The following is a 112,464-nucleotide window of genomic DNA, read 5'->3' as shown; positions in this document are numbered from 1 at the left end:
CATGATGGCTGACAAGGGAAATAATTTCCGCACTATCGATAGTAGTAATGCCGAGAATAGTGACATTGATGCGAGGCTCATTTCCGAAGCGTATGGCTCTGGCAGCAAGGCTGATCCCATCCTGTTCAACACAATGGGATACCTTTCTTCTACCGTCAGTGGATTCATGATCGTCAATGAAAGCGATGTTCGCTATGTGTGCATCAGCATGAGCGGGCAGGCGTCGGTGAGGTCCATCTCATGCGATCTGTAAACCGCCATGATCAGGCTGGCTTCGGCCTGCTCGAACCCCTGATTGCCATGTTGATCATCAGTATCGCGGCCATGGGGCTTTTGGCACTGATCACAAAAAGCATGCAACAGTCGACCCTGAGTCATGAGCGCTCAATAGCGGTCAGTCAGGCGTCCAATCTGATGGAACAGCTCTGGGCCGGGATTTGCGCGCTCCCCGAGCAGGGCTTTGTGACGATCGAGTCGCAGTGGCGCGAGCAAATGCGCTTATCAACGGCCAACCCACTGTTGCAGTCCAACTGGCAGGCAGCGCCGCTACAACATTCACTGTTTGATGACGAATTGTCTTATCGGGTTGAAACCACCATTTCCTGGCGAGGCCATGAGCAATCTTCCGGCCAGCACCTCACCCTGGTGGCCATACTTCCCCGGGTGACCTGCTCGTGAACATTGCGAATCGTTCTTCAGTGGGCCACAACGCGCGCGCACGCAGAAGCGAACAGGGCCTGACGCTGCTTGAAATGATGATTGCCCTTGCCATCGGCAGTTGGGTGATCATGGCCGTGATAGGGCTCTACCTGTCGGTGGCGCACGCCGCGCTTTTCCAGCAAGGCCTTAACAAGGACCAACAGGGCCTGCAGTATGTTCAGCACTTCTTTTCCAATCGCCTGCAGCAGGCCAGTGCCGTCAGTTCCGACAGCACCTCAAACGTGCTGGTGCTGCAATACAGGGGGGCGCTGGGCAGTCAGGGTCAGATCACCGATTGCACCGGGCAGGCTCATGGCGATAGCAATGACTGGCTTGAGTCCATCGCTTTTGATGAGGCCGGGCGAATCACCTGTCATGGGGCGGTGCTGCTTGACGATGTTGCCGATTTATCCCTGCGCTATGGCGTTGATCAGGATCGCAACCACTATCTACAGGAAAGAGAATACCTGAGCGCTGGTGATCTCAATGATGCAGATTGGCCCAAGGTAGAGGCAATACGTGTCGAGTTTAGTGTCATCAATAACGATAAGACCTTGCCACATACCCATCTGCTTTATTTTGCACTACATCAAAAGATCATGGGCCGGGTGAATCATGAGCCTCTCTAAACCCGGACATCAGTCGGGTTTTTCGCTGCTGATTGCGCTGATCGTCCTGTCGCTGTCCTTGATGCTGGCGATGCAGGCCTACAGAACCGTGTTATATCAAACACGCATGTCGATAGATCATGAGGGCAAGACACAGGCACTGCTCGCCGCCGAATCCGGCGCCCTGCGGGCCTACACCCTGCTGTCGCGATCTCCAGACGACAGGCTTTTAAAGGCAGGCCAGCGCTGGGAAGGCGATGACATGGCCGGTCATGTCGATGGCATTGATCATCACGTCGTCTCCATGGTGGCGCCTTCTTCTCGAGGCAATCAAACCACCCGCGCGACAACGGCCGAATACTGGATCGATAGCGTGACGCGCGAGGCTGCCAATGGCGGTGATCTGATCACCATCAAAAGCGTTGGACGCGGTATCGATAACACCATGGCCAACATGACATTGATTGCGCGCCTGTCACAGGCAGACAGGGGCGTTTTTGATGCCTTGATCCAGTCACGGGGCAATATCAGCCTGGTCGGTAGTGGCAAAATAGACAGTTATGATTCCAGCAAGGGCGCCTACGGCGGCAGTAATGTTAAAGACGGTGCGGTGGTGGTCAGCAAGGGGGCGGCTTCCGTCATCACGCTAAACGGTGGGTCACCCATCAATGGCAGCGTGACCGCGCAGGGAAGCGTGATCCTGAATGGCTCTGCCAAAGTGACCGGCGATATTAACGCCGGGGGAAATATAGATGTCGCTGGCGGCGGGAGCAGTGTCGGTGGCAGCCTCTATAGTGGCGGTAATGTTGTTATTGAAAGCAGCGGTCAAATAAAGGGCAACGTTAACGTCAACGGAGATGTCACGGTCAACAGTTACGGTGCCAGAATTGAGGGCGACATCAGTGCCGGTGGCACGTACAACAGCACGGCTGGCGACAGCAATGTTGCCCAGGGCACGATCACGCAACATCAGGGGAAAACGGTCACCGTCAATGCGGTCTCTCCACCCGATGTGGCATTGTCTTCCACTATGTCAGCCCTTGATGGGCTACCCGATTCAGGAAACATGAATGTCGGGCCATGGCGCTACAATCAGGTGCGTATTACGCCAACGCAAGTGTCCTATTACGACCCCCAGTACAACGTCCAAAGCTGGTTAATCGACAGTGCGTCCATACTGACGCCGGATGTCGATGTCTTCGGAACCAAATCTTCCGTGCTGAATTTAAAAAACTTCTCGGTGTTCAGTAATGGGCATCTCTTTGTCAGTGGCGGAGACGTCGTGCTTTACGTAAATGGCGATGTCGGCATTAGTGACAGTGCCATGGTCACAATTGCCAAAGGTGCCACGCTGACCCTTCTGGTCACCGGTCGTTACTCCCTGACGGGCGCCGGGGCCATAGACGTTGAATCGGGCAAGGTCATTGATAGTCGCGGTAAACCCATTTTTTCCCTCTACTCAAGTTACGCCAAAATCAACGGTCAGGCGGGTGTTGCCATCTCCGGTGCCGCCAGCACTTATGCCGTGATCCATGCGCCCGATACCCGTGTAGAGGTGTCGGGAAGTGGCGAACTTTATGGCGCACTGGTGGCCGGCGAGCTTTCAATTTCAGGTGCCGGCGGCGTGCACTATGACGAGGCGCTAAAGGGCGCCACGGGGGGGCATGGTGAAAAGGCGGGACAAGGCTGGAAGATTGAACAACTGATATATCCGGCGAATCAGGAATAAGACGTCATGACCTGCCATGACGGCCCGCTGCTCAAGCGACGGTGAGACCCGGTGCCGGATCGATGGTGGCCAGTAGCGCCTTTTCGCCTTCCTGTTACTGCCTGAGCTTTAAAAGACAAAACCCCGATCAGCGAACGCTGGTCGGGGTTTTTGATTGAGCCTTGGAGCAGGCTGCCTCTCGTTCAGGCGGGTTTTGCAGGCTTTACCGTGGTGTTGTCTTCATAGTCATAGTCGTCATCCAGACTGTGCTCGGGGTCGTTAAGCTCACCGCGCATGAAGGCGAGCAGGCGTTCGTCGGCTTCGCTGTCCTCGGCGGTGGCGTCAAAGCGGTGGCGGATGACAATGCGCGCGCGCTGATGGTTAAACAGCCCGCCAATCATGAAAAAGGCGCTGCCGACCAGAAAGAGCGAGGCCAGCAGATTATGCAGCTGGTCATGGTCCGCCACGCTGTCAAAGCCCCAGAGATAGGGGATGGAGGCGACCACGAACAGCACCGAGCCCACCACGAAGGTGACGGCGGTCAGGTTCATCAGCTGGAGGGTGAGCAGGGCGGAGGCGCGAATCACCATCATGACGTTGAGGCAGGCGCCGATCAGAAAGAGGACCGAGCCGATGATGAACATCCACGCGCCGATCTCGATCCAGTGCCACCAGGAGAGAAAGAACAGGCTGCCCACGGCGTAAAGCACCGTGCCGATGATATAGACCCCCAGCGAGATGAGCTCCAGCAGCTGCGAGGGCGAGGTCTTTTTGCTGTCGCTCCAGAAGCGGCGTACTTCGATGACGTCATGGGCCTGAACGACCAGATAGACCAGCGAACCGACGAAGAACAGCCAGGCGCCGATATCGCGGATGTGTTCAAGGCGCGGGTAGAACATCACGCTGCCGACGATAAACATCACACCGCCCAGCTCGTAGAGCACCGCGTTGATGCCTTCCCAGCGGTAGTCCTTTTTGAGATCGCTCTTGCCACGACCCGGTCGGGCAGAGCGAGGGCGGTCGGTAAATAGATGCGGCATGGAGGTGGTCCTGCTGAGAAAAAGGAAAGTGTGGGTCGTCGTCGGCGCGTTGTATAGCGCTTCGGACAAGGCCTGTCATTGGATCATGAGCCTTCAGCCTTATCCGAAGGGGGGCGGCGGGGTCAGCGCTTCTTGCCGGGCCGGCTGCCCTGAGGGCGTGATGCGGGCTTACCGTTGGCGGGTTTGCCCTTGCCCGGTGGCTTGCCGCCCGGCTTGCCCGTTGTCATGGGCTTGCCACCCGGCTTGCACTGCGAGGCAGACCTGCAGCTGCCACCGGCCTTTTTACCGCCACCGGTGGGCGGCGCCTTGGCGGGTGCGGCGGGCTTGCGCTTGCCTTTGGCGTACATTTTATCCGGTGCCGGTTTGCCGATGCCGAGCGGGTCGGCCTTTGGCTTTTCGCTGGGCACGCTTTTTGGGCCTTTGGCGCGCGACGGTGACTTTGGCTTGTCTGGCGTCGGCCCGGCTTTTGAGCCTTCGGTCAGCTCGATGATCGTGTCGACTTCCCTTGTGGTCAGGTCGCGCCAGTCGCCGATGGCCAGTCCCTTGAGCGAGACGTTCATGATCCGGGTGCGGATCAGCTGCGTCACCTCATAGCCAAAGACTTCGCACATGCGCCGTATCTGACGGTTGAGCCCCTGCACCAGCGTGATGGTGAAGACGAACGTGGAGACCTTCTCGACCTGACAGCGGCGGGTCATCTGTCCCAGAATCGGTACGCCGTTTTGCATGCCTGAGATGAAGTCGTCGGTGATCGGTTTGTCGACCGTCACCTGATACTCCTTCTCGTGGTTGTTGTCGGCACGCAGGATGCGGTTGACCAGATCGCCGTTGTTGGTCAAAAAGATCAGCCCCTGGGAGTCCTTGTCCAGCCGGCCGATGGGGAAGATGCGCGCGCCGTGTTTGACGAACTCGACGATGTTGTCCTTCTCGCTCGATTCGGTGGTGCTGACGATGCCCACGGGCTTGTTGAGCGCAATCAGGATCAGGTCGTCTTCTTCCCGGGGTTCGATCTCCTGACCGTTGACCGTGACCCGATCCCCCGCGACCACCTGATCGCCCGTGGTGGCACGTCGGCCGTTGAGCCAGACCTTGCCCTGTTCAACAAAGCGGTCGGCCTCGCGACGAGAGCACAGGCCGCTTTCGCTGATGTATTTATTGATTCGGGTCGATGTTCGTAATGGCATGGCGTTTCACAGGGTTGGAAATGGTTGAGCGTGGTATCAAAAAACAGCGAGCGTTCGGGTCTTTTTTGCCTAAAGCGTGGCCGGCAGGCTCTGATACGCTGCGCGACAGATCAAGCGTGTCGTGTGGTGACCGGCACATTTTCATCAAAGGAGCGGTCATCTCCCCATGAGCACGTCACGGGTACTCGATTTTATCAACGGCTTTCGCAACAGTATCGCCTACCTGACCAGCATCATCATCACGATCTATGTCGTGCTGGGGCTGGCCGCTGTCACGCTGGAGGTCAACACCCTGCCAGGGGTGCTGGATTTTCTGGATTTTGACCAGCCCGATACGGCCCGAACGCTTTTGAGCACGCTGATGGCAGGCATGATCTCACTTCTGGTGTTCAGCTTCTCCACGGTCATGTCCGTGCTGACTCAGGCCGGCAGCAATTTCTCCAACAAGCTGGTGTTTGGCATCATGACCGAGAAGCGCCACCAGCAGGTGCTGGGGCACTATCTTGGCACCATTTTATATCTGCTGATTCTGCTGCTGGTGCCGACCATCGGGGATACGCCGGATACCTGGCGCTCGCTGGCGGTCTATCTGGGGGCGGCCATGGTGATCAATAGCCTGGCCATGTTCGTCTTTTTCATTCATGGCACCTCCCAGTCCGTGCAGATCAATGCGATTACCCAGGGGCTGCTCGTCTCGACCCAGCTGTCGCTGGACAAGCTCAGGAAAAAACAGGCAAGCGACGAATATTGTCATCGCCCTGGAGGGTGCCAGCCCGTTGCCGCTTATCCTGTCTACTCCCGCGACAGCGGCTATATCCAGGGCGTGAACTTCAGCGCGCTGGCCAGAATTGCACGCCATCATGAGGTTGCCATCCATCTCGGGTTCACTTTTGGCGATTTCGTGGTCAAGAAGTTTCCGATTCTAGACATCGAGGCGGACGCAGCGCCGGGGGATGTGCTGGTGGACCGTATTCTGGCCTGCCTGGAATACGTCGAGGGGGAGTCCACGCGGGATCACTACGTCAACGGGCTGACGCAGCTGATGGAAGTGGCCATCAAGGCGCTGTCACCGGGGATCAATGATCCGGGCACGGCGCGGCTGTGTATTCACCAGATGACCGAGCTGCTTTCCCAGCGACTGACGCTGACGCCACCCAACATGCTGGTGGATGACGACGGGCGCTGTCTGATTTCCTGGCATGAGGAAAGCTTCGAGAGCCTGATGTTCAGGGTCTTTGATCCCATCCTCCACTACGGCGGCAGCGATCTGAGCATCTGCCTGTCGCTGTTGAAGGCCTTCAAGACGCTGTCCAACTTCGCACAGGCCGATGATCATCGGGTCATTCAGGCCCACGCCGACCGAGTGATCCAGCGCATGGCGGACCATTTTACCGCGCCGCTGGAAGTCGACTTTATCGAGGCGCGACTCTCAAGCGGTCTGCATCGTCTGCACATCAATGCCCGGCTGCCTGAACGGTCGGCAGCGAGCTGACGCCGGCCTGCCGGTTCATGGCCGGGCGTCAGCAGGGGCGAAATGCTTTTCCATCAGAATGCAGGGGCGGTCGGGGTAGTCGACCGTGCCTGTCCTGCGCCAGCCGTGGCGCTCATAAAGCGTCTGCTGGTGGGCAGTGATCAGATATAGCCGCTCTTCACCCCGCGCGCGTGCCGCAGTCTCGACTGTCTCGATCAAACGCGACGCCAGCCCTCGGCCGCGATAGTCAGGGTGAACGAACACGGCGGCCAGCCAGGGGCGCAGGTCCGGGCGTTTCGAACAGTCATTGTCGGCAAGGCTTGCCATGCCCACCGGGTAATTGCCGTGCTGAGCCACCCAGGTCAGCGGCAGGCCGCTACCGTGGGCGGCGCTGGCAAACAGCAGGCGGGTCTCTTCCAGCGTACGCGGGCTGTGTACACCCCACTGGCCATAGGCCCAGGCGCTACAGGCCTCGATGAATGCCGGACGGTCGTGGAGAGAAACAATCTCGATGGGCATGTTGGACAGCCGGTCAGTATCAGGGAGTATTGATATAAACCGGTTTGGTGCAACGTGTACAGCCGTTGCCTGCCGCCAGAGGGGCAGGAAACAAGCTCTGTTATTCCTTAAAGCTATAGATGATGAATGGCTTATTGTTGCCAGCTATCATAAAGAAAGCTGGACCTACCGTCGATATAACCAGTCACTCACTCATGAGAGACATGATCATGTTGACTCGCTTGAATATCGGCACACGCCTGGGGCTGGCCTTTGGTGTTCTCACACTACTTTTGATTGCCAGCGCTGTGGTCGGACTGCTGGGGCTTGGCAACATGAAGGACACCGCTGACAGGGCGATTAATACGGATGCCCTGCTGGCTCAGAACGCCCTGAACGTGCAGCGTCTTGCCCTGCAGGCGCGTCGTTTTGAAAAAGACAGTTTCATCAATATCGCTACACCTGAAAAGGTGGCCGGCTACCATGACAAGTGGGAAGCGTCGCGCCAGTCGTTGTCGCAGACTCTGACAGAAGGCCAGAAGCTTGCCCCGAGCGATGAGCTGCGCCAGCTCTACGTGCAGGCCGATACGGCACTGGAGGCTTATGCCGCGGGATTCAAGGCCATTTACCAACGCATTCTTGAAAATGAGCTGACCGAACCAGAACAGGCCAATGCTGCCTTTGGCACCTATAAGGAGCAGGTCTACCAGCTTGAATCGCTGGCCGACCAGATCAATACCGTCGCGGCCGCTCGTCTGGACAGTGCCGATGACACCATTGCTGCTGCCCATGTCCAGACCATGGCCAGTCTGCTGACGTTTGCTGGTCTTGCCATACTGGCAGCCATTGCGCTGGCATTTGTCATTACCCGCAGCATTACCCGCCCTCTGAATCGCGCGGTGTACGTTGCCGAGCAGGTCGCTCAGGGCGATCTGACCCAGGAGATCATCGTCACCGGACGTGATGAAACCGCGCAGCTTCTGATGGCGATGAAGAAGATGAACACCTCGCTCATGAATCTGGTGACCTCCATTCGCGAGACCTGCCAGAGCGTTCATGCCGGCGCCAGCGAACTCTCGCACGCCAGTCATGACCTGGCCGCCCGCACCGAGCAGCAGGCTGCTTCGCTGGAGGAAACCGCGGCCAGCATGGAGGAAATCTCTTCCACGGTGAAACACAACACCGAAGCGACCCAGCGGGTCAATACGCTGACCGCCGAGGCCACCGGCAGTGCCCGCAGCAGTAGCAGTGACGTGGTGCAGAGCCTGTCACTGATGAAAGAGATTGCCACGCAGTCCCAGCGCGTCAACGACATCCTGGGCACCATTGATTCGATCTCGTTTCAAACCAATATTCTGGCCCTTAACGCATCGGTGGAAGCGGCTCGCGCCGGCGAACAGGGGCGAGGGTTCGCCGTAGTGGCTTCGGAAGTCAGAGCGCTGGCCAATCGCAGTGCCACTTCGGCCGGCGAAATTCGCCAGCTGCTGGAAACCATGAGTCAGCGGATTACTTCCGGCGTGGTACAGGCAGAGCGTAGCGGTAGCAGCATTGAGCAGACCCGCAGCGCCATCGAGCAGCTTGCCACATTGATGAATGATATCGCGACCGCTTCGCGCGAGCAGGATGGTGGTGTGGATCAGGTCAACACCGCCATTGCCCAGATGGATCTGGTCACCCAGCAAAATGCGGCCATGGTCGAGCAGTCAACTGCCGCGGCCGGCATGCTGGAAGCGCAGGCCGGTCAGCTGCAAAAGCTTGTTGCAACCTTCCGTATTCGGGAAACGGCCGCTGCCTGATACAGGCGGTAGCAGGCCGGATATCAAAAGGCCCCGCATATAGCGGGGCCTTTCAGAGAGTATCGATCGGGTACTGACAATGCCTGCATGCTGCATAAGCGGTGGATGTACCGATACTAACCCTGGATACAAAAACAACAAGGCCCGCTTTCGCGGGCCTTGTTGTTCAGAGCCTCTCGGCTCAAAGACAGTTTAACCCGAAGGTTAGTCTGCCTGGACGTTCGCAGCCTGAAGGCCTTTCTTGCCCTGAGTCACTTCAAAGGAGACCTGCTGGCCTTCCTGCAGTGACTTGAAGCCTTCAGCCTTGATTTCGGAGAAGTGTACGAAAAGATCGTCACCGCCGTCAGAAGGAGAGATGAAGCCGAAACCTTTAGCGTCGTTGAACCACTTGACTGTGCCAGTAGACATATTCGAATTTCCTTGCGCATAAAGCGCTATAAAAAGTGACCGGGTGTTGCCCCAGATAAAGCAGGTAAAACAAGGGGGATAAAACCAGGCTACCGAAGGACTTCGAGTGCAACTGACTATATTCGACTTGCTAACCAACTGAGATCATCGTGGCATGCCAACGGGGGCAGGGTCAATCAAACGTTCGAAAAGAATTTACCCCCGGCAAGCGTCAACGACCACGAGGCCTTCTCACACTCTGGCCTCAAGCCCATTGTTGGCGGCCCCGGCCATCACTCGATGGTGATGACAAAATCGTCCCGATCACGACGCACCTTCGCACGCCCGGCCCCCTGATCGTGCTCGGCGCGATATCCCAGCGCCATGATGACCACGCTTTTGAGTCCCTTCTCCCGCAGGCCGAGCGCTTCATCCAGCCTGTCCGGATAAAAGCCTTCCATCGGCGAGGCGTCAACCTTCTCGATCGCGGCGGCGCTCAGCGCTACGCCCATGCCGATATAGGCCTGGCGTGCCGCCCATTCCAGACACGCCTCGTGGCTGCCCTTTTGATCCATCACACCCTTGATCATGTTGCGAAAACCGTCGAGCGAACTCTCGTCCAGGCCGCGGGTTTTGGCCATGCGGGCCACATGGTCATCGACCTGCGCCTTGAAGTCGCGATCGTGAACGGCAAAGACCAGCAGGTCGGAGCCTTCAATGACCTGGGGCTGCGGTGCAGCACTTTCATGCAGGCGCTCGCGCAGCGCCTGGCTTCTGACATGCACCAGCGACCAGGGGTGCAGGCCAAAGGAAGAAGGCGCCAGCCGGGCCGCGTCCATGATCCGCTCGAGCGTCTCTTCGGGCACCTGTTCGCCATTCAGGTGCTTGGCGGCGTAGCGCCAGTTGAGGGCATCGGTCAGTGACATGTCAAAATCTCCTTGATAGGCAAACGGGGCCTGGTCGAGTGCCGTGGACCATCGCGTAACGGCCACGCAAAAAGGCCCCGCCGGCGCAGTGCGCCGGCGGGGCCTTCGACACAAGAGGCGCGATTCAGTGTAGCTGACCGAACCTTTCGAGACGATCGCGCAGCGCCTGCTCCGGGCCGATCAGATCGATCAACTCGGCCTCGGTAAGCTCGATGTCACGATGTCGCGAGACGATGCTGGCGTAGTCATCGCCATCGGCCAGCGCCTGCTCGACCAGCAGGGAGAGTTCCTTTCGGTCGTTGATGGCAGCCGGATCGAAGCTCTGACGATTACGCTCTTGCTGAACGCGCTGCTCGCGCCGGCAGCGCAGTAACAGGTTGTCGGTAATAAAGGGGGCACTCATGGGCTCTATCCTTTGAGAGACGTACCACGCCATGCTGTTGCGAAACCACGGGCGCTGTCCATGCGGCCTTGGACGCATGGACCTGAACCATGCATCAGCGCCCGGCCAGCGCTCGGGTTCTACTCCAGCGCTGAGATCCTATTGGGTCAGGATGGCGCCAGGCATGTCGGGTGGTTCGATAGGACGAGAGTGATCGGCCCAGGCGCGCGCCCGGGCGTGCAGGTCGCGGGTGATGACCGAATAAGGGTGAATGCGTACGTCATCCCCGATGACGATATTGCCGAGCAGCTGGCTGTAGGCGCCAATGCTGACCCGGTGGCCGATGGTGGGGTGGCGCTTGGTACTGATATTGGCATTCATGCGCCTTGAGCCGATGATCACGCCATTGAGCACCGTGCAGTCCTCCCCGATCTCGGTGGTTTCCCCGATCACCGTGCCGGTGCCGTGATCGACCACGAAGCGTCGGCCGATCGTTGCGCCCGGATGAATCTCGACGCCGGTCGCAACACGCGCGGCGTGGCAGAGCTTCATCGCCATCAGCGGCTCGCGCGCCCAGCAGGCATGCGCCAGCCGATAGGTCGACACCGCAATGAACGGCGAGCAGCTTTCCAGGTAGCACTGTTCAAGCCCGCGGTGGGAGGGATCGCTTTTGATCAGGGCGTCCAGGTCTTCGGCAGCGAGCGTCATGGCAGCAGGATCATGACGCTCGCCGAGCAGCTCAAGCGTGGCGTGTTCCAGAAAGGGCGTCAGCCGCGCCAGGGTGTAGTAGTAGATGTTGTGTCTGCGCATCGGCGTCATTCCGAATCAGGACCTGTCAAACCTGCCGGTAGCAGGGGCCAGAGGAATACATGCCCGGCGCATTGAGGCGCCGGCGGCGGAGGGGCTCAGGCAGCGTGGCGCGTCCCTGTGGCCACCTCCCGGGTCAGATCCGGGTACCAGTGCCCGCCGTCATAGCCGAGCATGACGATATGGCGTGTCTCGAGGGCGGCCTGCTCACGCAACTGTTCGGCCACGGCCAGACATGCCCCGGTGGTGTTGCCCACGTGAAAGCCCTGCTCACGATAAAAGCGTCGCTGGGCGGTCATCGTGTCTTCGAGACCGACGCGGTACACGTCACTGACCAGCGTCCAGTCCAGAAAGGGCGGGGCGACGCCCACACACATACCTTCCAGCCGGTGATCGACAAAGTGCCCGGCCAGCGTGTCGCAGCCTTCGGGTTCGACCAGTATGGATCGCACATCGAAGTCCAGATCGCGTAGCGCCTGTACCACGCCGGTAAAGCTGGCCCCGGTGCCGGCGCAGCCGACAAACAGCAGCCGCCGGGGGACGCCGGCACTCAACAGCTGGCGGCCCAGTTCGACGCCGGTAACGCTGCGATGCGCCTGCACGTTATCGGTGTTGTTGAACTGATCGGTGTAGTAATAGTGGCGTCCCAGCGCGTGCTGGTGGGCCAGGTGATGGTCGATGACGTCACGGGGTGTGGCGCCCTCACGCAGCTCTGCCTTGCCGATCAGCTCGGCGCCCAGCCCCTCGAGCAGGTCGCGCTTGAACTGGCTAAAGCCCAGACCGATGGCCAGCGCGACATCGATGTTTCTTTTCTGACAGGCGGCCAGCAGGCCAAAACCGAAGTTGCCGCCGGTCTTTTCGATCACCGTGGTACGCCCGGGGATGATCTCGCCGGTCTCGATGGCACGCGCCACGATATGGCTGGCGGCGCGGTACTTGTGGCTGCCGCCGGGGTTGTCCAGCTCCAGCTTGATGGAAAACTGCGGATCACAGGTAATCAGGCGACTCATGCTTACGCCGCTCCCGAAACAAAGGCGCCATGGCGACGCCTGGAGAGCACCAGCATGACCCACAGCAGCATCATGGCGCACAGGACCGCCGTGATCAGGTTGGTGGTCTGCCAGCCAATGGTGGCCTGCAGCACGGCCGGCAGAAAGGCCCCAAGAGTCGCCATGACCGCAATGGCCATGTCGTTGATGCCCTGCAGTCGCACGGCGCGGGAGCTATCTCCGATGGTGTGGGCCAGCAGCGCCCCGCCGCCGATGTAGGTGAAGTTCCAGCCAAGGCCCAGCACGATCAGGGTCAGTGCCATGCTCAGCCAGCCTTCGGTGGCCACGTTGAGCAACGCCGTGGTGACCAGAAGACCCAGCCCCAGGGTGACGATGAACTGATGACCGAAACGGTTGATCAGACGCCCGGTGAAAAAGGATGGGATGAACATGGCCAGCACGTGCCACTGAATGGCGGTGTTGACGCTGTGAAAGGGCGTGTCCAGGGCGTGCATGTGCAGCGAGGCCTGAATCATCAGAAGATTCATCACGCCATAGCCCAGCGCCGAGACGGCAATGGCCAAAAGCACCCGGCGCTGTTTCAACAGCCGATGAGGCGTGGCGATATCGTCGTCGGTGGATTCACGCGGTGGTTGTGAAGCGCTTTTGGGCAGCGCCGTGGCAATGCAGGTGGCAAGAATCGCCAGCGGAATGAACAGGCTGTAGCTCAGGGCAAAGTGGCCATAGCCCGAGATATTCCACAGCACCGACGAGGCCAGCGGCCCGATGATGGCGGCCAGCACTCCGCCGGCCACCACCAGCGACATGGCACGGGATTTGAGGCCTTCGCGCAGCCCGTCGGTGGCGGCAAAGCGGTTGAAGTTGGCGAAGGCAATGTAGATGCCCAGCGTGCCATGGGCGATGGCCAGCAGCACAAAGCTTTCGCCCTGTACCGCCAGATAGCCCAGCGCGCCGGCCGCGGCGAGAAACACGTTGCCGATCATGAAACCGCGGCGCCGGCCCAGACGACTCATCAGCCTTGAGGCCGGGTAGGTCGCCATCATCAGCGTCAGAAACTGAACGCCGTAGGGCAGGGTGGCCAGGGTGTCGTTGCCGGCAATTTCGGCGCCCACAATGGCCGCCATGGCCACCGACATGACCGCGGTGGTCAGGTTGATCGACTGCGCGCCGAAGTAAAGCCAGGTGCTAAAGGGCAGAGGCGTATTCATGAGGCGGTCTCGACATGGCGTTCGGTGTCGACGCGATAGGCGCTCGTGTCGATATGGGCCTGATCAAAGCTGCAGAGCAGGCGTTCCTTGCTCTTGCCGATGTTCTTGCGCCGCACCTGTAGCGGGCCAACGGCGTCAGGCGTTTCCAGGTGGGTGCCGCCGCAGGGAATGTAAAGATCGCCGTACTGCCAGAAGCGCGCGTCAATGTGCTCTGGCAGATGGTCGGTAATGATCGGCAGATTGTCGGCCATCAGACGATTGGCCTCGGCCTGGATGGCGCTGACATCCTCGGCGTTGAAGGGCGTCTCCACTAGGAAATCAAAGCGCGCGGCATCTTCCTTGATATGACAGCCGATGGTCAGGCGCTTGAGCTCGGACTGGTGCGCCAGTGCCGCGGCATAAAGAAAATGGCTGGCCGTGTGGGAAAGAGTGAGCCGGGCACGGCGCTCGACATCAATGGTGATGGTGACCGGCATGTCGACCTCCAGTGCCCCAAGGCGGTCGATATCATCGGGGTGCACCAGGTGCAGGATCACGCCGCCGACTTTGGCCCCGGTAAATCCCTCTATGCTCAGCGGCGTGCCATAAAGCCTCTTGGTCCATATGAAGCGAAAGGTGCCCACTGGCGTTTCGATGGTGCCGATATCGGCTTCCTGACCGCCGCCTTCGGGAAAGGCCACGGTCCGGTCGAGTTCGATGGCCTCGGCATGCAGCGTCGCGATGCGCGCCTCGGTCTGATACAGATATTGATCAAGGTAATAAAGCTTGTCGGTGGTACGCATCTGACTTCTCTTCCTGTCGATAAACGCCTGATACAGGGACATGAACAAGGCCGGTGGTCGGATCGTGATCCCTGATGCTCACACGTTTTCAGGAGACTTGATCAAACAGTCAAAAAGATTTCCGGCTAACTGTTAGAGCGTTTTAACAAACAGTGATAGATTGCTGAAAAATCGATAAAAGCGTTGTAACGCCGTTATCTGGTCGCGTTTTGCATGCAGAGCAAACATCAGAAATGGCAGGCAAGGTGTTACGGGGACGGTCACATGAACAGCGACACGTTTTATCACCACATGCGCGCCCGGCTGCTGGCGGGCGAATGGGCGGCCGGGCAGCGGCTGCCCTCCATTCGCCATCAGTGCGCGGACAGCGGTGCCAGTCATCACGCCATCGTCAGCGCCTATGATCGCCTGGCCGCCGAAGGGTTAATCGAGGCGCAGCAGGGGCGCGGCTACTTCGTGACGGCGTCACCGGGTATCGCGCGCAGCGCCGGGCGCCGGGCCGATACGCTGGCCGATCTGGCGGCCCGGGAGACCCATGATCCGGTCATGCCGATGCACCCGTCGGACCCGCTGTTTGCGCTGCTGCAAAGCGGGCCCGAGTCGATCAAGCTCAGCGGCGGCTGGCTGCCGACCGAGTGGCGCAATACCGAGATGCTGGCCCGCGCCATTCGTCGCACCGCCCGCCTTGAGCAGCGTGCGCTGGTGGAGTATGGCGATATTCAGGGCTATCGTCCGCTGCGTCAGCAACTGGCCCGCCATCTGCAAAGCAAGACCCGTGCCAGTGTCTCCCCGACCCAGTTGATCACCACGCTTGGCGCCACCCAGGCGCTGGATCTGGTCATTCGTCTGTTGATTCGACCGGGCGATGTGGTGCTGGTCGATGAGCCCGGCAACGGCAACCTCAACAAGCTGATTGCGCTGGGCGGCGGAGAAGTCATCGGCGTGCCGCGTACGCCGACCGGGCCGGATACGGCCTTTATCACCGAGCTGTTGAGCCGGCGCCGGGTGCGCGCGTTTTTCTGTAACAGCACCTTTCATAACCCGACCGGCGGCAGTCTGTCGGCACGCAATGCCTTTGATATCCTGCGCCTGGCGATCGCCCATGATTTTTTGATCATCGAGGATGATGTCTACGGCGATTTCTCCAGCGGCAATCACCAGAGCTTTGCCGATCTTGATGATCTCGATCACGTCATCTACATCGGCAGCTTTTCGAAATCGCTCTCCTCATCGCTGCGCATCGGCTATATCGCCTGCTGCGCCGAGATGATCGAGCCGCTGCTGCAGTTGAAGCTTCTGACCTCGGTGTCGGTGCCGGGTTTTTGCGAGCGCTTTGTCAACACGATCCTCTCTGATGGCTCGTATCTGCGTCACATGCGCAAGGTGCAGCGCGATCTGATGGCGCAGCAGGCGCTGACTCAGCAGCTGCTGCGCGCTCGTGGCTGGACGTTTGACATCCTCCCCGAGGGCGGCATGTTCCTCTGGGCCCGCCATTCTGGCATCCGCGACATGGACGCCTTTATCCACCGGCTGGCGGCCCACAATGTGCTGCTGCTGCCGGGTTCGGTCTTCACCGTGGGCAACCGCCGCGAGGATGCCCTTCGCATCAACGTGGCGCACTTCACGTCTGAGCTGGCCGAGCTCTTTGACCCCGGCATCGAGCTTTAAGCGTCACCGATCTCCTCCAGCAGCGCCTCCCGAAAGGCCACCAACCGCGCGTGGCGCTGGTGTGCCAGCTGTTGACCAGTGGCGGTCTGGAACCCCTCCCTGAGTGTCAAAAGCTTGGTCTCGAAGTGATCGAGGGCGAAGCGCTGACCATTCAGCGCTCGCCCATGGGCCTGCGGGTCAAACGGATCATAAAGCGCGCTGCCCATCTGCCCGGCCGTGTAGAAACAGCGTGCCACGCCCAGGGCGCCCAGTGCATCGAGCCGATCGGCGTCCTGCAGGATTCTGGCCTCCAGCGTTTGCGGCGTAATGCCCGCCGAGAAGCTGTGCGCCTCGATGACATGTCTGACCGCATCGATGCGCGCGGTTTGCCAGCCAAGCGCTGCGAGGATACGGCCGCCCTGCTCGGCGGCCAGCCGGGAAGCCTGTACCCGGCGCGAATCGTGTTTGGGCACATGGACGCCATCATGCAAGAGGGTAGCGGCCAGCAGCAGCTCGCGGTCGCCGCCTTCCACGGTGGCGATGGTCTGCACGTTGCGCCACACCCGTACCAGATGCGCCAGATCATGGGCGCCATCAGTGTCATCAGGCAGATGGGCCAGCAGAGACTCGGCCAGCGCCTGATGCGGAGCGAAAAGAGAAGAAGACATGGGCGTCGTGCCTACATCAGCCGAGTGCCCAGCGGCACGTCCTGGTCCGGGACGCACAGCGCCACGGCGCCATCCTCGTCGTGAAAACCGGTGACCAGACACTCCGACATGATCGGACCGATCTGCTTGGGCGGGAAGTTGGTCACCGCCACCACCAGCCGGCCCACCAGCGTTGCCGGGTCATACAGTTCGGTGATCTGCGCGCTGGACTTGCGCACGCCGATCTCGGGGCCGAAATCGACCTGCAGGACATAGGCCGGCCGGCGTGCCTTTTCGAACACTTCAGCCTGTGTGATGCGCCCCACGCGCAGTTCCACCTTTGAAAACTCTTCCCAGCTCAGTGTCGACACTGATGGCTCCTTTCGTGTTTTGCACAATCTGATCTGCGCCATTGGTCGTAATAAACGTTTAAGTCCTACAACTTTGGCAGTTCCATTGGCGTCTGTATTGACGACATTGGTCGTCTTTTCAATGACCTGGCAAAGGGCATAACCAGTTGGATATAGCTTGTTGGTTAGGCCGCTATTAGTGAAACACTTGCAGTTCTTCTTATGCTCGAGTGATCGAACCAATCAGTCCGCTGCCCGGGAATTTGTCCGCTGTGGCGGTCAAGGTGCGCCGCGCTCACGCAGGAGAACAACATGAAAAAGGGCAGCATCAGCATTGTCGAAAAGATCGGCTTTGGCATGGGGGACGCTGGCAACAACATGACCTTTGCTGCCGTGGTCATGTATCTCTCCTATTTCTACACCGACGTCTACGGCATTTCCCCGGCGGTGGTCGGCACCATCTTTTTGTCGATGCGCTTTGTCGATGCCATTACCGACCCGATCATGGGGGCGATTGCTGACCGCACCCGCAGCCGCTGGGGCCGCTTCCGCCCGTGGATATTGTTCATTCCGGTACCGCTGGCCGTGGCCTGTGTGCTGATGTTCACCACCCCGGACTGGTCGGATCAGGGCAAGATCATCTATGCCTTTGTCACCTATGCGGTGATGTCGCTTCTCTACACGGCGGTCAATATTCCCTACTGCGCGCTGGGTGGTGTGGTGACCAGTGACCACCGCGAGCGGGTGTCGTGCCAGTCGTGGCGTTTTGTACTGGTCGGCGTGGCCTATCTGATTCTCAACTCGACGTTGATGCCGCTGGTGGAATGGTTCGGCGAGGGCGATCAGGCCCGTGGTTTTCAGATCACCATGGGCCTGATGTGTGTGATTGCACTGTTCATGTTCGGCTTCTGCTTTGCCACCGTGCGTGAACGCGTCCAGCCGGTTGAAAACACCTCTCATGGACTGATCACGGATCTGAAAACGCTGGCGGCCAACCCCAAGTGGCGGCAGGTGCTGGCGATTACCTTCCTGCAGGCCTTTCAGTTCTTTCTGCGTCAGGGCGCGGCAATTTACTACGCCACCTGGGTGCTGGGACTGGGCGCGGCCGGTATCTCGATTTTTGTTACCTCCGGGGTGTTCGGCGGCATGGCGGGTACGGCCATCTCGCCGCTGCTGACGCGGCACTCGACCAAGCTGCGGGTGTTCATTCTCAGCTCGATTGCGCTGGTGGCGGCCTGTGTGGCGCTCTATTTCGTGCCGGGCGATCAGGTATTTCTGGCCGCGTTCGTGGTCCTGCTGATCAATATCTTCCATGGCATCGGCACTCCCATTGCCTGGGCCTTCATGGCCGATGCCGAAGACTACGGCGAATGGCAGAGCGGCTATCGCAATACCGGGGTCTCCTTTGCCGGCAACCTCTTTTTCCTCAAGCTTGGGCTGGCGGCCGCCGGTGGCCTGGTCGGCTTCATGCTGTCGATGGGCGGCTATGTGGGCGGTGCCGAGGGTCAGAGCGAGTCGGCGCTGACCATGATCGTGCTGCTCTTCACCCTGATTCCAGCAGTGGTGAGCGTGCTGATGACGCTGGCCGGCTGGCGCTTTGGGCTGGATGATGCCGAGATGGACCGCATTCGCGTTGATCTTGAGGCGCGTGCCGGAGACCGCTCGGGTCACGCTTCTGAAAAGACCGCTGCAAGAGATACCCATGGCGGCGCCCATCCGGCGACCACCTGACCCTGAACCCTGACCTTTCATTGCTAACCGGGAGAACCTCATGCAGACCCGCGTGACCCTGCACCGCGACTTTGTCACCAGCACCATTGACGGTCGCCTTTATAGTGCCTTTCTGGAACACATGGGCCGCGCCATCTACGGCGGCATCTATGAGCCCGGCCACCCGCAGGCTGATGCCAATGGCTTTCGTCAGGACGTCCTGAAGATGGTGCGTGAGCTGGCGCCGCCGCTGGTGCGCTATCCGGGCGGCAACTTTGTGTCGGCCTACAACTGGGAAGACGGCATTGGGCCGCGTGAAGAACGCCCGGTGCGCCTGGATCTGGCCTGGCACAGCCGCGAGTCCAACCAGATTGGCATTCATGAATTTGCCGACTGGTGTGCGCAGGCCGGCATCGAGATGATGCTGGCGGTCAATCTGGGCTCGCGCGGCATCGATGAGGCGCGCAATTTCCTGGAATACGTCAACCATCCCGGCGGCAGTGCCTGGAGCGATGAGCGCATCAAGAACGGCCGCAAGGACCCGTGGAACGTGCGGCTCTGGTGTCTGGGCAACGAAATGGATGGCCCCTGGCAGATCGGTCACAAGACGGCCGCCGAATATGGCCATCTGGCCAACGAAACCGGCAAGGCGCTCAAGGCCTACGATCGAACACTTGAGCTGGTGGCCTGTGGCTCGTCCAATCCGGGCATGGCCAGCTATCCGGAGTGGGAAGCCACGGTGCTGGATCACTGCTACGAGACGGTGGACTACATCTCGCTGCACATGTATTTCACCAATCACGAGGATCAGCTTGGCGACTATCTGGCGATCGCCGAGCAGCTCGACCGCTATATCGTCTCGATTGCCGGAGTCATTGACTACATCAAGGCCAAAAAGCGCACCCGTCATCAGGTGCACATCTGCTTTGATGAATGGAACGTCTGGTATCACAGCGTGGCGCAGGACCGCCGCGTGCTGGAAGGCACCGAGTGGAACTTTGCGCCGCCGATTCTGGAGGATGTCTATAACGTCGAGGATGCGCTGCTGATCGGCTGTGTGCTCAACACTTTCATTCGCCGCTCGGATCGGGTCCGCATCGCCTGTATGGCCCAGCTGGTCAACGTGATCGCGCCGATCATGACCGACACCGGCGGCGATGCCTGGCGCCAGACCATCTTCTATCCGCTGATGTTTGCGTCACGCTACGGCCGTGGCAAGGCGCTGCAGCTGGCCGTCGATGGCCCCACCTACCAGACCCGCGAGCTTGATGACGTGCCGTGCCTGGATATTTCGGCCGTCCACGATGAAGAGGGCGGGTTCGTGACGCTCTTTGCCGTCAATCGCCATCAGAAGCAAGCGCTGGAGCTGAATGTGGCCCTGCACGGCTTTGAAAATGCCCGCCTGGTTGAGCATCAGTGCCTCAATCATCCGCAGATGAAGGCCATCAACACCGCCAGCCAGCCGGATCAGGTGCGCCCGGTGGCGGGTAACGGTGTAGGCGTTGAGGAGGGCGCGCTCAAGGGCAGCCTGGCGCCGCTGAGCTATCACATGATTCGCCTGTCGGTGGGGGTATAACGCTACTGGCGCGATCTGTGTTTGTGTCGCGTTCCGAGCCGGCATCGCCATTGCGATGCCGGCTTTTTTGATTCAGCCGGCCGCCGCCGGGGCGGTGGCTTCCGTGGCGCCCAGCGCCCGGATGGCTTCCTTGCCACGCACGGTCAGGTCACTGATGAAATGTCCCTGATCGCGCATCTCGAACGGATAGCAGCGCAGTTCAATGTGCGTGCCGATCTCGGCCTGCTCGACAAAGACAATAATGGGTTTGTCATAGCACAGCCACGCGCTGGTCAGGGCCACATCGCGCAGCGCCGCGCGCATGCGCTGGGCGTCAAAGTGGGGGGCGAGGTAGAAATCGACCACGCACATCAGCGTGCGCTCGCCATCGTTGGAATTGGCAATGTTGCTGTCCCACAGCTTCAGGTTGGGCACCGTGATGATGTCATCGTGCAGGGTGCGAAGCGTGATGGCGCGCATGCCGACCGAGCGGACTTCACCGTAGTCGCTGCCGACCTTCACCCAGTCGCCGGCCCGCCAGGGCGTTTCAAACTGGGCCACCAGCCCGGCGATCAGGCTGCTGATGTAGTCCTTGAAGGCAAAGCCCACGGCCACACCGATTGCACCGGCAATCACCAGGAAGTTCTCCACGGTGACCTTGAACACCAGCGGGATGATCCAGGCCACCGCAAACGCCGTGGCCACCAGCCGAAAGATCGGCACCGCACCCAAAAGCCAGAGCCGCATCCGGTTGGGACCGCGCTCTGCGACCCAGGGCAGGGTGCGCTTGACCAGGGAGATGGCCATCCAGGTGGCCAGGATGATCAGCGCGATATTGATAAAGTGAATGTCGCTGATATCGCGAATCATCTGGGCCGCGTCGGGGGATTGCGAGACCTGCTGTGACATGAAACGTCCTCCTTGTGGAATGTCCCGCCTTCGAGCCGATGGGGCTCAGCCACGGCGCCCCGGGTCTGACTCAATAGCCGTCGAGCGGAAATCCGGCCGTGGCCAGACCGTCGCGAATGGCCGGGTAGGCGGCCGGGCGGCAGTAGTAGCGACCGCTTTTCTCCCCGATAAAGCCGGCGCGGTGCAGCGCATGGCGCATGCCACTGGAGCCGGGGTCGGGCAGCACGCACTCAAGTTCCCGGGCGCTCAGGCTTTCGTGAATCAACAGCGCCTGCAGGATCAGCAGCGCCTGGGTGCCATCGCTGCCGGGCAGCGAGAACTCTTCCAGCGCGACCACCCAGAGGGTCTGCTGGTCGTCGTCGCTGTAGTCGTTGTCCTCGGTCTCGCGGGCCTTTTTGAGACTGCGCTGCCAGAGGTGCCAGGCCACCCAGGCTATCCCGCGACTGCGAGCGGCCAGCGTCTCGAAGTATTCCTCGCGTGGCCTGTCTTTCCTGTCGAGGGCAAAGATGTTGTTGCCATTGCTGTTCAGGCGAAAGCGGGTGCCTTCAACGGCCTGCTGTCGGGCAATGTCGGCGATCCAGCGGCGCAGGCGCGGCTCGTCAAAGGGCTTGAAGGTCAGCGGTTCAGGCAGGATCAGATGGGCATCGACCGCCTTGCATAAAAACGCCCAGGCCCAGCTGTTGCAGCCGATCACACAGTGGCGCTCAAGGTCTGCCAGCGATTCCAGCAGCGACCGAATCAGGCCCAGGCCGCTGCGATGGCGCAAAAACCATGCTTCCAGCCGCGGGATGACCAGCACGCCGTCGCCGGAAAGATCCAGCGGCTGCTCCGGAGTATCGATCAGCAGGGCATCCCGTGTCGGCGGTTCCAGCACGTCATGGTGACGTCGCCGTGCCCACTGTGACAGCAGATCCTGCTCATCACACGGCGGCAGCACGATCGGGGTGATCCAGCGTCCGGGCATGGGGTCGGTAGCCCAGTCGGCCAGCGTCTCGTCCAGCTCTGTCATCAAGGGCGTGTAAACCGGCGGTGCGGCCATGTCGCTGAACACCTCGGCGCTGTCGTCCAGGCGGTCTTCGGCGATGAAGGGGCGGTCGCCGCGGCGCGTCAGCAGCGTGCGCAGCCGCATCATGGCCATTTTGACCGCGGCACGCTCGGGCCAGGAGGGGCGTTCGACGTCCTTTAGCGGCACCAGCGGATGGGGCTTGGGGGGAGGCGTGGTACGAATCATGAAAGAAAAAGCGCTCCTGCAGCCGGGGTCGGTAACGGGACAGAACGTAACGTCTCGTTACCTTATAGCGCAGGATGGGATATCAGGCGATGCTACAAAAGCGCCTGGAGGGGCATCGGCGCATAAAGATGCTCATACAAAATGGCGCCCCCGAGCGCCATGAGCAGTACACCGCCGACGATTTCGGCGCGTTGACCGATCACGCTGCCCAGCACGCGACCCAGCATCATGCCCGTGGTCACCATGATCATGGTGGTCATGCCGATTGCCAGCGCCGCCAGGGCAATATTGACGTCGACAAAGGCCAGACTGATCCCGATCACCAGTGCGTCAATGCTGGTGGCCAGCGCCGTCAGCATCAGCATGCCAATCGGCTGACGCGGTGATGGCGATGGGTCGTCATTCTGGGTCATGCCGGCATAAATCATGCGCACCCCCAGTCCCACCAGAAGCACGAAAGCGATCCAGTGGTCCCACTGGGAGATCATCCGGGCGGCGGCCAGGCCAAGTCCCCAGCCGATGATCGGGGTAATGCCCTCAATGGTGCCAAACAGCAGCCCGGTACGAAGGGCATCCGAAAACTTCGGGCGGGCACCGCCGGCACCCTTGCCAAGGGCGGCGGCAAAGGCATCGGTGGACATGGCAAGGGCAAGAAAGGCAAGGGCAGCAGGACGCATGAAAAACCAGGGCGGCGAGGACCGCTTGTCATGAGGCAATGACCCGACCGGACAGGCCGGTCGAAAATGAGCCGCGATAGTGCCGGAGCCTTGGAAAATATTCAATAAAAACAATTATCTATAAACCGTGGGTGCACTTGTTTCCAAAAGGGGAATTGATTTACCTCGTTTGTTGTTGCCCTGTGATGGTCAATAACTTCCCCCTCATGAAGGCCTGAAAACGGGTAACATGGCGCCCTCGCGGCCCGACTGACCGGGCCACACTCTTCTTGTAAGGACAGGATAACGCACATGTCTGCAATGCCCGGCTGCCCCGCCTGCGAGGCCGATTACACCTACGAAGACGGTGCCATGTTCGTTTGCCCGATGTGCGGCCATGAGTGGCCTCAGGGCGGCGAGGAAGCGCCGGTAGATGCGGAAAAAAGCATTCGTGATGCCAACGGCAACGTACTGGTTGATGGCGACACGATCACGGTGATTAAGGACCTGAAGGTCAAGGGCTCGTCGCTGGTGGTGAAGGTCGGTACGCGGGTGAAAAACATACGCCTGGTCGACGGCGATCATGACATCGACTGCAAGATCGACGGCATCGGACCAATGAAGCTCAAGTCCGAGTTTGTCAAAAAGGCCTGATGCCTGAACATTGGCTCGTGCAGGACACATGAAAGGATCGCCCCGAGAGGCGGCCCTTTTGCATTAAGAGACGCCCTTTTACATTGAGTAGTGGGCGTCAAAGTGCGATGGAAGGGCCGGGGTTATCGGCATGGGGAACCAGTAAAAGGCCTCCATCTGTATGTTTCACGTGAAACATTCAAGGCGGAAAGGTCCAACACAACGGATGACGCCGCGCCCATGGCCCGTATAATGCGCGCTCTTATGCCTTTTGTTTATTGAAAGGCGTTTTTTTATGGCAACCGGTAGCAGAGCGTCATGAGCAAAACGTCATCCGATGGCCCGGAGATTCCGGAGCCCCGCGGCACGTCCCGCGATTTCAAGCGCAGCATGCAGTCACGCCATCTGGTGATGCTGTCACTGGGCGGTGTGATCGGCACCGGGCTTTTTCTGAGCTCGGGCTATACCGTCAATCAGGCCGGCCCCATGGGGGCAATTCTGGCCTACCTGATCGGCGGCGTGGTCGTCTATCTGGTGATGATGTGTCTGGGCGAGCTGTCCGTGCACATGCCCGAGACCGGCGCCTTCAGCGCCCACGCCACTCGCTATATCGGCCCCGGCACCGGCTATACGGTGGCCTGGCTTTACTGGCTGACCTGGACGGTGGCGCTGGGCTCGGAGTTCACCGCCTCGGGCCTTTTGATGGCGAAATGGTTTCCGGACGTGCCGATCTGGATCTGGAGTGCGCTCTTTGCGCTGATTGTCTTTCTGACCAATGCCTTCACGCCGAAGATCTTTGCCGAGACCGAGTTCTGGCTCTCGCTGATCAAGGTCGCCACCGTGGTGATTTTCATCATTGTCGGCGCCGCGGCGATTTTCGGTCTCGCCGGACCGGAAGGGCAGCCGGCGCCGATGTTTCACAACCTCACCCGGGAAGGGTTCTTTCCTACCGGCGTGATGCCGATTCTGGTCACCATGCTGGCGGTCAGTTTTGCCTTCTCCGGCACCGAGCTGATCGGCATTGCGGCCGGGGAGACCGAGAATCCCGAAAAGAACGTGCCTCTGGCGATTCGCGCCACGCTCTGGCGGCTGGTGGTCTTTTTTGTCGGTACCATCGTGGTCATCGCGGCCATGCTGCCTCGTGAACAGGCCGGCCTGGTCGAAAGCCCGTTCGTGACGGTCTTTGCCATGACCGGCATTCCTCATGCCGGTGACATCATGAATTTCGTCATCATCACGGCGCTGCTGTCGGCCGCCAACTCGGGGCTGTATGCCGCCTCGCGCATGCTGTGGTCGCTGGGCGAGCAGCGTACCCTGCCGTCGGTGTTTGCCCGCGTGACCCGCGGCGGCATTCCACTCAACGCGCTGCTGTTCAGCATGCTGGGCGGGCTTCTGGCACTGCTTTCCAGTGCCTTTGCGCCGGACACGCTTTATCTGGTGCTGGTCTCGATCTCGGGCTTTGCCGTAGTGGCGGTCTGGATGAGCATTGCTGTCAGCCAGATGTGCTTTCGCCGTCAGTTTGTGCGCGGCGGCGGTGACCCGGCAACGCTGGGCTACCGGGCGCCTTTTTACCCCTGGGTGCCGCTGGGGGCCTTTATTGCCTGCCTGCTCTGCTTTGTCGGCATCGCTTTTGACCCGACCCAGCGTATCGCCCTCTACTGCGGCATTCCCTTTATCGCCGTGTGCTATCTGGCCTTTTATCTGACCGACCCGCGCCGCAAGGGCGGGACCGATTCCTCTGCCGTGAAGGAGACCTCATGACCACGACCGTCGATCCCATTGCCCGGGCTTTGCTGGATCACCCGCTGTTGATCGTGGATGGCGCGCTGGCCACTGAACTGGAAGCACGAGGTTGTGATCTCAACGACAGCCTCTGGTCGGCACGTGTGCTGGCGGAAAATCCCGAGCTGATCCGTCAGGTGCATCTGGACTATTTCAGAGCCGGCGCCGATATCGCCATCACGTCGAGCTATCAGGCCACCCTCGAAGGCTACATGGCGCGCGGCATGAGCGAAGCCGAGGCGCTCGAGCTGATCACGCGTTCGGTGACTCTGGCCGTTGAGGCGCGCGACGACTTCTGGCGCGAGGCGGGCCACGAGGGCCGGCCGAAACCGCTGGTCGCCGCCTCGGTCGGGCCCTACGGGGCATATCTGGCCGACGGCTCGGAGTATCGCGGCCACTACGATATCGACGAGGCCGGTCTGGTGGACTTTCACCGCGCCCGCATGGCCGCATTGGCGGCCGCCGGTGCCGATGTGCTGGCCTGTGAAACCCTGCCATCACTGATCGAGGCGAAAGCGCTGGTCACGGTGCTGCGTGAATTCCCCGACATGAGCGCCTGGATCACCTTCACGGCCCATGATGGCGAGCACATCAGCGAGGGCACACCGATTGCCGAGTGCGCCCGCTGGCTCAATGATCAGCCGCAGGTGGCGGCCCTTGGCGTGAACTGCACCGCGCTTGAGCATATCCCGTCGCTGCTTGAACAGATGTCCGGGGCCACCGACAAGCCGCTGATCGTCTACCCCAATTCGGGCGAGACCTATGACGCCAACAGCAAGACCTGGCAGGGCGGCTGCGACGCCGCTCATGGCGCTGGGTTCGGCGAGCAGGCCGCGCAGTGGTATGCGCGTGGCGCGCGCTTGATCGGCGGGTGCTGTCGCACCACACCCGAGGATGTTCGCGCCATCTCGGCCTTTCGCGCCGGGCTTTGATTTGTCGAGCACCTGAGTGATGATAATGCCCGCCCATCGGCGGGCATTTTTTGACATGTCATCGACTGTCTGGACCGCAGGGCTGCAATAAAGGGGCTACGCTTTCGGGCAGGCATACCGAATTCAAGTTAGATCAGGAGTCATTGTCATGAAGTCATATCGCGTGCTGGCCCTTTTACCGCTGGCAGCCCTGCTGAGCGCCTGCGGCGATGCCAAAGAGGCCACTGAGGGCAACTTCCGCTCCGCGCTGCAGGACGATGTCGGCAACATGGGACCGGCTGTCTGTCTGGAAGCGCCGGCACCGCGCATGCCGTTCGTGATGGATCAGCGTGTCGTCAGTCAGCACCCCGGGCTGGCCGACCGTGCCAGGCGTGCCGATGCGCTGGCAAAGGCCGGCCTGCTTGAGCGTGAAGACCTGAGCGATGGCCGCCAGCGTTACACGCTGACCAAAGAGGGCCGCGACCTGTATGCCCGTGAGGACGGGCTCGAGCAGGGTGGTTTCTGCTTTGGCAAGGTGCGCATTGAAGGCGTGGATAACTTCACACCGGCTCAGGCCATCGACGGCGGCTATACCGTGTCGCACGTGCGCTACAGCTACAAGATTAATGACCTGCCGGACTGGGCCGAGGAAGAAAGCCTGCAAAAGGCCTACAAGGGCGGGCTTGAAGGTCTTGATGCGCTCCAGCACAAGCGCGCGATGATGATTCTGACCAACAAGGGATGGCAGACCGAGCGTCGCTTTGCCGAGTAGTTCTGAATCACCACGTTAAAAAGGCGACCCCACGGGGTCGCCTTTTTCGTGGCAGGTGAGGCACGTTCGTCTCAAATACGAGGCGCTAATCGATGACCGAGCCGGACTGCGGCACCAGCACATCGCTTTTGATGTCACTGATGGTGCTGGCGCCGGTCAGCGTCATGGCCACGCGCATTTCCTTTTCGATCAGATTGAGCAGATTCACAACGCCGCTTCTGCCGTGGGTTGCCAGGGCATAAATGAAGGCGCGACCCAGCAGCACGGTATCCGCGCCGAGTGCGATCATGCGGACCACATCCAGACCATTGCGAATCCCTGAGTCGGCAAGGATCTTGAGCTCTCCCTTGACCGCATCAGCGATCTCCGGCATCGCACGGGCACTGGAGAGCACCCCATCGAGCTGGCGCCCGCCGTGATTGGACACCACGATGCCATCGGCGCCAAAGCGCACCGCATCCCGCGCATCTTCGGCATCCAGAATGCCCTTGATGATCATCGGGCCCTTCCAGAAGTCGCGAATCCACTCCAGATCCTGCCAGGAAATTGAAGGGTCAAAGTTTTTGGACAGCCAGCCCATGTAGTCTTCAAGGCCGGTGGGGTGGCCGCGGTATTTCGAGATGTTGCCCAGATCATGCGGCCGTCCGTGCAGGCCGACATCCCAGGCCCAGAGAGGATGCGTGGCCGCCTGCCACATCCGGCGCAGTGCGGCGCGCTCACCGCTCATGCCGGAGTGCGCATCGCGGTAGCGAGCCCCGGGCGTGGGCATGTCGACGGTAAAGATCAGCGTGCGAACGCCTGCCGCCCAGGCGCGCTCAAGGGCATTTTTCATGAATCCGCGGTCCTTGAGCACATACAGCTGAAACCACATGGGGCGCTCAAGGGCGGCGGTGACCTCCTCGATCGGGCACACCGACACAGTCGACAGGGTAAAGGGGATGCCCTTTTCGGCCGCGGCCGTTGCCGCCTGTACCTCACCCCGGCGTGCATACATGCCACACAGGCCAATGGGGGCCAGCGCCACCGGCATCGCCAGATGTTCCCCGAACAGCTCGGTTTCAAGGCTCAGCTCGGACATGTTTCTCAATACGCGCTGGCGCAGGGCCACACTGGCGAGATCATCGACATTGCGCCGCAGGGTGTATTCGGCGTAGGCACCGCCGTCGAGATAGTGAAAGAGGAAGGGGGGCAGCTTGCGCTGCGCCGCTGCGCGATAATCCGTTGACGCTGAAATGATCATGTTGAGCCCTGAATTCAGAAAAGAGGCGACGCTTCAGGCACCGCTGGCAAAGGGCATCAGCCCCCCATCAGCGGGTCCCTGATCCCCAGCGCGTAGCAGGCCACAAGCCCTATGATGCCGGTGAAGAGCACGTAGTAGAGGGTGGGCCAGATCGTCTTGCGCAGGGTGATCCCTTCACGGCCGATCAGCCCGACCGTGGCCGATGCCGCCACGATATTATGGATCGCGATCATGTTGCCGGCTGCAGCACCGACCGCCTGAATGGCCACAATGAACGCCCCGGAAATGCCCAGCGTTTCGGCCACGCCAAACTGGAACTGGCTGAACATCATGTTGCTCACGGTATTGGAGCCGGCCAGAAAGGCCCCCATTGCGCCAACGGTCGGCGCCAGAAGCGGGTAGACGCCACCGACGCTGTCGGCCACATAGCGCGCCATCGCAATGGGCATGCTGGGCAGGTCTGCAGCGTTGATGCCCGAGTTGATCAGAATGCGCACCATTGGCACCGTGAACAGCAGCACAAAGCCGGCCTTGAGCAGTACCTGGCTGGACTCGCCGATGGCCGCACCGAGTGCGTTCAGGCGCATGCGATGAAGTCCCACGGTAAGAAGGGCCACGAAGACCAGAATGCCACCGGGCAGAAACAGCGGTTCGATGCTGGCACTGATGCCGTCTTCGCCCAGAATATGGGTCATGCCAAAGCTCAGCGATTTCAGCGCCGCCGTCACCTCGGGGAAGACCCGGCTGATGACCAGCAAAAGCCCCACCAGCACGTAGGGCAGCCAGGCAAGCCACTGGCTCATGGGGCGGGCGGTGAGCTCGTCGATTCTGACCTGCAGCGTGCCGACCCACTCGGCCGGCCAGTCGTGGCGCTCGGCAAAGTCCCAGGTGCTTTTGGGGGTCAAAAAGCGAAGGCGAGCGGCGGTCACGACAATGACCAGGCCAACAAGACCGCCCAGCAGGGAAGGAAATTCCGGACCGAGCAAAACGCCGGTAATGACGTAGGGCACGGTGAGCGCAAGCCCTGCAAACAGCGCAAAGGGCAGGATTTCAAAGCCGGCCTTCCAGCTTTTTTTCTCGCCGAAAAAGCGCGTCAGCATCACGACCATGATCAATGGCATGACGGTGCCGACGATGGCATGGGTGATCGCGGTGCCATTGGTGATCTGCTGCAGGAAAATCTCCCAGCTGGAGCCACGTGCGATGAGCTGATCTGTCAGGGCCACGTTGTCCAGTCCGGTGGTCACGCCGATCACGATCGGGGTGCCCACAGCGCCAAAGGAGACCGGTGTGCTTTGCACCAGCATCCCCATCAGCACGGCTGCCATGGCCGGAAAACCCACAGCGACCAGTAGCGGCGCAGCAATGGCGGCCGTGGTGCCGAAGCCGGAAGCCCCTTCAATGAAGCTGCCAAACAGCCAGGCAATGATGATGGCCTGCACGCGTCGATCCGGGCTGATGGTGGTAAAGCCGGCATGAATTGCCCGGATCGCGCCCGAGTGTTGCAGCGTATTGAGCAGCAGGATCGCCCCGAAAATGATCCAGAGAACGCCAATGGTGATGATCAATCCCTGTAGTGTGGAGGCCAGTATGCGTTCAAGACTCATGTTCCACCCAAACAGCGCAATCAGCACGCTGAGCAGGTAGACCACCGGCATGGCACGACTGGCCGGCCAGCGCAAACCGATAAGTAAAAGTCCGGCAACGAGGATGGGCGTAATGGCGAGCAGGGCAAGCAGACCGGATGTCATGTTAAACCCCTCTCAGTGATCAAGGGCAGGATGTGAATGAAATGGCGGGACTGATACGTGGCGGGTCATGGGCATGGCTCCACGGTATTATTGGACTTGTCAGTAAATTGGTAAGACCAATTTAGAGGATATTAATACTCGGCCAGTGGAGATTAATGGGCTTTGATCACAAGGGTCAACGAAATTGGATTGATACTTTGGTTCATGGTAGTTGCTCTGCCGCTACAGAATCGGGCTTAATATAAAATTGGTAAGACCAATTTTGGAGGGCGTATGGAAGTCGGTCAGGTTCGCCACCGCAGGCTGGCGGATGGCATTGTCGAGCAGCTGCAGTCAATGATTCTGGAAGGCACGCTCAAGCCGGGCGAGCGGCTACCGGCAGAGCGCGCACTGGCCGAGCAGTTCGGCGTTTCCCGGCCTTCGCTGAGAGAGGCCATTCAGCGTCTGACGGCCAATGGTCTGCTCAGCAGCCGGCAGGGCGGCGGCACCTATGTGACCCCTTCACTGGGGGCGAGCTTCAGTGACCCGTTACTGCACTTGCTGGAAAACAGCCCCGACGCCCAGCGCGACCTCCTCGAATTCCGTCATACGCTGGAAGGTGCCTGTGCGTTTTACGCCGCCCAGCGGGCCACCGAGCCGGATCGTGAGCGACTGCAGCTCGCCTTTGACCGGTTACAGCACTGCTATCAGAACGTAAGCCCTGCCACGCAGGCCGAAGAGGGGGCAGCGGACGCAGGGTTTCATCTGGCCATTGCCGAAGCCAGCCATAATGGCGTGCTGTTACACACGATCCGCGGGCTGTTTGATCTGCTCAAGCGCAACGTCGTGACCAATATTGGCGGCATGTATGCCCAGCGCGTCGAGACCCGAGAGATTCTCACCGAGCAGCATCGTGAGCTGTTCGAGGCGATCATGCATCGCCAGCCCGAGGCAGCCCGCGAGATCGCTCAACGCCATATCCATTATGTGCAGGAAGTGCTGTCGGACGTGCATGCCGAACAGCAGCGCATGGCGCGCGCCCGGCGACGACGCTGACCCGGCGCCTGGCCCATTTGCCGGGCGGAAACCATAAAAAAGGCGACCCCAGGGGGTCGCCTTTCTCATGGCGGATAACGTTTTGAAGGCTGCCCGTTTCAGCCGTGCCAGCCGCTTGCCTGTGCAACGACCAACAGCACCACGGCAATCAGCACCCAGAGCCCGAACAGCGGCAGAAAAAAGCGTACCCATTTCTGCCAGGGCACACCGGCGAGTGCCAGCGTGGCCATGAAATAGCCCGAGGTCGGGTAGAGAATATTGCCGATGCCATCGCCCAGCTGATAGGCCAGTACGGCCGTCTGGCGGGTGACGCCCACCACGTCGGCCAGCGGCGCCATGATCGGCATGGTGACCAGCGCCTGGCCGCTGCCCGAGGGCACCACGAAATTGAAGCCAAGCTGCGCGATATACATGCCCAGCGCCGACAGCGCCGTGGGCAGTCCGCCAACCAGATGGCCAAGCGCGTGGACCATGGTGTCGAGCACCTGACCGTCCTCGAGCACTACAGCGACGGCCCGAGCAATGCCGGCGATCATGGCGCCCATCAGTACATCGCGAAAGCCCTCGTTGAAGCCCTCGCAGATCTCGTCGACCTTGAGTCCGGCAACCAGACCGGCGGCAATGCCCATGACGATAAAGAGTCCGGCCATTTCCGACATGAACCAGCCGCGTCCGAGCACGCCATACACCAGCACGCCAAACAGGGCGAGGGTGACGACAATGCAGAGCTTCTGGCGGATGGTGGCGGGGGCCGTGACGTCGTTGAGGGCGTGCTGATAGCGCGCGCGCTTTTGCTGCTCATCGAGCTCGTCATGGACCAGGCTTGCCTCGGGGTTGTCACGCACGCCCTTTGCATAGCGAATGACCCAGAACACCGCAACGGCCAGCATGGCGATCAGCGCGACCAGACGCAGGCCATATCCGGAGTAGAGCGGCAGGCTGGAAAGCTGCTGCGCCAGCCCCGTGTTGATCGGGTTGATGACGCCGGCGGCAAATCCGGCCGTGGTGGCGCACAGCGCGATGGCGGCGGCAGTCACCGAGTCAAAGCGCAGCGCAATCAATAGCGGCAGGATCACCGGCACATACACCAGCGACAGCTCCTGGGTGCCAATGATGGTGGCCAGCCCGCCGAACAAAACCATCAGCACCGGAATGACCCACAGGCTGCGCCCGGCAAAGTGGCGGGTCAGGTGATCCACTCCCAGCTCGATGATGCCGGTGCGCCTGAGCACGGCAAACATGCCGCCGATCAGCAGGGTGAAAAACACCACCTCGCCGGCGCCGAGCAGCCCGCGCGGAATGGACAGCAAAAGCTCGGTCGGCCCGGCAGGGCTGGGCGTCACCCAGTGAAAGGAGGCCGCATCGATGGTGGTGCGGCCATTGGGGCCGGGCACGGTGTCGTAGGCGCCGGCCGGAATCAGCCAGGTGGCCAGACCCGCCAGCAGGATAAAGATGAAAAGAATGGCGTAAATATGCGGAATCTGAAACGAACGTTTCTTTGGCGGACGAACCGATGCGGGTCGGGAAGGCGCTTGTGGCATGGTGAATGACTCGTTGTTCTTGGTTGGGCGTCAGGGCAGCCCCTGTGGCTGCCTGAGTCCCGATAGTTTCACAACTGGCCATCAGACGAAAGTCGGCGGCAAATGGGGGGGCAGCCCGTCATGCCGTCTACAGCAGGAAATTGATACCAATGACCAGCAGCAGCCCGGCAAACAGGCGCTTCAACAGCGTTGGTGACAGGCGATGTGCCAGGCGCACGCCAATGCGCGCAGACAGCATGCTGGTCAGGGCAATGCCCACCATGCCCGGTAGATAGACATAGCCGATGCTCCAGGCGGGCAGATCATCATGGCCGTGACCAAACCACATAAAGGACAGCGCGCCGGCAATGGCGATCGGTAGACCGCAGGCCGCCGAGGTGCCGACGGCCTGCTGGGCCGGCAGGTTGCGCCATAAAAGAAACGGTACCGTCAGCGAGCCGCCACCGATGCCAAAGATGGCCGAGGCCCAGCCGATGATCGTGCCGCCACCGATCAGCCAGGGTTTGCCCGGCGGTCGATAGTCGGTGCCGCCGCCTTTGGGACGCAGGTTGAAGGCAATCTGGATCGCCATGGCGATGGCAAACACGCCGATCACCGTCTGCAGGTCATTGCCCGGAATCCACGACGCGGTCAGGGCGCCCAGCGCGCAACCGCCCACGATACCGATGCTCATCCAGCCCACCAGCGGCCAGCGCGTGGCGCCCATACGGTGATGACCATGAATCGAGTTAAGCGAGGTGAAGACGATGGTGGCCAGTGATGTCCCGACGGCCAGATGGGTCATGACCGCGGGATCAACGCCCTGCAGGGTAAAGCTGTAAATCATGACCGGCACGATGATCAGGCCGCCGCCGACCCCGAAAAGCCCCGCCAGAATGCCGGCCACGACGCCAAGTGCGAGATAAAGAAGAAAGATCATGCGAAGTCCAGGGTCATTGGGAGACCAGTGTCATTGGAAATCCAGCGTCATCGTGCGATGGAGGCCGGTCAGGCATCGGCCGGGAATGTCGACAAGCATAGTGCCTGGAGAGGCGATGCTGTAGTGATCACGGCTCGCTCCCCTGAACCCTCTATGCTCAAGGGGGCGTGACGACATTGGCGCGATGAGTCTGTCGCGTCCACAGTAAGATTAATCCATATCTATCTTTTTCATGTGCGCGCCGGCAAAACCGCCCTGCACGGCGGTCGACCTGCGCCCTCGGCATCGGTTGGCGACACATGGCGTGTGACGTTTTATATCAAGGAAATGTGTGTTGATGAGCAAAAGACAGGTTGCCAATCCCGAACGAGAAGAAGGGTTTGCCCCGCTGGGTGATTACGCCGCCATCGGCGAGGGCCGCTCGGTGGCGCTGATTGCGCTGGATGGTGCCATTGACTGGTGGTGTGCGCCGAGCATGGATTCACCGCCGCTGTTTGATCGTCTGCTCGAGCCTGAGGTGGGCGGTTACTTCTCGCTAACCCCGCGTGATGAGTACCGCGTCGAGCGACAATATCGCAAAAACAGCAACGTGCTGGAGACCACTTTTATTACCAGTGGCGGCAAGGCCCGCGTCACCGAGTCGATCAACAGCAACACCGCCGGGCGGCTGCCCTGGTGTGAGCTGGCGCGACGTGTGGAAGGGCTTGAGGGCGAGGTCACGTTTGAGATCTGTTTTCATGCCGGCACCCGCACCGAAACGGTCAGCCCCTGGCTGCAGACGACGCCCATGGGTCGGGTCTACAACATTGGCCATCTGATGGCGATGCTGCGCTGCTCCGAGGACGTGGAGATCAGCGAATGCTGCGACCGATACACTCGGGGCACGCTTACCACGCGTGAAGGTGAACGCTCGATGGTGGCGCTGCTGGCGACCGAGGGCCAGCCGCTGGCGGTGCCCTCGATCGAGAGCATCGATGGGCGTATCGAGGTCAGCGATTTTGCCTGGCGCGACTGGATCGAAAAGCTCGAGTTTCACGGCGAATATCCCGAGTGGGTCTATCGCTCGGCGCTGGCGCTCAAGTTTCTGCTCTACTCCCCCAGCGGCGCCATTGCTGCGGCCGCGACCACTTCACTGCCCGAGCGCCTTGGCGGTGACAAGAACTATGACTACCGCTACGCCTGGGTGCGCGATGCCTGCCTGATGATCAAGGCGTTTGTGCATGCCGGCGCCATCGAGGAGTCTCAGGCGGCCTTTTCATGGCTGACCCAGACGATCCGTCGCCACGGGCCCGATATGCGGGTGTGCTACACGCTCACGGGCGATCTGATCCCGGCCGAGACGTATCCGCCGGTGACCGGCTACAAGCATTCGCAGCCGGTGCGGGTGGGTAACAACGCCCGCGATCAGATCCAGCTGGGCATGTATGGCGACATGCTCGCCACGGCGGCGCTGTTTATTGATGCCGGCCACATCATCGATATCGATACCGCCCGGCTGCTGGGCGATCTGGCCAACCAGTGCGCCGATCGCTGGCGGGTGCGCGATGCCGGCATCTGGGAGCTGCCCGGTGACTACAGACACTACACGCACTCCAAGATGGCCTGCTGGCTGGCGCTGACGCATGCGGTACAGCTGGCCGAAGAGGGCCACATCGAAGCCACCTGGAAAACACGCTGGGAGCGGGAGCGAAACCGCATCGCCGAGTGGATCGAGACGCACTGCTGGTCCGAGGCCCGCGGGGCCTATGTCTTTTACGAAGGTGTGGAAGGGCTGGACGCGGCGCTGTGTCTGACCCACCGCTTTGGCGCCGAGGTCAATCGCGAGCGCATGCTCTCGACCTATCGCGCCATCCGTCAGGAACTGGGCCGTGGCTCACTGATCTATCGCTACTCCGGTGCTCATGAAGAAGAGGGCGCTTTTGTCGCCTGCTCCTTCTGGATGGTCGAGGCGCTGGCGGCGCTGGGGGAAAAGGAAGAAGCCCGCACGCTGATGGATGAGGCGCTCGAGGCCACCAACGGCAACCTGGGGCTTTTGACCGAGATGGTCGACCCCTCGACTGGCGAGCACCTGGGCAATGTGCCTCAGGGGCTCAGTCACCTGGCCCAGATCTGCGCGGCCAATGCGCTCTCCGGTCGCACGCTGGAGGATGCGCACTACTAGATGTGCACTTCTGGATTTGCGCCCCTGGGTTTGCACTACTGAATGCACACTACGGGTGAGGCCATGACCGAGTGCGTGAGCGGCGACAGGTCGGGTCCGCGGTGCCATCATGGCCATGAATAACAACAGCCACTCAATCAGAAGGAAAGGGGACATGCTCAAGAAGGGCGTTTTGTGTGCGACCTGCGGCGTACAGTATGACGAGACGGGCCAGACACCCGATCGGTGTCCGGTCTGTGCCGACGAGCGTCAATATGTGCCGGCCAGTGGCCAGCGCTGGACCACCCCCGAGGCACTTGCCGCGCAGCATGCCAACGAGTTCGAGCCGCTTACACCTGAGCTTTTCAGCCTTCGCAGCACGCCGAAATTCGGCATCGGTCAGCGTGCACTGCTGCTGCAGACGCCCCACGGCAACGTGCTGTGGGACTGCATCAGCCTGCTCGATGACGCCACGTTCCAGCAGATCCAAGCGCTTGGCGGCCTGACCGCCATTGCCATCTCCCATCCGCATTACTACAGCACCATCGCCAGCTGGGCCGAGGCCTTCGACTGCCCGGTGCATGTGCATGAGGATGACCGCCAGTGGATCATGCAGCCCTCGTCACGGCTGTCGTTCTGGCAGGGAGATCGTCTCGATCTTTTGCCGGGGGTAGCCCTGCACCGGCTGGGTGGTCACTTCCCGGGGGCAAGCGTGCTGCACTACCCGGCGCAGAAGCTGCTGCTGGGCGGCGATACGCTGCTGGTCACCCCGGACGGGCTGGCCTCGTTCATGTGGTCCTATCCCAACAACATTCCGCTGCCGGCGACCACGGTCAGGGCCATGGGCGAGGCTCTGGAGTCGCTTGATTTTGACGCGCTCTACTGTGCCTTCAAGGACAGCGAAATTCCTTCGGGCGCCGGGCCGGCCGTCAGATATTCGGTCGAGCGCTACTGTCGCGCGCTCGAGTCGTGCCAGATGCCGGGTCCGCGCTGACAGGCAGTAACGCCCCTCGGTTGCCTCAACCGCGGGGCGTTGTGACCTGAAGCCGGATTACTTCTGCGGCTGGACGCGGATCAGCGCACCATCGCTCTGGTCGGTCAATAGCCACAGGGCGCCGTCCGGCCCCTGATCGACATCGCGCACCCGACCCAGGTTTTCAAGATAGCGCGCCTCGCCGGTGACGCGTCCATCCTCCAGCGTCAGTCGGACAATGCCGCCCGGGTTGAGCGAGGCGATCAGGATGTTGTTCCGCCAGTCGTCAAACAGCGCACCGGTATAAAACGTCATGTCACCGGGGGCGATGACCGGATCCCAGTAATAGACCGGCTGCTCCATACCCTCCTTGTGGGTGATGCCCTGGCCGATGGCGGCCCCGGAGTAGTCCTCGCCGTAGGTGATCACCGGCCAGCCGTAGTTGAGCCCCGGTTCCGGGCGGTTGAGTTCATCGCCGCCTTTTGGGCCGTGCTCGATGGTCCAGAGCTCGCCGGTGTCCGGGTGTCGGGTGGCACCCTGCACATTGCGATGGCCATAGGACCAGATCTCGCCTCGAGCCTCGTCGCGCCGGGTGAAGGGATTGTCGTCGGGAATTGAGCCGTCGGCGTTGATTCTGACCACCTTGCCGATGGTGTTGTCCAGCGTCTGGGACAGCTGGCGCGGCTCGACCAGTGAGCGCTCGCCGACCGTGATCCAGAGTGTGCCATCGGTGCCCCACACCAGCCGTGAGCCAAAGTGTTTGGTGGAATCCCAGGCCGGCTGCTGGCGGAAGATGGTTTCCACTTCCGTCAGGCGGGTGGCGTCCTCGCTGAGCCTGCCACGCGCCACGGCGGTAGCGTTCTGGTCGGCCGTGCCCTGCTCGCGGGGGCGCGGCTCGGCGTAGCTCAGATAGACCCACCGCTCGATGTCAAAATCCGGGCCGAGACTGACATCCAGCAAACCGCCCTGGCCGCGGGCATCGACGTTGGGGACACCTTCGATCGGTTCCGACACGTCACCTTCCGGGGTAATGAGGCGCAGCCGGCCCGGGCGCTCTGTCACCAGCAGGTCGCCATCGGGCAGAAAGGCGAGCCCCCAGGGGTGTTCAAGGCCGTCGGCGACGGTTTTGGACTCGAGCTTTAGAGTCTCCTGCAGCTGCGGTGCGCGGGTCTGGCCCTCGAAGGCCGGCGTCTGTGAGGGGGCATTGGGCGGGCCGGTCGGCACCGGTTCGGCCATGACGGGCGCAGACAGGATCAACAGGGCGAACAGGGGTGATATTGACGACGCGACACGCATGGGCACTCTCCCGGCAGGCTGAATCGATACTTGTGGATCGATTCAGCCTCGCATGCCGGGCGTGCTGATGCCCGGCCCCTTCAGCTTTGGCTCAAGCCGAAGAGGCGCCTATCAGACGAAGGCGACTAAAGCGTGCCGTCCGCGATTGCCCGCGCCATGGTGGGCGCCAGTGGCAGGCGGGGCAGCAGGGTCGCCTGGTAGGCGTGATAGAGATCCGGCTTGCCGGACCACACGGTGGCGGAGGGGCGATTGTGGCGGTCGAGCTCCTGATGCCAGCTGCCCTGCTCGCGGTCGATCATGAAACGATCGATATAGTCCCAGAACCGGCGATACCAGCGCTCGTAATCGTCGTGGCCCGTCCGCTTGAGCAGCATGGCCGCGGTCGACGCGGCCTCGGCCACTACCCAGTGCATGCGCTCATGCACCACCGGATGGTTGTCCCAGTCATGGGTGTAGATCAGTCCGGGCTCGCCATCGACGTGCCAGGCCAGTTCGGTGGCATGATCAAACAGGCCGCGGGCATCCTCGACCAGCCAGCCCGGTGCCTGATCGCCATCGCGCAGCAGGCTGCCTTCCAGATGCAGCATCAACCGCGCCCACTCGAAGGCATGGCCAGGCGTTGCACCGTAGGGGCGAAACGGATCACCGGGCTTGTCCTGGTTGTAATCGCGCCACTCCTGCCAGTCGCTGTCGAAATGCTCGACCACGCGATAGTCGTTGGGTCGGGCGTGGGCGTGGATGATCTTCTCGACAATCGACAGGGCGCGCCGACGCCATTTGGGGGCATCAAGCACATCGGCAAGCTGCAAAAAGGCCTCGGTGGCGTGCATGTTGCTGTTGCCACCACGGTAGGCTTCATCCTCACGCCAGTCGCGGGAAAAGCCCTCTCGCAGCCGGCCTTCGCTTTCGTCCCAGAAGTGCGTCTCTAAAACGTCGGTGATGTCTTCCAGCAGCGCCCCGGCGTCTTCGTGGCCGGCCTGCCAGGCACTGGCCGCAGCCAGCGCCACAAAGGCGTGGATATAAGCCTGCTTGGTTTGCGTCTCGCCGTCGCGCGGCAACTCACCGTACCAGCCGCCGTGCTCGTCATCGCGCAGCGCACCCTGCAGGGCGGCCACGCCATGCGCCACCAGCAGCGCCGCGCCGGGCTCACCGCGCATGGCCGCCAGCGCGAAGCAGTGGGTCATGCGGGCGGTGATCATGGTGTCGGGATGGGCATCGTCAGGCAGTCGGCCCTGGTCATCCAGCGCGGCGAAACCGCATTCGGGATGACGCGAGGCCCGGTAGAAGGCCAGCAGCCGCTGGCCTTCCGTCTCGAGCCAATGGTGATGCGCCGGGCGGTCGAGCCAGCTGTCATGACGCGAGGGGAGATAGGGTGTGGTGCCGGGCATAGGGGTCATGGCCTCCTTCATCCGTGATATGGGCATGCCGATGATGGCCTTCGGTGCAGGATAGGTCAGTATGCTTTCCCTGCCCTCCGATGACCTTCCGTGTCGCTTGTTTGACATCCTGATACGCGTATTATCGAGCGGCAAGCTCTCTCAACATAACAGGTCGTGTCGGCATCATGTCTCCTGAACTCTTCTGGGCCTTTCTGGCCGCCTCGATCCTGATCAGCATCACGCCCGGGGCGGGTGCCATCAACACCATGTCCAACGGTATGCGCTATGGGCTCAAGCGCACCCTGCCGGCGATTCTGGGGCTGCAGGTCGGGCTGGGCGTGCAGATTCTGGTCGTGGGCGCGGGTTTGGGGGCGCTTTTGGCGTCTTCTGAACTGGCTTTCGCGCTGATCAAGTGGGTCGGGGTGGTCTATCTGATCTATCTGGGCATCAGCAAGTGGCGAGAGAAGACCGTCGATATCGAGGCTGCCTCGACGGGCGCGCCTCACGAAGGCGCGGCACGACGATTCTGGAAAAGCGTGCTGGTCAATGTGACCAACCCCAAGGCCACGATTTTCATGATTGCGCTGCTGCCGCAGTTTCTCGACCCGGCGCTGTCGCGCGTCACGCAGTTTACGGTGATGGGCGTGACCATGATCGGCATCGATATTCTGGTCATGTGCGGCTTTGCAGGTCTTGCGACCCTGGTCGCCCGCTGGCTACGCTCACCGCGCCAGCAGCGTCTGCTCAATCGCCTGTTTGGCGGGCTGTTTGTTTTTGTCGCCGGGCTTCTGGCCACCTGGCGGGCCTGACGATGGTCGAGCCATGAATGAAAAACGCCCTGTCGATAATCCGGCAGGGCGTTTTTGTGTCAGCCAGCTACGTACGGGTATGGTGGAGCGTGCGTGCCAGCGCCTTTTTACGTTTGAGCCGGCTCGAGACCATCGGGCCAAACAGGGACAGCAGGGTCAGAGCGAAAAACACCAGCGCGATCGGGCGGGTAAACATCAAAAGCCAGTTCCCGTTGTACATCGCCACGCTCTGCCCGAGGCGCTGCTCGACCATCACCCCCAGCACCAGGCCGATGGCCAGTGACACGACCGAGAAGCCGTAGCGCTGCATTAAAAAGCCGATGGCCCCGAAGGCAACCGCTACATAGACATCAAACACCGATTGTCGAATGGCATAGGCGCCGATAATCGAAAATAGAAATACCAGCGGCCAGAGGATCGGTACCGGGATCTGCGTAATGCGGGCGTAGAATCTGGCACCACCAAGTCCGATGACCAGAAACAGCAGATTGCCCACCAACAGCGCTGCAAAGAGCGCACTGAGCAGATTGCCCTGCTCGTTGAAAAGCGTCGGCCCCGGCTGCACACCCTGTGCCAGAAGGCCCGCCAAAATGATGGCAGCGGTAGGGCTGCCCGGAATACCGAGTGCCAGGGTTGGTACCAGTGAGCCGCCCACTGCCGAGTTGTTAGCCGCTTCCGAGGCTGCAATGCCTTCGATGGCACCCTTGCCGAACGCATCCTTGTTTTTGGAGGTTCGACGTGCCTCGTTATAGCTGATCATCGACGCGATGGTGGCCCCTTCGGCCGGCAGTACGCCGATAAAGGTGCCGATGCCGGTAGCGCGCAGCACGGTATTTTTGATCTGGCGAATATCGGCCCATGTCGGCAGGCGTGCGGCCTTCATGCCCAGCACCTCCCGCTTGAGGCCAAGCTCGGTCGACTGCCTTAGAAACTCGGCAATGCCGAAAAGTCCGATCATGACCGGCACGAAGCCGATACCGTCATACAGGGCACTGGTGCCAAAGGTGTAGCGCTCGGTGCCGGTCATCATGTGGACCCCGACGGTCGACAGCAGCACGCCAAAGGCCCCGGCAATCAGGTTTTTGGCCGCCGAGCCGCCGCCGATGGTGGCCAGCATGGAGAGACCAAAGATGGACAGCGCGAAATATTCGGGTGGGCCGAACTCGTAGGCAATGCCGGCCAGCATGGGGGCGGCAAACAGCAGAAAGATCACGCTGACCACGCCGCCAAAGCAGGAGGAGAGGGTGGCAATCCCGATGGCTCGGCCGGCTTCTCCCCTTTTGGCCAGCGGATAGCCATCCAGACAGGTCGTGGCAGAGGCGGAAGTGCCGGGGGTGTTGATCAATATCGCCGTGATACAGCCGGCAAAGGTTGAAGAGCCGTAGATGGTGGCCAGCACCACGACCGCCGAGACCGGATCCATGGTCAGCGTGAAGGGCAGTGCCAGCGCCGCCCCGGTGGTGCCACTCAGGCCCGGCAGCACGCCAATGATGGTCCCTGCCAGGGTCGTGACCACAATCAGCAGCAGAAGCGACGGATCGGCAAGGGCAGAAAGCCCGGACATCAGAAGATCGGTCATGGTATCAGCGCCATTCGTAGTAGAGGTTCAAAAGCGGGCTGCGCGGAAATCTGATCTCAAGGCCGATATCGAACAGCACAATGGCGATCAGCGGGGACAGGGCCAGCGCGATCAGTACCAGTACGCGTCGCTCCCCCCATAAAAGGGCGGTCCCCACCGTGACGGCAATCAGCGCGATTAAAAACAGGTTTGAAGCGACCAGTGCCGAAAAGATCACCAGCAGTAGCGTGGTGGAAAACAGAACCCGCGGCAGGGTGTCGCCCGATGCGGGGGGCTTTCTGAGGTCGTGAATAAAAGCGATAACGGCAAGGATCAGGATCAGTGCCGTCACCAGGCGCGGGAAGGTGGCCGGCTGAAGACCGCGCGCCAGAATGGCCGGCACCGACTTGAAGGTATAGGTCTGTACAAAGGCCAGAATGGCGAGCAGTCCCACCGCCAGTAAGGGCCCTGAGTGACGAACAAGGCGAGAAGGTTGCATAAAATGGCCCCGGTCGATGGAAAAGGGCTTTGATCGGCTGTCCTGCACGACCGGCGGACCGGTCGTGCCAGCGTTGATCAAAGGGTTATTCGATATATCCCAGCTCGACAAGTGCGGCATTCATGTTCTTTACGGCCGCATTCATCTGCTCGCCCCAGACCTCGTAATCGGCCACGGAGGTTTCCGGGCTCAGGCCCATCGCCGAGGTCAGGAAGTTGCCGAACTGGTCGCCCTGCATGCCTTCCATCAGCGTGGTCCGCAGCTTGTCCACCACTTCGGGCGGGGTGCCTTCGGCCACGGCAAAACCGCGTACGGTGGAGTAGTCGGCATCGATGCCCAGGTCGGCCGTGGTTTCCACATCCGGTGCGCTTGCAAGGCGCGTGTCGGCCATGACGATCATGGGGCAGATTTTCCCGGCATCGATCTGTGCGGCGGCTTCACCGTAGTTGAGGACCGCCACGTCGACATTGCCGCCGATCAGGTTGGTTTCGAGATCACCGCCGCCTTCAAACGGCACGATCTGTGGCTGCTGAATGCCGGCCGCCTTGCCAAACATGAACGCCGAGACATCATCGATATTGGCCACATGCGTGACGCCATAGCGCAGTGGCTTTTCCTTCTGGGCCTCGATAAAGGCCTGTGCATCCTCGAATTTGCCACAGGCGGTCATCAGTACCTGCGGGTCGTTGGTCGCACGAGCAATCGGAATCAGCCCTTCTGCCGTGGTCGCGCCATTCTTGGCCTGCTGTACGGCGTGTCCGGTCGTCCAGGTCAGCAGCGTATAGCCGTCATTGGGACGGTCCTCGAGATATTTAAGCGAGACCACGCCGGCGCCTCCCGGACGATTGACCACGATCATGTCGGTACCCATGATCGGCTCGACGGCACGGACCATGGCGCGGGCGGTCAGGTCCGTGCCGCCACCGGCGCCGGAGTGAGTGACCACTTCGATGGTTTTGCTGGGAAACTCTGCGGCCTGCCCCTGTGTGGTCAGACCCAATGCGACCAGCCCGGCCGCCAGTACTGAAATTTTCATGTGATTCTCCCGGTTAGCGTCACTGCGTTTTAACGCGTCGCCTGGTCAGTCACTGTCTCTTCAGGCAGACACGGTGTTCGAATATCTGGCAGTCCGGCTCAGGTCACTGTCTGCTGCAGACGAGAAGCCATGCGGGCTGCCAGCAGCAGGGCCTGACGCGAAGCGCCGATATCGGCGATACCACGGCCTGCGATGTCATAGGCGGTGCCATGGGCCGGCGTGCAGACCGGGAATGGAAAACCGCCCAGCATCGTGACGCCGCTGTCAAAGCCCATCAGTTTCATCGCGATCTGCCCCTGGTCGTGGTACATGGTCAGCACCGCGTGATAGCCCTCGCGAGGGGCGCGCAGAAAAACCGTATCTGCCGGAAAGGGCCCTTCGACGGCCCAGCCGTTGTCGCGGGCGCGCGCCACGGCCGGTTCGATGATCTCGATCTCTTCCCGACCGAAGTTGCCACCATCGCCGGCATGCGGGTTAAGACCTGCCACCGCAATGCGCGGGGTTTCGATGCCCGACTGCTCCAGACACTGCTGAGTCAGGGCGATCTCTTCGAGAATGGCGTTTTCATTGAGCGAAGCAGCGACCTGCGACAGCGGAATGTGCGAGGTCACCCGCGCGTTCCAGATGTTGTCCAGAATGTTGAACTCGCGCGCCTTGCCCTTGAAGCCGATGGCCCGTGCCACGAAACGAATTTCATCGTCGTAGTCAGGATTGGCGTAGCGCATCGCCTGCTTGTTGAACGGGGTGAAGCAGACCGCTTCCACGTGACCCTCATTGGCCAGCGCCAGTGCTTCGTTGAAATTACGTGAACAGAACGTGCCGCCTGCCAGTGAGGGTACGCCGCGTTCGATTTCATCAGGGGATAGATGGCCGAGATCGATAAAGGCGGCCTGATCCGGTGCGCCGGCTTTCAGACCCTTGAGGGTAGTGTCGGCCAGGTCGGGGGAAAGCCCTGCGGAGCGGGCGCCTTCATCGAACACGCGGCGGTCCCCGATAATCACGAGCCTTGCGGCAGCATTCACCTGTGGATCTGCGGCCAGTCGGGCTGTCAGCTCCGGACTGATGCCGGCCGGGTCTCCCATGGCAAGTGCAATCAAGGGGCGATGGGTTCCAGAAGAAGACGTACTGGTTGTCATGTGATGTCTCACCTTTCAAGAACAGGAAGTGTGGCTTGACGATGAGAGTGCGCCTTAATGCATAATGTATACATTATACGTTGGTCCCAAAGTTGGCGTTACGACCTTACCCATAAGTCCTGGAGCATCTCCTGCTATTGCCTGAAATGATGCTTCACAACGCTGTCATATAGCCGGGCATGCTGTTGTGATGACCTGCCAGGCGATACAAAGGGTCCGGGCCAATATTGATTCAGCTTCAGGGCAAAAGGACATGACATGACAAGGACACAGGGCCTGAGTGAGGCTGCCGGCACCATTTCCCGGCATTCGCTGCATGATGCGATTACCAATCGCCTGCGCGACATGATTATTGAAGGCGAGCTGGAGCAGGGCGCGCGAATTTATGAAGGGCCGCTGTGCGAAACGCTGGGCGTATCGCGCACGCCGCTGCGTGAAGCGCTGCGTTTTCTGGCAAGCGAAGGGCTGGTCGAGCTGGTGCCGCAACGCGGGGCGCGTGTGCGTCAGTTTTCAGCGCGCGATATCGAGGACATGCTGGTGTTGATTCGCTCGCTGGAGGAGCTGGCGGCAAGAATCGCCTGTGACCGTGCCAGCGATGACGAGATCAAGGAGGTAAGACGACTGCACGATCAAATGGTGGCGTACTATCACTCGGGCAACCGGCTCGATTATTACAAGACCAACCAGCAGATCCACACAGCCATCGTGGCATTGGCCCACAATGAGCCGCTGGCGCAGGTGCACACCTCGTTGCAGTCAAAACTCAAGCGTATCCGGTTTATCGGACATGATGGCCCCGAGAAATGGGCATCCGCGGTGCATGAGCACGAGATGATCATGGCAGCGCTCGAGCGTCGCGATGCCGAGACGCTGGTGGCCGCATTGGGTGAGCATCTGGGCTATGCCTGGCAGCGGGTCAGGCACATGGTGTGAGTCATGCCTGCGAGCTACGCGGCAGGCTCGTCTCTCTCCGTGGCAGATAGTGCACGTGCAGGTGGCCATGATGCGGTGAGCGTTCAATGACGGTGTCCACACCATACACATCGAGAATGCGCTCGGGAGTGAGTACTGACTCCGGCGTGCCCGCGGCTGCTACGCGGCCTTCCTTCAAAAGCACCAGCTGATCGCAGAACATCGCGGCGAGATTGAGATCATGTAGCGCCATCACGCAGGTGGTGGAAAGACGCCGGACCAGCGCGAGGATTTCCAGCTGGTGCTGAATGTCCAGATGGTTGGTGGGTTCGTCCAGCAAAAGCTCGCGAGGGCGCTGGGCCAGCGCCCTCGCGATATGGACGCGCTGACGTTCACCGCCGGAGAGCGTATGCCAGCTCTGGTAGCGTCGGCTCTCCATGCTGACCTGGACCAGGGCCTGTTCGACGGCGTTGCTGTCTTCTTCACGCCAGCCGCTGAGCATCGAGCGCCACGGGGTGCGCCCCAGCCGGACCACATCCAGCACCGTCACGTCGGCATCGGTGGTGGCGTTTTGCTCGACCAGTGCCAGCCGCCGGGCCACGTCGCGACGGTTCAACTGCTCAAGCGGGGCATCATCAAACGTCACGACGCCTCTGGTGACGCGCCGCAGGCCGCATAACAGACGCAAAAGCGACGACTTTCCCGAGCCGTTGGGTCCGAGCAGCCCGACCGTATCGCCGGGCGTGATGGCAAGGCTCACGTCATCGACAATCAGGCGGCCGGCCGTGGACCAGCTGACCGCGTGGGCCTGTATCGACATGCTATGCCTCTCCGGGTAAGTAAGTGGTCACTTTCGTCACAGGGGCGGCCGGGCGCGATAGAGGATCATGGCGAAGACCGGCGCACCAACCAGCGCGGTGACCACGCCGATGGGCAGGCTCTGGTGAGGCAGAATCACCCGCGAGACGATGTCGGCCAGCACCATGAAGATCGCCCCGATCAGCAGCGACGCCGGCAGCAGACGCACATGCGCCGTGCCGACCATAAAGCGTGCGGCGTGAGGAATGACCAGCCCGACAAAGCCGATGGCCCCGACCATGCTGACCATGGTGGCCGTCATCAGCGCGGTAACGGCAAACAGGATCAGGCGGACGGCGCCGACCGGGATGCCCAGGGCCGCGGCGGCGTCCTGACCAAAGGTAAAGGCATCCAGCGCCCGGGCAAACAGCAGGCAGATCGCAAAGCCCGGCAGCACCACCGCCAGTGCCAGCGTTACCTCCGGCCAGCGTACCCCGCCCAGATTGCCCAACAGCCAGAACATGATGCCGCGCACCTGCTCGGCGCTTGCCGAGGTGCTGATCACCCAGGCCGTCAGCGCGTTGAACAGCTGCGAGCCGGCAACGCCGGCCAAAATGATGCGATTGGGGCTGGTTGATGCGCCGCGGGACAGCGCCAGCACGACCGCAAAGGCGCCCAGCGCGCCCAGAAAGGCCCCCAGCGACAGCCCCATCGCGCCGCCGCCCACACCAAGCACCATGATGCACACCGCCCCGGTGGAGGCGCCCGCTGAAATGCCCAGCACATAGGGTTCAGCCAGCGGATTGCGCAGCAGCGCCTGCAGGATGGCGCCACACAGCGCCAGCCCCGCGCCGCAGCAGGCGGCCACCAGTGCCCGGCTCAGACGATATTCGCGAATGATGCTTTCATGGATGCGATCAAGTGGGTACTCACTGACCCCGAGGGCGTTGCCCAGTGCCTTGAAGGTCGTGGCCAGTGGAATGTGGATCTCGCCGATCGAGACCGCCAGCGCCATCGACAGTACCAGCACCATCAGGGCCAGTACGATCAGCCCCAGGTGCAGCCCCTGACGATGTCGGGCGCCAGCGAAACGGCCCTGCATGGGACTCATGGCGTCTCATCCGGTGCGGAGGCACCGGTTGGCCTCAGCCTGCTCAGGGCGTTGGCCACTACCTCGAGACCCTCCAGGGTGCGCAGGGTCGGGTTCATCGCCTGGGCATCCAGCACGATAAAGTGGTGCTCTCGCACCGCGCGCATCTCGCGGGTGACCGGGTCATGCTCGAGAAAGTCGATCTTTTGAGCCACGTCATCGGCCGGGAAGTTGCGCCGCGTCATCCGGCCCAGCACGATTACATCCGGGTCGGCTGCCGCGATGCGCTCCCAGCTCACCGCCGGCCACTCCTCCTGGCTTTTGATGATGTTGTGCACCCCCAGTTTTTTCATGATGTAGCCCGGCGCCCCGAACTGTCCGGCCACCCAGGCATCGCCTGAAAGTTCGGCGCTGGAAAACCACCACACCATGGAGAGATCCCCTGGCATGCCGGCACCGGCGGCCGCGGCGCGGGCCTCGCGCGCGCGCAGCGCATCGACCAGATCAACACCGCGCTGCGAGACGTTGAAAATCTCCGCCAGTTCCTGAATTTCCCGATATACCAGTGACATGTCGAACGCCCGGGTGCGGGCGCCATCAGGGTTGGTGTCTCCGCCATAAAGGCGTCCCACGCAGTCGGTGGGAGAGAGATAGGTCGGCACGCCCAGTGACGCAAACTGCTCGCGGCTGGCAATGCGACCCCGGGGGCCGACATCGGTTTCAAACTGCGCTGCGACCAGGTCGGGGTTTTGTCCCAGCACGCTTTCAAGGCCTGGAATGCCGCTGGAGAGTCGCGGCACACGGTCGTTGGAAGCCTTCAGGTTCTCCGGCACGTCGCCGATCCATACGGCGCTGGCGGCCATGCGATCGGCCAGGCCCAGCGAGAGCAGTATTTCAGTGGTGTTCTGGCCGATGCTGACCGCCCGCTGCGGCGGGGCCTCAAGGGTGATCTGGGTGCCGCAGTTGTCCAGCGTCACGGGATAGTGGTCACCGGCGTCGGCGGCCGCTGCCTGAAGGGCCGGCAGCATGAGCAAAAGCGACAGGGCACACAGGGGCAGACGTGAAAGCGCAAGGGGCATCAGAAGGACCGGTGAAAGGACAGTGGATCAAGGCATGAACATACCCGACGAATCCGGCGGACAAAAGCGAGCAGGATTCAGTCGGGCATGTCGCATCATTCATGCAGGGTCAGGCCGGACAGGTTCAGGCCGCGGCTCGCTCCTGGCGCAGGGACAGTACCAGCATGCACAGCGTGATCGCCGAGCACGCCGCCATTGCCAGCACCACCGCCGTGACCGAGGTCGGCAGGCGTGAGGACAGCGCGCTGACAATGCCGGCGATGCCGAACTGCGAGGCGCCCAGCAGCGCCGCTGCCGTACCACTGTTAACGCCGAAGTACTCGATAAAGGTGGCCTGGATGTTGGGCGCAATGGCACCGACCATGCCGATGCTGACCATCATCGCCGGCAAAAAGACATAAAGCCCGGCATCGAAGACGCTGGCCAGTATCAGCACGACAATCGCTGCAGCCTGAATGCAGGTGGCGCCGCGTAGAATGCGCCGCGAGCCGAAGCGCTCCAGCAGGGAGCGATTGGTCAGATTCGCGATCAGCATGACGATCACGTTGGCCCCGAACAGCAGCCCGAAGGTGTGTTCATTGGCGCCGAAATGGGTCTGATAGACGAAGGAGGCGTGGGTCACAAAGATCATCAGCACCGAAAACGAGGCGGCCTGCCAGAACAGAAAGGGCAGGGCCTGGCGGGTCGCCAGCACCTGAGCGTAGCGCTTCAGGATGTTGACCTTCGGACCCGGTGCTCCCTTTGGCGCCGCGCCGGCCTTTTTGAAGGCCACCAGCTTCAGCAGCGGAATGACTAGCAGGGCATAGAGCGCCAGAAACAAAAAGATGAACGACCAGCCGCCCAGGCTCAGCAGCAGCCCGCCCACGGTGGGCGCGATGCCGGGGGCGACCACCATGATCAGACCGATCAGGCTGAAAAGGCGCGCGGCCTCGACACCCTGCACGCGGTCGCGCACCAGCGCTGGTACCGACACCAGCGTCCAGCCGGCGGCAAAGGCCTGCAGGGCGCGAAAGGCCAGCAGGCTTTCAAGCTGCTCGCTCTGCCAGATCAGAAGACTGGCCACGCTGTAGAGGATCAGCCCGGAGAACATGATTTTTTGACGCCCGAGCTGGTCGGACAGCGGCCCGCCAATGAGCTGACCGATCGACATCGTGAAGATATAAACCGAGACGCTCAGGGAGACATCGCTGATCGACACGCCCAGCGATTCGGCCATGGCGGGGAAGGCGGGCAGATAGGCGTCAAGCGAGAAGGGGCCGATGGCGGCCGTCAGCGCCAGCACCACGGCCAGCGAGAGGTGAGAAGGGGTTCTGGATGCCATGAAGCGTTTATGCCTGAATTCGGTCGAGGAAATGAATCCGCCATTATGGCGACATGAGAGGCATTATCAACGCGCTGCCCGTCGGCCGCCCCGGCAAGGGCACGACCGATCGGGTCGGCATCAGTCGCTTGCCTCAGGCGCTGTCAGGGTTTCGCAGGCCTGAGCGATACGCTCGCAGGCCTCGCCGAGGCGTTCGGTGGCGGCGGCAAAGGAGACCCGAAACCAGGGCGCCAGACCGAAGGCCGTGCCCGGCACGACGGCCACATGGGCCTGCTCGAGCAGAAACCGCGCCACGTCCACATCCCTTTCAAGCACCTCGCCTTCGGGCGTTTGACGATTGATCAATCCCTGACAGCTGATGAAAAGATAAAACGCGCCTTCAGGAACGCGGCACGACAGCCCGTCAATGGCATTGAAGGCCGTCGCGCACATGTCGCGGCGCTGGCGAAAGATCTCGAGGTGTTCTTCCAGAAAGTCGCGAGGGCCATTGAGGGCTTCCACGGCCGCGGCCTGCGAAATGGCGCTGGGGTTGGTGGTCATCTGCCCCTGCAGCATCGCCATGGCGCGAATCAGATCCTTCGGGCCGCCGCCAAAACCGATGCGCCAGCCGGTCATGGCGTATCCCTTGGAGACGCCGTTAACGGTCAGGGTGCGCTCTAACAGTTCCGGCACCACGGCAGCGAGAGTGGTAAAGGCCCAGCCGTCGTAGGCGAGATACTCATAGATGTCGTCGCTGATCACGAACACCTGTGGGTGGCGCTTTAATACCTCACCCAGCGCGGCCAGCTCCTCGCGGTGATAGCCGGCGCCGGTGGGGTTGCCGGGGGAGTTGAGAATCAAACATTTCGTCTTCGGCGTGATGGCGGCCTCAAGCTGCTCGGCCGTGAGCTTGAAGCCCTGTGTTTCATCACACTCGACACAGACCGGCATGCCCTCGGCCAGACGCACCATGTCTGGATAGGAGACCCAGTACGGCGCCGGAATGATGACCTCGTCATCCGGGTCAATGAGGGCAAACAGGGCGTTGAAAATGACCTGCTTGCCACCAGTGCCCACCGAAATCTGATCGGTCGCGTAGTGCAGACCGTTGTCCCGCTCGAACTTGGCCACCACCGCCTGTTTGAGCTCGGGGGTGCCATCGACATCGGTATAGCGGGTGTGGCCCTCGTCGATGGCGCGCTTGCCGGCGTGTGCAATATGGGCGGGCGTATCGAAATCGGGCTCGCCCTGCGACAGGGTAATGACATCCAGTCCGGCCCGGCGCATCTCGGCGGCGCGGCGCGAGATATCAATCGAGGCAGAGGGCTTTATCGTGCTCAGGCGGCGGGCAAGCGTGGTCATGGTCAGCGTTCCGGTCAGCAGGGGAGAGGCCCCCAGAGTAACGGCTTTGGCCGTGGGCGGCCACGCGCACACCGCGTGGTCGCGTGGGAGGGTGTCGTCAGATCGGCGGCGGCTGACGAATCAGCTGACGCAGCAGGTGCATCATGGCAGCCACCCCCGGTGGCAGTTGCTGGCGGCGCAGGCTGACCAGCCCGTAGGGCTGTACGCTCAAACGCGTGGACGACGAGATGATGCGAAAGCGCTGCGGGTCGCACAGCAGCTCGGCCACGCCTCGGGTCGCCACGGTCAGAAACGACGAGGCGTTGACCAGCGCCAGCGAGGTGGTCAGATCCGAGGTGTCGACGATCCAGTGGGGTGGTTCGAGACCACGGTGACGCAGCAGGTCATCCACGCGCTGGCGCATCAGGGTGCCGGGCGGCTGCAGCGCCCAGGGGTAGTCGACCATGGCAGACAGCGCCGGCACCGGCTGCTCGGCCAGCGGATGGTTACGACTGCAGATAAAACAGATTTCCTCCTCGCCGATCTCCTCGAACACGAAGTGCTCGCCGGAGAAACCGGCCGGAATGCGAGAGATCACAAAATTGTAATGACCATCGAGCAGTCCGGAGATCAGGGCGCGACTGACATCCACGTGCACGTTAATGCGAAGTCCCGGGCGCTCGCCGTGCATCTGCTCGATGGCCCGCGTCAGCAGGGCCACGGCGGGTTCCATGACCGTGCCGACCCGGACCAGTCCGGCGTGTCCGGCACGGATGGCGTTGAATTCCTCCCCGGCGCGTTCAAGTTCATCGATGATGGTTCGGGCGCGGCGAATCATCAGCTCGCCATACAGGTTGGGCGAGAGCCCGCGGCCGTGACGTTCGAACAGGGTGGTGCCCAGGCGTTCCTCGAGTTCAATCAGAAGTCTCGAGGCGGCGGGCTGGCTGATGCCCAGCACTTCGGCGCTACGATGCAGATTGCCCTGTTCGCCAAGGGCTACAAAAAGCTGTAGATGACGCAACTTTAGTCGTGATCTAAAAAACCAGTCTTCCGGCAGAGTCCCCATGACGTGCGGCTCGTTATGCAAGTGATATCAAAATGGTCATCACCTTTCGGTATGACCGGCATTGGTCGGGTATTACCCGAGGAAGATATCGTCTGTGGTATTGGACTTACAGTGATGTAAGGCATTTTGCGACCAATGGCGCATCGGCCTGTTCCGGACGCCATGGTCTGATCCGGAGCCGGTTATGCCCAGCGCGCCCGAAGCCGCTTTATCCACACCCCTTCTGCTGTTGATCTCGGCCATGGCGATTGCCATTTTGCTGCTGTTGATCATTCGAATTCGTCTGCATCCCTTCTTTGCGCTGGTTATGGTCAGTATTGCCACGGCGCTGGCGACCGGCATCGATGTCAGTGACCTGATCTCGACCTTGACCGGCGGCTTTGGCAAAACGCTGGGCAATGTGGCCATGTTGATCGGCTTTGGCGCCGTGCTCGGGCGGATCGTTGCCGTCTCGGGCGGGGCTCGCGTGCTGTCTGACACCCTGATTCGCATCTGCGGGCGTGAACGGGCGCCTTTGGGGTTATCGATTGCCGCACTTTTGTTTTGCTTCCCGATCTTTCTCGATGCCGCCTATGTCGTGATGCTGCCGATCATCTTTGCGGTCGCGCGTGAGCTCAAGGGCTCGGTGCTGCTGTACGGCCTGCCCGTTGCGGGGGCCGCTCTGGTCATGCACGCCCTGATGCCGCCGCATCCGGGGCCGGTGGCCGCCGCCGTCTTTTTACACGCCGATATCGGACTGGTGCTCTTTGTCGGGCTGCTGGTCGGGCTGCCCACCTGGTATGTAATGGGCTATCGCCTGGCCGTGTGGCTTGCCAACAAGACACCGTCCCAGCCAGTGCCCGATGTGATGGGGGGTGAGGAAAACGACGGCGCGCCGGCCCCCGCCTTTGGCACCGTGCTGCTGGTCCTGCTGCTGCCGCTGGTACTGATTTTCATGAACACCGGTATCTCGACGTTGATCTCGGCGGGCACCCTGCCGGAAGACAATGCGCTGCTGGACGTCTTCATTGTCATTGGCGAGACCCCGATTGCGCTGCTGATCAGTACCTGCGTGGCGATGTGGCTTCTGATCTTTCGCCGCGGACGCCAGGAGCCGATGGACGCCATCAACGACATCATCGAAAAGGCGCTGGCGCCAGTGTGCACCATCATCCTGATTACCGGTGCCGGAGGCATGTTCGGTGGCGTACTGACGGCTAGTGGGATCGGCAATGCGCTGGCGGCGAGCCTTGATGCGATCGGCATGCCGCTGATTCTGGCCGGCTATCTCATCGCCTCGGTCATCCGCATCGCCCAGGGCTCGGCCACCGTGGCCGGGACCACGGCGGCCGGCATCATGGCGCCGGCGGTACTGGCACAGCCGGAACTGGCCGGCATGCCGGCGGCCTGTATCACCACGGCGATCGTGGCCGGTGCCATTGGCTACTCCCACGTCAACGATTCCGGGTTCTGGCTGGTCGGTCGGTTCCTGCAGGTCGAGACCCGCACCATGCTGCGGACCTGGAGCGTGATGTCGATCGGTATTTCCCTGATGGCCTTTGGTCTGGCCTGGGCGCTTTTCGCCCTGGTCGCATAAGGCGCCATCTTCAAACAGCGGGCCCGCGGGCAAGTGTCCCGGGTCCTGATTCCGGCCCCTGCAAGACTTCTGCAAGCCCCTACAAGGAGATGTACTCATGCCTTATACCGCTGATGACTGGCCGATCACGGCCGCACTGCTGCAGTTTGCCGGTGTTGATGCCCAGGGCCGCGCCGTCAATGACGCCGATCCTGCCCACTGGCGCAGCGTGTTCGAAGAAGTGCGTGATGCCGGCTTTGATAACGCCGATCTGTTTGACAGCTGGATCAAGCCCGGTGACCTCTCCCGTGACCGTCTTGAAGCGCTGGGCGGCGCGGCAAAGGAAGTCGGTATCGGCCTGCCGTCAGTGTCGGCCATTCGCCGCAGTGTCATCGATCTTGAGCACGGGGAAGACAACCTGGCCTACAGCCACCGCACGCTGGAAGCTGCGGCCGCGCTGGGCTGCCGCGTGGTCTCCTTCGGTCTGCACCAGGCCCTGACGCCCGAGCAGCAAAAACAGCTGTGGTTCTGGACCGTGGAAGGTCACAAGGACCCGAAGGCCGATCGTGATATGTGGAATCTGGCCGTCAAGCGCCTGCGCGAGCTGGGCCAGCATGCCGATGAGCTGGGTCTTTTGATGTCTCTCGAGATGTATGAAGACACCTACCTGGGCACGGCCGACTCGTCTGTCGCGCTGGTCAAGGACATCGGTCTGGACAACGTCGGCATCAACCCGGATGCGGGCAACCTGATTCGTCTGCACCGCCCGATCGAGTCCTGGCTCGAGATCATGGAAAAGACCATGCCGTATGCCAACTACTGGCATGTCAAAAACTATATCCGCGACGAAGACGTGGCGCGCGACCACTACGTGGCCATGCCGGCTCCGCTGGAATCGGGTCTGATCAGCTATCGCAAGGCGTTTGAAATCGCACTGGCCAACGGCTTTCAGGGCATCATCTGCACCGAGCACTACGGCGGTGACGGCCTCAGCGTGTCCAGCACCAATCAGAAGTACCTGCGCGAAAAGATTCTGCCGCGCAAGCCCGGTTATGCCCTTGGCAAGAGCCAGGTCCGTCAGGGCTGATCGCCCATGACCGCGATATGACGACACCATGTCTACAGGGAGTGAAGGTTTCATGACACGTAAAATTGCCATTGTCGGCTCGGGCTACATGGGGGGCGGCATCGCTCAGGTCATGGCGCTGGCCGGTGCCGAGGTTCTAATCAGCGATGTCTCGCTTGAAGTCACCCAGGCCAACCGCGAGCGTCTGATCGAGGAAACCCGCAGGTTTGTTGCCGACGGTCTGTTCCCCAGTGACGCCGTCGAGCGCATCGAACGTCAGGTGAAAGTCGCCGAGTCCATCGAGGACGCAGTACGTGACGCCGATTTCATCGAAGAAGCCGTGCCCGAGAAGATCGACATCAAGCATGAGATCTTCAAACGTGTCAGTGCTGCGGCGCGCCCGGATGCGATCATCGCCACCAACACCTCAACCATCTCGATTGCCAAGCTCTCCGAAGCGGTCACCAACCCGGAGCGTTTTCTGGGCGTGCACTTCTCCAATCCGTCACCGTTCGTGCCGGGCGTGGAGATCATCCCGCATGAAGGCACCGACCCCGCCGTTGTCGAGCGCGCCTGTGCGATCGTTCATGAGACCGGCAAGGAGACGGCCACGGTCAAGGACGTGACCGGCTTTGTGCTCAATCGTCTGCAGTACGCGCTGTTTCACGAGGCAACGCAGCTGCTGGAAGAAGGTGTGGCCAGCCCCGAGGACATCGATACGCTGGTGCGTACCACGTTTGGCTTCCGCCTGCCGTTTTTCGGCCCGTTCGCGATTGCCGACATGGCAGGGCTCGACGTCTACAACTTCTGCTACCAGTCGCTGCAGACCGACTTTCCCGAGCGCTTTGCCACGCCCGAAGCGCTGAGTTCGCTGATCGAGCAGGGCAAGCTGGGTACCAAGAGCGGTGGTGGTTTCACTGACGTGCCGGCCGAGCGCATCCCGGACCTGATCGCCTGGCGCAACCGGGCCTACGTGAAGCTCTCCGAGCTGATGAAGGAGCTCGGGCCGCCGCCGATGAAATAATCCGGCTGACGGTCATATTCAAAAGCGCCCGCTCGATGATTCGAGCGGGCGCTTTTTTATGTGTGAAAGCATCCTGTCAGGGATTGTCGTCTCAGAATCGCTGATACATGACAGTGTCGCTGTCACCTTCGATCACTGGCGATGATGTTTCACGTGAAACACTGTCTTGTCGATCAGGGCAAGGAGGCGGCTATCCCATGGCCTGATTGATCAGGCCAAAGCGAGGCAGCACGCTGTCATCCACCGCCGGGCCACGGCGCATGCGCACGACCCTGTCTACACAGGCAAGGCCCGATTCGGTCAGCAGGTGGTCCTCCTGTGGGTCGACCAGATCCAGCCGCACGAAGGCGCCCTCTGCATGTGAGAGCAGCGTGGCCATCAGCGCCTGAGCCTGCTCCGGTGATTCGGCCATGACCGGGCCGATGTGTTCGCCGCGACCGTAGGGACGGCGCAGGGCCAGCCCCACGAGCTGACCGTCGCGCTCGATCACGACGCCCTGCGTGGCCTGACGCACGGCCTCAACATGGACGGCGTTATCGGGCGACAGCGCCATGATGGCCTCAATATCCTGCTCGGTCATCGCACGCAGCCCCTCGAGCGCTTCCGGCGTCTCCGGGGCGTTTGTCACCATCCCCTGGTACTGACAGACGGTACTGAACGGCGTGAACCCGAGCTTTTGATACAGCGGCGCGCCGGCCACAGTGGCGACCAGCAGCTGGGTACGATCCCCGGCCAGTGCCATCAGGCGGGTCATCATGGCACGTCCCAGCCCCTTGCCCTGCCAGGCGTCATCGATGATCACCAGCCCAAGCGTGGCAGTATGATTTTGTGGCAGGCAAAAGCCGGTGCCGATCAATGTTCCGTCCGGGGTTTCGATGGCGACGCCGTGGCCCAGCTTGAGCATCGTGGCCCAGTCCTCAGGGCGATGCGGCCAGCCCAGCCGCTGTGACAGCCCATGCGCCTGCACCAGATCGTTGTCATGCAGGGGGCGCCAGCAGAGTTCCTGTGAGGTATCGGCCGAGCATTGCGATGAGGATGAAGACATGACAGCAGGCTCCCATGGAGGTGTCGGGTGGGGGGATGGTTACTGTCGCATGCGCCTTGCGCGTGTGCCACGCCCGGGCAGGGCCGGCCATGCAATTCGGCAGATCTGACCGAATCAATACGGCTTTGACGCATCAACTGCGTCGAGCGCGGCCACACTCGGCACCCCGTGCCGGGCCATTGGCCTTAGCATGAAGGGAGCCTTTTGCCCTGAACATCGGGCGGACCCTTTCATCGCCGGGAGCCCTTTCATGTCGAGCTTCGATCCAGCCCGTATCACTATCCCCTGTGCTCACTTCATTCATGGCCGCCAGGTGCGTGATCGCGACGACCTTGAGGTCATTCGACCGGCTGACGGCGCGGTATATGCCGGCCTGCCGGTCGCCGATGCCGCTCGGGTCGATGAAGCAGTGACCAGCGCTCGGCAGGCGTTTTTGCATGCTGACTGGGCGCGGCGGGCCCCGCGCGAACGGGCGCGCATCATGCGCCGCTGGGCGGATCTGATCGAGGTCGATATCGACTATCTGGCGCCGCTTGAAGCGCTGGGGTCTACCCGGCCGATCGATCAGGCGCGGGCCTGGGATGTGCCTTATACCGCCGAGGGCATCCGCTTTTTTGCCGAGTTCGCCGACAAGCACGGCGGTGAGGTGGCGGCCACCGCCCATGACAGTCTGGGCATGCAGATTGCCGAGCCACTGGGAGTGGTCGGCGCCATCGCCCCCTGGAACTTTCCTCTCAGCATGACCTGCTGGAAGGTGGCGCCGGCACTGGCAGCCGGCAATACCGTGGTGCTCAAGCCTTCCGAAATGACGCCCTTTACGGCGGTACGTCTGGCCGAACTGGCCATCGAGGCCGGTATGCCGCCGGGCGTTTTCAACGTGATTCAGGGCGATGGGGCCACCACGGGGGACGCGCTATGTCGTCATCCCGATGTGGCCAAGGTGACCTTTACCGGCTCGACCGCCACCGGCCGCAGTATCATGGGCGCCTGCGCCGAGACCGGCCCGAAGCCCGTGACGCTGGAGCTGGGCGGCAAGAGCCCACAGCTGGTGTTTGGCGACATTCCCGATCTGGATCGCACCGCGGCCACGCTTGCCGCTGCCATTACCGGTAACGCCGGCCAGGTCTGTGTGGCAGGCTCGCGTCTTTTGATCGAGCGCTCACTGCTTGAACCCATGATCGAGCGGCTGAAAACCCATTTCGATGGGCTGGTTCCCGGGCTGACCTGGCAGGAAGGAACGCGCTTTTCACCGATCATCTCCGAGACCCAGACCAACCGTATCGAGTCGGTCATTGGGCGTGCCATTGGCGCTGGTGCCGAGCTGGTCGCAGGCGGCGCGCGCTTTGAAACGTCGTTTGGCGGCTGTTTCTATCGGCCCACGATACTGCGGGTCGATAAAAGCGATAATCCGGCAGTGCATGAGGAGATCTTCGGGCCGGTGCTGAGCGTACAGGCCTTTGACGACGAAGAAGAGGCGCTGGCGCTGGCCGAACACGAGGTCTATGGCCTGGCCGCCGGGGTTCACACGGCGGATATCGGCCGGGCGCTGCGCGCCGTACGCCGGCTCAGCGCCGGCACCGTGTGGGTCAATCGCTATGGGCGCAGCAATGACTATATTTTGCCCACCGGCGGTTACAAGCGCTCCGGCATCGGCCGTGATCTGGGCCGGGCCGCCTTTGAGGCCAATCTTCATCACAAGAGCGTGCTGATCGATCTGAACATCTGAGGTGCGGCCTGAGGTGCAGATAGAGACGCCTCACCTGTCGCACAATGACGCGTCGATTGGCTGACGGCCAACAACAAGAGAAGAGGTTTTCGAACATGTTCGTCAACGTAGATACCGTTCACGACAGTCCCGACTTTCCCGAGCAGGTCGATGTCGTGGTCATCGGCGCAGGCATTGTGGGCACCACCACGGCCTATGAGCTGGCCTGTCGGGGCGTGTCGGTGGCCCTGCTGGAGAAGGGGCTGATCGGCTGTGAGCAGTCGAGTCGCAACTGGGGCTGGGTGCGTCAGCAAAACCGCGACATGTTCGAGCTGCCGCTGGCGATGCACAGCCTGAACCGGTGGGAGGCGATGTCCGGCGAGATCGGCCGTGACGTGGGCTTTCGCCGCAGCGGGATCGTTTATACCACTGACAACCCCGAAAGCCTGGCCAAATGGGAGGCCTGGGGCGAGAAGGCCCGGGCGCACGGCTTTGTCAGCCAGGTGCTGACCGCCGAACAGGCGCATGAACGCGCACCCGGCACCACCTCGCGCTGGCTTGGTGGCATCTGGTCGCCCACCGACGGCCACGCCGAACCCGCCATGGCCTGTCCGGCCATCGCCCACGGCGCCCGCGAGCGCGGTGCGTATGTACATCAAAACTGCGCTGTGCGCGGGCTGGAGCTTTCCGGCGGGCGCGTCAGTGGTGTGTGGACCGAGCGCGGCCTGATTCGGACCTCGAGTGTGATCTGTGCCGGCGGTGCCTGGAGCTCACGCTTTTGCCGCCGTCATGGGGTCGAACTGCCGGCGGCCAACATCATGGGCACCACCGTGCAGACCACCACGGCCCCTGAGGTCACCCCGGGCTGTCTGACTACGCCGAAAATTGCGCTGCGACGGCGCCTTGACGGGGGCTACACGCTGGCGCTGCCCGGTCGCGGGCGGGTGGAAGTGAGCCCGCAGGGCCTGCGCTACGCCACGAAATTTTATGGCGCCTATCGCAGCAAGCTGGCCAAGAAGCTGCAGGTGCGCATCGGGCGCTCCTTCTTTCAGGGGCCGGAAGCCGCCGGGCGCTGGGAATTTGACCAGATCTCACCCTTTGAGCAGCAGCGCATTCTGGACCCCGCCCCCGACATGGTGCAGGCGCGCGCCGCACTGGCCGGGCTGCATGCGGAATACCCGTCACTCAAGGGCCTGCATCTTGCCCGCGCCTGGGGCGGCATGATCGATACCACGCCGGACATGGTGCCGATCATCTCACCGGTCGAGGCCGTTCCGGGCTTTATCATCGCCTCGGGCTTTTCCGGTCACGGCTTTGGCATCGGCCCGGCAGCCGGTCAGCTGGCGGCAGATCTGGTCACCGGCGCCACGCCCGTGGTGGACCCTGCGCCCTATCATATTGACCGCTTTGCTCGCGGCAGCCGCATTCGTCAGCCCGAGATGATGTGATTCCTTCTGCCGCAGTCTGTGCTGTGCGCCCCGCGAAAAAGGGCGTTTTGTACCGACAGCCCCCGGGCTTTCAGCGTCCTGCGATGGTCGGGAAGTGCTGTAATGAAGCCATGGCCCCCGCTGGGGGCCAACGTCCACAACAATCTTCGCCGTTAACGGCACGACAACACAGGACGACACACCATGAGCGACATCATGCGCCCGAAGTACATCACCTTTGACTGCTACGGCACGCTGACCAACTTTCAAATGGGCGCCATGACGCGCGAACTCTTTGCCGATCGCATCCCGGATGCCGATCGCATGGACGCCTTCGTCAAATCCTTTGGTGCCTATCGCTTTGATGAAGTGCTCGGCCCCTGGAAGCCCTATTCAGAGGTGCTGTGCACGGCACTTGAGCGTACCTGCAAGCGCTGGGGCGTGGCGTATCGCGATAACGAAGGCATGCGCTATTTCGAGGCGGTGCCGAGCTGGGGTCCCCATCCGGACGTGATCGAGGGGTTATCAAAAATCGCCGATAAAATCCCGCTGGTGATCTACTCCAACGCCGATGACAGCCAGATCATGGACAACGTCAAAAAGCTGGAAGTGCCGTTTCACAAGGTCTTCACGGCGCAAATGTTTCAGGTCTACAAGCCCCGTCTGGCGGCCTTTGAGGCCATGATCGACACCCTGGGCTGCCAGCCCGATGAGCTGTTGCACGTCTCCTCAAGCTTTCGCTATGACCTGATGTCGGCCCACTTCATGGGCATCAGAAACAAGGCGTTCGTGGCGCGCAATCACGAGGGCTTCTGTGACGGTTATGGGGCCACCGAGATTGCCGATATCCGTGGTCTGCCGGCATTGGTCGGTCTCTGAGCCGGTCGATCCGTGAATCGTCACTGCGACCCCTTTTGGGAGAGCGTCCATGAAGTTTGAGTCCTACTGGCTTGATACGGCCCCGGCCTTTACCGGTGCCCGCACCCATCCTCCCGAAGGCCACTATGATGTGGCCGTCATCGGCGGCGGTCTTACCGGTCTGTCAGCGGCGCGCACCCTGGCCCGTGACGGCGCCCGCGTGGCCCTTCTGGAGGCCGGGCGGGTGATCGGTGAAGCCTCCGGTCGCAACGGCGGGCAGTGCAATACCGGCGTGGCCCAGGACTACGCCGGCATGGTCGACCAGCTCGGCCGCGAGCAGGCCATGCTGCATTACCGCAGCTACAGCGAGGCGGTGGCCTCGGTCGAGCAGGTGATCGAGGAGGAGGGCATTGCCTGCGACTATCTGCGTCGCGGCAAGCTCAAGCTCGCCGCCAAACCCGAACACTATGAAAAGCTCGCCCGTACCTGCGAGGCGATTCGCCGCGATGTCGACCCTGACGTGGCGCTGCTCTCCAGAGAAGAGGCGCGGCGTGAGGTGGATTCACCGGCCTTTCATGGTGCGCTCTGGCAGAAAAACGGCGGCCAGATGCACATGGGATGCTTTGGTACGGGGCTGGCCGAGGCGGCCGTGCGCCATGGCGCCCATCTTTTTGAACATACCCCCATGACCGGCGTCGAGCGCGAAGGCGAGCGCTATCGACTGACCACTTCGCACGGCGAGTTCCAGACCAGCGAGTTTTACGCCAACAACGTTTTGCTGGCGACCGGCGCTTCCCAGGTCGGCCCGCTGAACTGGTTTCGTCGTCGGATGGCGCCGGTGGGCAGCTTTATCGTGGTCACCGAGCCGCTCTCAAAGGATCAGTGCGCCCAGCTCATTCCCCATCGTCGCGCCTGCGTGACCAGCCGCATCATCGGCCACTATTTCCGCCTGACCCCGGATGATCGTCTGCTGTTCGGCGGCCGCGCCCGTTTCGCCATGTCCGGTGGCAAGTCCGACGCCAAAAGCGGCGAGATTCTGCGCCGTGGCCTTGCCGAGACCTTTCCGCAGCTTGGCGACACGCCGCTATCGCATTGCTGGGGCGGGCTGGTGGACATGAGTCGTGACCGCCTGCCGCACGCCGGTCGCCATGACGGCATGTACTACGTGATGGGGTTCAGCGGCCATGGCGTGCAGATGTCGGTCCACATGGGCCGCATGCTGGCCGAGATGATGCTGGGTCAGCGCAAGGAGTATCCCTGGCAAAGCGATGACTGGCCGGCGATCCCCGGTCATTTCGGCAAACCCTGGTTTTTACCCCTGGTGGGCAGCTGGTATCGCCTGCAGGACCGGCTGCACTAGCCGGCATCAGGCACACGAACGTTCAGAACAACAGGACAGCTCAAGGCTGTCATCGATGCAGCGCTGTATCCGAATGCAATAACAATTTCAGGCAGAAGGAGAAGGCTCATGACACACAATAAACATGGTGATGACGAATTCGTCTCCCCGGAGCAGAGCCTGCAGGTTTACCGCGCCATGCAGGCCGGGTTGTCCCGCCGCCAGGCGCTGAAAATGCTGGGGACGGTTGGCATCGTGGCTGCCGGCAGCGGCATGTGGCCGGGCCTGTCGCGCGGCTGGGCAGCTCAGGCGCAGCCCGAACCCAAACGTGGCGGTCGCATTCGCATGGCGGCGCACTCGTCCTCCTCGAGTGAGTCGCTGGACCCGGCGAAGGGCTCCACGGCGATTGACTACGTGCGCGCCTATACCTTCTATAACGGTCTGACCCGGTTCAACGAGCAGCTCGAACCGCAGCCGGCGCTGGCCGAGACGTTTGAAAGCAGCGACAACGGCGATCGCTGGGTATTTACCCTGCGCCCGGAGGTCACCTTCCATGATGGCAAATCGCTGACGCCGCAGGACGTCATCTATTCGATCATGCGCCACAAGGACCCGGGCGTCGGCTCCAAGGTGCTGTCGATGGTCGAACAGATCGGCAGCATCAAGGCGCTGGACGACCGGCGCATCGAATTCAACCTGACCTCACCCAATATCGAACTGCCCTCAATTCTGGCCATCTCCCATCTGGTGATCGTGCCCGATGGCACCACCGATTTTTCCAAGGGCATCGGCACCGGGCCGTTCAAGTGTCAGGAGTTCAGCCCCGGCGTGCGCTCGGTGGCCGTGCGCAACGAGAACTACTGGCGCGAAGGTTATCCACATCTCGATGCCATCGAGATGGTGGGCATCAGTGACGAGTCGGCACGTGTCAACGCGCTGCTCTCCGGCGATGTCCAGATGATTAACAACCTCACTGGCCGCAATGCCGATCGCATCAAGCAGGGCGATGGTCACAGGGTCAAGGCTACCAACTCGGGCAACTACACCGATCTGATTATGCGGGTGGATCAACAGCCCGGCAGCCGGCCAGAGTTCGTCGAGGCCATGAAATATCTCTTTGACCGCGAGCAGATCAAGCGCGTGGCCCTGCGCGGCTACGGCGAGATCGCCAACGATCAGCCGATCGCGCCGTCTTCCCCCTACTATTTCGATGGCCTGCCGCAGCGTGAATACGACCCCGAGCGGGCCGCGTCGCTTCTGAAAAAGGCCGGTGTGGCCGGTGCCCGCGTGCCGGTCGTGGTCTCGCCGGCGGCCAATTACTCCGAAGAGATGGGCCAGCTGCTGCAGCAGTCGGCCGCCCAGGCCGGGCTCAATATCAACCTCAATCGGGTGCCGGGTGACGGCTACTGGTCCAATCACTGGATGAAGCACCCGCTGGGCTTTGGCAACATCAACGCGCGCCCCACGGCCAATATTCTTCTCTCGCAGTTCTTTGCCTCAAAGGCGCCCTGGAACGAGTCGGGCTGGAAAAACGAGCAGTTCGACCAGCTGCTGGTGGCTTCCAGAAGCGAGCCCGATGTCGCCAAACGCAAGCAGATGTATGCCGACATGCAGACCATGATTCATGACGAAAGCGGCATCGGCATTCCGGTCTTTTTAAGCGATGTGGAGGGTTATGACGCCCGCATCGGCGGCATGGATCAGACCATTCCGCTGGGCAGCTTCATGGGCTACATGTGCGCTGAAAACATCTGGTGGAACGCGTAAGGGCACTGTTGCCTTTCCTGTCACTGCGGCCATCGAATCAGGCGCGAAACCCTGGGTATCCCACGGCTTTCGCGCCCCGACCGGCCCCCAATCCGGAGGCGAAGGATGCGCAACACCATGCCCAAACTGGTGCTGGGACGTCTGTCCTCAAGTCTTTTGACACTGTTTCTGGTGTCGCTGGTCATTTTTGCCATTACCTCTCTGCTGCCCGGTGACACTGCCCAGCAGATCCTCGGTCAGTTCGCCACGCCCGAGCAGGTGGCGGCCCTGCGCGTCGAGCTGGGGCTCGATCAGCCGGCGCTGCTGCGCTACTGGCACTGGCTGAGTGGTTTTGCCACCGGTGATCTGGGCATGTCGGCCAGTAACGGCATGCCGGTCGCCCAGCTCATGAACGACCGGCTGCCCAACTCGCTGCTGCTGGCGGCCATTACCACCGCCATTTCCGTGCCCGTGGCCCTGATCATGGGGTTGGTGGCGGCCATGCGTCGCGGCGGCAACGTGGACCGGGTGCTCAATATCGTGACGCTGTCCATGGTGGCGGTGCCGGAGTTTCTGGTCGCAACGATTGCCGTGCTGATCTTTGCCGTACATCTGGGCTGGCTTCCGGCCCTTTCCTATGTCTCGACGGTCGATAACCTGGGCGATTTCGTGCGGATCTACGCCATGCCGGTGCTGACGCTGTGCTGCGTATTGATTGCGCAGATGGCGCGCATGACCCGGGCGGCGCTGATCGATCAGCTCGACAGCGCCTATATCGAAATGGCGCGGCTCAAGGGGGTACCGCCCATGCGTCGCGTGCTGCGCCATGCCCTGCCCAATGCGATCGGGCCGATTGCCAATGCCGTGGCGCTGAGCCTCTCCTACCTGCTGGGCGGGGTCATTATCGTCGAGACGATCTTCAACTATCCGGGTATCGCCAGTCTGATGGTGGATGCCGTGTCCAACCGGGATCTCGCCCTTGTTCAGGCCTGCGCCATGCTCTTTTGCGGCGCCTACCTGATTCTGGTGATGGTGGCCGACTTGTGCGCGATCCTTTCCAATCCGAGGCTGCGAAACCGATGACCGAGACCCATGCCATGCCACATCGTCGCCCAGGCCTGTCACCACACCCGGCGTCCCACCGGCGCATGAGCCAGGGAAGCCGCCTGCCGATCGCCACGCCCGCCCGGCGTAACAAGCCCCGCTTGAGACTGACCCGCTGGATCGGGCTGAGTGTGTTCGGCGCGTGGGTGCTGATCGCCATTTTCGGCCCCTTGCTTGCCCCCTATCCAATGGGCGCCTTTGTCTCCGATGAGATCTACGGTGGCATGAGTGCTGCCCACTGGCTGGGCACCGACTACATGGGGCGCGACATGCTCAGTCGCATCCTGACCGGGGCCCGCTACACCGTGGGACTGGCCGTGGTGGCGGCCCTGCTGTCGAGTCTGGTGGGGGCAGGGTTTGGCATGCTGACCGTACTGCTGCCGCGCTGGCTGGAGGAGGGCATACGCCGCATCTTTGACACCCTGATCTCGATTCCCAGCAAGATGATGGCGCTGGTCATGGTGTCCGCCTTTGGCACCTCCATTCCCCTGTTGATCATTGCAGCCGTGCTCAGCTATGCCCCGGGGGCCTTTCGCATCTCGCACAGCCTGGCGACCAACCTGGCCACGCTCGAGTACGTTCAGGTGGCGCGTACTCGTGGTGAAGGACGCTTTTACATTGCTGCCGTCGAGATCATGCCCAACATGATCCAGTCGGTACTGACCGACATGGGCATGCGCTTTGTCTTCATCGTGTTGCTGCTCAGCGGCATGAGCTTTCTGGGGCTGGGCGTTCAACCACCGGCGGCGGATCTGGGCTCGCTGGTGCGTGAAAACATCGGCGGATTGAGCCAGGGGGCGCTGGCGGTCATTGCCCCGGCGCTGGCCATCGGCACGCTGACCATCGGTGCCAATCTCTTGATCGACAGTCTGTCCAACAGCCGCGGCTCGCAAAAGGAGTGACATCATGCTGGGAGAATCACTCTCCGTGCGCGATCTCAGGATCTGCGCCACCCCGCCGGGCGGCGAGGAACGTGTCATCGTCAATGACATCCATTTTGAACTGGCGCCGGGAGAAGTCCTGGCGCTGATCGGCGAGTCGGGCTCGGGCAAGACCACCATTGCGCTGGCCATGCTGGGCTATGCCCGCAGTGGCTGTCGTATTGCCGGTGGCAGCGTGCGCCTGGGCGAGACCGATATCCTGTCGCTCAACCCTGTCGAGACCCGTGCGCTGCGCGGGCACCGGGTATCCTATATCGCCCAGAGTGCGGCTGCGGCCTTCAATCCCTCGCGCACGCTGATGGACCAGGTCATCGAGGGCGCGCTGATTCACGGCGTCATGAACCGTCAGGAGGCGCGCCAAAAGGCCGTGTCGCTGTTTCATGATCTGGCCCTGCCGGAGCCCGAGCACATCGGTGAGCGCTATCCGCACCAGGTCTCCGGCGGCCAGCTGCAGCGCGTGATGGCCGCGATGGCGCTGATTACCGACCCGGCGCTGGTTGTGCTCGACGAGCCGACCACCGCGCTGGATGTCACCACTCAGATCGAGGTGCTGCGCGCCTTCAAGCAGGTGATGCGCGAGCGCGGCACCACGGCGATTTATGTGTCGCACGATCTGGCCGTGGTGGCGCAGATGGCCGATCAGGTGCTGGTGCTGCAAAACGGCGAGACCCAGGAGCACAACACCACGGCGTCCATTCTGGAAAAGCCGGCGCACGACTATACCCGCAGCCTTTTGGCCGCGGCCCGTCCGCATGAGCACCTGTCTCCCATAGAAGGTCGCCACGGCGCCGAGCTGCTGGACATTGATGACCTGCAGGTCGGCTACGGTTCGCGCGACGCCCACGGCCGCCCCGAAAACGTGGTGCTTGAACACATCAATCTGCATCTGGTGCGTGGTCAGGCACTCGGCGTGATCGGGGAATCGGGGTCGGGCAAGTCGACGCTGGCCCGTGCCGTGGCGGGGCTGGTAGCGCCGTCTCATGGATCGGTCCAGTTTGATCGGCGCGAGCTCTCTACCACGCTGCGCGGGCGTACGCCGGAGCAATTTCGACGTATCCAGATGGTGTTTCAAAGTGCCGACAATGCGCTCAATCCGGCCCACAGTGTTCAGCGACTGCTCAACCGGCCGCTGGAGACCTATTTCAGGCTGGACCGTCGCGCGCGCCGTGCCCGTGTCGAGGAGCTGATGGACCTGGTGAAGCTGCCGCGCAATCTGCTGGATCGCAAGCCCGGCGAGCTCTCCGGCGGTCAGAAGCAGCGCATCAACCTGGCCCGGGCACTGGCGGCCAAACCGGATCTGATTCTGTGTGACGAGGTGACCTCTGCCCTCGATACGGTGGTCGGCGCGGCCATTCTGGAGCTGCTGGTCGAACTGCGCCGCGAGCTGGGCGTGGCCTATCTCTTCATCAGCCACGACATTTCCACCGTGCGCTCCCTGTGCGACGACGTGATGGTGCTCTATCAGGGGCAGTGCGTGGAGAGCGGACCGTGCAAGCAGGTATTGAACACCCCGCAGCATGGCTACACGCGCCGGCTGATCGGCTCGGTGCCGGAGCTGCGTCAGGGCTGGCTGGAAAGCCGCCCACAGCGCAGCGAGACGGCAGTACCGGTGGCATGAATCATTACCAACATGCAGGAGAGGACAATATGAGCAGACCGGTGCTGAACGCCCCCGCCCTCTGGCGGGATGCAGGGTTTATCAACGGGCAGTGGTGCCAGAGCGATGACGGCACCACGATCGACGTCACGGATCCGGCCAGCGGCGAGCGGCTTGCCTCGGTGGCCGCCATGGGGGCAGGTGAGACCCGGCGAGCCATCGAAGCCGCTGATGCGGCCTGGCCCGCGTGGCGCGCCCGCCCGGCAGCGGATCGCGCCGGCTTGCTGATGCGCTGGCACGATCTGATGCTCGACAATCTTGAAGACCTGGCGCTGATCATGACCCGTGAGCAGGGCAAGCCGCTGGAGGAGTCCCGCGGTGAAATTCGCTACGGGGCAAGCTTTGTGAAGTGGTTTGCCGAAGAAGCCCGCCGTGCCTATGGCGAAACAATTCCGGCGCCGACGGCGGACCGACGCATTCTGGTCCTCAAGCAGCCGGTGGGCGTGTGTGGGGCCATCACGCCGTGGAACTTCCCCAATGCCATGATCACGCGCAAGTGCGCCCCGGCACTCGCCGCGGGCTGTCCGATCGTGATCAAACCCTCGGAGCTTACCCCTCTGTCGGCGCTGGCCCTGGCCGTACTGGCCGAACGTGCCGGTTTCCCGCCCGGGGTAATCAATATCGTCACCGGTCTGCCGGAGGGCATCGGCGGTGAGCTGACCGGTAACCCGACGGTTCGCAAGCTCTCCTTCACCGGCTCGACCCGGGTCGGGCGGCTTTTGATGCGCCAGTGTAGCGAAGAGATCAAGCGCCTGAGCCTGGAGCTGGGAGGCAATGCGCCCTTGATCGTTTTTGATGATGCCGATATTGAGCTGGCGGTGGCCGGCGCCATGGCCAGCAAGTTTCGCAATGCCGGCCAGACCTGTGTCTGTGCCAACCGCATACTGGTGCAGTCCGGCATTCACGACAGTTTCGTGGCGCGTCTCGAAGAAACGATGGGCGCGCTCAAGTGCGGCAACGGCATGGACAAGGGCGTCAGCATCGGCCCTCTGATCAATGATCAGGCGGTGGAGAAGGTAGCGGCGCATATCGATGACGCGCTGAACCACGGTGCGCAGCTGGTCTGCGGCGGCGTGCCCGATGGCCACAGTCGGCAGGTGGTGCCGACCCTTCTGACCGGCGTGACCGAAACCATGCTGATCACCCGCGAGGAAACCTTCGGCCCGGTGGCACCGATCATGCGCTTTGATACTGAAGAAGAGGCGCTGCGCATTGCCAATGCCACGCCGTTTGGGCTCGCGGCCTACTTCTTCACCGAGAGCATGCGCCGCGCCTGGCGTGTGGGTGAGGCGCTGGAGTTCGGCATGGTGGGGCTCAATACCGGTGCGATCTCGATGGAAGTGGCGCCCTTCGGCGGCGTCAAGCAGTCGGGGCTGGGGCGCGAGGGCGCGCGCCAGGGGCTTGACGAGTACTTCGAGGAAAAGGCCTTCCACATGGGCGGGCTATCGTAAATTGGGCGGACTATCGTAAATAAGGACGACTATAGACCAGAACGGTTATGGCAAAACGGCCCGGCATCTGCCGGGCCGTTTTGCGTGGACTGGACCGCGATGATGACCACCTTTAACCATTCCAATGAAATAAATATTAAATACAGCGCCTGCGGGCACTTATGAGGCTATCTTGAAAAAGTGTCATGTCGAAATGAAAAGCACGCATGGCTCAATGGACAACAGTTTGGCGCCCGTCGGGGCTGATCTGTTAAAGAGCGTCACGGAGTGGCGCTTCATAAAAGGAATTAGACAATGGCAGATACCACCGTTGGAACCGTGCGCGAGTCGATCGACCGCGTGTCATGGGGCAGTGTCATTGCAGGTGTGGTGACCGTCCTCGCCATTTCCGCCATTCTGTCGCTGCTGGGAACCGCCATCGGTTCCAGTGTGATCGACCCCATGTCGAATAACCCCTTTGACGGTCTGGGTACTGCCTTTGGCATTTCCTCTGCCGTGTTTCTGGTGATCAGCTTTGCTGCCGGTGGTTTCGTGGCGGGGCGACTGGCCAACGTGCGCGGTTTTATCCATGGTTTTTTGAGCTGGGCGACCGCGACGCTGATATCGATGGTACTGATCGGATTTGCCGCCGGCAGTATCGTCTCCGGCGGCGCCAGTGCGGTGGGCTCGATCGTTTCGGGGGCCGGTCAGGTCACCGGCAGTGTGGCAAAGGGGCTTGGCAGTGCCACCTCTTCTCTGGGCGAGCACCTCAGCGAAAACTTCGATTTTTCCCCTGATGGCGATTCCCTGCTGGAGGACCAGAACCTTCAGCGTCAGGTCAGTCAGGTACTGCGTGATACGGATACTGGCTCACTGCAGCCCGAGTATCTGAGCAATCAGGCGCAGGCGGCGGGCGATGATATTCAGACCGCTGCCCGCCACCTGGCCAGTAACCCTTCCAATTATGAAGCCATCCTCAAGGAGCTGGTCGACAAACAGCAGGCGCGTCTTGAAAACATCAAGCAGGACGTTGATCGTGATGCGCTGGTCAATGCACTGGCCAGCAACACCGACATGAGTCAATCCGACGCCGAACAGTTTGTTGATGAATCCATGGCCCGACTCGATGAGGGCGTGGCACAGATGAAACAGCAGGTCGATCGTCTCGATACCTATATCCAGCAGGCGCAACAGGAGCTGGCCGAGGCCGAGAAGTCGCTGCGTGAAGGGGCTGAACAGGCCGCCGAAAGCCTGCGCAACTCTGCCATGATGGCCTTCATTGCCATGGTCATCGCTGCCCTGATCAGCAGCTTTGCCGGGCTTTTGGGCGGCAGGATGCAGACGCGTCATGATGTTCAGGCCCGTCGCCGTTAAGCGCGCACCTGTCCATCAGGACCCTTGATGATTGGTCCCACCATAACGCCCGGCCATGTGCCGGGCGTTTTATTGTGCCTTTCATGTCCGCCGGCCCCGGCGGTATTCAGTAACCGCGCTGGCGGTCGACCTGTCCGATCATGGCGTCGCCACGCTGATGGCGGCGCAGGTTTTCAAGCAGCACCGGGAAGGCGGTATCGGGCTGGGTCATGGCCGCGACATGTGGCGTCATGAGAATGCGTGGATCCTGCCAGAAGGGATGATCCGGCGCCGGTGGTTCCTCGCTCAGGACATCCAGCACCGCGCCGGAGAGCTGGCCGCTGTCCAGCGCCCGGGTAAGGTCTGCCTCTACCAGATGGTCGCCGCGCCCCATGTTGATCAGCGATGCTCCCTGCGGCAGACGCTCAAACAAGGCGTAATCGAGCACGCCACGGGTATCCCGGGTCAGTGGCAAAACGCAGATCAAAATGTCGCATTCGGATAAAAACGCATCGAGCGTTTCAGCACCCGCATGGGTGGTGATGCCGGGCAGGTTGCGCGGCGTGCGCGCCCAGCCGCTGACCTGAAAGCCGTAGCCCTTGAGATGGCGTGCGATCGCACCGCCCAGCTGCCCAAGCCCCAGCACCCCGATGCGTCGCCGGCCGGCGGGAACAAGCATGTGGGCCTGCCAGTGTCGGTCGTGCTGCTGGCGCACGTAATCACTCATGTGACGATGCCGCCAGAGCGTGGCGAAGGTGGCATATTCGATCATGCCCTGCTCGATGGCGGGGTCGAGCATGCGCACCACGGGAAGCCCGTCAGGCAGGACGTTTGGGTCGAACTGATCGATACCGGCGGAGGTGGCAAACAGCACCTCAAGGTTGGGCAGCAGGGTAGCGATATCCTCCGGCGGCTGCCAGGCCAGTAGATAGCGGATGTCTTCGGGGTCGCCAATGTCCGGCCACTGGCGAAACTCGATATCCGGGGCGTGCTCGGCAAACAGGGCCTGCCAGCGTCGGCCGCGGTCGGGATCGGATTTGTACAGCAGTGCCATGACAGGCGCCTCACGGTGATTGAACAGGTCTTCTATCGTGCCCTTGATCAACGCGCATGCGATACCGTTATGGGGCGCTGCGCGACGTGAATGATCCGAATTTCGAGTCTCGAGCGCAGATTGCACTGTCGGGAAGCCGCCTCAGTGAATCATGCCGTGCAGCCCCCGGGATTCAGTGCGATCCGCGGTGACAGGGCGAAATACGCACGTCACCTGAGGCCGCGGGCATCGTAGTCTGGAAGGCATGGCAGAGAGGCTCGCCCATAACGGGCCCGAAGTCGACCAGAGCGAAGAGGAGCTCAAGGGATGCAGCTGACGGATTACCCGAGACTGTGCATTGCCGCACACGGGGTGCTGATGGACCGCGACACGACAATTGTTGAGGGGCTTGCACCGCTTTTGGGGCAGATGCGCGACCCGCCGGCGCCCGATCGGGTGCTGGCCGATTACTTCCGGGCGCTTCATGCGCTGACCGATGCCGACATGAACACGGTGTCGGCCCATTGCGTGGTCTACTGCGCGCTGGCAAGCGAGTGGGGGCTTGAAAGTGACTGGCAGGCCGGTATTGCCTTTGCCGGCACGGTGGATGCCGGCACGCTGTATGAAGATGCGCCGGGCGCCATTCACTATCTGCGCAAGTTCTATCGGCTAAGCGTGGTGAGCTCGCTTGATGAGCGTGAATTTGCAGCACTGGACCGGCGCATCGGGCTTGCCACCCACGAGCGGCTGGCCACCGGCAGCTTTGTGGCCGCCCGGGCTGCCATCCACGAGATCGTGAAAGACCCCGAGGTGCTTCTGGTGAGTGCAGGGCCGGCGCCGACGTCACGCGGTGCGGGCTATTGTCGCATTACACGCGCAAGGCCGGGTCAGGCGTTCCTTGATACGCCGGCGACGTGGCAGTTCACATCGCTGGGTGACTTCATCGGCGCGCATCAGCTTGCCCTGCGTCGTGAAATCCTTTAGACAGGGGAAGCGACCCCCGCACACTCTGGCAGCAGCAGGCGGGCCCGAAGACACAAAAAAAAGGCGCTTCATGGTGGGTTCCGTTCGACTCGATCGCATCGACATCAATATTCTGGTGCAGTTACAAAACGATGGTCGCATGACCAACGTCCATCTGGCCGACGCCGTCGGCCTCTCTCCCAGCCCCTGTCTGCAGCGGGTCAAGCGACTGGAGGCGGCCGGCTATATCACCTCGTTTCAGGCACGCCTTGATCTGACCAAAATGCTGGAAAGCGTGACCGTGTTTACCGAGGTCACCCTGTGCGATCATCGCCGGGAGGATTTTCTGCGCTTTGAGCAAAGCATTCGCGAGATCGATGAGCTGATGGAGTGTCATCTGATCAGTGGGGGCTATGACTATCTGCTGCGCTTTATTGCCCGCAGCATTGCCCACTATCAAAGCGTGATGGAGGCACTGATCGAGCGTGAGATCGGCATCGAAAAGTATTTCAGCTATATCGTGATCAAATCCCCCATCATCAAGGAGCAGCTGCCGCTGCGCACGCTGCTTTCCGGCCCACAGGAGCGCGTTTAATCGCCTCTGAAACGCAAAAAGCCCGGTGCAGTGCACCGGGCTTTTGAATAGCGCTAAAAAAAATCAGCGGTTTTTGGGGTCCAGCTTGTCATCACGACGGGTGTCATCCGTCTTGTCGATATCGACTTCGTGATGGCGCACGTTTTCGCTGATGTGATCGGTATGTTCTCCGACATCCTTGCGAACGGCCACTTCTTCGCGCACGTGGGCTTCCTTGCTGACGACGGCTTCTTCGTCAGTCTCGGTCATTTCGACGGTCTTGTCGGTGAAGTCGGCATCACTGACAGGGCGATCGCCGGTGACCGGGCGACGCTCGACGGAGACCGATTCGTCGCGCAGGGCCACATCTTCCTCGACTCGCTCGTTGACCACGTGGCGGCGGACGCGGGTGGTACCACGATCGACGTCACGCTTGCCGACCTTGAGCTCTTCCTCGGACAGTGCAAGCCGCTCTTCCCTGTCGGTATGGCCGTCATGGGCATTGTGAGTGTCATGATCGGCCGGCTTTGCGTGAGCGACACCGGATGCCATGCTGCCGGAGGCCACGCTCGGGGCTACGCCTGCGCCCGGTGACCCGGCGTGCTTGATGTTTTGTTCGTCGATGTCGACCGGGTCGTGTCTTTCCAGAATATCCTCGATGCGCTCAAGGTCTTCGATGGAGGTTCGTACGGCAATGACCGTGGCGCCCTGTTCGACGTTGCGATCGTAATCGCTGGTGTCTTCATCGCTCTTGCCGAACAGGCGCTGCCAGAAGCTCGGCTTGTCGTGCTGTTCGTGCGCGGATGTCTCTTCACGGCCCTCATGGGCGTGGCGGTTGATGGCTTCTTCGGGAATGCCGGCTTCACGCAGGTCGTGCATGGCGGCATTGGCGCGTGCTTCGGTGTCATATACGGCAACAACGAGTTGTTCATCCATGAAATATGCTCCTGCATCGTGCTCGGATTGGCTATCGGCCGTTATGGCCTACTCTGGCGTATCGTCGTCCTGACGAGTCACCACGGCCTTCTGCTCGCACAGCGTGACCTCCTCGCGCCAAGGCGTCTGGCTGTGAACCCGGCGAACATGCACCTCTTCCTTCAGGCGCAGCCGTCGTTCCACCACCAGCACTTCCTCCACTACCGGGATAATGGTGGTATCGCCCTCCTGGCGCGTCTCGGGCATCGCATCGATATACTCATTGATCTCGACGTGATCGACTTCGACACGTGTCTGCAAGAGCGTGGCCTCGACCGCTTGTGTGCGCTCATGCGTCTGTGTGCTGACCCTGACCCGGCCGGTCGTCACCTCACGACGAGAGACATCGAGCGTTTCCTCGAGCAGGGGAAGACGCTGCTCCTGATCGCTGGGCGATGAATCCTTCGTCATGGAAAACTCCTGCCGGGGTCATGAAAGGTCAGTCACCTGTTGAAGCCCGGTTGATACCGTTCGAGCAGGGGACACTCTTCACTCTGGCAGGTCGTACGCAGTAAGCGAATTCTTTCGTGTTATCTTTGGTGTTAGTCAGATACATCACAGCATTTGTTGTGCCTTTACGACCATTTGGCGTCGTTTTCTGGCATTTTTGCCGTCAATGGATTATCGCAAAGTATTAATGGCTGCACGCCCGCGTTGAATATCATCACCAGGAGTCTTTCATCAAAAGTCCCTGTTAACGTGCAGGCATGCCCCGGCAGTGCAGGAGATGAATCAAAAGGCCGGGATAGATGGGAAAGAGGTGGGTGGGAAAGAGGCAGATGAAAAAAGGGACGCCGCAGCGTCCCTGTTGAAATCATGACGATCGCATCGACCGGCCCGGTCAGTCCGGGGTGATTCCGGCGATGACACGACCTGCCTCGATCGACTCGCCCGCCTGAACCTGAAGGGTAAGGAGGCCGCTGGTCTCGGCCGTAATCTGTGTTTCCATCTTCATCGCCTCCATGATCGCGATGACGTCGCCCTCGTTGACCCGAGCACCGTTCTCGACCTGCCATGCCAGCAGCGTGCCGCTGATGGGCGCCGTAACACTGCCTTCTGTCGACGCCTGCTCTGTCTCGACGGCAAGACTCGCCTCGCTCGAGCCGAAATGTTGAAGCAGCGCGGCGGGCAGCCCGATGCGATGGCGCTTGCCATCGATATCGATCATGGCGTGCAGCATGTCGGGCTCGGTAGCAGGGGGCTGGCGCGGTGCCCACTCAAGAGTGTCCTGAAAGCCGGTCTCGATCCAGCGCGTGTGCACGTTGAACGTGTCTGCGCCGGTGAAATCCGGATGCGCCATTACCACGCGATGAAAGGGCAGCGTTGATGCCACGCCTTCAATTTCGAAATGCTCAAGCGCGCGCCGCGCCCGGGCGATGGCCTGCTCGCGGGTGGCGCCGGTGATGATCAGCTTGGCCATCAGGGAATCGAAATGCCCCGAGACGCGCCCGCCGCTTTCAACGCCGCTGTCCAGACGCACGCCGGCGCCGGTGGGGGCATTGAACGCGTCGATGGCGCCGGGCGTGGGCAGAAAGCCCTTGGCGGCGTCTTCGGCGTTGATGCGAAATTCAAAGCTGTGGCCGCGCGGTGTGGGCGTCTCGGTAAAGGAGAGCGGATGGCCTTCGGCGATGCGCAGCTGCTCGATCACCAGATCCACCCCGGCCGTCTCCTCGGTCACCGGGTGTTCGACCTGCAACCGCGTGTTGACCTCGAGAAAGGAGAGGGTGTCGTCGCTGGCGAGCAGAAATTCGACCGTGCCGGCACTGATATAGCCTGCTCTGGCGCAGATGTCGTGGGCGGCCTGATGGATCTGTTGGCGCTGCTCGTTGCTTAAAAAGGGCGCTGGGGCCTCCTCGACCAGCTTTTGATTGCGCCGCTGCAGCGAGCAGTCGCGGGTGCCGACCACCACCACGTTGCCGTGACGATCGCCCATGATCTGCGCCTCAATGTGGCGCGGGCGATCAAGATACTGCTCGACGAAGCATTCGCCGCGGCCGAAGGCGGCTTCGGCCTCACGCACCGCCGAGTGGTAGCACTCGGCCACTTCATCCATGTGCCAGGCGACCTTGAGACCGCGCCCGCCGCCACCAAACGCTGCCTTGATGGCGATTGGCAGACCCACCTCTTCGGCAAAGGCCACCACCTCGTCGGCGCTTGCCACCGGGTCTTCGGTGCCGCGGGCCAGCGGGGCGCCTGCCTTGAGCGCCAGCCGCCGCGCCTGAACCTTGTCCCCCAGCACGTCGATGGTGTCCGGGTTCGGGCCGATCCAGATCAGCCCGGCGTCCTGCACGGCGCGGGCGAAGTCGGCGCGCTCGGAAAGAAAGCCATAGCCCGGATGAACGGCATCAACATTGGCACGGCGAGCGACATCCAGCAGCCGTTCGATCGACAGATAGCTCTCGCTCGGGCGCTCGCCGCCCAGACTGTAGGCTTCATCGGCCAGGCGCACGTGGAGGGCGTCAAGATCCCCCTCGGCGTAAACGGCTACCGAGGTGACGCCGTAGTCGCGACAGGCGTGAATGATGCGCACGGCGATCTCACCGCGATTGGCGATCAGGACCTTTTTCAGCGGACGTGGGGCGTGGGGAGCGGCTGGAGCATTCATGACGTGACCTCAGTCAGGCCGTCGTCACCGGCAAGCGGTGCGAAACGGGTTATCGGGTTGAAGCGAATGGTAGCGCCGGAGGGAATCTGACCGGCGAGATCCAGATGGTGCTCGGCCACGCAGGCGATCACCGGGTAGCCGCCGGTCAGCGGATGATCGGCCAGAAACAGTACCGGCTGGCCGCTGGCCGGCACCTGCAGGGCGCCGGTGACCGTACCCTCGCTGGGCAGTTCACCAGTGCGCTGGCGAGAAAGTGAATGCTCACCTTCCAGACGAATGCCGACCCGGTCGGACTGCGGAGTGACCTGCCAGGCCTGCTCGCATAAAAGGGGCAGCGCCTCATTGGTAAACCAGTCACTGCGCGGGCCCATGACGATATCGAGCGTGATGCACTCACCGCCGCGGGGCAGATCAAATTCAGGCGACTCACCCAGTGACAGTGCCGTGACGGGGCCATTGGCCGAGTGCAGCAGATCATTGCGTTTTAAGGGCGCCGGCCCCAGTTTTGCCAGGGTATCGGTGGCACAGCTGCCAAGCACCGGGACCACATCAAAGCCGCCGCGCAGGGCCAGGTAGCAGCGTACCCCGGCCGTGGTCGCGCCCAGCGTCAGGATGTCGCCTTCGGCCAGCTCGATGGGCTGCCAGCGCGCGCCGTCATGCCGGGTGCCCTCGGCGGTCCTGATCGACACCGTGGTTTCCGCGCCTGTCACGGCCACGATGGTGGGCCGGTGACAGCGCAGCGACAGCCCGCCCTGGGCGGTTTCAATGACCGTTGAATGGGAGGGGTTACCGACAATCCGGTTGGCACTGCGCAGGGCGTGCTTGTCCAGTGCGCCGGCACCGGAGACGCCCTGACCGGTCTGGCCCTCGCGGCCGAGGTCCTGGAAAAGACTCTGAAGCCCGGGCTGAATGATTTCCAGACAGGGCGCGGCGTCGGTCTTCTCCGCAGAACTGGCGGTATCGGCGGGCACACTGGCGCTGGCACGCGTTGGTGAGGCATCGCTTTCGGTAAAGCGCACACGCATGCCGGGCTGTAACAGCGCTGCCGGCTCGCGGTGCAGATCCCACATCTCAAGCGGTGTGGTACCGATCAGCTGCCAGCCGCCGGGGCTGTCAGTGGGATAGATGCCGCTGAAGGTGCCGGCCAGCGCCACGGACCCGGCCGGAATGCGGGTGCGCGGCGAGTCGCGCCGGGGCACGTCAAAGCCCGCCCCGCCAGAAAGATAGGCAAAGCCCGGGGCAAAGCCGCAGAAGGCAACCTGATACTCATGCTCGCCGTGACGTCGGATTACTTCATCGGTGCTCATGTCCAGCAGCCTTGCCACGTCATCAAGGTCTTCACCGTTGTAGCACACGGGAATCTCGATCAGCTCACTGTGCTGGTGGCCACCACCGCTGACAGGGCGCGTCCTGAGCGCCCGAGCGAGCTGCGCGGCGCTGATGCGACTCGGCGTGAAATACATCAGCAGGGTGCGCGCTGCCGGAATGATGGTGGTCACCCCCTCGATGGGCTCGCGCTGGAGCTGGTCGAAAAGCCCCAGCGCCTGCGACAGGTCATCCAGCTCGACCAGCAGGGTGCTCAGATTGACGGGAAGTATTCTCACGGGAACTCCTGAAAGCGTGCCATGGGCGTGTCGACTCAGACGTGATAGCGGCTGTCCGGCACATCGGTGATGAACATGTGCCCCGGTGCATGGGTAAGTGCAAAGGGCACCTTCGAAGCCATCACGGCAGCCTGCGGGGTGACGCCACAGGCCCAGAACACTGGAATTTCACCGGGCTCGATGCGCACGGGGTCGCCAAAGTCGGGTCGGTCGATGTCCCGGATGCCCAGCGCCCCCGGATCGCCCACGTGAATCGGGGCGCCGTGCACGCCGGGGTAGCGCGCGGTGATGGTGCTTGCCCGGGCGATATGGGCCGCCGGAAGCGGACGCATCGAGACCACTACCTCGCCCTGCAGTCGCCCGGCCGGGCGACAGGGCAGCGTAGTGCGATACATCGGCACGTTGGTGTTGTCGGTGATATGGCGCACCTCGATGCCGGCCTCGATCAGGGCGCTTTCGAAGGTGAAGCTGCAGCCGATCAGGAAGGTGACCAGATCCGGGTGCTCTGCCCAGCAGGACCGGGCATCATCGAGTTCCTCGATGAGCACGCCGTCGCGCCAGAGGCGATAGCGCGGCAGGTCGGTGCGAAGGTCCGCGCCCTCGGCAAGCCCGGTGCACCAGTCGCCGGGGTCGCTGACCTCCAGTACCGGGCAGGCCTGCGGATTGCGCTGGGCATAGAGCAGGAAATCCCATGCCCAGTCGCGTGGCAGGGCGATCAGATTGGCCTGGGTCATGGCCGGGGCGAGTCCGGCGGTGGGCCGGCGCTCGCCGGCTCGAAAACGTTCGCGCGCCTGACGGGCCTGATCGATTGCGCTCATGGCCCTGTCCCTGCAAAAGCCCTGAGCTCGATGCCGGTCCTGGCCAGGCGTGATCGTACGGCCGCGGCCAGTGCGACGGCGCCGGGGCTGTCGCCGTGGACACAGATGGAGTCAGCCTGAAGGGCAATGTCGTGGCCGTCGATGCACTCGATGACGCCTTCTCGCACCAGCCGGTGCATCCGCTCGGCGACCTGGTCGGCATCGTGAAGCACGGCCCCCGCTTCCCGTCGCGAGACCAGGCTGCCATCGCTCTGGTAGGCGCGATCGGCAAAGGCCTCGGCGGCGACGCGCAGACCGGCCTTGCGTGCCCAGTCATTCAGCGGTGACCCTGCCAGCGTCATCAGCACCAGCGAGGCATCGACATCATCAATGGCGGCCAGCACGGCGTCGGCCTGGCGCCGATCATGGGCGATGGTGTTGTAGAGCGCGCCGTGTGGCTTGACGTAGCGCACCTGCGTGCCGGCGGCGCGGGCCAGCCCCCTGAGGGCGCCGATCTGGTAGATCACATCGGCGCGCAGTTCATCGCTTGCGATGTCCATGTTGCGTCGGCCAAAGCCCACCAGATCCGGATAGCCGACATGGGCACCGACCGTGACGCCATGGCTGGCCGCCGCCTTGAGGGTGCGCAATATGCCGGCCGGGTCGCCGGCATGAAAGCCGCAGGCGACGTTGGCGCTGGTGACGATGCCGAGCATGGCGGCGTCATCGCCCATGTGCCACGCCCCGAAGCTTTCCCCCAGATCGCTGTTCAAATCGATAAAGGACATGTGAGACTCCTGTTCAGGCAGAGGGTGTCAGAAAGGCAAAGATCGGGCCGATGGCGTTAAAGCCCATATACCAGGTGAGCGCGCAGACCACGGCGCCGGAGACCAGCAGCCAGCGTGGGTAGCGATGTCCGTGCATGAGGTCACTACGCCGCCAGGCAACATAAATGAACAGCGTCAGGCCCACCGGCAAAATCAGGCCGTTGAAGCCGCCGACAAACACCAGCAGCGCGGCGGGCGGGGTGCCTATCGATACAAAGGCGATCAGCGAGAGTGCGATGAATACCAGCGTGGCGCGGTTACGTACGCCCTCGCTGATGCCGGGGCGAAAGGCGCTTAAAAAGCTCATGGAGGTATAGGCCGCCCCGATGATGCTGGTGATGCCGGCGGCCCACAGAATCAGGCCAAAGGCGCGCAGGCCCAGCGCTCCGGCGGCGGCCTGAAAGGCCTGAGCGGCCGGGTTGGCGCTTTGACTGGAGACATCAATGACCACACCGCTGGCGACCACGCCGAGAATGGCGAGAAACAGGATGTAGCGCATCAGCCCGGTGACCAGGATGCCGCGCAGGGCCGCTTTCGACACGGTCTCGACATTCTCGACGCCGCCTAGGCCGCGGTCCAGCAGGCGGTGAGCGCCGGCGTAGGTGATATAGCCGCCGACGGTGCCGCCCACGATGGTGGTGATGGTGGCGAAGTTGATGGTATCGGGCATCACGGTCTGACGCAGGGCCTCGCCCACGGGCGGGTTGGAGGCGATGGCGACGAACACCGTCATCGCCATCATCAACACGCCCAGCACAATGATGATGCGATCGATGGCCACGCCGGCGCGTCGGGAAGAGAAAATACCGGCGGCAATCACGGCGCTGATCAGCCCACCCCAGGTCGTGTCCAGCCCCAGCAGGGCATTGAGCCCCAAACCGGCGCCGGCGATGTTGCCCACGTTGAAGGTCAGCCCGCCAATGATGATCAAAATCGCCAGCAGATAACCACTGCCGGGCAGCGCGGCGTTGGCGACCTCTGGGGCGCGCATGCCGGTGACGGTGACCACGCGCCAGATGTTGAGCTGTACCACCAGGTCGATCAGGATTGAGGCCAGAATGCCAAAGGCAAAGGCTGCGCCCATGGTGGCAGTAAAGGTGGCGGTCTGGGTGATAAAGCCGGGACCCACGGCCGAGGTGGCCATCAAAAAGACGGCACCGATCAGTGAGGCGCGTCGGGAGCGGGCGAACCCGACGTCAGGAGTATCTGCCATGTCAAAGGCTCCGAAAGAGGAAGGGGGCACAGGCCATACCAGCAATTAGCGTGCCACAATGGGCTGATCGGCCGGATTTTGTAGGTGTTGTCCGTATCGATTGTTCAACAATAGCCGTGACGACAGTGGGTGGGTATTCGACTTGCGTTTCATTTCGGCGCATCACGGCGCTTCGCGGCACCCTTTTGGTGCGCAAGTTCGGGGCGAGAGGCGAGCTTGTCGGCAGCCCCCTTTATCGGGAACACTGGGTGGGTCTCAACGTCATGATCGGATCGTGCTGAATGAAAAATCAGGCCCTGGAAGACAGGCGTGAATCGCTGGGAGACAGCGTGGCAGCAGGCATTCGACGCCTGCTGGTAGAAGGGGCGTTCACGCCCGGACAGCGTCTGTCGGAAGTTGCGCTGTGTGAGCGGCTGGGCGTGTCGCGCAATACGCTCAGAGAGGCCTTTCGCACGCTGGCCCATGAAGGTCTGGTCACGCATCAGCCGCATCGTGGCGTCTTTGTGACCAGCCCCGATGCCGCCTCCATTGTCGAGATCTACCGGCTGCGGCGCTTTATTGAATGTCGTGCCCTCAGTGATGCCTGGCCCAGCCACCCGGCGGTAAGAGAGATGCGCGCCGCAGTGAATGAAGCGTACGCGCACATCGAGCAGCAGGACTGGCTGGCGGTGGGTACGGCCAACATGGCCTTTCATGGTGCCATTGTGGCGCTGGCGGACAGCGCGCGGCTGAACGGCTTTTTTCGCCAGATTCTGGCCGAGCTGCGTCTCGCCTTCGGGTTGATGTCCGACAAGGAGTGGCTGCATGCCCCCTATGTCGACATGAACCAGCAGGTGCTGGAGACCTTTGAAGCCGGTGATACCAAAGCGGCCGTGGCTCTGCTGGAGCAGTATCTGGCTCAGTCCGAACGGGTTGTGCTGGCCGCCTGGGAGCGCCAGGCCACGCCTTGAAGGCTTCGATGATCAAATGACAAAAGGCCCCGCCATGGCTGGCGGGGCCTTTTACGTCGTTTTTATCGCTCTGATCGGGCGAAACCGGTCTCTCAGGCGCTGACGGTCTCGCCGGATTCGGCGCGCGTCTTCTGGTCCGAGAAGTCGCTCAGGGCATGCCGGCCCGTGTTGATCGGGATCTGACGGGCGCGCTGCTGCTCGGGAACCACGCGCAGCAGGTCGACCATCAACAGGCCGTTTTCAAGCTTTGCGCCCTGGATCTCGATGTTTTCGTCAAGCCTGAAGGAGAGCCGGAACGCGCGTTTGGCGATGCCGCGATGCAGATAGGTGACCCCTGACGTGTCACTGTCCTGCTCGCCGCGCCCGCCGGTAATGGTCAGTACGCGATTTTCGACGTTGACGTCGAGCTCTTCCTCGGCAAATCCGGCCGTGGCCACCGCGATACGGTAGTCATTGTCGCCGTGCTTTTCGACGTTGTAGGGCGGATAGCTGGGCGCGTCGTTGTGCACGGCCTGCTCGAACAGGTCGTTCAGGCGATCAAAGCCGATGCTGCGACGAAAGAGTGGGGAAAGGGTCATGGCGTTCATAAAACCTCCTGATAAACAGCAAAGTTCGTCACTACCGTGAGTCGGTACTCGCAGACCCGCATGGGCGGCATCTACGCTCGCGCTTACAGCTCTGAGTGAGCCCGTTATCGCGACATTATGGTAAATAGTGGCGTCTTGCGGCGTTTCAAGTCTTCCCTGAAAAAATCCCTGTCAGCCGATTGTGCACCACTGTCAGGCAAAATAGGGTCGGTCCTTCAGGTTTCAACGGGTCAATACAAAAAATTTTTCAACCGTAGCAGGGCGTTCCAGCACTGGCTTGTAATAGCGGTATGGTTTGTCCTTGTCAGGGGCTTCTTTTTTGGCGCCAGGCGTCGATAATCACGGGATCACGATCACCGGAAAACATCACATGAATCAACCCCACGTTCACGGCCCGAACTGCCAGCACGATCACGACCATCATGGCCACGTCCACGGTCCCAACTGTAACCACGGTGCTCAGACACCGGTGCGCAATGCTCTAAAAGACGTCGGTCGCAATGACCCATGCCCCTGTGGCAGTAACAAGAAGTTCAAGAAGTGTCACGGCGGCTAGCCGCCCGGCAAAAAGACAGGAATAAAAAAACCGGCGCCCGAAGGCGCCGGTTCGTTATGAGACAGAGATCAGGTGATCCCGGCGTTTAGAGGGTGCCGCCGAGCACTTCTTCTGCCGTGGCCTGACGGTTGGCGACCGAGCTGGTCCACTGGCCCCAGGCGCTGGGGTCAATGGTGTCACCATTGTTGCCCAGGTTCTCGAGACGCTTTTTGTCCTCGTCAGTGAGCACCTGCTTGGCCAGCGGCTTGAGATGCTTCACATCGTCAACGCTCATGCCGATGTTCTTGGCGATGCGGGTACCGTAGTCGTCATGCACCATCCAGAAGTGCCACAGCATACGTTCCTGCACGTCACGCTCGCACACCTGCATCATGCCGGACAGGTTCTCGATCAGGTCATCACGCTCCCAGTCCTGCATGGTGTTATAGCGACCGCGCGCCTGCACGTAGTCGTTGCGACGCTCCAGCACACTGCGGGTCAGTCGGCCATGCACTTCGGGCGCATTGTAGGGCTCTTCCTGCTCGGCTTCGTGCAGACCGTTATGAATCGACGGCTCGAAGTTGATGTGCGGATTCTGGCCCGGCGCGTGATCAACATGGTAAGCCATCTGACCGTCACGCTGGTTGGTCGCGACCTTTGCATTTTTGGGCTGGTTGACCGGCAGCTGCAGGTAGTTCGGCCCGATGCGATAGCGCTGGGTATCGGAGTAGGAGAACGTACGACCGACCAGCATCTTGTCGTCAGAGAAGTCCAGACCGTCGACCAGTACGCCGGTACCCATGGCGATCTGATCGTTTTCGGCAAAGAAGTTCTGCACGTTGCGGTTCAGCGTCATGACGCCGATCTTGCGCAGCGGGAAGTCGTTTTCCGGCCAGATCTTGGTGTCATCCAGCGGATCCCAGTCGAGCTCGGGATGGTCGTGATCTTCCATCAGCTGGACGAAGACGTCCCACTTGGGATAGTCACCGCGCTCGATGGCCTCGAACAGATCTTTGGAGGCCGAACCCAGCTCCTGGCCCTGTACCCTGGCGGCTTCGGCCGCGGTAAAACTGGCGACACCGCACTGCGGGTGGAAGTGGTACTTGACCAGCACCGTCTCGCCCTGGGCGTTGACCATCTTGTAGGTATTGACCCCGAAGCCTTCCTGATGACGATAGGAGGCCGGAATGCCGCGTGGGCTGAATAGATGCGTGAGCATATGCATCGATTCAGGCGTCTGGCTCATGAAGTCGAGGATGCGGTTGGGTTCCTGACGGAAGGTGACCGGGTCAGGCTTGAGCGAATGGATCACGTCCGGGAACTTGATCGCATCCCGGATAAAGAACACGGGCAGATTGTTGCCGACCAGATCCCAGTTGCCGTCTTCGGTGTAGAACTTGACGGCAAAACCACGCGGGTCGCGAGCAGCCTCTGATGAGTCGCGCCCGCCAATCACGGTCGAAAAACGCAGTGCCAGATCGGTTTTCTTGCCGGCTTCCTGAAAGAGTTTCGCACGCGTGTACTTCGATGCCGGTTCGTCACCGATCATGCCGGTGGCTTCAAACTCGCCGTAGGACAGGAAGCCACGGGCATGGACCACGCGCTCGGGAATGCGCTCGCGGTCGAAATGACTGATCTTTTCGAGAAACTGATAGTTCTCAAGCGTTGCCGGGCCACGGCTGCCGACCGTGCGCTGCGACTGATTGTTGGTGACAGGATGACCCTGTCGATTGGTCAGTTCGTTATCTCTATCTGACATGCCATTTTTCCTCTTTTGACATCCTGTCGAACGGATCGTGTCTGGAACCGGTCACGAGCGGCCCCGAACGCGAAAGATATCACGGTAACTTCATGGATTAGTCCTATCGCCCCGTAGAGACCAGGGCTATGACGCCCAAAGAGAAGGTCGTATGCCAGAGGCATGTTTCACGTGAAACATCGTTGATGCTTAAGAGGTGGCATCATGTGCCCACATCGAGCATGAACGGCACAGGTCAGTTCGGCATAACAGGGCACTATGGGCACTCTCATGACATAACAAGAGTGCGCCTGATGCATGTGACGAGACTGTATTCCGGGGAGGACGGCGAATCCCACTTCGAAAATTTACACATTGAGGTAGGCGGTGACGCCGAGATCGGAAGACTGTCGGTACGCATTCCGGCCACCGGCCTTGTCTTTCGTGAAACCGCTGCCGATTACAACTATGGCTGGCACAACGCGCCGCAGCGCCAGTACATCCTGATGCTGGATGGCAGCGTGGACATTACCGTGGGCAGTGGTGAAACAAGGCGGTTGAACACCGGCGATATCCTGCTGTGCGAGGACACCACCGGGCGGGGGCACATCAGCCGAGCGGTCAACGGGCAGCCGCGTCGCTCGGTCTTTGTCACCCTAGAGTGATTCGGTGGCACCGCAGTGCTTTCAAGCCTCAATCGTTAAAGCGTCAGCACCAGCTGGGTCAGGGCATGAATGGCCAGCCCGATCAGGCCGCCGACCAGGGTGCCGTTGATGCGGATGAACTGCAGGTCATTGCCGACGTTTTTCTCGATCTGGGCGACGATCTCGTCACTGTCGAGGCTGTCCAGATAGCGCTGGATATAGTCATCGATGCGCGACCCGTTCCGCTCGACCATCGCCGGCAGCAGTGTCACGGCCTGCTCGTTGAGCCATTCGCGCGCCGGGGCGTCATGTTCAAGCGTGCGCGCGTAGTAATCGATGAAATGCTCAAGCCAGGCGCGTGACTGAGAGTCCTGGGCTTTCAGGTCACGGGCCAGCCAGTCCATCAGTTCTTCCCAGACGCCGGCGACATAGTCGCTGAGGCGGTCATTGTTGAGGATATCATCGCGCAGGCGGTCCAGACGCCGGGCAAAGGCCGGGTCATGACGCATGCGCTCGATGAATTCGGCAAACTGGCGATCCAGATGGTGGCGCAGCGGGTGGTCGGGGTCGTCGCTGACCTCACTGATCAGGCGGGCACTCTGCTCGACAATACGCTCGTTGATCAGCCAGCCGGCCAGCCGGTGCATGCTGACTTCGCGCCCCATCACCCGCGGGTTGAACAGCTTGAAGACGGTACCGGTAATGAAGTGCTTGACCCGTTCCTGATTGTCTTCGACCTCGAGCCAGCGCGAAAGCCGGGCCAGAGAGTCATCCAGCAGCGCCTGATGGCGCCCCTCGGCGGCCAGCACGCTCAGCGCGCTGCCCATCAGCCGGGCGGTATTGATACGTCCCAGATGGTGGCGCAGGGTGCGGGTCAGGAAATCCCGCGCCGCACTCTGGCGAACCGCCGACAGTGACGTGCTCATGGCCTGGGTCAGGCGCTCGGCGACCATGGCGCGTCGCTCGGGGCGTGACAGCCAGTTCACCAGCGCGCCTGCCACGTCAAAGCGGCGAACGCTGTCACGCACGTAGGCTTCCGACAGAAAGTTCTCGCGAATAAACCCTGAAAGACTCTTCCCCAGTCGCGCCCGGTTGCGCGGGATGATCGCCGTATGCGGAATCTTCAGCCCCAGCGGATGACGAAACAGCGCCGTGACCGCAAACCAGTCGGCGATGCCCCCGATCATGGCCGCCTCGGCAAAGGCTGACACGTATTCCAGTGCCGGAAAACGGCCCTGATACCAGATGCTGACGACATATAACACCAGCGCCCCCAGCAGGCAGAGCGTGGCAATGCGGCGTCGGTTGTGAAGTGGCGGGGTCAATCGAGCGCTCCTGTAGGAAAGATACTGACGAGAGCTTAGCTCAGCCTGCGTTGACCTTGTACGCTGGCTGCCCATTGGTCCAGGGCGATTGTCCTGTCTGTTTGATCCGGTCACACTTCACAAAAACCTGATGCAGCGCCGCTGTCGTGGAGGACACGATCCTTTCGGGCTGTCAGCAGGCACCCGGTATCGGGCCGCGATGAACCTCCTGCGCGCCCACGCTTTCAGACGACGATGGAAGAGACGGCATGATCGACACATCGGATAACCGCACAACGACCCCTGCTCAACACGAGCCGACCCTGAAGTTTCGCCTTGGCGCCCTGGGCGCTGCCGTGCCGCTGACGTTTTTTGTCGGCTGGGCCATCATCACCAGTGTACTGGGGCTCTCTTCCGAAATCGGCCTGGTCATGGGTGCTCTGTTCGGTCTGACGCTGGGGCTTTTATTCTGCAAAAGCCGCTGGGAAAACTACGCGCAGGGGCTTTTCGACGGCATGGCCCAGCCGATCGGGGTGATCGCCGTGGTGGCCTGGTTTTATGCCGGCATGCTGGCGCAGGTGCTGCAGACCGGCGGGCTGGTGGAAGGGCTGGTCTGGCTGGGCGGTATTTCGGGCGCCTCCGGCGGTGTGTTTGTGGGGCTGACCTTTGTGCTGGCGGCGGTATTTTCCACGGCGGTCGGCACCGGCTACGGCACTACGGTGGCTTTCAGTACCCTGATGTATCCCGCCGGCGTGGCGCTGGGATGTGATCCGGTGGTGCTGTTCGGGGCCATTCTGGCCGGCGCCATTTTCGGGGATAACCTGGCCCCGGTGTCGGATACGACCATCGTGTCAGCCACGACCCAGGACGCGGATGTCCCGGGCGTGGTGCGCAGCCGCTTCAAGTACTCGATCATGGCGGCCGTACCCTCGCTGGTGCTGTTTGTGCTGCTGGGCAATGCCAGCGGCAGTGTCGAGGGCAACGATGCCGCGCTTGAGGCGATGATGGCCCAGACCGACCCAACCGGGCTTTTGATGCTCGTTCCCTTTGCGCTGGTGCTGTTGCTGGCCCTGCGTGGCCATCATCTGATCACCTCACTGACCTGGGGGATCGTTCTGGCCTCCGTCGTGATCGTGGTGGCAGGCCTGGCCGCCCCCGGCGACATCATGGCCTTTGACCCTGAAAGTGACAGCGTCGTCACCGGTGCGCTGGTGGATGGCGTCAGTGGCTACGTCAACATGGCGATTTTGATACTTCTGATCGTCGCCACGGCCCATCTGCTCAGGCTGGGGGGCACCATGGACGCTGTGACTCGCGCCATGATGCGCTGGATCGGCGATTCCGTGCGCCGCGCGGAGCTGGCTATCTGGGGGATCGTGGCGCTTTTGAACTCGGCCATCACCATCAATACGGCCGCCGAGATAGCGGCTGCGCCATTCGTGCGCGAGCTGGGCAGAAAGTACCGCATTCACCGCTATCGTCGTGCCAACATGCTGGATGCCGTGACCTCGGCGCTGGGCTATATCTTCCCCTGGGGCGCGCCGGTCCTGCTGGGCTGGGCGACCATCACGACCATGCAGGAACAGTATGACTGGCTGCCGATTGTTGCGCCCACCGAGGTCTTCCCGTTTGTCTTCCACGGCTGGTGTCTGCTTTTGATCATGCTGTTTGCCGCGGCCACCGGCTGGGGCCTGCATTTCGAGGATCCTGACGAGGCCGAAGCGGGCGTCACGGCGCGGTAACGATCAAGACCACAATACGATAACGCTGGCAATCGGGGCGCAAATCCCCTATGTTGGCGCTCCTCTTCGCACGGGCAGGTCGTTGGCCTGCCTCCGTCATTGAAATTCCCCCTGCGCTGTCACGGCGCTGTCGCTCTCGCGAAGAAGACGCCAGCATCCGATAGCGCCATGAGACAACCTGTCGATGTCATTTTCCCAACTTGGGCTGTCGCCCGAGCTTTTGCGTGCTCTCGAAGATGCTGGTTACCAGACACCTTCCCCCATTCAATCAAAAGCCATTCCGGCCTGCCTTGAAGGTCGCGATGTTCTGGCGGCGGCTCAGACCGGTACCGGCAAGACCGCAGGCTTTACCCTGCCGATTCTGGAGCGTCTGTCGCGTCAGCGTTTTGAATCCAGGCGTCCGGTTCGGGCACTGATTCTGACCCCGACTCGCGAGCTGGCCGCCCAGATCGGGGAGTCGGTCGAGAAATACGGCGTGCACCTGCGTCCGCGTCTGAAAAGCGATGTGGTCTACGGCGGCGTCAAGGTCAACCCGCAGATCGCGCGTCTGCGTGATGGCGTGGATATCCTGGTGGCCTGCCCGGGCCGACTGCTGGACCTGGTCAATCAAAAGGCCGTGCGTCTGGATCAGGTCGAAACCCTGGTGCTTGATGAAGCCGACCGCATGCTGGACATGGGCTTTATCCACGACATCAAGAAGATCCTGCGTCTGGTGCCCAGAAAGCGTCAGAACCTGCTGTTCTCCGCGACCTTCTCAAAAGAGATCCGCGAGCTGGCCGGTACGCTGCTGGATAACCCGGTCAGCATCGATGTGGCCCCGCGCAACACCGCGGCCGAAAGCGTCGATCAGTCGATCTACATGGTCGAAAAGCCCCAGCGCATGGCGCTTTTGACCCATCTGATCACCCATCATCAGTGGTCCCAGGCGCTGGTCTTTACGGCCACCAAGCACATGGCCAACCGGGTGACGCAGCATCTTCAAAAGGCCGGCATCACGGCGGCGGCCATTCATGGCAACAAGAGCCAGAATGCCCGAACTGCCGCGCTTTCCGGCTTCAAAAACGGCGAAGTGCAGGTGATGGTGGCCACCGATGTGGCCGCGCGCGGCATTGATATTTCCGAGCTGCCCAACGTGGTGAACTTCGAGCTGCCCAAGACGCCCTCCGACTACGTGCACCGCATCGGTCGTACCGGCCGTGCCGGTGCCAGCGGCCAGGCGGTCTCGCTGGTGATGCCCGATGAGCGCAGCCAGCTCAAGCAGATCGAGAAGCTGATCGGTCGTGCCATTCCGGTGGCCACTGCCGAGGGCTTTGACTTTACGCGTGCCGTGCCGGAAACGCCGGATGAACGGGAGCAGCGCCCGGGCGGCGGTCAGCGTCGTCAGGGCAGTGGCCCGTCGCGCAACAATGGCGGTGGCGCTCGCAACGGGGGCGGTGCCGGTCGCAGTAGCTCGGGCAATCGCTCTCGCAGCGGTGGTAACGGTGGTAATGGCGGCAACAGCAATGAGCAGGCGCGTCCTGCGCGCCGTCGTCGCAGTGCGCCGCGCTCGGCAGACAACAGCGGTAACCGCTGATCACGCGTTAAGACATCGGTATGGTGTGATCACAACCGTCTGCTCAGGCAGGCGGTTTTTTTATGCCTGTTTGGCGGTGGACGCCCAGGGCGAGCACTGGCATTGTCGCAGGCCTTCACTGAGCGATTCATCACAGAGGCTTTAAAACATGCGTGCAGAAAGTCATTCGGGCGTGCTGACCCATGAACAGCAGGCGCGTCGTGCAGCGCTGGGCAGTTTTGTCGGCGCCGTGGTCGACTGGTATGACTTTCTGCTTTACGGCATCGTGGCGGCACTGGTGTTCAATGGCCAGTTCTTTCCCAACGTGAGTCCGGCCGCGGGCACGCTGGCGGCGCTGGCCACCTTCGGTGTGGGCTTTCTGTTCCGCCCGCTGGGGGGCATCGTGTTCGGCCATTTTGGTGACCGACTCGGGCGCAAGCGCATGCTGGTGCTGACGGTCATGTTGATGGGTGTTTCCACGGCACTGATCGGACTGCTGCCCACCTATGCCAGCATTGGTGTCTGGGCGCCGATACTGCTGGTGGTGCTGCGGGCGCTGCAGGGCTTTGCCGTAGGCGGTGAGTGGGGCGGGGCGGCCCTGATGGCGGTCGAGAGCGCGCCGCGTCATCGGCGGGCGTTTTACAGCAGCGGTGTCCAGGTCGGCTACGGTGTGGGGCTGATTCTGGCCACCGGCAGCGTGTCACTGTTGAGTCACTTTCTTGATGATGCGGCCTTTCAGAGCTGGGGCTGGCGACTGCCGTTTGTCTTCTCGATTGTGCTGGTCGCGATTGCCTTTTGGGTGCGCGCAGGCCTTGAGGAGTCGCCCGAGTTCAGGGAAAACGTTGCGGAAAGGGGGCAGACGCCTTCTCGCCCACCGGTGCTTGAGGCGTTGAGCCGTCATCCGAAGGCGTTTTTGCAGATCATTGCGCTGCGTCTGGCCGAGCTTTTCACGATGTACATTGTGACCACCTTCGCGCTGAGCTATTCCACCAGTTATCTGGGGCTCTCACGTGAGCTCTTTCTCAACATCGGGCTGCTGGTCGGCGCCATCAGCTGCGTGACCATTCCGCTGTTTGCGCTGCTGGCCGACCGTTTCGGTCGGCGGCGCATCTATGTGGTCGGGGCCGTGGTCGGCGTGCTGTGTGCCTTTCCCTTTTTCATGGCGCTGGAGGCTCGCTCGGTGGTCTGGATCGTCTTTTTTGCCGTCATGCTGGCCAACCTGGCCCACGACATGGTGGTCAGTGTGCAGCAGCCGATGTTTGCCGAGCTGTTTGGAACGGCCTATCGCTATAGCGGCGCGGGGGTGGGCTATCAGGTGGCCAGTGTGGTGGGCGGTGGATTTACGCCGTTCATTGCCGCAGCACTTGTGAGCATGGCCGGCGGCAGCTGGTTGCCGGTAGCGTTCTATCTGGCCGTGGGCTGCGGACTTTCAGCCCTGGGCGTGATGAGCATTCAGCGCCACCGGGCCCGCCCGGCATGACGGGCGACAGGGCCGCGCGGTGCGACTACGCTTGAGGGTGATGCCACAGGGCGGCCCTTTCATGTCGCCATTTCTGGCAACCGATGTCTTTTACCGGGTTAAGCTCAATGCCACGTCGCTCCACTACCACCCTGATCAAGGGCCTTAAAAAACTGCTTCACGTGGTGGCGCGTCCGGCCAAGTCAGAAAAGGTCCATGGCGGCAGGTTGATTCATACCTATCGGGGGTACGGCACGCATCGTGAAGTGTTCATGATGGGCCGGGTCTTTCGCCAGCCTGGTTTTAACCTGAACCTTCCCGAGAATTCATGGCGCCGTGACCTGGCTGATATCGTGCGGCGTACCGTGCGCTGGGGCATCAAGTACATCGATGTTCAGATCCAGCTGGGGGGAGAAACGGTTACGGTCACCACCGACCGGGATGGCTATTTCAACGCCCATATTCAGCTCAACACGCCCCTGCCCGGTGATCAGATCTGGCATGAGGCACATCTTCGCATTCTGTCGCCGAGCAAGGACCAAAAGAGTGTCCGCGCCAACGATAGTGCGGGGGGCGAGGCCGTCGCCGATATTTATATTCCACCGGCCGATATCGACTTTGCCGTTATCAGCGATATTGACGACACGGTGATGTATACCGGCGTGGCCAACAAGCTGAAGATGATGTATCACCTCTTCATTGCCCGCGCCGAGCAGCGCATGGCCTTTCCCGGCGTGGCGGCCCTTTACCGGGGCTTTCACGTGGGCGATGGTGATCAGCACTGTCAGCGCCCGCTTTTATACGTCTCGCGGGCACCGTGGAGCATCTATGAGATGCTGGAGGCGTTTTTCCGCCTCAATCGCATTCCGGTCGGGCCGATTTTGTTCCTGCGCGAATGGGGGCTGACCCTTCAGCACCCGCTGCCGCGCAAGGCAGAAGACCACAAGCGCGAGCTCATCGAGACCATGCTCGAGCTTTATGATCCCCTGCCATTTGTGCTGATCGGCGACAGCGGCCAGCATGATCCCGAAGTCTACACCGAGATTGTTCGAGCCTACCCCGGGCGCATTCGAACGGTCTATATCCGGGATGTCAGTAACGATGCCGATCGTCAGCAGGCCATCGAGGCGCTCTCTGCTCAGATCAACAAGGAGCAGAACCACGAATGCTCGCTGGTACTGGCCTCTGACAGCCTGACCATGGCCGAACATGCGCACGAGCAGGGCTACATTTCCAGTGACGCGCTTGAACGCGTGCGTGAATCCCAGTAATGCTCGGCGTCAGCGCCTGCGCGACAGTCGAAGACAAAGGTTATTGGCCGGCATCTCGATGATCTCGGTCATTGTCAGACCGGCGTCCTGTGCTGCTGGCAATACCTCCTCCTCCAGATCCCGAACGCCCCAGCGATGATCGCGAGCCTGAAGGCTCTGATGGAAAGCGGCGTTACTCTCGGCCTGGTGGACCCCGTGGCGGCTGAAGGGGCCATACAGCAGCAGCCATCCCTCTGGTGTCAGATACCGTGCAGCGCCTGCCATCAGATCCAGCGTGGCCTGCCACGGCGCGATATGGATCATATTGAAACACAGCATGGCATCGATACTTTCCGCTTCCAGCGGCCATGGCTGTTGCGCCACCTCCAGGGCCAGGGGGATATGCAGCCGGACCTCAGGCATTTCACGACGCAGCACTTCACGCCAGGCGGCAATCGAGGCCAGCGCTGCAGGATGTGCGTCGCTGGGAATGAATTCGTGCTCCGACATCTCGCGGGCAAAGTGCACAATGTGTTCGCCGCTGCCACTGGCAATTTCCAGTATGCGCGACCCTTTGCCAAGCCGCGCCCGGAGAACGTCCAGCAGGGGCGTCTTGTTGCGCTGCGCTGCCGGACTGTACTGTCGAGCGTCATCTGGCGTAGTGCTCAGATCATCCATGGTGTTCATGTTGTCTCCTGTTCAGTGCGGTCACGGACAGGGTATCCGACCACAGTCGTCTGGGCTGAATTTGAACTACCGACCATACTTGCCCTGTCACGTCGGTTTTCTGCTATGTTAGAACGCTTTTTTGAATGGACTCAGTGAGGCGAAGCATCATGACAGCCAATATCCCTGCCAACGAACAAGAGCTTCTCGCCATGCCGGCTGAGGACTATATGAACGAGGCGCAGCTGGCGTATTTTCGCCAGTTGCTGCTCAACGAACGCAAGGAAGTCGAAACGACGCTTGAAGAAATGCGCGGCAGTATCGGTATGGCTGAAAGCAGCGGAGATGACAGCGACCGCGCCGCCAGTGAAGAAGAACTGCGGTATACCCTGCGTCAGGCCGATCGCGAAACGCGTCTGTGGCGCAAGATCAACGCAACGCTCGATCTCATTGATGAAGGAGAGTACGGCTTCTGTGAAGAGACCGGTGAGCCTATCGGGCTCAAGCGCCTGCTGCTGCGCCCGACGGCCACGCTTTCCATCGAGGCCAAGCAGCGTCAGGAGCAGCAGGAAAACCATTACGCCCGCCGCCGCTGAAAGATGTCTTCAATGTCGGGTGTTCCTGCCGGCCCTGTTTAAAAATCGCCCCATCCCGGGGCGATTTTTTATATCCTTTCTCTGTTTTCCCTGGGCGCTGACCCTTCTCAATACCCGTCCAGACCATTCTAAAAGCTGAAAAGCGAGGCGTAGCAATACCAGAAAGTTAATGATAATGAGGTTTTGAGCAATTAAGTGAAAAGTACGCGTCGTATCACCCGATCTGCACATATACATTTCTAATGTAAGCGTTATCATTCTGTAAAAGAACAATGCAAAGGCATCGGCACAGGGCCATCATGACAGTCTTTAGTCTGTATTTTTAATGCAGGTGGATCTGAAAAAGCCTGGTTAATGACGATATGCACGGATGAAACGCTGCTTCTTGAGCCTTTGATGCTGACGCCGTGCAGGCATGATGGCCGTCTCATATCGGACCCCCGTTGACGAGACGCGCCGACTCATGCTGCCTGAGGTAGCTGGAAGTGGCTTTTATTCTGGCAAGGGCAGGGAGCCTGAAAAATGCCGAAAGGCATGATGGTACTAGTATCGCTGGCCATGTTGCTGCTCCTGAGCGGTCAGGCGGCGTATGCCCAGGAATCGGTGGTATTGATTGCTAATCCGTCAACGCCGCCTGGCAGCATGACTCGGGAAACCGTGCGCGCCATTTTTGCCATGCGCCAGCGTACCCTGCCCGATGGCGAGGCGGCACATGTCTTTGTGCTGCCCGACAAGCATCCCTTGCACGAGCGCTTTACCAAGGAAATTCTTGGCGTTTACCCCCATCAACTACGCCTTTCCTGGGACCGGCTGGTCTTTTCCGGTACGGGACAGGCGCCCAATGAAGTCGGCTCGGTTGAAGAGATGAGACAACGTGTGGCCAGTACACCAGGCGGACTGGGCTATCTGGATAAAGGAGCCGTGGATGATAGCGTCAGCGTTTTTTCGCCGGAGTAATCGCGGCTGGCGCGCCCTGTATGCCTCCACCCTGGTGACAGGGGCAATAGTTGCCGGCACCGCACCGGCGCGTGCCGATATTCTTGATACCGTGCAGGCGCATGGTTTTTTGAGTCAGGCGCTGATTGTCAGCCGACACAATGATTTTTTTGGTCCCAGCAGCCAGAATGGTGGCAGCCTCCAGTACACGGAAATCGGCGCCAATGTGTCCATGCGTCCGACCAATAACCTGCTCATTTCTGCTCAGGCCCTGAGCCGCCGGGCAGGTGATGATAATAGTGACTATGAACCGAAACTGGATTATGGACTGCTCGATTATCAGTTTTTTGCAAGCGATTCTCGAGTTTTTGGAACTCAGATTGGAAGAATCAAGCATCCGTTCGGTATATATAATAAGACTAGAGATATTGCATTTACTCGGCCGGGGATATTACTTCCTCAATCCATTTATTTTGATAGGACCAGGTCTTTCGGGTTGTCGTCTGATGGTATTCTTTTTTATGAGGAAGAAAGGTTAAGCAACGGTATCATTTATTTTTCTATAGAAGGTGGGTGGCCAAACTTAAATGGTGATGCAGAATCTGCTCTAAATCCTTGGGGTCTTGATTTGTCCATAGACATGGATGGACAGTTTTCTTCATTAAGTCAAATCCGATACGAGCACGATGGTGGGAAAATTGTTTTAGCACTTAGTGCTGCCGACGTTAATGCGAACTTTAATACCAATTCTTCGATACTCGGTGATGGGAAATTCAAATTTCAACCGATTGCCTTGTCCGCACAGTATAATAGTGCTGACTGGAGTCTAACGGCAGAGTATGCGCTGAGAAGAAGAAAGGTTAGTGAACTTGATGTTTCTGAACTAAACCAAAGCGTGATTGGAGACAGCTGGTATCTCCAGTATGACCGACGGCTTTTTGAGGATTGGCGCTGGCTGGTACGCTACGACGTTATGTCCAACAACTGGCATGATCGAAGCGGAAAACAATATGAAAACGATAATCTCGGTCCTGCACACTCAAGATTTGCCAGAGATCTGACGCTGGGGTTGAAATGGCAGCCGTGGACAAATTTATTGCTATCTGCCGAATATCACAATATTGATGGTACGGGATGGATTCCGCCTGAGGATAATAATAGAGAAGATCTCGACAGATACTGGGATATGCTGATGTTTCAGGCCTCCTTTTTATTCTAGTTGTTAAAGTATACAAAAGAGGCTGCATAACAAATATGAAGCAAAATTTTTTCAGCCTTAAATGGCGCGCTATATTTCTGACAAGCCTTGTCTTGCTGGGACTCGCGTCTGTTTTTACTTTTGTCAGCCACATTAACATGACTCGTCAGTTTCAAGTCATGCAAAACAACAACTATGAACGGCAGATCAATGAAATTGATGTGTCCATCAAGCGTGACAGCAATGATCTTCGCCAGCTTGGGAGTATTGTGGCGGCCTCCGAAAGCCTCGGTGTCTCTCTGATAGCTCAGAACGTTGCAACAGGAGAAGAAGTTCTTGAATCGCAATGGCCTACCCTGCAACTGGGGAGCGGTCTTGAAGAGATTACGGTATTTAATACGGACGGTAGTGTTTTTCTACATGTTGGTCAGCCACAGTCCGGCATCGATGATGGCATAACGGCTCGATGGGGAAAGGAAGTTGGCCGCAGTGAAATGCCTCAAAGCAAGGTGTTTTGTCGTCAGGACTGCAGGCAGTATGCGATTGTTCCCATTCTTTTAAAGGGTAATAGCGTTGGAAGTGTTCTGGTGGCGCGACCGCTTGCCGATGTTGCGCTTTATGCGCTTCAAAATGCAGGCGGCAATATCGCTCTTGTGCTGAATAACGATAAAAAGAATATGGAAAGTGATCATTATATCAATGACTGGTCAATGACGGTTACTGCGATTACGGATGAAAAATCTACGCTCTCACTGCTAAGAGCCGCTGTAGAAAAATTCTCATTCAAACAGCTTCTGGGAAGCCCCCGTATTATCAAGCATCGGGATCGCTTCTACGAGTTGCTGGCCATGCCCATAGAAGCCGAAGAAGAAAGCAGTGAAGGTTACTTTATTTTAACTTCGGATGTCAGCGATCAAATCAGTACCATTAATCATACGACGACCTATACGTTATTGATTGCATTGAGTGGGTGGCTCATCGCTGAAATACTACTTTTTGGAATCATGTGGCGCCCCATGGCGCGCCTGAGGCGCCTTACTTATTTGCTGCCAGTGCTTGCACAGGGCGGCTTCGACAAGATTCGCCAGCACGCAAAAGTGAGAAGCGGGCTCTGGCATGATGAAATCGACGTGCTGGGTCAAACGGCTCAGACGCTGGCCAACCAGTTGGAAGTACTTGAAGAAGAAGTCGATTTCAAGGGCAAACAGCTCAATGAAAGGCTTATGGAGCTTTCTCATGAAAGAGATTTTATCACTGGCCTTCTGAATACGGCGCATGTGCTTATCTTTACGCAGGATATCAATGGCCGTATTACATTGGTGAATCAATATGCCCTTGAATTACTGGGCATGAAGAAACAACAGCTTATTGGAAAGCGGTTCAAGGATATTTTTCATCTTCATGCTCGAACATTGAGCCCATCGATGGAACAGCATGAAAGCGTCGTCAGAGGCGCTCAGCAGGAAGAGAAAATTATTACCTGGGTGCATACGACCATGGGAGATAACGATAAAACGGCACAACGCATCTCCGTAGGGCTCGATATCTCGGCACGCAAGAAAGCGGAACAACAGCTGGAATGGCTGGCCCACCGTGATCCATTAACCTCTCTTTATAATCGACGTTTTTTTCAGCAATCTCTTGAAGCTGCCATTGCGCGCGGTGCTCATGGAGCCGTGCTTTATCTGGACCTTGATCAGTTCAAAATGGTTAACGAACTGGGTGGTCATCATGCTGGCGACCAGCTCTTGCGGCTGGTAGCAGATGCGCTGAGCAGCGAACTTGCCGGAGAGTGTATTGTCGCCCGTCAGGGAGGAGATGAGTTTTCCATCCTTCTTGAAACTGCTAATGCGCAGGAAGCTGTCGTCACCGCTGAAAAGGTTCATAAAAGACTTGAAAGCATTCTTTTTTCCGAGAATGGGCGCCATCATCGAGCCATGGCCAGTATTGGTATCGCTCTTTATCCCGAGCACGGAGAGAACGAAACGGAACTAATGGCCAGTGCCGATCTTGCCATGTACAAGGCGAAGGAAAAGAGCACGCAAAAATGGCATCTACTGTCTTCCATTCACGAATCCCGTGAACAGTTGCAGGAGAGAGTGTATTGGGTCGAACTTATCCGCTCATCGCTTGCAGCCGGCCGGTTTACACTGATGCTTCAGCCAATTGTTCGTATTGATGACTTTAGTGTCAAACACTATGAAGTCCTGCTCAGGATGCATGATGAAAACGGCCTGCTACATATGCCTGGCTCCTTTATACCGGTGGCAGAGCGCTTTGGATTGATTGTTGAAATAGACCGCTGGGTTGTTAAAGAAGCTGTTTTGTTATTGGGTGAGTTTAAGGATGATCAGGTCAGTTTTGCCATCAATCTCTCAGGGCAATCACTTCATGATGATTCAATCAAAGATTTTCTTGAAAAGGAGATGGAGAAAAATAGTGTTTGTCCCTCCAGAGTTATTATCGAGATCACTGAAACGGCTGCTGTGTCTGATCTAGCGACCGCAAGAAACGTCTTGCAGAGTATTAGCGAGCTAGGTTGCCATATAGCTCTGGATGACTTTGGAGTAGGGTTCAGCAGCTTCCATTATCTGGATCAACTACCCTCTGACTATATAAAGATCGACGGGTCTTTTATTAGAAACATGCTCGATAACGATAAGGATAGACTGATTGTAAAATCGATCGCTGATATTGCCCATGGGTTTGGGAAAAAAGTTATTGCAGAGTTTGTGGAGGATGAAAAAATGATAAGTATCCTTGAGCTATATGGTGTTACGTATGCGCAAGGTTATTATGTGGGTCGTCCTCAGGAAGTGAAGAAAAATAAAGTCATGTGAGAGTCATATGGATACCGTAGAAAGATTTTTTCTTGATTTCGACGTGAGAATCGCATCCTCGGATAAAGATAGATTTTCCGTTTATAATTTAAGGTATAAGGTTTTCCTGAAAGAACTGGGGTACATGCTTTCTGATCTGACAGCAGAGGAACAAGAGAAAGATTCGCACGACAATCATGCTATTCCTTTAATTGTTGTCTGCAGAAAAACGGGAGAAATAGCAGCGTGTACAAGAATTGTTATACCTGTGCCTCCAAAGTATGAAAAGCTTCCTGTAGAAGATCATTGTGGGATGAACCTTTATAATGATGAGGTTAATGTTTCAATGATATCCCGCGAAAAAATATGTGAAGTTTCTCGTATTGTAGTAGCAAGTGGTTTTAGAAAATCATCTTCTGGGACCATGACAAATAGATTGATAACTCCTGCTTTGTATGCATATGTGGCTGTTCTGCTCGATATACTTGACCGACCACACATGATCTGTTTTTTGGAAACAAATTTTGCTCGTTTGTTATCAGTTATGGGTTTGCAAGTGAAGAAAGTTAGTGAGGATCATGATGTTTGTGGTATTCGTGCAGCCCACTATCTTAATACACGCACAACCCTAAGTACCATGTCAGCTGCTTTTTTGAGTGTTATGGAGAGATTTAAAAAAGAGGTGGATTATACTGCTGAGGATTTAATTGATGTGGTTATGGAGAGCATGAAAACATGCAAAGAGGCTACTTAGTAGCCTCTTGTATCATCTTGTTATTTCAAAAAAAGATCCTTGTACTGATGCGGCTGCGAGCGCAGATATTGATTGGGCGCTGCCACCTGGGCACCCAGTGCCGCAGCGGCATGCCATGGCCAGCGCGGGTTGTACAGCATGGTCCGGGCCAGTGCGACGGCGTCGGCGTCGCCCGTGGCCACGATGGCTTCTGCCTGTTTCGGCTCCGTGATCAGTCCTACCGCAATGGTTGGCATGTCAACGACCTCACCAATGGCACGCGCCAGGGGCACCTGATAATTCGGGCCTACCGGAATTTGCTGGGCCGAGGTCAGCCCACCACTTGAGACATGAATGAAGCTGCAGCCGCGGGCATCGAGTTCACGGGCCAGCGTCTGGCTCTCCTCGACACTCCAGCCGCCGTCTGCCCAGTCCGTGGCAGATATACGGACGCCGACCGGTCGTTCCTGCGGAAAGACCTCGCGCACCGCATCAAAGACCTCAAGCGTCAGTCGCATCCGGTTTTCCAGGCTGCCGCCGTACTCGTCACTGCGCTGGTTGGACAGCGGCGACAGAAACTGATGCAGCAGATAGCCGTGAGCAGCGTGAATCTCGATCGCCTCGATGCCTAGGCGCGCCGAGCGCTCGGCGGCTCGCTTGAACTGCTCGCGGATCTCGCCGATCTCCTCGGAGGATAGTGCGTGCGGGGGATTCTCTTCATTACCGTAGGCGATGCTTGAAGGAGCAACGGTCTGCCAGCCGCGCGCCGCATCCGGCGCGATCTGTGCGCCCCCTTCCCAGGGCACATGGGTAGAGGCCTTGCGTCCGGCATGACCAAGCTGAATCCCCAGCGGCATATCCGAATGGGCACGGATGGCTTCCAGTGTTTTTTTCAGGGCTTTTTCATTGTCATCGTTCCAGAGCCCGAGGTCACCATGACTGATGCGGCCTTCCGGCGAGACGGCCGTGGCTTCCAGAATCAGCAGGCCAGCGCCGGACAGCGCCAGATGCCCCAGGTGGATGGTATGCCAGTCGGTCGCATTGCCCTCATGGGCCGAGTACTGACACATGGGGGCAATCAGGATGCGATTGGGCAGTTCAAGCTGTCCAAGTTTAAGCGGCTCGAAAAGACGAGGGGAGGGCATGAAAATTCTCCTTTGATGACGGGTCCAGCAGAGGGGGGAGAGTCTGACATGAATTTATTTTGTTAGCACGCTATCAGAAACGATGAGGTGCATCGAAAATTTTTTTGCGCCTGTCAGGAACTCTTTTTCAGTGGGTGACTCAAAGTCAGTGTTCCCTTGAATGATCCCTTGCAAGAAATATTCTTGTCGCCTGCCATCCCCTGGCAGGCTTTTTTTTGCCTGTTATACGGGGCTGAGCCCGTGCCGGCACCAAACACCTACAATCAAGGCATGCGCGTCACCGGAGCTCCGCCCATGATCACGTCCTGTCTGCTGTCAGATATCCCCTCAATAGCGCATGGCTTCGGCCACCGACAGATGCTGACGCCCGAGTCTCTTGTCGGATTCGAGGCGGCACGCCCACAAAAGCAGCAGGTACACGGTACGCGTATCGTGATGGTCGAGAGGCCGGGGCAGGCCTGCGGTGAGGCCGACGGATTTCTGACCGATCGGCCGGGTATTCCCGTGTCGATCGTCACGGCAGATTGCCTGCCGATTTTGTTGGCGCATCGTAGCGGCAGGTATATAGGTGCCCTGCATGCGGGCTGGCGCGGCCTGCTTGACGGCATTATCGAGGTAATGCTTGAACGCATCACGGCGCAGTGCTGGGACAATCTGTCGCAGTGGCGGGCGGTGGTCGGGCCGGCCGCCGGTGCCAGGGCCTATGAGGTCAGCGAGGCACTGGTCACCCGATTCAGGGCGTCCCTGTCGATACCCGATGAGATCATATCGCCCTTGCCGCGCCATCTGGCGCTGGGTGCCATCGCCTGTCACAAGCTGGAGGCCGCCGGTGTCGGTGAGATCGAGCATCTCGACCAGTGTACGATCACCACGCTGACGGATGGCGGTGCCGGGGCGCTGGATGGCCCTGACCCGGACGCATATCGGTTCCAGAGTCATCGGCGTCACAAGCTGACCCATCCTGAGCCTGATGAGCGCCCGAAGTTGCCCAATCAGCATGCGGGGCTGGTGATCCTGCCCTGACATTCTGCTTCTGACCCTGATGTTTCACGTGAAACATCGTGTGTCGGTTAGAACGATGGCCTGCTAGAACGAGGAACCCGGCGTGGCCAGGAAGGCACGCTCTTCAGGCATGCTGTCACGGCCCAGCACGTCATTGCGATGGGGATAGCGGCCAAAGCGCTCGAGAATGGCCCGATGACGATGTTCCACGTCGAGATGGCGCTCGAGACCGGGCTGATCGAAAAGCCTGATGGCCTCCTGATGAATGAGCAAGGATTCACTGTGCATCCAGGGCATATAGAGAAAGGGGCGCTGCGTCAGGGACAGGCGCTGGTCACAGCCCAGACGAACGGCCTCCTGAGCCAGTACCAGTGCCTGTGCATCATGGGAGAAGGCACGGGGATCACCGCGATAGACATTGCGGGAAAACTGGTCGATCACGATGATCTCGGCCAGGCGACCGCTATCGCTGTGACGCCAGTGAGACAGTTCGCCCTGGCGTGCCGACACCAGCAGCGCACCAAAGCGTGTGGCAATGGTGCTGTCCAGGGACTCATCGCGTCGAAACCACTGTCCGGGCGTCAGTTCCTCAAACCAGAACGCGAGAACCTCATCACTGTCATGACGATGTGTCATGGTCCGCAGGCCCCTTGCCGGTGGTCAGTGGCTGACCGGTGGCCAGTGACATCATGAAACGCTTGACCGGCCCCATGCGGTCGGCCCCTCTCAGCCCTCTTTCTGCCAGCGTGCGCAAGGGGGCAAACGGCAGGGTGAAAAGGTGATGCAGCTGCTCGACGCCGGTCAGCATGGCAGCGTTACGCGGCCATTGGCGACGCTGGTAGCGGCTCAGCGCCTGGTCGTTGCCCGGATCACTTTCATGCTCAAGGGCATCGGCCAGCGAGGCCACATCGGCCAGCCCCAGATTGATGCCCTGACCGGCCATCGGATGGATCACATGTGCTGCATCTCCAATCAGCACAACGCGTTTGCCCGCATATCTCTGGGCATGCAGCCGGCGGATCGGGAAGCGTCCGCGCTCGATGATGGTGTCGATCTGCCCAAGACGCGTTGGGAAAGCCTCGATGATGGCCGCGCGCAGCGTGTCATCACTCATGCTCATGCGCTTCTGGATCTGTCCCGGGCGGTCATACCAGATGAGCGAGGCCTGTCGGTCATGCAAGGGCAGCAGGGCGACCGGGCCGCTGGGTGTAAAGATCTGCCAGGTGGTATGACCGGGCGAGCCGGTCAGGCGCACATTGATGATCATGGCCTCCTGAGCGTAATCGCGCTGCTGGCTGCTGATACCGGCCAGATGGCGGACCTGAGAGCGTGCGCCGTCGGCGCCGATGATCAAACGGGTGTGAAGCGCCCGCCCATCCTCGAGCAGGCCATCCACATGGTCATCATGATGATGAAATGACGACAGGCGCGCGTCACTGATCAGGGTGACCTGCGTCAGCGAAGCCAGGGTCTGCCATAGCGCTGCACGCAGGCGATCGTTTTCGACAAAGACGCCAAAGCGTGCCAGATCGATGTCCTCGGCGCTGAAACTCAGCGCATCCGGCGCATTGCGGCTGCCGGCTTCCAGCCGATTGAAATCGGTCAGAAAACGCGCCGGCAGATGGGCCATGACGCCGGCCTCTTCCAGCAGGGTCAATGCGGCACTGTTGAGCGAGGTGGTACGAAGCTGCAATGCCTCATCAGGCATTTCGGGGGTGCGGTCACCGTCGAGTACCGTGATGGTAAAGGCGGTGCGCTGCGCCAGTCGGGCGGCCATGGCCAGTCCTGCAATGCCGCCGCCGACAATGACGATGTCGGATGTGATCGTGCTGGTGTCTGTCATGGTTACGCCGCCCGTGTGAACAATGCCGTGTAAAAGAGAGAGATCAGTATAAACGACGCCTGCCGACCTCGCGTGGACCGTGCGCGTCGGTGCCGCAGGCCGTTACCGACGGGCATTACCGACGAGGCGCGGTTAGAGCCGGATCATCGGAGAGCAGACGGTTGGCAAAATCGAGCAGTGACTCGGTAATCACGACATCGTCGGGGCGGTCGAGCTGATCCAGATCCCCCCGGGTGATTTCTCCCTTGCCGGTCAGCACCAGCGCCGTTTTGCACCCCGCGGCCTGGCCGGCCTGCAAATCGCGCAGGCTGTCACCCACCATCCAGGCGTCATCAAGACACTCAAGCCGGCACAGGTCGCGAATCTGATACAAGAGCCCGGGTTTGGGCTTGCGGGTATCACTGTCATCGTCCGGGCCGTGAGGGGAGTACACCACATGCGTAATGTGCCCGCCGGCGGCCTCGACCTCATCACGCATCTTGTCGTGCATGGCCGTGAGCGTGTCTTCCGTGAAGTAGCCCCGGGCGATGCCGGACTGATTGGTGGCCACCGCCAGCGTCCAGCCCGCCTGATGCAGGCGAGCAATGGCTTCCAGCGCCTGGGGGAAGGACAGCCATTGTTCGGGGCTTTTGATGAACTCGATGGAATCCTCGTTAATTACGCCATCCCGGTCGAGAATAATCAGTCCTGCACTCATGTCAGCGCTCTCTGCAGTGGTCCCCGAGATCGGGTTTTGAGGTGAAATGACGCCAGGTCCCGATGCTGCGTTCACAGTCGGTTTCTGGACGCCCTGCCATGACTACATTACATTGAATCAAATTCTTTTTTCGGAGTTCCCCATGAAAAAGCCTGTATCAATGCTCGGCGCGGCGCTCATTACGGCGAGCCTGGTGGCTGCACCGATGGCCATGGCAGGAAGTCAGAGTGCCTCGCAGGGCCAGCAGCAGGCCCCGGCGCAGATGCAACAGCCTCAGCCTGTTGAGGCCGGTACCCTTTCAAAGCAGTACAAGGATGACGAGCTGCGCTCGTTTCTGGACGTCAATCGCGACATGATTCCGGTCATCAAGGGCCTTTCCAGCAAGGACGTGAAAGACCAGCAGCAGGCGCAGTCGATGATGCAGGAGTTCCAGAGCAAGACGGAAGACTCCCTCAAGCAGCATGACCTGTCCGTGCAGCAGTATCAGCAGATCGGGACCGACGCCTCACGCGATAAAGCGCTGGAAAAGCGTCTGATCAATATGGACCCCGAGCTCTACAAGCAGCTTCAGTCCATGCAGTCGCAGGCCCAGCAGCAGCCGGCGAAGTAACGCCGGGCGCCGAGGCGGCCAACACCGCCTCGGTGGCATCAGCAAACAAAAAGGCCGGCTCGCCATTTGGCGGGCCGGCTTTTTTTGTGCCTGGTTTTTAAGCCCGGCTTTTGAGCTTGACCATGGCGCTTTTCAGGACTGAATCAGGTCATGACGAGATCACACTGCCGGGTTGGTGTCATGTCGATGACCTCGCCACCAGATCGCAAGCCCCACCAGACTTGTGAGCGCTCCGAAGGCCGTGACCCCGGTCCAGCCGGTATGGCCGTAAAGCCATGCCGACACCAGCGAGCCGGTGGCCCCGCCCAGAAAGTAGCTCACCATATAAGCGGCATTGAGACGGTTACGGGCGTCCGGGTCGATGCGATAGACCATGTTGAGGTTGGTGATGTGCACCAGCTGTACGGCGATATCGAGTACCAGCACGCCGATCACGATCGCCACCATTGACCGCTCGGCCCAGAACAGCGGCAGCCAGCCCATCAGCAGCAACAAGAGTCCTGCGGTAGTGGTCAGCCGTGCCCGGCCTCGATCGACCTGACGTCCTGCCCAGGGGGCCACCAGGGCACCGGCCGCGCCCAGAAGCCCCAGAAGGCCAATGGTGGCATCACTGAACTGCCAGGGCGGGTTGGATAACAAAAAGGCGACCGGTGTCCAGAAGGCGGCAAACAGCATAAAGGTCAACGCGCCCAGCGCGGCGCGCAGGCGCAGCGCCGGATGCGTGGCCAGAAGCGTGCCCACCGAGCGAATCAATGCCGTATAGCCAAGCCCTGCGTGGGTGCTGAGCCGGGGCAGGGCACGCCACAGCAGCAGGGTAGTGACCAGCATCAGGACGGCGGCCACCATGTACACCAGCCGCCAGTTGCCCAGCGTCGAGAGTGCCCCTGCAAAGGTGCGTGCCAGCAGAATGCCGATCAGAAGGCCACTCATGACGGTGCCCACGGCGCGACCGCGCTGCTCTGGAGCGGCAAGCGTTGCCGCAAAGGGCACCAGCACCTGAGCGACCACCGAGAAAACACCGGTAATGGCCGTGCCCAGCAGCAGCACGGCGAGATTGGTAGACAGCGCGCTGACCACCAGACCCGCAGTGGCCAGCAGCATCATGGTGACCACCAGCCGGCGCCGTTCGATCATGTCACCCAGCGGCACCAGCAGCAGGAGACCGGCGGCGTAGCCCAGCTGCGCGGTGGTCACGATAATGCCGGCCCCCGACCAGCTCAGATCGAGCTGTTGGGCAATGGTGTGCAAAAGCGGCTGGGCATAATAGTTGCTGGCCACCGAGATGCCGGTGGCCACTGCCATCAAGAGCAGCAAGGGGGTGGGCAAACCCTCTGCGGTGTTATCCCGGGATGTCACGGCAAGCGCCTCTCTGGGTCAAGGCTGAACAGGAGTGGCGCAGTGTGAGCCGGTTTGAATCCGGGCGCAAAAGAACAATTGTGGCCGTGGGGGCTATGACGGCCGGGCGTGCTCGGGCAGCGGATAGCGCCGGCTCGAGCGCCCGGCCTTCACCACCTGCCCCGGCACCTCATGACCGACCAGATCAGACAGGGTGCTGGAGACCGCCAGCAGTGCGTCGAGATCCACCCCGGTATCGATACCCATTTCCTCGAACATGTGGACCAGATCCTCGGTGCAGACATTGCCGCTGGCGCCGGGCGCGAACGGGCAGCCGCCCAGCCCGCCGAGTGCCGCATCAAAGCGGATGACCCCGGCCTGCCAGGCCGAGAAGGCATTGGCAAGGCCCATGCCGCGAGTGTTATGCACATGCAGGGTCAGCGCCAGTTCGGGCCAGCGGGTAAGAACCTGCTCACACAGTGCCCTGACCTGCATCGGGTTGGCCATGCCGGTGGTATCGCAAAGAGACACGCCGCCAATGCCCAGTGCCGTTAGCCGCGCCACAATGTCGATCACCCGTGAGGCGGGCACCTCGCCATCAAAAGGGCAGCCAAAGGCGGTCGAGATCGAGGCGTTGATGAACACCTCATGGCCACGCGCCTGCTCGATGATGGCGGGAAAGCGCTCAAGCGACTGCCAGGGCGTCATGCGCAGATTCGCCAGACCATGCCCGTCACTGGCCGACATGACCAGGTTGAGTTCATCGGCGTCGGCCGCCAGAGCCCGCTCGGCGCCGCGCTCGTTGGGCACCAGCGCGACGTAATCCACGCCTTCATGGCGGGTAATACCGGCCATCACCTCACCGGCATCGGCCAGATTGGGAATCGCTTTTGGCGAGGTAAACGAAGTGGCCTCGATTTTTGCCACACCGGTGCGGGAGAGGGCATCGATCAGAGCGATTTTCTCAGCCGTGGGTACGAAGCGCTGCTCGATCTGCAGGCCATCACGCGGGGCGACTTCCTGAATATACACGCGCGGGTTCATGTCACGCTCCCTTGTCCGTACGCTGCGCCGTCGTCGCCGGGGCAGTGTCGGACGAAAGGGTATCGGGCTGAGGGGTGTCATACAGCACGCCACGCTCGAACAGCGCCTGCTGGGTGTCGGCATCGATGCCCAGCTCGTTTAGCACATCACGCGTATGCTGGCCCAGCCGCGGGCCGCCGCCTTCGATGCGCCCCGGCGTGCGGCTGAGTTTGGGCATCACGCCCGGCACCTTCAGCTGGCGGCCTTCGGCGGTAATGATGGTCTGGATCATCTCGCGGGCCTGATAGTGCGGGTCATTGACGATATCGCACGCGGTATAGGGAAAGCCCACCGGTACACCAGCAGCGTCCAACGTGCTCAGCACGTGCTCGCGGTCATGGCGGGATGTCCAGTCGGCGATCGCACTATCGATCCGCTCGGCCTGACGCGAGCGGCCGTCGTTGTGCGCAAGTGCCGGGTCTTCCGCTAGGTCCGGTCGCTCGATGGCCTGCATCAGCCGTCGATAGATGCTGTCACCGTTACCGGCGATCAGGACATGCTCGCCCCCCAGGCACGGGTAGGCATTGGATGGCGTGATGCCGGGCAGGGCACTGCCGCTGGGTTCACGGATCACACCGGCGCTATCGTATTCGGGGATCAGGCTTTCCATCATGGCAAATACCGATTCATACAGCGCGACATCAATGTACTGTCCCTGGCCGCTGGTGTGGCGCTCCTGCAGGGCCAAAAGCGCCCCGATCACGCCGTAGAGTGCTGAAAGCGAATCGCCCAGGCTCACCCCCACCCGTACCGAGCGCTCACCGGGATGGCCGGAGAGATAGCGCAGGCCGCCCATGGCTTCCCCGATCACGCCAAAACCGGGGCGGTCGCGGTAGGGGCCGGTCTGGCCGTAGCCGGAGATGCGCACCATGATCAGGGCCGGATTGGCAGCACTCAGCGCCTCCCAGCCCAGCCCCCACTTCTCGAGTGTGCCGGGGCGGAAGTTTTCCACCACGATGTCGGCCTCGCGGGCCAGCTGGCGCACGATCTCCTGACCCTCTTCGCTTCTCAGATCAAGAGAGAGCGAGCGCTTGTTGCGGGTCTGGACATGCCACCAAAGCGAGGTGTCTTCCTCGACAATACGCCAGCGGCGCAGCGGGTCACCGGTGCCGGGCGGCTCGATCTTGATCACATCGGCGCCGAATTCGCCAAGCAGTTTGGTGGCAAACGGGCCAGCAATCAGCTGGCCCAGCTCCAGCACTTTCAGACCGGTCAGCGCCTGAGGCTGGTCGGTGGCAGAGATGGCATCATGGGCTGTCATGGGGTGTCCGCTCTCGGGCATGGTGATGACCATGAGGATGGCCGAGCGGCCCTCGGCGTCACAATTGGGGTTTGACCAAGGCAGCGTTCGCAACCGGCGAAGACACTGTTAGTCTGGTAAATATGGTCAGACTGTCAGGCCGACCGAGCGGAGCCCTCATGAAGCGTCTTGATTTTGTCACCCTGCGCCTTTTCGTGGCGATCGCCGACGAGCGCAGTCTGACCCGTGCGGCGCGCCGCGAGCATCTGGCACTGGCCGCGGTCAGCAAGCGCATCAGCGACCTGGAAAACCAGATCGGCATTTCGCTGCTTTATCGCCGCCCGCGAGGCATCGAGCTGACGCCGGCAGGTCATGCCTTTTTGCATCACGCCCGCCTGATGCTCGAAGGGCTTGCGCGTCTTGACGCCGACATGAGCGAATACAGCGTCGGCATCAAGGGCCATATCCGCCTGCATGCCAACACCTCATCGGTGATCGAGTTCCTGCCGGACGATCTGGGCGATTTCATGAACCGCTTCCCGCAGATCCGCATCGACATGAAGGAGCGGCTGAGTCACGAGATCGTGACCGCCGTGCGCGACGGCCTGGCCGACATCGGCCTCTATGCCGGTCATGTGCCGGCCGAGGGACTGGATGCCCGGCTGTGGCGCTGCGACCGGCTGGTGCTGGTTGTGCCGCAGCAGCATCCGCTGGCTGAAATGCCGGCAGTGGCGCTCGAGCAGGCGCTTGACAACGACTTTATCGGCCTGGAGCAGGATGCCTCGTTGCAGGCGCTGCTGCAGGACGGGGCGCGCCGGTTTGATCGACCGCTGCGCATGCGCATTCAGGTGCGAAGCTTTGAAGGTATCTGTCGCATGATCGATCGCGGCATGGGCATCGGCGTGCTGCCTTGTCGGGCGGTTGAGGCCGAGCGCCTTGGGCTTCGTCTGGCCACGGTGCCCCTGACCGATGGCTGGGCACTGCGCGAGCTGCACCTGGTCATGCGCGACTACCACGGCCTGGCGGTGCCTGCCCGCCAGCTGGTGGATCATCTGCTGCGCTGCGGCGAGCGTGACCGCCATACCGAGTTATCGGCTCAGGCGTAGCCGAATCTGCGACCAACGTCCTGGTGCTTCGTCGCTGGCGAAGCCGCGCTTGTTCAATGATCAATATTCAGCCCTGGTGAGCGCTCGATAGAGTCCCTCCTGGACCCTGTCCGTCGCGCTCGCGACGGTATCACTGCCCGGGAGCACGTCTCATGAAACCCAGAATGTCCGAGCCCGTTCGAAAGCGCCGTGTCTGGATCGGCTTTATCGTGCTCTTTGTGCTCATCAACCCCTGGTACTTTGCCAGTGACGCCGGCTCGACGCTGGTGCTGGGCATTCCGGTGTGGTCGCTGACCGTTCTGGGGGCATCACTTCTGCTGTCGATCTTCATCACCTGGACGATCAGGACCCAGTGGCAGACCGACAGCGATGAACTTTATGGCGGTGGACAGGAGCGCGGTGATGGCGACCGTGACCAGCGCCGCGGCGTTCGCCACGACGAGGAGAGATAAGCATGGAAGTTGAACTGGCGTTCAGCGGCTGGTCGGGTATCTTCGTGCTCGCCCTTTATGGTGCCCTGATGCTGGGGGTGGGCGTGTTTGCCTATCTGCGCAATCGTGGCATGCGTGAAAGCCTGGATGAGTACTACCTGGGCGGGCGCGGCCTTGGGGTGATGGTGCTCTTTTTCACCTTCTTTGCCACCCAGTACAGCGGCAATACCGTCATCGGTTATCCGCCGACGGCCTATCGCATGGGCTATCAGTATCTGGTCTCGGTGCCGTTTTTCATCATGATCATCATGGTGTATCTCTTCTTCGCGCCACGTCTTTATGCGCTGGGACGGCGCTTTTCACTGCTCACGCCGGTGGACTGGATCGAGCTGCGCTTTCGCTCCAAAAGTGTCTCGATTCTGGCAGCCATCCTGATGCTCTATGGCCTTGCCAACTATCTGCTCGAGCAGTTCGTGGCGATCGGGCAGGGCGTGTCGGGCCTGACCGGCGGCACCATTCCCTATCAGGTCGGCGTGATCTTTTTCATTGTCATCATGGTGGCCTACAGCTGGCTGGGCGGCATGCGCTCGGTGGCCTATACCGACACCATTCAGGGCATCGCGCTGCTGTTCGGGGTATTTACGCTTTTGATCGGCTCGCTGTATTACTTTGGCGGTCTGCCGTCGGCGGCGGCGTACATGCAGGCCAATGCACCCGAGAAGCTCAACCCGCCTGACGCCGCCGGGCTGACCCGCTGGTTCAGCCTGCTGGTATTGGTCGGTATTGGCGCGGCGATCTATCCCCACGCCGTGCAGCGCATCTTCTCGGCGAAAAGCGAGGCGACCCTGAAGCATTCGTTCATTCGCATGGCCTACATGCCGTTTCTGACCGCAGGGGTGGTATTCACGGTCGGCATCATCGGCATTGCGGCCTTCCCGGGGCTCTCCACGGCGGACTCCGAGCAGCTGGTCGGCATCATGGCCAATGCGCTGGCCAACCAGAACACGTTCTTTTACTGGGCGATGGTGCTGCTGTTTGGAGGCGTGATCGCTGCCATCGTGTCGACGGCCGACTCGGTGCTTTTGACGTTTTCCTCGATCATCTCCAACGACCTGTACGGGCGCTATATCAAGCCCGAGGCCAGCGAGTATCAAAAGGTGCTGGCCGGCAAGCTGGTGGGGCTGGCGGCGGTGGCCATTCTGATCGTGATTGCCTGGTATCCGCCGGCCACGCTCTACCAGATTTTCGTGCTCAAGTTCGAGGTGCTCATCCAGGTCGCACCGGCGCTGATTCTGGGGCTCTACTGGACCCGCCTGAACGCCCGCGCCGTGTTCATCGGCATGCTGGCCGGCGCCGTCATGGCCGGTGTGTTCACCTTCATGGGCTATCGGCCGCTGGGCATCTACAGCGGACTCTGGGGCCTTGTGCTTAATACCAGCATCTGTGTAGTCGGCACACTTGTGGCAGGCGTTGATGCTGCCAGCCGCGAGCACGCGCGCAAGGTCATCGGTTTTCAATATGACTAGCCGGCAGGGGGGATAAAAAAGGAAGGGGATCAAAAAGAAAAGGGGCATAAAAAAACGGGCAGACCGCCTTGAGTGGTCTGCCCGTTTTTTGTTTCACGTGAAACACCGGCTTTTTCAGAGGCCGGCTTTTGAGGTCGACCTAGCCCAGTGTCTTTTCCAGCACGACAAAGCGCAGATCATCGCGTTTCGGGATGCCAAAGCGCGTATCGCCATAGGGGAAAGGCAGATACTCGCCGGTACGATGGTAGCCGCGACGTTCATACCATGCGATCAATTCCAGCCGCACATCGATCACCGTCATGCGCAGCCGATCAAGACCCAGCTCCTCGCGCGCCACGCGCTCGGCTTCTGCCAGTACGGCCTGACCAATGCCATGGCCCTGTAGCCAGGGGCGCACGGCAAACATGCCGAAATAGCCGGCGCCATCCTGCTCGGCCACGTGGGCACAGGCCACCAGTTCGTGGGTGCTGTCCCCCGGCCGTTCGGCAATGATGATGTGGCTGGCAGGACGCTCGATGTCGGCACGCATCACCTCGGGGGCAATGCGCTCGCCTTCGAGGAGATCGGCTTCCGTGGTCCAGCCGCTACGGCTGGACTCCCCGCGATAAGCTGACGTGACCAGACTGACCAAAGCCGCCACATCGCTGGGTGTGGCACGACGAAAATGAATCGTGCTGCTCATGACGATT

At 60.9% G+C, this 112,464-nt stretch carries 103 protein-coding genes (2 of these 103 only partly in view); 50 read left to right on the top strand and 53 right to left on the bottom strand.

All coding sequences use genetic code 11. The features are described 5' to 3' along the window. The 4 genes from ACUN8C_RS16155 to ACUN8C_RS16140 all read left to right on the top strand — a co-directional run. On the top strand, positions 1-253 hold the final stretch of the coding sequence (locus ACUN8C_RS16155; protein WP_445620180.1) for a GspH/FimT family pseudopilin. It extends 314 nt beyond the left edge of the window; 253 of the gene's 567 nt are visible here — the last part of the coding sequence; its start codon lies off the left edge, out of view; the stop codon is at positions 251-253. Next, positions 241-678, top strand: coding sequence for a type IV pilus modification PilV family protein (locus tag ACUN8C_RS16150; protein WP_445620179.1), 438 nt, complete (start codon positions 241-243; stop codon positions 676-678). The genes ACUN8C_RS16155 and ACUN8C_RS16150 overlap by 13 nt, the downstream gene beginning before the upstream one ends. Continuing rightward, positions 675-1,328, top strand: a complete 654-nt coding sequence (locus ACUN8C_RS16145) for a PilW family protein (protein ID WP_445620178.1) — start codon at positions 675-677, stop codon at positions 1,326-1,328. Before ACUN8C_RS16150 ends, ACUN8C_RS16145 begins: the two co-directional genes overlap by 4 nt. 241 nt (positions 1,329-1,569) lie before the next feature. Then, positions 1,570-3,036 carry a DUF7305 domain-containing protein gene (locus ACUN8C_RS16140; RefSeq protein WP_445620177.1) on the top strand — a complete coding sequence of 489 codons (1,467 nt, stop codon included), beginning with the start codon at positions 1,570-1,572 and terminating at the stop codon, positions 3,034-3,036. A 182-nt stretch (positions 3,037-3,218) separates the two neighbouring features. Here ACUN8C_RS16140 and ACUN8C_RS16135 read toward each other — a convergent pair whose 3' ends face one another. Then, positions 3,219-4,055 carry a YrhK family protein gene (locus ACUN8C_RS16135; RefSeq protein WP_445620176.1) on the bottom strand — a complete coding sequence of 279 codons (837 nt, stop codon included), beginning with the start codon at positions 4,053-4,055 and terminating at the stop codon, positions 3,219-3,221. Positions 4,056-4,177: 122 nt separating this feature from the next. Next, positions 4,178-5,239: a 23S rRNA pseudouridine(2604) synthase RluF gene (gene rluF, locus ACUN8C_RS16130; RefSeq protein WP_445620175.1), complete on the bottom strand. Its 1,062-nt coding sequence runs from the start codon at positions 5,237-5,239 to the stop codon at positions 4,178-4,180. A 166-nt stretch (positions 5,240-5,405) separates the two neighbouring features. On the opposite strand from rluF, the gene ACUN8C_RS16125 reads away from it, so the two are divergent. Next, positions 5,406-6,731, top strand: coding sequence for a DUF2254 domain-containing protein (locus ACUN8C_RS16125; RefSeq protein WP_445620174.1), 1,326 nt, complete (start codon positions 5,406-5,408; stop codon positions 6,729-6,731). Positions 6,732-6,746: 15 nt separating this feature from the next. On the opposite strand, the gene ACUN8C_RS16120 is transcribed toward ACUN8C_RS16125, so the two are convergent. After that, positions 6,747-7,229 (bottom strand): GNAT family N-acetyltransferase, encoded by a 483-nt coding sequence (locus tag ACUN8C_RS16120; RefSeq protein WP_445620173.1) that lies wholly within the window; start codon positions 7,227-7,229, stop codon positions 6,747-6,749. A gap of 209 nt (positions 7,230-7,438) precedes the next feature. Here ACUN8C_RS16120 and ACUN8C_RS16115 point away from each other — a divergent pair, with 209 nt between their 5' ends. Then, positions 7,439-9,004, top strand: a complete 1,566-nt coding sequence (locus ACUN8C_RS16115; RefSeq protein WP_445620172.1) for a methyl-accepting chemotaxis protein — start codon at positions 7,439-7,441, stop codon at positions 9,002-9,004. A gap of 204 nt (positions 9,005-9,208) precedes the next feature. On the opposite strand, the gene ACUN8C_RS16110 is transcribed toward ACUN8C_RS16115, so the two are convergent. The 7 genes from ACUN8C_RS16110 to ACUN8C_RS16080 form a co-directional block, all read right to left on the bottom strand. Beyond that, entirely contained in the window at positions 9,209-9,412 is a 204-nt protein-coding gene (locus tag ACUN8C_RS16110) for a cold-shock protein (RefSeq protein WP_086621314.1), read from the bottom strand. A 272-nt stretch (positions 9,413-9,684) separates the two neighbouring features. Continuing rightward, positions 9,685-10,317, bottom strand: a complete 633-nt coding sequence (locus tag ACUN8C_RS16105) for a nitroreductase family protein (protein WP_445620171.1) — start codon at positions 10,315-10,317, stop codon at positions 9,685-9,687. 124 nt (positions 10,318-10,441) lie between these two features. Beyond that, the gene (locus ACUN8C_RS16100) at positions 10,442-10,720 is read right to left on the bottom strand and encodes a hypothetical protein (protein WP_445620170.1); all 279 of its coding nucleotides are present in this window, start codon (positions 10,718-10,720) and stop codon (positions 10,442-10,444) included. 138 nt (positions 10,721-10,858) lie between these two features. Beyond that, entirely contained in the window at positions 10,859-11,509 is a 651-nt protein-coding gene (locus ACUN8C_RS16095) for a serine O-acetyltransferase (RefSeq protein ID WP_445620169.1), read from the bottom strand. 95 nt (positions 11,510-11,604) lie between these two features. Further along, entirely contained in the window at positions 11,605-12,516 is a 912-nt protein-coding gene (locus ACUN8C_RS16090; RefSeq protein ID WP_445620168.1) for a pyridoxal-phosphate dependent enzyme, read from the bottom strand. A gap of 2 nt (positions 12,517-12,518) precedes the next feature. Beyond that, positions 12,519-13,724 (bottom strand): MFS transporter, encoded by a 1,206-nt coding sequence (locus tag ACUN8C_RS16085; RefSeq protein ID WP_445620167.1) that lies wholly within the window; start codon positions 13,722-13,724, stop codon positions 12,519-12,521. Next, entirely contained in the window at positions 13,721-14,506 is a 786-nt protein-coding gene (locus ACUN8C_RS16080; protein WP_445620166.1) for a hypothetical protein, read from the bottom strand. The genes ACUN8C_RS16085 and ACUN8C_RS16080 overlap by 4 nt, the downstream gene beginning before the upstream one ends. A 264-nt stretch (positions 14,507-14,770) precedes the next feature. On the opposite strand from ACUN8C_RS16080, the gene ACUN8C_RS16075 reads away from it, so the two are divergent. Further along, positions 14,771-16,174, top strand: coding sequence for an aminotransferase-like domain-containing protein (locus ACUN8C_RS16075; RefSeq protein WP_445620165.1), 1,404 nt, complete (start codon positions 14,771-14,773; stop codon positions 16,172-16,174). On the opposite strand, the gene ACUN8C_RS16070 is transcribed toward ACUN8C_RS16075, so the two are convergent. Together ACUN8C_RS16070 and ACUN8C_RS16065 are read right to left on the bottom strand one after the other, a co-directional pair. Next, positions 16,171-16,821 carry an HD domain-containing protein gene (locus tag ACUN8C_RS16070; protein ID WP_445620164.1) on the bottom strand — a complete coding sequence of 217 codons (651 nt, stop codon included), beginning with the start codon at positions 16,819-16,821 and terminating at the stop codon, positions 16,171-16,173. The genes ACUN8C_RS16075 and ACUN8C_RS16070 overlap by 4 nt on opposite strands. Positions 16,822-16,832: 11 nt before the next feature. After that, a complete protein-coding gene (locus ACUN8C_RS16065; RefSeq protein WP_445620163.1) occupies positions 16,833-17,171 on the bottom strand; it encodes a tRNA-binding protein in 339 nt (112 codons plus the stop codon). 291 nt (positions 17,172-17,462) lie between these two features. Here ACUN8C_RS16065 and ACUN8C_RS16060 point away from each other — a divergent pair, with 291 nt between their 5' ends. Beyond that, positions 17,463-18,881, top strand: a complete 1,419-nt coding sequence (locus ACUN8C_RS16060) for a glycoside-pentoside-hexuronide (GPH):cation symporter (protein ID WP_445620162.1) — start codon at positions 17,463-17,465, stop codon at positions 18,879-18,881. Positions 18,882-18,921: 40 nt separating this feature from the next. Continuing rightward, positions 18,922-20,436 carry an arabinosylfuranosidase ArfA gene (gene arfA / locus ACUN8C_RS16055; protein ID WP_445620161.1) on the top strand — a complete coding sequence of 505 codons (1,515 nt, stop codon included), beginning with the start codon at positions 18,922-18,924 and terminating at the stop codon, positions 20,434-20,436. 72 nt (positions 20,437-20,508) lie between these two features. Here arfA and ACUN8C_RS16050 read toward each other — a convergent pair whose 3' ends face one another. From ACUN8C_RS16050 to ACUN8C_RS16040, 3 genes are all read right to left on the bottom strand, one after another. Then, complete coding sequence (locus tag ACUN8C_RS16050; RefSeq protein WP_445620160.1) at positions 20,509-21,324, bottom strand: mechanosensitive ion channel family protein; 816 nt, start codon at positions 21,322-21,324, stop codon at positions 20,509-20,511. 70 nt (positions 21,325-21,394) lie between these two features. Then, positions 21,395-22,555, bottom strand: coding sequence for a hypothetical protein (locus tag ACUN8C_RS16045; RefSeq protein ID WP_445620159.1), 1,161 nt, complete (start codon positions 22,553-22,555; stop codon positions 21,395-21,397). Positions 22,556-22,647: 92 nt separating this feature from the next. Continuing rightward, positions 22,648-23,232, bottom strand: a complete 585-nt coding sequence (locus ACUN8C_RS16040) for a manganese efflux pump MntP (RefSeq protein WP_445620158.1) — start codon at positions 23,230-23,232, stop codon at positions 22,648-22,650. Between the two features lie 291 nt (positions 23,233-23,523). Here ACUN8C_RS16040 and ACUN8C_RS16035 point away from each other — a divergent pair, with 291 nt between their 5' ends. The 4 genes from ACUN8C_RS16035 (at position 23,524) to ACUN8C_RS16020 (ending at position 27,309) form a co-directional block, all read left to right on the top strand. Next, positions 23,524-23,865: a zinc ribbon domain-containing protein YjdM gene (locus ACUN8C_RS16035; protein ID WP_445620157.1), complete on the top strand. Its 342-nt coding sequence runs from the start codon at positions 23,524-23,526 to the stop codon at positions 23,863-23,865. 297 nt (positions 23,866-24,162) lie between these two features. Further along, a complete protein-coding gene (locus tag ACUN8C_RS16030) occupies positions 24,163-25,605 on the top strand; it encodes an amino acid permease (protein ID WP_445620156.1) in 1,443 nt (480 codons plus the stop codon). Further along, complete coding sequence (gene mmuM / locus ACUN8C_RS16025) at positions 25,602-26,558, top strand: homocysteine S-methyltransferase (RefSeq protein WP_445620155.1); 957 nt, start codon at positions 25,602-25,604, stop codon at positions 26,556-26,558. The genes ACUN8C_RS16030 and mmuM overlap by 4 nt, the downstream gene beginning before the upstream one ends. 148 nt (positions 26,559-26,706) lie before the next feature. Then, complete coding sequence (locus tag ACUN8C_RS16020; protein WP_445620154.1) at positions 26,707-27,309, top strand: hypothetical protein; 603 nt, start codon at positions 26,707-26,709, stop codon at positions 27,307-27,309. A gap of 85 nt (positions 27,310-27,394) precedes the next feature. Here ACUN8C_RS16020 and lldD read toward each other — a convergent pair whose 3' ends face one another. Then, positions 27,395-28,549 carry an FMN-dependent L-lactate dehydrogenase LldD gene (gene lldD, locus ACUN8C_RS16015; protein ID WP_445620153.1) on the bottom strand — a complete coding sequence of 385 codons (1,155 nt, stop codon included), beginning with the start codon at positions 28,547-28,549 and terminating at the stop codon, positions 27,395-27,397. 56 nt (positions 28,550-28,605) lie between these two features. Then, positions 28,606-30,300: an L-lactate permease gene (locus tag ACUN8C_RS16010; protein ID WP_445620152.1), complete on the bottom strand. Its 1,695-nt coding sequence runs from the start codon at positions 30,298-30,300 to the stop codon at positions 28,606-28,608. A 273-nt stretch (positions 30,301-30,573) separates the two neighbouring features. Between ACUN8C_RS16010 and ACUN8C_RS16005 the strand changes: the two genes are divergently transcribed. Beyond that, entirely contained in the window at positions 30,574-31,335 is a 762-nt protein-coding gene (locus ACUN8C_RS16005) for a GntR family transcriptional regulator (protein WP_445620151.1), read from the top strand. A gap of 98 nt (positions 31,336-31,433) precedes the next feature. Here the strand turns inward: ACUN8C_RS16005 and ACUN8C_RS16000 are convergent, their stop codons facing one another. Continuing rightward, positions 31,434-32,876 (bottom strand): YfcC family protein, encoded by a 1,443-nt coding sequence (locus ACUN8C_RS16000; RefSeq protein ID WP_445620150.1) that lies wholly within the window; start codon positions 32,874-32,876, stop codon positions 31,434-31,436. Between the two features lie 127 nt (positions 32,877-33,003). After that, positions 33,004-33,795, bottom strand: coding sequence for a sulfite exporter TauE/SafE family protein (locus ACUN8C_RS15995; protein WP_445620149.1), 792 nt, complete (start codon positions 33,793-33,795; stop codon positions 33,004-33,006). Positions 33,796-34,132: 337 nt separating this feature from the next. On the opposite strand from ACUN8C_RS15995, the gene ACUN8C_RS15990 reads away from it, so the two are divergent. After that, positions 34,133-35,956 carry a glycoside hydrolase family 15 protein gene (locus tag ACUN8C_RS15990; protein ID WP_445620148.1) on the top strand — a complete coding sequence of 608 codons (1,824 nt, stop codon included), beginning with the start codon at positions 34,133-34,135 and terminating at the stop codon, positions 35,954-35,956. A gap of 154 nt (positions 35,957-36,110) precedes the next feature. Further along, entirely contained in the window at positions 36,111-36,929 is an 819-nt protein-coding gene (locus ACUN8C_RS15985) for an MBL fold metallo-hydrolase (protein ID WP_445620147.1), read from the top strand. A 57-nt stretch (positions 36,930-36,986) separates the two neighbouring features. Here the strand turns inward: ACUN8C_RS15985 and ACUN8C_RS15980 are convergent, their stop codons facing one another. Then, positions 36,987-38,204 carry a PQQ-dependent sugar dehydrogenase gene (locus ACUN8C_RS15980; protein ID WP_445620146.1) on the bottom strand — a complete coding sequence of 406 codons (1,218 nt, stop codon included), beginning with the start codon at positions 38,202-38,204 and terminating at the stop codon, positions 36,987-36,989. Positions 38,205-38,329: 125 nt separating this feature from the next. Continuing rightward, entirely contained in the window at positions 38,330-39,601 is a 1,272-nt protein-coding gene (locus tag ACUN8C_RS15975) for a D-mannose isomerase (protein WP_445620145.1), read from the bottom strand. A gap of 167 nt (positions 39,602-39,768) precedes the next feature. Between ACUN8C_RS15975 and rhtB the strand changes: the two genes are divergently transcribed. After that, a complete protein-coding gene (gene rhtB, locus ACUN8C_RS15970) occupies positions 39,769-40,392 on the top strand; it encodes a homoserine/homoserine lactone efflux protein (protein ID WP_445620144.1) in 624 nt (207 codons plus the stop codon). 67 nt (positions 40,393-40,459) lie between these two features. On the opposite strand, the gene ACUN8C_RS15965 is transcribed toward rhtB, so the two are convergent. The 4 genes from ACUN8C_RS15965 to ACUN8C_RS15950 form a co-directional block, all read right to left on the bottom strand. Continuing rightward, positions 40,460-41,971: a tripartite tricarboxylate transporter permease gene (locus tag ACUN8C_RS15965; RefSeq protein WP_445620143.1), complete on the bottom strand. Its 1,512-nt coding sequence runs from the start codon at positions 41,969-41,971 to the stop codon at positions 40,460-40,462. Between the two features lie 4 nt (positions 41,972-41,975). Beyond that, complete coding sequence (locus ACUN8C_RS15960; protein ID WP_445620142.1) at positions 41,976-42,449, bottom strand: tripartite tricarboxylate transporter TctB family protein; 474 nt, start codon at positions 42,447-42,449, stop codon at positions 41,976-41,978. Between the two features lie 85 nt (positions 42,450-42,534). Beyond that, positions 42,535-43,485, bottom strand: coding sequence for a Bug family tripartite tricarboxylate transporter substrate binding protein (locus tag ACUN8C_RS15955; protein WP_445620141.1), 951 nt, complete (start codon positions 43,483-43,485; stop codon positions 42,535-42,537). 98 nt (positions 43,486-43,583) lie between these two features. Next, a complete protein-coding gene (locus ACUN8C_RS15950; protein ID WP_445620140.1) occupies positions 43,584-44,621 on the bottom strand; it encodes a 4-hydroxythreonine-4-phosphate dehydrogenase PdxA in 1,038 nt (345 codons plus the stop codon). A 258-nt stretch (positions 44,622-44,879) separates the two neighbouring features. On the opposite strand from ACUN8C_RS15950, the gene ACUN8C_RS15945 reads away from it, so the two are divergent. Further along, a complete protein-coding gene (locus ACUN8C_RS15945) occupies positions 44,880-45,554 on the top strand; it encodes a GntR family transcriptional regulator (RefSeq protein WP_445620139.1) in 675 nt (224 codons plus the stop codon). A gap of 1 nt (position 45,555) precedes the next feature. Here the strand turns inward: ACUN8C_RS15945 and ACUN8C_RS15940 are convergent, their stop codons facing one another. From ACUN8C_RS15940 to ACUN8C_RS15915, 6 genes are all read right to left on the bottom strand, one after another. Further along, positions 45,556-46,353 (bottom strand): ABC transporter ATP-binding protein, encoded by a 798-nt coding sequence (locus ACUN8C_RS15940; protein ID WP_445620138.1) that lies wholly within the window; start codon positions 46,351-46,353, stop codon positions 45,556-45,558. Positions 46,354-46,389: 36 nt separating this feature from the next. After that, a complete protein-coding gene (locus ACUN8C_RS15935; protein WP_108841385.1) occupies positions 46,390-47,433 on the bottom strand; it encodes a FecCD family ABC transporter permease in 1,044 nt (347 codons plus the stop codon). Positions 47,434-47,438: 5 nt separating this feature from the next. After that, entirely contained in the window at positions 47,439-48,500 is a 1,062-nt protein-coding gene (locus tag ACUN8C_RS15930) for an ABC transporter substrate-binding protein (protein ID WP_445620137.1), read from the bottom strand. Between the two features lie 124 nt (positions 48,501-48,624). After that, positions 48,625-49,821, bottom strand: coding sequence for a Bcr/CflA family efflux MFS transporter (locus tag ACUN8C_RS15925; protein WP_445620136.1), 1,197 nt, complete (start codon positions 49,819-49,821; stop codon positions 48,625-48,627). Positions 49,822-49,941: 120 nt separating this feature from the next. After that, positions 49,942-51,162, bottom strand: a complete 1,221-nt coding sequence (locus ACUN8C_RS15920; RefSeq protein ID WP_445620135.1) for a pyridoxal phosphate-dependent aminotransferase — start codon at positions 51,160-51,162, stop codon at positions 49,942-49,944. 97 nt (positions 51,163-51,259) lie between these two features. Further along, entirely contained in the window at positions 51,260-52,207 is a 948-nt protein-coding gene (locus ACUN8C_RS15915; RefSeq protein ID WP_108841389.1) for a LysR substrate-binding domain-containing protein, read from the bottom strand. A gap of 184 nt (positions 52,208-52,391) precedes the next feature. On the opposite strand from ACUN8C_RS15915, the gene ACUN8C_RS15910 reads away from it, so the two are divergent. The 3 genes from ACUN8C_RS15910 (at position 52,392) to ACUN8C_RS15900 (ending at position 55,852) form a co-directional block, all read left to right on the top strand. Continuing rightward, a complete protein-coding gene (locus ACUN8C_RS15910; RefSeq protein ID WP_445620134.1) occupies positions 52,392-53,783 on the top strand; it encodes a GntP family permease in 1,392 nt (463 codons plus the stop codon). A 97-nt stretch (positions 53,784-53,880) separates the two neighbouring features. Continuing rightward, entirely contained in the window at positions 53,881-54,849 is a 969-nt protein-coding gene (locus tag ACUN8C_RS15905; RefSeq protein WP_445620133.1) for a sugar phosphate isomerase/epimerase family protein, read from the top strand. A gap of 52 nt (positions 54,850-54,901) precedes the next feature. Continuing rightward, the gene (locus ACUN8C_RS15900) at positions 54,902-55,852 is read left to right on the top strand and encodes a 3-hydroxyacyl-CoA dehydrogenase family protein (protein ID WP_445620132.1); all 951 of its coding nucleotides are present in this window, start codon (positions 54,902-54,904) and stop codon (positions 55,850-55,852) included. Between the two features lie 190 nt (positions 55,853-56,042). On the opposite strand, the gene ACUN8C_RS15895 is transcribed toward ACUN8C_RS15900, so the two are convergent. Beyond that, positions 56,043-56,897 (bottom strand): GNAT family N-acetyltransferase, encoded by an 855-nt coding sequence (locus ACUN8C_RS15895; protein WP_445620131.1) that lies wholly within the window; start codon positions 56,895-56,897, stop codon positions 56,043-56,045. A gap of 250 nt (positions 56,898-57,147) precedes the next feature. Between ACUN8C_RS15895 and ACUN8C_RS15890 the strand changes: the two genes are divergently transcribed. From ACUN8C_RS15890 to ACUN8C_RS15845, 10 genes are all read left to right on the top strand, one after another. Then, positions 57,148-58,623 carry an aldehyde dehydrogenase family protein gene (locus ACUN8C_RS15890; protein ID WP_445620130.1) on the top strand — a complete coding sequence of 492 codons (1,476 nt, stop codon included), beginning with the start codon at positions 57,148-57,150 and terminating at the stop codon, positions 58,621-58,623. Between the two features lie 95 nt (positions 58,624-58,718). Next, positions 58,719-60,050: an NAD(P)/FAD-dependent oxidoreductase gene (locus tag ACUN8C_RS15885; RefSeq protein WP_445620129.1), complete on the top strand. Its 1,332-nt coding sequence runs from the start codon at positions 58,719-58,721 to the stop codon at positions 60,048-60,050. A 183-nt stretch (positions 60,051-60,233) separates the two neighbouring features. After that, positions 60,234-60,908, top strand: coding sequence for a haloacid dehalogenase type II (locus tag ACUN8C_RS15880; RefSeq protein ID WP_445620128.1), 675 nt, complete (start codon positions 60,234-60,236; stop codon positions 60,906-60,908). Positions 60,909-60,957: 49 nt separating this feature from the next. After that, complete coding sequence (locus tag ACUN8C_RS15875) at positions 60,958-62,247, top strand: NAD(P)/FAD-dependent oxidoreductase (RefSeq protein ID WP_445620127.1); 1,290 nt, start codon at positions 60,958-60,960, stop codon at positions 62,245-62,247. A gap of 108 nt (positions 62,248-62,355) precedes the next feature. After that, entirely contained in the window at positions 62,356-63,993 is a 1,638-nt protein-coding gene (locus ACUN8C_RS15870) for an ABC transporter substrate-binding protein (RefSeq protein ID WP_445620126.1), read from the top strand. A 105-nt stretch (positions 63,994-64,098) separates the two neighbouring features. Continuing rightward, a complete protein-coding gene (locus ACUN8C_RS15865) occupies positions 64,099-65,055 on the top strand; it encodes an ABC transporter permease (protein WP_445620125.1) in 957 nt (318 codons plus the stop codon). A 65-nt stretch (positions 65,056-65,120) separates the two neighbouring features. Beyond that, positions 65,121-65,978, top strand: a complete 858-nt coding sequence (locus tag ACUN8C_RS15860) for an ABC transporter permease (RefSeq protein WP_445620124.1) — start codon at positions 65,121-65,123, stop codon at positions 65,976-65,978. Between the two features lie 4 nt (positions 65,979-65,982). Next, positions 65,983-67,635, top strand: coding sequence for an ABC transporter ATP-binding protein (locus ACUN8C_RS15855; RefSeq protein ID WP_445620123.1), 1,653 nt, complete (start codon positions 65,983-65,985; stop codon positions 67,633-67,635). A gap of 29 nt (positions 67,636-67,664) precedes the next feature. Continuing rightward, the gene (locus tag ACUN8C_RS15850) at positions 67,665-69,125 is read left to right on the top strand and encodes an NAD-dependent succinate-semialdehyde dehydrogenase (protein ID WP_445620122.1); all 1,461 of its coding nucleotides are present in this window, start codon (positions 67,665-67,667) and stop codon (positions 69,123-69,125) included. Positions 69,126-69,419: 294 nt separating this feature from the next. Continuing rightward, entirely contained in the window at positions 69,420-70,478 is a 1,059-nt protein-coding gene (locus ACUN8C_RS15845) for a hypothetical protein (RefSeq protein ID WP_445620121.1), read from the top strand. Between the two features lie 106 nt (positions 70,479-70,584). Here the strand turns inward: ACUN8C_RS15845 and ACUN8C_RS15840 are convergent, their stop codons facing one another. After that, entirely contained in the window at positions 70,585-71,511 is a 927-nt protein-coding gene (locus tag ACUN8C_RS15840; protein WP_445620120.1) for a 2-hydroxyacid dehydrogenase, read from the bottom strand. A 306-nt stretch (positions 71,512-71,817) separates the two neighbouring features. Here ACUN8C_RS15840 and ACUN8C_RS15835 point away from each other — a divergent pair, with 306 nt between their 5' ends. Then, on the top strand, positions 71,818-72,474 hold the full coding sequence (locus ACUN8C_RS15835; protein ID WP_445620119.1) for a hypothetical protein: 657 nt from the start codon (positions 71,818-71,820) through the stop codon (positions 72,472-72,474). A gap of 70 nt (positions 72,475-72,544) precedes the next feature. Further along, positions 72,545-73,048: an Lrp/AsnC family transcriptional regulator gene (locus tag ACUN8C_RS15830; RefSeq protein WP_445620118.1), complete on the top strand. Its 504-nt coding sequence runs from the start codon at positions 72,545-72,547 to the stop codon at positions 73,046-73,048. Positions 73,049-73,111: 63 nt separating this feature from the next. Here ACUN8C_RS15830 and ACUN8C_RS15825 read toward each other — a convergent pair whose 3' ends face one another. The 7 genes from ACUN8C_RS15825 to ACUN8C_RS15795 all read right to left on the bottom strand — a co-directional run bounded on the left by ACUN8C_RS15825 (position 73,112) and on the right by ACUN8C_RS15795 (position 81,048). Further along, the gene (locus tag ACUN8C_RS15825; RefSeq protein WP_445620117.1) at positions 73,112-73,963 is read right to left on the bottom strand and encodes a YsnF/AvaK domain-containing protein; all 852 of its coding nucleotides are present in this window, start codon (positions 73,961-73,963) and stop codon (positions 73,112-73,114) included. A 48-nt stretch (positions 73,964-74,011) separates the two neighbouring features. Continuing rightward, positions 74,012-74,413, bottom strand: coding sequence for a DUF2382 domain-containing protein (locus ACUN8C_RS15820; protein ID WP_445620116.1), 402 nt, complete (start codon positions 74,411-74,413; stop codon positions 74,012-74,014). Positions 74,414-74,843: 430 nt separating this feature from the next. Beyond that, complete coding sequence (locus tag ACUN8C_RS15815; protein WP_445620115.1) at positions 74,844-76,607, bottom strand: acetyl/propionyl/methylcrotonyl-CoA carboxylase subunit alpha; 1,764 nt, start codon at positions 76,605-76,607, stop codon at positions 74,844-74,846. Beyond that, on the bottom strand, positions 76,604-78,211 hold the full coding sequence (locus ACUN8C_RS15810) for a 5-oxoprolinase subunit B/C family protein (RefSeq protein ID WP_445620114.1): 1,608 nt from the start codon (positions 78,209-78,211) through the stop codon (positions 76,604-76,606). Before ACUN8C_RS15810 ends, ACUN8C_RS15815 begins: the two co-directional genes overlap by 4 nt. A 35-nt stretch (positions 78,212-78,246) precedes the next feature. Next, entirely contained in the window at positions 78,247-79,029 is a 783-nt protein-coding gene (locus ACUN8C_RS15805; RefSeq protein WP_445620113.1) for a putative hydro-lyase, read from the bottom strand. Next, the gene (locus tag ACUN8C_RS15800; RefSeq protein ID WP_445620112.1) at positions 79,026-79,796 is read right to left on the bottom strand and encodes a LamB/YcsF family protein; all 771 of its coding nucleotides are present in this window, start codon (positions 79,794-79,796) and stop codon (positions 79,026-79,028) included. The genes ACUN8C_RS15805 and ACUN8C_RS15800 overlap by 4 nt, the downstream gene beginning before the upstream one ends. Before the next feature lie 13 nt (positions 79,797-79,809). Beyond that, positions 79,810-81,048, bottom strand: coding sequence for an NRAMP family divalent metal transporter (locus tag ACUN8C_RS15795; RefSeq protein WP_445620111.1), 1,239 nt, complete (start codon positions 81,046-81,048; stop codon positions 79,810-79,812). A gap of 281 nt (positions 81,049-81,329) precedes the next feature. On the opposite strand from ACUN8C_RS15795, the gene ACUN8C_RS15790 reads away from it, so the two are divergent. Continuing rightward, on the top strand, positions 81,330-81,998 hold the full coding sequence (locus ACUN8C_RS15790) for a GntR family transcriptional regulator (protein WP_445620110.1): 669 nt from the start codon (positions 81,330-81,332) through the stop codon (positions 81,996-81,998). A 92-nt stretch (positions 81,999-82,090) separates the two neighbouring features. Here ACUN8C_RS15790 and ACUN8C_RS15785 read toward each other — a convergent pair whose 3' ends face one another. Further along, positions 82,091-82,585 (bottom strand): Hsp20 family protein, encoded by a 495-nt coding sequence (locus ACUN8C_RS15785; protein WP_445620109.1) that lies wholly within the window; start codon positions 82,583-82,585, stop codon positions 82,091-82,093. Positions 82,586-82,955: 370 nt separating this feature from the next. Here ACUN8C_RS15785 and ACUN8C_RS15780 point away from each other — a divergent pair, with 370 nt between their 5' ends. After that, the gene (locus ACUN8C_RS15780; RefSeq protein WP_445620108.1) at positions 82,956-83,141 is read left to right on the top strand and encodes an SEC-C metal-binding domain-containing protein; all 186 of its coding nucleotides are present in this window, start codon (positions 82,956-82,958) and stop codon (positions 83,139-83,141) included. Between the two features lie 85 nt (positions 83,142-83,226). Here ACUN8C_RS15780 and ACUN8C_RS15775 read toward each other — a convergent pair whose 3' ends face one another. Then, a complete protein-coding gene (locus tag ACUN8C_RS15775) occupies positions 83,227-84,879 on the bottom strand; it encodes a catalase (RefSeq protein WP_445620107.1) in 1,653 nt (550 codons plus the stop codon). Between the two features lie 293 nt (positions 84,880-85,172). Between ACUN8C_RS15775 and ACUN8C_RS15770 the strand changes: the two genes are divergently transcribed. Continuing rightward, positions 85,173-85,523 (top strand): hypothetical protein, encoded by a 351-nt coding sequence (locus ACUN8C_RS15770; RefSeq protein WP_445620106.1) that lies wholly within the window; start codon positions 85,173-85,175, stop codon positions 85,521-85,523. 35 nt (positions 85,524-85,558) lie between these two features. On the opposite strand, the gene ACUN8C_RS15765 is transcribed toward ACUN8C_RS15770, so the two are convergent. Beyond that, positions 85,559-86,827, bottom strand: coding sequence for a DUF445 domain-containing protein (locus tag ACUN8C_RS15765; protein WP_445620105.1), 1,269 nt, complete (start codon positions 86,825-86,827; stop codon positions 85,559-85,561). A 248-nt stretch (positions 86,828-87,075) separates the two neighbouring features. Here ACUN8C_RS15765 and ACUN8C_RS15760 point away from each other — a divergent pair, with 248 nt between their 5' ends. From ACUN8C_RS15760 to ACUN8C_RS15745, 4 genes are all read left to right on the top strand, one after another. Next, positions 87,076-88,548 carry a Na+/H+ antiporter NhaC family protein gene (locus tag ACUN8C_RS15760; protein WP_445620104.1) on the top strand — a complete coding sequence of 491 codons (1,473 nt, stop codon included), beginning with the start codon at positions 87,076-87,078 and terminating at the stop codon, positions 88,546-88,548. A gap of 184 nt (positions 88,549-88,732) precedes the next feature. Next, on the top strand, positions 88,733-90,121 hold the full coding sequence (locus ACUN8C_RS15755; protein WP_108841421.1) for a DEAD/DEAH box helicase: 1,389 nt from the start codon (positions 88,733-88,735) through the stop codon (positions 90,119-90,121). A gap of 148 nt (positions 90,122-90,269) precedes the next feature. Further along, positions 90,270-91,580 carry a shikimate transporter gene (gene shiA / locus ACUN8C_RS15750; RefSeq protein ID WP_445620103.1) on the top strand — a complete coding sequence of 437 codons (1,311 nt, stop codon included), beginning with the start codon at positions 90,270-90,272 and terminating at the stop codon, positions 91,578-91,580. Between the two features lie 107 nt (positions 91,581-91,687). Then, a complete protein-coding gene (locus ACUN8C_RS15745) occupies positions 91,688-92,830 on the top strand; it encodes an App1 family protein (RefSeq protein WP_445620102.1) in 1,143 nt (380 codons plus the stop codon). A 9-nt stretch (positions 92,831-92,839) separates the two neighbouring features. On the opposite strand, the gene ACUN8C_RS15740 is transcribed toward ACUN8C_RS15745, so the two are convergent. After that, the gene (locus tag ACUN8C_RS15740) at positions 92,840-93,496 is read right to left on the bottom strand and encodes a DUF938 domain-containing protein (protein ID WP_445620101.1); all 657 of its coding nucleotides are present in this window, start codon (positions 93,494-93,496) and stop codon (positions 92,840-92,842) included. A gap of 149 nt (positions 93,497-93,645) precedes the next feature. Between ACUN8C_RS15740 and dksA the strand changes: the two genes are divergently transcribed. The 5 genes from dksA (at position 93,646) to ACUN8C_RS15715 (ending at position 99,778) form a co-directional block, all read left to right on the top strand. Further along, complete coding sequence (gene dksA, locus ACUN8C_RS15735) at positions 93,646-94,071, top strand: RNA polymerase-binding protein DksA (protein WP_445620100.1); 426 nt, start codon at positions 93,646-93,648, stop codon at positions 94,069-94,071. A gap of 534 nt (positions 94,072-94,605) precedes the next feature. Next, positions 94,606-95,028 carry a hypothetical protein gene (locus tag ACUN8C_RS15730; RefSeq protein ID WP_445620099.1) on the top strand — a complete coding sequence of 141 codons (423 nt, stop codon included), beginning with the start codon at positions 94,606-94,608 and terminating at the stop codon, positions 95,026-95,028. Further along, a complete protein-coding gene (locus tag ACUN8C_RS15725) occupies positions 94,997-96,226 on the top strand; it encodes a hypothetical protein (RefSeq protein WP_445620098.1) in 1,230 nt (409 codons plus the stop codon). Before ACUN8C_RS15730 ends, ACUN8C_RS15725 begins: the two co-directional genes overlap by 32 nt. Before the next feature lie 35 nt (positions 96,227-96,261). Next, entirely contained in the window at positions 96,262-99,045 is a 2,784-nt protein-coding gene (locus ACUN8C_RS15720) for an EAL domain-containing protein (protein ID WP_445620097.1), read from the top strand. A 7-nt stretch (positions 99,046-99,052) separates the two neighbouring features. Further along, positions 99,053-99,778, top strand: coding sequence for a GNAT family N-acyltransferase (locus ACUN8C_RS15715; RefSeq protein ID WP_445620096.1), 726 nt, complete (start codon positions 99,053-99,055; stop codon positions 99,776-99,778). A gap of 20 nt (positions 99,779-99,798) precedes the next feature. On the opposite strand, the gene ACUN8C_RS15710 is transcribed toward ACUN8C_RS15715, so the two are convergent. Further along, positions 99,799-100,902 carry an NADH:flavin oxidoreductase/NADH oxidase gene (locus ACUN8C_RS15710; RefSeq protein WP_445620095.1) on the bottom strand — a complete coding sequence of 368 codons (1,104 nt, stop codon included), beginning with the start codon at positions 100,900-100,902 and terminating at the stop codon, positions 99,799-99,801. Between the two features lie 294 nt (positions 100,903-101,196). On the opposite strand from ACUN8C_RS15710, the gene ACUN8C_RS15705 reads away from it, so the two are divergent. Continuing rightward, positions 101,197-101,925, top strand: a complete 729-nt coding sequence (locus ACUN8C_RS15705) for a polyphenol oxidase family protein (protein ID WP_445620094.1) — start codon at positions 101,197-101,199, stop codon at positions 101,923-101,925. A 63-nt stretch (positions 101,926-101,988) separates the two neighbouring features. On the opposite strand, the gene ACUN8C_RS15700 is transcribed toward ACUN8C_RS15705, so the two are convergent. The 3 genes from ACUN8C_RS15700 to gmhB all read right to left on the bottom strand — a co-directional run bounded on the left by ACUN8C_RS15700 (position 101,989) and on the right by gmhB (position 104,444). Then, positions 101,989-102,540 (bottom strand): DUF924 family protein, encoded by a 552-nt coding sequence (locus ACUN8C_RS15700; RefSeq protein ID WP_445620093.1) that lies wholly within the window; start codon positions 102,538-102,540, stop codon positions 101,989-101,991. Next, entirely contained in the window at positions 102,524-103,747 is a 1,224-nt protein-coding gene (locus ACUN8C_RS15695) for an FAD-dependent monooxygenase (protein ID WP_445620092.1), read from the bottom strand. The genes ACUN8C_RS15700 and ACUN8C_RS15695 overlap by 17 nt, the downstream gene beginning before the upstream one ends. 115 nt (positions 103,748-103,862) lie before the next feature. Beyond that, the gene (gene gmhB, locus ACUN8C_RS15690; RefSeq protein ID WP_445620091.1) at positions 103,863-104,444 is read right to left on the bottom strand and encodes a D-glycero-beta-D-manno-heptose 1,7-bisphosphate 7-phosphatase; all 582 of its coding nucleotides are present in this window, start codon (positions 104,442-104,444) and stop codon (positions 103,863-103,865) included. Between the two features lie 142 nt (positions 104,445-104,586). Between gmhB and ACUN8C_RS15685 the strand changes: the two genes are divergently transcribed. Beyond that, positions 104,587-105,054: a DUF4168 domain-containing protein gene (locus ACUN8C_RS15685; protein ID WP_445620090.1), complete on the top strand. Its 468-nt coding sequence runs from the start codon at positions 104,587-104,589 to the stop codon at positions 105,052-105,054. Positions 105,055-105,213: 159 nt separating this feature from the next. Here ACUN8C_RS15685 and ACUN8C_RS15680 read toward each other — a convergent pair whose 3' ends face one another. The 3 genes from ACUN8C_RS15680 to ACUN8C_RS15670 all read right to left on the bottom strand — a co-directional run bounded on the left by ACUN8C_RS15680 (position 105,214) and on the right by ACUN8C_RS15670 (position 108,733). Next, positions 105,214-106,410, bottom strand: coding sequence for an MFS transporter (locus ACUN8C_RS15680; protein WP_445620089.1), 1,197 nt, complete (start codon positions 106,408-106,410; stop codon positions 105,214-105,216). Between the two features lie 93 nt (positions 106,411-106,503). Beyond that, positions 106,504-107,433: a hydroxymethylglutaryl-CoA lyase gene (locus tag ACUN8C_RS15675; RefSeq protein ID WP_445620088.1), complete on the bottom strand. Its 930-nt coding sequence runs from the start codon at positions 107,431-107,433 to the stop codon at positions 106,504-106,506. 1 nt (position 107,434) lies between these two features. Then, positions 107,435-108,733, bottom strand: coding sequence for a CaiB/BaiF CoA transferase family protein (locus ACUN8C_RS15670; protein ID WP_445620087.1), 1,299 nt, complete (start codon positions 108,731-108,733; stop codon positions 107,435-107,437). A gap of 158 nt (positions 108,734-108,891) precedes the next feature. On the opposite strand from ACUN8C_RS15670, the gene ACUN8C_RS15665 reads away from it, so the two are divergent. The 3 genes from ACUN8C_RS15665 (at position 108,892) to ACUN8C_RS15655 (ending at position 111,775) form a co-directional block, all read left to right on the top strand. Beyond that, positions 108,892-109,818, top strand: a complete 927-nt coding sequence (locus tag ACUN8C_RS15665) for a LysR family transcriptional regulator (protein WP_445620086.1) — start codon at positions 108,892-108,894, stop codon at positions 109,816-109,818. A 152-nt stretch (positions 109,819-109,970) separates the two neighbouring features. After that, positions 109,971-110,270: a hypothetical protein gene (locus tag ACUN8C_RS15660; protein WP_445620085.1), complete on the top strand. Its 300-nt coding sequence runs from the start codon at positions 109,971-109,973 to the stop codon at positions 110,268-110,270. Positions 110,271-110,272: 2 nt separating this feature from the next. Beyond that, positions 110,273-111,775, top strand: a complete 1,503-nt coding sequence (locus ACUN8C_RS15655) for a sodium:solute symporter family protein (protein ID WP_445620084.1) — start codon at positions 110,273-110,275, stop codon at positions 111,773-111,775. 139 nt (positions 111,776-111,914) lie between these two features. On the opposite strand, the gene ACUN8C_RS15650 is transcribed toward ACUN8C_RS15655, so the two are convergent. Both ACUN8C_RS15650 and glyS read right to left on the bottom strand, forming a co-directional pair. Then, positions 111,915-112,457, bottom strand: coding sequence for a GNAT family N-acetyltransferase (locus tag ACUN8C_RS15650; protein WP_445620083.1), 543 nt, complete (start codon positions 112,455-112,457; stop codon positions 111,915-111,917). Beyond that, positions 112,454-112,464, bottom strand: the end of a protein-coding gene (gene glyS / locus ACUN8C_RS15645; protein WP_445620082.1) for a glycine--tRNA ligase subunit beta. It continues 2,107 nt past the right edge of the window; only the last 11 of its 2,118 coding nucleotides appear in the window; its start codon lies off the right edge, out of view — the gene reads right to left on this strand; the stop codon is at positions 112,454-112,456. The genes ACUN8C_RS15650 and glyS overlap by 4 nt, the downstream gene beginning before the upstream one ends.

This window comes from Kushneria sp. Sum13 (genome assembly GCF_052692355.1).
The sequence above is the reverse complement of the archived record's forward strand: the minus strand, read 5'-3'. Positions and strand labels throughout refer to the sequence as shown.

Excerpts from the sequence above, each read along its gene's own strand:
- ACUN8C_RS15895 (WP_445620131.1), bottom strand. The coding sequence starts at position 56,897 with ATGTCTTCATCCTCATCGCAATGCTCGGCCGATACCTCACAGGAACTC.
- ACUN8C_RS15920 (WP_445620135.1), bottom strand. The coding sequence starts at position 51,162 with ATGACCACGCTTGCCCGCCGCCTGAGCACGATAAAGCCCTCTGCCTCG.
- ACUN8C_RS16085 (WP_445620167.1), bottom strand. The coding sequence starts at position 13,724 with ATGAATACGCCTCTGCCCTTTAGCACCTGGCTTTACTTCGGCGCGCAG.
- ACUN8C_RS15740 (WP_445620101.1), bottom strand. The coding sequence starts at position 93,496 with ATGAACACCATGGATGATCTGAGCACTACGCCAGATGACGCTCGACAG.
- ACUN8C_RS15910 (WP_445620134.1), top strand. The coding sequence starts at position 52,392 with ATGCCCAGCGCGCCCGAAGCCGCTTTATCCACACCCCTTCTGCTGTTG.
- ACUN8C_RS16095 (WP_445620169.1), bottom strand. The coding sequence starts at position 11,509 with ATGCGCAGACACAACATCTACTACTACACCCTGGCGCGGCTGACGCCC.
- ACUN8C_RS15760 (WP_445620104.1), top strand. The coding sequence starts at position 87,076 with ATGATCGACACATCGGATAACCGCACAACGACCCCTGCTCAACACGAG.
- ACUN8C_RS15975 (WP_445620145.1), bottom strand. The coding sequence starts at position 39,601 with ATGACCCCTATGCCCGGCACCACACCCTATCTCCCCTCGCGTCATGAC.
- ACUN8C_RS15925 (WP_445620136.1), bottom strand. The coding sequence starts at position 49,821 with ATGGCATCCAGAACCCCTTCTCACCTCTCGCTGGCCGTGGTGCTGGCG.
- ACUN8C_RS15850 (WP_445620122.1), top strand. The coding sequence starts at position 67,665 with ATGAGCAGACCGGTGCTGAACGCCCCCGCCCTCTGGCGGGATGCAGGG.
- ACUN8C_RS16100 (WP_445620170.1), bottom strand. The coding sequence starts at position 10,720 with ATGAGTGCCCCCTTTATTACCGACAACCTGTTACTGCGCTGCCGGCGC.
- shiA (WP_445620103.1), top strand. The coding sequence starts at position 90,270 with ATGCGTGCAGAAAGTCATTCGGGCGTGCTGACCCATGAACAGCAGGCG.
- dksA (WP_445620100.1), top strand. The coding sequence starts at position 93,646 with ATGACAGCCAATATCCCTGCCAACGAACAAGAGCTTCTCGCCATGCCG.
- ACUN8C_RS15685 (WP_445620090.1), top strand. The coding sequence starts at position 104,587 with ATGAAAAAGCCTGTATCAATGCTCGGCGCGGCGCTCATTACGGCGAGC.
- ACUN8C_RS16080 (WP_445620166.1), bottom strand. The coding sequence starts at position 14,506 with ATGCGTACCACCGACAAGCTTTATTACCTTGATCAATATCTGTATCAG.
- ACUN8C_RS15795 (WP_445620111.1), bottom strand. The coding sequence starts at position 81,048 with ATGGCAGATACTCCTGACGTCGGGTTCGCCCGCTCCCGACGCGCCTCA.
- ACUN8C_RS15880 (WP_445620128.1), top strand. The coding sequence starts at position 60,234 with ATGAGCGACATCATGCGCCCGAAGTACATCACCTTTGACTGCTACGGC.
- ACUN8C_RS15715 (WP_445620096.1), top strand. The coding sequence starts at position 99,053 with ATGGATACCGTAGAAAGATTTTTTCTTGATTTCGACGTGAGAATCGCA.
- ACUN8C_RS15865 (WP_445620125.1), top strand. The coding sequence starts at position 64,099 with ATGCGCAACACCATGCCCAAACTGGTGCTGGGACGTCTGTCCTCAAGT.
- ACUN8C_RS15885 (WP_445620129.1), top strand. The coding sequence starts at position 58,719 with ATGTTCGTCAACGTAGATACCGTTCACGACAGTCCCGACTTTCCCGAG.
- ACUN8C_RS15965 (WP_445620143.1), bottom strand. The coding sequence starts at position 41,971 with ATGACCGATCTTCTGATGTCCGGGCTTTCTGCCCTTGCCGATCCGTCG.
- ACUN8C_RS16110 (WP_086621314.1), bottom strand. The coding sequence starts at position 9,412 with ATGTCTACTGGCACAGTCAAGTGGTTCAACGACGCTAAAGGTTTCGGC.
- ACUN8C_RS15805 (WP_445620113.1), bottom strand. The coding sequence starts at position 79,029 with ATGAGCGCAATCGATCAGGCCCGTCAGGCGCGCGAACGTTTTCGAGCC.
- ACUN8C_RS15845 (WP_445620121.1), top strand. The coding sequence starts at position 69,420 with ATGGCAGATACCACCGTTGGAACCGTGCGCGAGTCGATCGACCGCGTG.
- ACUN8C_RS15900 (WP_445620132.1), top strand. The coding sequence starts at position 54,902 with ATGACACGTAAAATTGCCATTGTCGGCTCGGGCTACATGGGGGGCGGC.
- ACUN8C_RS16030 (WP_445620156.1), top strand. The coding sequence starts at position 24,163 with ATGAGCAAAACGTCATCCGATGGCCCGGAGATTCCGGAGCCCCGCGGC.
- ACUN8C_RS16020 (WP_445620154.1), top strand. The coding sequence starts at position 26,707 with ATGAAGTCATATCGCGTGCTGGCCCTTTTACCGCTGGCAGCCCTGCTG.
- ACUN8C_RS16075 (WP_445620165.1), top strand. The coding sequence starts at position 14,771 with ATGAACAGCGACACGTTTTATCACCACATGCGCGCCCGGCTGCTGGCG.
- rluF (WP_445620175.1), bottom strand. The coding sequence starts at position 5,239 with ATGCCATTACGAACATCGACCCGAATCAATAAATACATCAGCGAAAGC.
- lldD (WP_445620153.1), bottom strand. The coding sequence starts at position 28,549 with ATGATCATTTCAGCGTCAACGGATTATCGCGCAGCGGCGCAGCGCAAG.
- ACUN8C_RS15650 (WP_445620083.1), bottom strand. The coding sequence starts at position 112,457 with ATGAGCAGCACGATTCATTTTCGTCGTGCCACACCCAGCGATGTGGCG.
- ACUN8C_RS15875 (WP_445620127.1), top strand. The coding sequence starts at position 60,958 with ATGAAGTTTGAGTCCTACTGGCTTGATACGGCCCCGGCCTTTACCGGT.
- ACUN8C_RS15960 (WP_445620142.1), bottom strand. The coding sequence starts at position 42,449 with ATGCAACCTTCTCGCCTTGTTCGTCACTCAGGGCCCTTACTGGCGGTG.
- gmhB (WP_445620091.1), bottom strand. The coding sequence starts at position 104,444 with ATGAGTGCAGGACTGATTATTCTCGACCGGGATGGCGTAATTAACGAG.
- ACUN8C_RS16135 (WP_445620176.1), bottom strand. The coding sequence starts at position 4,055 with ATGCCGCATCTATTTACCGACCGCCCTCGCTCTGCCCGACCGGGTCGT.
- ACUN8C_RS16120 (WP_445620173.1), bottom strand. The coding sequence starts at position 7,229 with ATGCCCATCGAGATTGTTTCTCTCCACGACCGTCCGGCATTCATCGAG.
- ACUN8C_RS15945 (WP_445620139.1), top strand. The coding sequence starts at position 44,880 with ATGACAAGGACACAGGGCCTGAGTGAGGCTGCCGGCACCATTTCCCGG.
- ACUN8C_RS16050 (WP_445620160.1), bottom strand. The coding sequence starts at position 21,324 with ATGTCACAGCAGGTCTCGCAATCCCCCGACGCGGCCCAGATGATTCGC.
- ACUN8C_RS15950 (WP_445620140.1), bottom strand. The coding sequence starts at position 44,621 with ATGACAACCAGTACGTCTTCTTCTGGAACCCATCGCCCCTTGATTGCA.
- ACUN8C_RS15770 (WP_445620106.1), top strand. The coding sequence starts at position 85,173 with ATGCATGTGACGAGACTGTATTCCGGGGAGGACGGCGAATCCCACTTC.
- ACUN8C_RS16010 (WP_445620152.1), bottom strand. The coding sequence starts at position 30,300 with ATGACATCCGGTCTGCTTGCCCTGCTCGCCATTACGCCCATCCTCGTT.
- ACUN8C_RS15780 (WP_445620108.1), top strand. The coding sequence starts at position 82,956 with ATGAATCAACCCCACGTTCACGGCCCGAACTGCCAGCACGATCACGAC.
- ACUN8C_RS15720 (WP_445620097.1), top strand. The coding sequence starts at position 96,262 with ATGAAGCAAAATTTTTTCAGCCTTAAATGGCGCGCTATATTTCTGACA.
- ACUN8C_RS15785 (WP_445620109.1), bottom strand. The coding sequence starts at position 82,585 with ATGAACGCCATGACCCTTTCCCCACTCTTTCGTCGCAGCATCGGCTTT.
- ACUN8C_RS15830 (WP_445620118.1), top strand. The coding sequence starts at position 72,545 with ATGGTGGGTTCCGTTCGACTCGATCGCATCGACATCAATATTCTGGTG.
- ACUN8C_RS15985 (WP_445620147.1), top strand. The coding sequence starts at position 36,111 with ATGCTCAAGAAGGGCGTTTTGTGTGCGACCTGCGGCGTACAGTATGAC.
- ACUN8C_RS16040 (WP_445620158.1), bottom strand. The coding sequence starts at position 23,232 with ATGCGTCCTGCTGCCCTTGCCTTTCTTGCCCTTGCCATGTCCACCGAT.
- mmuM (WP_445620155.1), top strand. The coding sequence starts at position 25,602 with ATGACCACGACCGTCGATCCCATTGCCCGGGCTTTGCTGGATCACCCG.
- ACUN8C_RS15800 (WP_445620112.1), bottom strand. The coding sequence starts at position 79,796 with ATGTCCTTTATCGATTTGAACAGCGATCTGGGGGAAAGCTTCGGGGCG.
- ACUN8C_RS15745 (WP_445620102.1), top strand. The coding sequence starts at position 91,688 with ATGCCACGTCGCTCCACTACCACCCTGATCAAGGGCCTTAAAAAACTG.
- ACUN8C_RS15835 (WP_445620119.1), top strand. The coding sequence starts at position 71,818 with ATGCAGCTGACGGATTACCCGAGACTGTGCATTGCCGCACACGGGGTG.
- ACUN8C_RS15755 (WP_108841421.1), top strand. The coding sequence starts at position 88,733 with ATGTCATTTTCCCAACTTGGGCTGTCGCCCGAGCTTTTGCGTGCTCTC.
- ACUN8C_RS15995 (WP_445620149.1), bottom strand. The coding sequence starts at position 33,795 with ATGATCTTTCTTCTTTATCTCGCACTTGGCGTCGTGGCCGGCATTCTG.
- ACUN8C_RS15695 (WP_445620092.1), bottom strand. The coding sequence starts at position 103,747 with ATGACAGACACCAGCACGATCACATCCGACATCGTCATTGTCGGCGGC.
- ACUN8C_RS15705 (WP_445620094.1), top strand. The coding sequence starts at position 101,197 with ATGATCACGTCCTGTCTGCTGTCAGATATCCCCTCAATAGCGCATGGC.
- ACUN8C_RS15675 (WP_445620088.1), bottom strand. The coding sequence starts at position 107,433 with ATGAACCCGCGCGTGTATATTCAGGAAGTCGCCCCGCGTGATGGCCTG.
- ACUN8C_RS16005 (WP_445620151.1), top strand. The coding sequence starts at position 30,574 with ATGGAAGTCGGTCAGGTTCGCCACCGCAGGCTGGCGGATGGCATTGTC.
- ACUN8C_RS15700 (WP_445620093.1), bottom strand. The coding sequence starts at position 102,540 with ATGACACATCGTCATGACAGTGATGAGGTTCTCGCGTTCTGGTTTGAG.
- ACUN8C_RS15825 (WP_445620117.1), bottom strand. The coding sequence starts at position 73,963 with ATGGATGAACAACTCGTTGTTGCCGTATATGACACCGAAGCACGCGCC.
- ACUN8C_RS16125 (WP_445620174.1), top strand. The coding sequence starts at position 5,406 with ATGAGCACGTCACGGGTACTCGATTTTATCAACGGCTTTCGCAACAGT.
- ACUN8C_RS16105 (WP_445620171.1), bottom strand. The coding sequence starts at position 10,317 with ATGTCACTGACCGATGCCCTCAACTGGCGCTACGCCGCCAAGCACCTG.
- ACUN8C_RS16090 (WP_445620168.1), bottom strand. The coding sequence starts at position 12,516 with ATGAGTCGCCTGATTACCTGTGATCCGCAGTTTTCCATCAAGCTGGAG.
- ACUN8C_RS15990 (WP_445620148.1), top strand. The coding sequence starts at position 34,133 with ATGAGCAAAAGACAGGTTGCCAATCCCGAACGAGAAGAAGGGTTTGCC.
- ACUN8C_RS16150 (WP_445620179.1), top strand. The coding sequence starts at position 241 with ATGCGATCTGTAAACCGCCATGATCAGGCTGGCTTCGGCCTGCTCGAA.
- ACUN8C_RS15710 (WP_445620095.1), bottom strand. The coding sequence starts at position 100,902 with ATGCCCTCCCCTCGTCTTTTCGAGCCGCTTAAACTTGGACAGCTTGAA.
- arfA (WP_445620161.1), top strand. The coding sequence starts at position 18,922 with ATGCAGACCCGCGTGACCCTGCACCGCGACTTTGTCACCAGCACCATT.
- ACUN8C_RS15725 (WP_445620098.1), top strand. The coding sequence starts at position 94,997 with ATGATAGCGTCAGCGTTTTTTCGCCGGAGTAATCGCGGCTGGCGCGCC.
- ACUN8C_RS15870 (WP_445620126.1), top strand. The coding sequence starts at position 62,356 with ATGACACACAATAAACATGGTGATGACGAATTCGTCTCCCCGGAGCAG.
- ACUN8C_RS15820 (WP_445620116.1), bottom strand. The coding sequence starts at position 74,413 with ATGACGAAGGATTCATCGCCCAGCGATCAGGAGCAGCGTCTTCCCCTG.
- ACUN8C_RS15670 (WP_445620087.1), bottom strand. The coding sequence starts at position 108,733 with ATGACAGCCCATGATGCCATCTCTGCCACCGACCAGCCTCAGGCGCTG.
- ACUN8C_RS16060 (WP_445620162.1), top strand. The coding sequence starts at position 17,463 with ATGAAAAAGGGCAGCATCAGCATTGTCGAAAAGATCGGCTTTGGCATG.
- ACUN8C_RS15855 (WP_445620123.1), top strand. The coding sequence starts at position 65,983 with ATGCTGGGAGAATCACTCTCCGTGCGCGATCTCAGGATCTGCGCCACC.
- ACUN8C_RS15890 (WP_445620130.1), top strand. The coding sequence starts at position 57,148 with ATGTCGAGCTTCGATCCAGCCCGTATCACTATCCCCTGTGCTCACTTC.
- ACUN8C_RS16140 (WP_445620177.1), top strand. The coding sequence starts at position 1,570 with ATGGCCGGTCATGTCGATGGCATTGATCATCACGTCGTCTCCATGGTG.
- ACUN8C_RS16115 (WP_445620172.1), top strand. The coding sequence starts at position 7,439 with ATGTTGACTCGCTTGAATATCGGCACACGCCTGGGGCTGGCCTTTGGT.
- rhtB (WP_445620144.1), top strand. The coding sequence starts at position 39,769 with ATGTCTCCTGAACTCTTCTGGGCCTTTCTGGCCGCCTCGATCCTGATC.
- ACUN8C_RS15775 (WP_445620107.1), bottom strand. The coding sequence starts at position 84,879 with ATGTCAGATAGAGATAACGAACTGACCAATCGACAGGGTCATCCTGTC.
- ACUN8C_RS15815 (WP_445620115.1), bottom strand. The coding sequence starts at position 76,607 with ATGAATGCTCCAGCCGCTCCCCACGCCCCACGTCCGCTGAAAAAGGTC.
- ACUN8C_RS16070 (WP_445620164.1), bottom strand. The coding sequence starts at position 16,821 with ATGTCTTCTTCTCTTTTCGCTCCGCATCAGGCGCTGGCCGAGTCTCTG.
- ACUN8C_RS15840 (WP_445620120.1), bottom strand. The coding sequence starts at position 71,511 with ATGGCACTGCTGTACAAATCCGATCCCGACCGCGGCCGACGCTGGCAG.
- ACUN8C_RS15860 (WP_445620124.1), top strand. The coding sequence starts at position 65,121 with ATGAGCCAGGGAAGCCGCCTGCCGATCGCCACGCCCGCCCGGCGTAAC.
- ACUN8C_RS16000 (WP_445620150.1), bottom strand. The coding sequence starts at position 32,876 with ATGCCACAAGCGCCTTCCCGACCCGCATCGGTTCGTCCGCCAAAGAAA.
- ACUN8C_RS15790 (WP_445620110.1), top strand. The coding sequence starts at position 81,330 with ATGAAAAATCAGGCCCTGGAAGACAGGCGTGAATCGCTGGGAGACAGC.
- ACUN8C_RS16035 (WP_445620157.1), top strand. The coding sequence starts at position 23,524 with ATGTCTGCAATGCCCGGCTGCCCCGCCTGCGAGGCCGATTACACCTAC.
- ACUN8C_RS15660 (WP_445620085.1), top strand. The coding sequence starts at position 109,971 with ATGAAACCCAGAATGTCCGAGCCCGTTCGAAAGCGCCGTGTCTGGATC.
- ACUN8C_RS15655 (WP_445620084.1), top strand. The coding sequence starts at position 110,273 with ATGGAAGTTGAACTGGCGTTCAGCGGCTGGTCGGGTATCTTCGTGCTC.
- ACUN8C_RS15930 (WP_445620137.1), bottom strand. The coding sequence starts at position 48,500 with ATGCCCCTTGCGCTTTCACGTCTGCCCCTGTGTGCCCTGTCGCTTTTG.
- ACUN8C_RS15730 (WP_445620099.1), top strand. The coding sequence starts at position 94,606 with ATGATGGTACTAGTATCGCTGGCCATGTTGCTGCTCCTGAGCGGTCAG.
- ACUN8C_RS15935 (WP_108841385.1), bottom strand. The coding sequence starts at position 47,433 with ATGCAGGGCCGTTTCGCTGGCGCCCGACATCGTCAGGGGCTGCACCTG.
- ACUN8C_RS15665 (WP_445620086.1), top strand. The coding sequence starts at position 108,892 with ATGAAGCGTCTTGATTTTGTCACCCTGCGCCTTTTCGTGGCGATCGCC.
- ACUN8C_RS16045 (WP_445620159.1), bottom strand. The coding sequence starts at position 22,555 with ATGATTCGTACCACGCCTCCCCCCAAGCCCCATCCGCTGGTGCCGCTA.
- ACUN8C_RS15955 (WP_445620141.1), bottom strand. The coding sequence starts at position 43,485 with ATGAAAATTTCAGTACTGGCGGCCGGGCTGGTCGCATTGGGTCTGACC.
- ACUN8C_RS15905 (WP_445620133.1), top strand. The coding sequence starts at position 53,881 with ATGCCTTATACCGCTGATGACTGGCCGATCACGGCCGCACTGCTGCAG.
- ACUN8C_RS15940 (WP_445620138.1), bottom strand. The coding sequence starts at position 46,353 with ATGTCGATACAGGCCCACGCGGTCAGCTGGTCCACGGCCGGCCGCCTG.
- ACUN8C_RS15980 (WP_445620146.1), bottom strand. The coding sequence starts at position 38,204 with ATGCGTGTCGCGTCGTCAATATCACCCCTGTTCGCCCTGTTGATCCTG.
- ACUN8C_RS15915 (WP_108841389.1), bottom strand. The coding sequence starts at position 52,207 with ATGGGGACTCTGCCGGAAGACTGGTTTTTTAGATCACGACTAAAGTTG.